Genomic DNA, 115,343 nt, shown 5'->3' on the forward strand with positions numbered 1-115,343 from the left:
CATGGCGGCGCCCGCGCATGGCGGCGCCGGCGTCCGCGCATGGCGGCACCTGTGCTCGCGTCCGCCCATGGCCGCGCCTGCATCCGCGTCCGCGTCTGGCCGCGCCCGCGCATGGCCGCGCCCGCGTCCGCGCATGGCGGCGTCCGCGCATGGCGGCGTCCGCGCATGGCGGCGTCCGCGTTCGCGCATGGCGGCACCTGTGCTCGCGTCCGCCCATGGCCGCGCCTGCATCTGCGTCCGCGTCTGGCCGCGCCCGCGCCCGCGTCCGCGCATGGCGGCACCTCCGCCCGCGCCCGCGTATGGCGGCGCCTGCGCATGGCGGCACCCGCGGCCGCGCCCGCGTATGGCCGCATCCGCGTATGGCCGCGCCCGCGTATGGCCGCGCCCGCGTATGGCCGCGCCCGCGCATGGCCGCGCCCGCGCATGGCGGCGCCGACGTCCGCGTATGGCGGCACCTGTGCTCGCGTCCGCCCATGGCCGCGCCCGCGTCCACGTTTGGCGGCGTCCGCGCATGGCGGCACCTGCGCCCGCGTTTGGCGGCGTCCGACCATCTCCCGGTGCGGCGTGCGGACGTCTACGCGGCTTGAGCGTGTACCGGTGGCTCGGACTTGCGGCGATGGGTCGGACGCACCCGACCGCGCGTGGCCGCGTCCGCGCGTTTACTGATGCGGCGTGGACGTTTACGGCGGCTTGGGCTGGTGGCTGGGGCTTGGCTGCGTCCGCGCGTCGGGCGATGCGGTGCGGGGACCTGAGCGTGCGCTGGCGGCTCGGGTGGGCGTCGGCGGCTTGGGCTTGTGGCGGTGGGTTGGGTCCATCCGGCCGGGCATTGCTGCTTTCGTGCGTCTGCTGATGCGGCGTGGAGGTTGGGCTTGGGTTTGGGTTTGTGGGCGCTGCGTCGCGAGCATTTGCGGCGCAGCGCCCGGTTATGGGGTTTACGGGGCTGGGCGGTAGCCCTGGGCGGCGGCCCACTTCGCGGCCGCTTTCTCTTCCTTGCGGCGCTTGCGGCGGCGCATCAGCCAGGCGAAGGCGAGGAAGATCAGGAGCAGGAAGACCAGCACGAGGACCGGCAGGATGATCGCGATCACCGAGAGGGCGACGCTGAAGAAGTCCTCGATCGTGCTCACGATCGGGGCGCCTACGCCGACTGTGGTTGCGTTGATCACCGGGCGGGAGGCGGCCTTCATGCCGTGGACGCCTAGCGATATGGCGCCGCCTACGACTATGGGTACCCATTGATGGCTTGTGAAAAATGATCCCGGGTCCGTCACCGTGACCGTCTCCGAGCTCGACGCGGCGCCGAAGGCCAGGCCGCCCGCGGTGGGGCGGATGAAGGTCTGGATGACGTCGTTGACGTGGTCCAACATGGGGATCTTGTCGGCGACGAACTCGATGGCCAGCAGGACCGCGACGATCGTGAGCGTCCAGCCGTTCTCCATCCACGACCAGTTCGACGGCAGCGTGATCAGGTCCGTGTAGCGCGCCAGCAGGCCGATCGCCATGAGCGGGATATACGCGTTGAGCCCGGCCGATGTGGCGAGGCCGAGACCCGTCAATGACTCCAACACTCCTAAAGCATGACATCGGGGTGCCAGTCCCACAGCCTGGGCGGCTAGGCTGTCCGCCGTGCGTCTCGTCATCGCCAAGTGCTCGGTCGACTACATCGGCCGGCTCACGGCCCATCTCGCGCCCGCGACCCGCCTGCTGCTGATCAAGGCCGACGGTTCGATCTCGATCCACGCCGACGACCGGGCCTACAAGCCGCTCAACTGGATGTCGCCCCCGTGCCGGCTGGAGGAGACCGAGGGGCTGTGGCGGGTGGTCAACAAGGGCGGCGAGGAGCTGCGGATCACGATCGAGGAGATCCTGCACGACAGCTCGCACGAGCTGGGGATCGATCCGGGCCTGGTCAAGGACGGCGTGGAGGCGCACCTGCAGGAGCTGCTGGCGGCCGCCCCGGAGACCCTCGGCAACGGGTTCACGCTGGTCCGCCGCGAGTACATGACCGCGATCGGCCCCGTCGACCTGCTCTGCCGCAACGGTGCGGGCGCCACCGTCGCGGTCGAGATCAAGCGGCGCGGCGAGATCGACGGGGTCGAGCAGCTGACCCGCTACCTGGAGCTGCTCGGCCGCGACCCGCTGCTGGCCCCGGTGTCGGGCATCTTCGCGGCCCAGGAGATCAAGCCGCAGGCCCGCGTGCTCGCCGAGGACCGTGGCATCCGCTGCGTCGTGCTCGACTACAACGCGCTGCGCGGCGCGAAGAAAGATGAGCTCACGCTCTTCTAGACCGGCCTCACGCTTTTCTGGTCTCGCTGATCACCGTCACCAGCTCGTTCACCACGTCGGTGATCGCGAAGTCCTTGGGCGTGAACACCCGGGCCACCCCGGCGGCCAGCAGCGTCCGCGCGTCCGCGGGCGGGATGATGCCGCCCACCACCACGGGCAGGTCGCCGAGCCCGGCCGCGCGCAGCCCCGACAGCACTGACGTCACCGCGGCCAGATGCGACCCCGACAAAACCGACAATCCAACCAGGTCGACGTCCTCCTCCACGGCCGCGGCCACGATCTGCGCGGGTGTCAGCCGGATCCCCTGGTACACCACCTCGAACCCGGCGTCCCGAGCCCGCACGGCGATCTGCTCGGCCCCGTTGGAGTGCCCGTCCAGCCCCGGCTTCCCGACGAGCAGGCGCAGCCGCCCGGTCCCGAGCTCCGCGGCCACCCGGTGCACCCGTTCGCGCACGGCCGCCAGGTCTCCGACCGGCGCACCGGCCGCACCGCCCAGCCCCGTAGGCGCCCGATACTCCCCGAAGACCTCCCGCAACACCCCCGCCCATTCGCCGGTCGTCACCCCCGCCGAGACGCACGCCAGCGTCGCCGGCATGAGATTTTCGTGCGCGTTCGCGGCCGCCCGGAGACCATCCAGAGCCGCCGAGACATCCCCCCGCGCGGCCCGCCAGGCCACGACCGCCTCGACCGCCTCCCGCTCGACCGAGGAGTCAATCCGCTCGATCCCGGCGGCCGTCAACGGCGAGGGCTCGGTCTCGGTGAACCGATTGACGCCGACCACGACGTCGGAGCCGTCCTCCAGCCGGGCCCGCCGCGCGGCCAGCGACGCGACCAGCGCACTCTTGAGATACCCGGACTCGACGGCGGCCACCACGCCGCCCAGCTCCAGGACATGGTCCAGCTCGGCGGCGGCCCCGGCCACGATCCCGTCCACGAGCCCCGACATGACGACCGACCCTTCGAAGAGGTCCGGATACTCCAGCAGGTCCGACTCGAAGGCCAGCACCTGCTGCATGCGCAGCGACCACTGCTGGTCCCACGGCCGTGGCAGTCCAAGTGCTTCGTTCCAAGCCGGCAGTTGTACTGCCCGGGCCCGCGCCGACCGCGAAAGCGTCACGCCGAGCATTTCCAGGACGATCCGCTGGACGTTGTTCTCCGGCTGGGCCTCGGTCAGGCCGAGCGAGTTGACCTGCACCCCGTAGCGGAACCGCCGCGCGGACGCGTCCGACACCCCGTAACGCTCGAGCGTGATCCGGTCCCAGAGCACGGTGAACGCCCGCATCTTCGCGGTCTCCTCCACGAACCGCACGGAGGCGTTGACGAAGAACGAGATCCGCCCTACGACGTCCGCGAAGCGATCGCCCCCGACCTGGCCCGAGGCGCGCACCGCGTCGAGCACGGCGATCGCGGTGGCCAGGGCGAACGCGACCTCCTGCACAGGTGTCGCGCCGGCCTCCTGCAGGTGGTACGAGCAGATGTTGACCGGGTTCCAGCGCGGGCAGTTGGCCACGGTCCAGGCGATGGTGTCGGTGGTGAGCCGCAGCGACGGGCCGGGCGGGAAGATGTGGGTGCCGCGGGAGAGGTACTCCTTGACGATGTCGTTCTGCGTGGTGCCGGCCAGGGACGCGAGGTCGGCACCCTGCTCGCGGGCGCACGTGACGTACAGCGCCAGCAGCCACATCGCCGTCGCGTTGATGGTCATCGAGGTGTTGGCGCGCCCGAGGTCGAGGCCGCCGAACAGGGTGCGCATGTCGCCGAGGTGCGCGACCGGCACGCCGACCCGCCCGACCTCGCCGCGGGCCAGCTCGGCGTCGGGGTCGTAGCCGGTCTGCGTGGGCAGGTCGAACGCCACCGAGAGGCCGGTCTGGCCCTTGGCCAGGTTGCGCCGGAAGAGGGCGTTGGAGGCGGCGGCCGAGGAGTGCCCGGCATAGGTGCGCATGACCCACGGGCGATCGCGTTCGGGGAGCCGCTCGGTCACCATACGAGCACCCTACTGAACGGTAACTAGGGGGTCTCGGTGAAAGTTGTCACCGCTCTATAGTGAGCTCCGTGGCGGATGCGATCACGGTGCGCGGCCTGCGCAAGGACTACGGAAAGGCCGTCGCCGTCGACGGGGTGGACCTCGATGTCCGCGACGGCGAGGTGTTCGCCCTCCTCGGGCCCAACGGAGCCGGCAAGACCACGACGGTGGAGATCCTGGAGGGCTTCCGCCGCCGCACGTCGGGCGAGGTGTCGGTGCTGGGCCTCGACCCCCAGCGGGCCGACGCGGCCTGGCGGGCGCGGGTCGGGGTGGTGCTGCAGAGCACCGGCGAGTTCGACGACCTGACCGCCCGCGAGGTGGTCCACCACTTCGCCAGCTACTACCCGGCGGCGGCCGACCCGGACGAGATCATCACGCGGGTCGGGCTGGCCGACAAACAACACGATCGCACTCGTACGCTCTCCGGCGGTCAGAAGCGCCGGCTCGACGTCGCGCTCGGCATCGTCGGGCGGCCCGAGCTGCTGTTCCTGGACGAGCCCACGACCGGCTTCGACCCCGAGGCCCGCCGGGAGTTCTGGGCCGTCATCCGCGACCTGCGCGGGGCCGGCACCACGATCCTGCTCACGACCCACTACCTGGACGAGGCCGAGGCCCTGGCCGACCGGGTCGGCGTGCTCTGCGGCGGGAAGCTGATCGCCGTCGACACGCCCGACCGGCTCGGCGGCCGCGGCGAGGGCGGCGCGACCGTCGCCTGGCAGAGCCCGGACGGCCCGCGCAGCGAGCGCACGCACACGCCGACGGCCGTGGTCGCGCGGCTGGGCGAGCAGTTCGGCGGCGAGGTGCCGGGCCTGACCGTGACCCGGCCCAGCCTCGAGGACGTATACCTGCGGATGATCGGCGCTTCGGAATGAACACGCTGCGGCTCGGCCTCCTGCGCGGCGGCCTCGAGATCAAGCAGTTCCTGCGCAGCCGCGAGTCGGTGGTCTTCACCCTCGCCTTCCCGCTGATCCTGCTGTGCGTGTTCGGCGCGGTCTTCGGCGGCGAGATCGCCCCCGGCGTCACCTTCACGCAATACTTCGCGGCCGGCATGATCGCCGCCGGCCTGCTCTCCACCGGCTTCCAGAGCCTGGCCATCCAGATCCCGATGGAGCGCGAGAAGGGCATCCTCAAGCGCCTGCGCGGCACGCCGATGCCCCGGGCCGCCTACTTCATCGGCAAGGTCGTGATGGTCCTGGCCATCGGCCTCGTCGAGACGATCCTGCTGGTCTCGGTGGCCGCGCTGTTCTTCGGCGTGAAGCTGCCGGCGACCGGCGAGAAGTGGCTGACGTTCGGCTGGGTGTCGCTGCTGGGCATCACCGCCTGCACGCTGTGCGGGATCGCGTTCTCCTCGCTGGCCAAGACCGGCCGCAGCGGCCCGGCCGTGGTGACGCCGGTGGCGATCGTGCTGCAGTTCATCTCGGGCGTGTTCTTCCAATACACGCAGCTGCCGGACTGGATGCGCGGGATCGCCTCGGTCTTCCCGCTCAAGTGGATGACCCAGGGCATGCGCTCGGTCTTCCTGCCGGACTCGTTCGCGGTCCAGGAGCCGTCGGGGGCGTGGCAGCACGGCTACATCGCGCTGGTCCTCGGCGGCTGGATCGTCGTGGCCCTGGTCCTGTGCCTGTTGACGTTCCGGTGGACCGAGCGCGACTGACAGTACCCCCGCGGCGTCTGCTCCTAAGAACTGATGAGCCGGCGGGCCCGATCCAGCTCGTCGGCGAAGACCAGGATCCGCACCATGCCGTCGGGCCCGGTCGCGAGGGTCGCGCGCACGCCGTTGGAGCGCAGCCGGTCCCGCACGTCGCGGGCGAACGCCAGGTCTCCCACCATCGACACCGAGCGCAGCAGCCCGTAGTCGGGTGTGCCGGGCGGCGGCGGGGGGAGCGGGCTGCCGTACTTCAGCAGGCGGATGATGAGCAGCAACGCGGCCAGTACGCCGGCCGAGGCGGCCCATCCGGCGAGGTACATGAGGGGCACCTTGACAGTCTGCCACCAGGTGATCACGTGGCGGAGGCGGATATGGTCAACAGCATTCACGACGGCGTGGAAGGCAGAGGGGTACTGACACATGGCTGGTCGGCTGGCGGTCATCGGAGCGGGGCTCATGGGATCTGGCATTGCCCAGGTCGCGGCGCAGGCCGGGTGGGAGGTGACGCTGCGGGACCTCAGCGACGAGGCGGTCCAGCGGGGGCTCACCGGCATCCGGGCCAGCCTCGGGAAGTTCGCGAGCAAGGGCGTCATCGCCGAGGCCGACGTCGAGGCGGCGCTGGGCCGGATCACGCCGACGACCGAGCTGGAGGCGGCCGCCGACGCCGACATCGTCGTCGAGGCGGTGTTCGAGCAGCTCGAGATCAAGCACGAGGTGTTCAAGGCCCTGGACCGGATCTGCAAGGACGGGGCGGTGCTGGCCACGAACACGTCGGCGATCCCGGTCACCCAGATCGCCACCGCGACCGCGCGGCCCGAGCAGGTCGTCGGGACGCATTTCTTCTCGCCGGTACCGGTCATGAAGCTCTGTGAGCTCGTCCGCGGCTACAAGACCAGCGACGCCGCGCTCGCGACCGCGCGCGCCTTCGCCGAGGAGATCGGCAAGACCTGCATCGTGGTCAACCGCGACGTCGCCGGCTTCGTGACCACGCGGCTGATCGCGGCCCTGGTCGTCGAGGCGGTCAAGCTGGTCGAGAGCGGCGTGGTGAGCGCCGAGGACCTGGACCTGGCCTGCAAGCTCGGCTTCGGCCACGCCATGGGCCCGCTCGCCACCACCGACCTGACCGGTGTCGACGTGCTGTATCACGCGGCCAAGAACATCCACACGGACACCGACGACGCGAAGTTCTTCCCGCCGGAGCTGCTGGCGCGCATGGTCGTCGCCGGGGATCTGGGCCGCAAGACGGGTCAGGGCTTCTACACGTACTCGTGAGCTTCGGTCCGCACCGGCACCACCGGTAGGGCGGCGGGGACGGTGAAGCTGAACCGGCTGCCGCCGCCCGGGTTGTCGGTGACCGCGATCGTGCCGCCGTGCCGGTCCACGATCCGGCGGCAGATCGCCAGGCCCAGTCCGGTGCCGCCGTAGGACTGGCCGGCGTGGGCGCGGTGGAACGACTCGAACACGTGGGCCTTGTCCGTGTCGGGGATGCCGATCCCGCGGTCGGCGACCTCGACGCGGACCCAGCCCGGCCCGGCCGGCTGCGCGCTGATGTCGACCTTCGGGACCCGCCCCGGCGGCACGTACTTGAGCGCGTTGCCGACCAGGTTGTCCAGCACGTGCCGCAGCATCGCCGGATCCGCCTCGACGCGCGGGAGCGTCCCGACGTAGACGTCCGGCTGCACCCGCAGGTGCCCGACCCGCTCCGCGACGACGTCGGCCACCAGCCCGGCCAGGTCGACCTCGACGGGCTTCAGGGCGGCGTCGCGCGCGGTCACGTAGGCCAGCAGGTCGTCGATCAGCCGCCGCATCCGCACCACGCCCGCCCCGACCCGCTCCAGGCTCTGCAGGGCGGCCTCGGGGTCGTCCGGCAGCGCGTCGCGGGCCATCTCCGTGTGGGCGCCGATGACGGTCAGCGGGTTCTTGAGGTCGTGCGCGACGATCCCGGCGAACGCGGCCAGGTCGGCCTCGCGCTCCCGGGCCTCGGTGATGTCGTGGAAGACCACGATCGCCTGGCGCTGCCCGTCGTGGTCGAGCGGCCGCCCGCTCACCGAGAGCAGGACGCCGTCGATCACCATCTCGACCCGGTCGGTCGACTCCCCGGCCAGGGCCCGCACCATCGGCTGCGCGTCGGTCGGGAACGGTGTGACGCCGTCGGGGAGATAGACCTCCTCGGCGCCGAGCATCGCCTGCGCGGCCGGGTTGTGCACCAGGAACGCGCCCTCGCCGTCGACCACCCCGACGCCGTCGCTGATCCGCTCCAGAATCCCGTTGAGCAGCGCGACCTGGTTGTCGGCGGTGCGCTGGGCGGCCCGCAGCCCCGCGGTCGCGGTCACCACCCGCTCCTCGGCCCGCCCCCGCGCGCCGGCCAGGCCCCACAGCATCGCGCCGACCAGCAGCGTCAGCAGCGTCCCGCCGAGCCCGACGACCAGCGGCAGGACCGGCGCGGACCCGCCCATCTTCGCCGCGTCGGCCGACACGACCAGCCGCCACTCCCGGTTCGCGATCGGCACGTGCAGGTCCCGGTGCAGGTCCGGATGCGTGCCGGCCTGATGCAGCCGGGCCACCCGGGCCTCCACCCCGCCGCCGTTCTGCGCCCACAGCTCGGCGTCGGCCTGCCCCTGCGTCGCCCGGGTCAGCACACCGCCGATGAAGTCCTGCCCGCGCAGCCCGAGCACCACCCAGCCCTTGAACTCCCGCCGCCCGTCCGGGGTCGGGTCGCCGTAGGCGGGCGCGGCCAGCACGAACGACAGCTGCTGGCGCTCGGCCGGCAGGCCCCGGTCGCGCAGCAGCACATAGGTGTCGGAGACCGCCGCGGCGCCCGACCGCCGCGCCTCCCACAACGCCGCGGTCGGCTCCGCGGCCTGCGACAGATCCGTCCCGGCGGGCAGGATGTTCAGGTCGTCCAGCGGTCGCGTGAAGACCGTGAAGATGTGCTCGCGCCCCGTGCCCGAGGGCTTCAGCCGCAGGTCGGGCACGCCCTGCCGGCGCCAGTACTCCTGCGTCGCCGAGACCTGCGTGTCGTCCGCCGCGACCAGGAAAACCAGCGAGGTGGCCCCGACCAGCCCGGCCCCCCGCAGCGGCGCCGTCGTCGCCGCGAAGTCCTCGGCCGTGAGGTCGGTGTGCGACCCAACCGCCGCCGCGACCGTGCGCAGCGTTTCGAGATACCGGTGGATCTCCGAACCCACCGACGCGTCCGACAGCATGGCCGCCCGGTCGAGCACGGCCTGCGCCCGCTCCTGCTGCCCCTGCCGGATGGCGTGCGCCGCCTGCCAGGACGCTCCGAGGCCGAGCGCGAGCACGAGCGCGATCGCCGGCACACCGGCCCAGCCGACACGCCGGACCGCCTTGCGGAGCCGACCCGTCACCCAACGCTGATCGGCAGCCAACCGGCGACTTGAAGCCTTACGCGGCTTGGGTTTTACGCCGGTTGAGCCTCGCGCCCGGTTGGGGCTTTGCGCCGGTCGAGGTTTTGCGCGCCGGTTGGGGCTTTGCGCCGGTTGGGGGTTCGCGCCGATTGGGGGTTCGCGCCGGTTGGGGTTTCGTCGGTTGAAGCTTTACGCCGGCACTTGCTCGACGATCAGCCGGGCGAGGGCGGCCGGGTCGGTGAACGGCAGCAGGTGGTTGGCTCCGTCGATCGTGGCGGTGGCCGCGCCCGGGATGATGCCGGCCAGGTGCGCGACCAGCCTCTGCGTGTGCGGCAGGCTGGCGCCGCCCCGCACCAGCAGCACCGGCAGGCCGAGCCGTCCCGCATCGGCCGGGTCCAGCGCTCAGGAGTTCATGGCGGCGACCTCGTCGGTGAAGAAGTACCGGCAGCGCCGCTCCGCCTCCACGAGCGCACCCGCCCCGAGCGCGGCCGTCACGACACCCCGGTAGCCGGCACCGCACACGGCCGCCATGAACACGTCGAACGCCACCCCGAGCTCCCCGCGCCCGACCGCCGGCATGGCCACCGCGAACACCCGCCCGAAGAACGCCCCGAGCGCATCGAGGTCGCGGGGGTCGGCGAGCGAGTCCACCAGCGGCGGCTCGCTGAGCAGCAGGGAGCGTACTCTAGTGGATGAGCGGCAGTGTCAAGCCCGGGAAGAAAACCGACAGTGGCCCCAGCCGCCGCCCGACACGGGCCGAGCAGGCGAGGGCGACGAAGCGCCGCATCATCGCGGCCGCGGCGGACCAGTTTCTGGCGCGCGGTTACGGGGCGACCAGGCTGGACCAGGTCGCCGAACAGGCCGGGGTGGCCGTGCAGACGGTGTTCTTCCACTTCGGCAACAAGCGGACGCTGCTGAAAGAGGCCCTGGACGTGGCCGCGGTCGGCGACGACGAGGCCGTCCCGCTGCTGGACCGCCCGTGGGTGCGCGAGATCCGGCAGGAGCCGGACCCGGCCCGGATCATCGACCTGTGGACGGCCGGCGGCCGGGCGATCTGCGAACGGGTGGCACCCCTCATGCGGGTGGTACGCGGCGCCACGGGCACGGACCCGGAACTGGCCGCCCAGTGGGACGCGAACCAGCAGCAGACCCGCACCGCGTACGGCTTCCTGATCCAACTCCTGGCCGCCCGCGGAGCACTACGCCCGGCGCTGGACGAACAACAGGCGACGGACATCGCGTTCGTGCTGGGCAACGTCGAGACCCACCTGCAGTACGTCGACGCCTGCGGCTGGACCATGGACGACTGGCAATCCCGCACCGCGGCCGTCCTCAAAGCCGCCCTGCTCGCCACCTGAACCCGCGGGCGCGCTTCGCCTGCGGGCGCGGATGCTCGAGCGAGGGGCTTCGGCGCTCGGACGCGGGGGTGGGTTACTTGCTGCGGCCGTGGACCAGGCGGACTACGCGGAGGATTTGGGTCATGGTTTTCTCGGTGCGGTCGAAGGTGGCGGCGGCCAGGAGGGTTGGGCCCCGGCGTTTCACGATGGACTTCGGGCGGGTGAATTCGCGTAGGCCGTCGTCGCCGTGGATGCGGCCGAAGCCTGAGTTTCCTACGCCGCCGAAGGGCAGGGCGGGCATGCCGGCGAACGTGAGGGCCGAGTTGATGGACGTCATGCCGGAGCGGACCTGGCGGGCCAAGGCCAGGCCCGAGGATTTGGAGAAGATGGCGCCGCCCAGGCCGTAGCCCGTGTTGTTGGCCAGGCGGACGCCCTCCGCGGCGTCGCGGACCCTGGTGATGGTCAGCGTCGGGCCGAAGGTCTCCTCCTGGACGGCGGCGGCGTCCTCGGGGACGTCCACCAGGATCGTCGGGTTGACGAACGGGGGCTGGACCGCTTCGGCGCCGCCCAGGACGGCGCGGCCGCCGCGGGTCAGGGCGTCCTCGATGTGGCGGCGGATGATGTCGATCTGGGAGGGCATCGTGATCGGGCCGATGTCGGAGGACGGGTCGGCGCCCACGGTGAGCTTCGCGGCCCGGGCCACCACGCGGTTGAGGAAGTCGTCGAAGACCGGCTCGGCCACGTAGACCCGCTCGATGCCGACGCACGTCTGGCCCGCGTTGGTCAGGCCGCCCCACACGCAGGCGCTCGCGGCGCCGTCCAGGTCGGCGTCGGCCGCCACGACCATCGCGTCCTTGCCGCCGCACTCCAGCAGGACCGGGGTGAGGGACTCGGCCGCCGCGGCCATGACCTTCTTGCCCGTCGCGGTGGAGCCGGTGAACGCGATCTTGTCGACGCCGCTGCGGCAGAGGGCCGCGCCGGCGTCTCCGAGGCCGTGCACGACCTGCAGGACCGGATGCTCGGGGACGACCTCGTTGAAGCGGTCGACAAACCATTGACCGACCGCCGGGGTGTACTCACTGGGCTTGAACACCACCGCGTTGCCCGCGGCGAGCGCGTAGGCGATCGACCCCATCGGCGTGAGAATCGGGTAGTTCCACGGCCCGATCACCCCGACCACGCCGAACGGCAGATATTCGAGGTAGGCCGCGTGCTCCTTCAGCAGCACCGAACTGCCGACCCGCCGGCGGCCCAGCACCTTGCGGGCCCGCTGCGCCGCCCACGCGATGTGGTCGACCGCCGCGATCGCCTCGACCAGCGCGTCCGCGCGCGGCTTGCCGCCCTCGCGGTTCATGAGCGCGGCCAGCTCCTCCAGCCGGTTGGCCAGCACGCTGCGGAACGCCAGCAGGCGCTGTTTGCGCCCGGCGAACCCGAGTCCGGCCCACCACGCGGCCGCGTCACGCGCGCGGGCGACGGCCGCGGTGAGAGAATCGGTGGAGGCGACCGGGAAGCGGCCGACCTCCTCGCCCGTCGCGGGGTTGGTCGAGATCAGCGAGCCGTCGTCGATGGCGGGGACGCCGGGCGTTCGCGTGGCGGTCATGGCGCGAGTGTAAACCCGGAAATTACTCACGAGTAGGCCCTGAACGGCCCGGCCTGCCAAGTCGAGAACCCGGTGCGCACTCCGACCGCTGGGCAAACCGCAACCCCAGGAGGAACGCGTGAAGACCGAACAGCTCAAGGTGCCCGGCGCGACGCTGTACTACGAGGTCCGCGGCGGCGGCCCCGTGCTGCTGCTGATCGGCGGCGGGATCTACGACGCCGAGGGCTTCGCGGCCCTGGCCGACGACCTCGCCGCCGACTACACCGTGGTCACCTACGACCGGCGCGGCAACTCCCGCAGCGCGCTGGACGGCGCCCCGGCCGAGATCATCCTGGAGGAGCAGGCCGACGACGCGTACCGGCTGCTCGGAGCCGTCGGCGTCAGCGAGGACGAGCCGGCCGACGTGTTCGGCAACAGCTCCGGTGCGGTGATCGCGCTGGAGCTGGCGGCGCGCTACCCGGGGATGGTCCGCACCGTCGTCGCCCACGAACCGCCGCTGTTCGAGCTGCTGCCGGACTTCGACCACTTCCGTACCGTCTTCACGCAGGTCGCCGACGTCTACCGGGAGCAGGGCGCGGGCGCGGCGATGGGGGTCTTCGGCGCGGCCATGGACATGCACGGCGACGACGACACACCCAGCGCGCCGCCGTCGCCGGAGTTCGGGGCGCGGATGCAGGTGAACATGGAGTACTTCGTCGCCTGGGAAGTGCCGCCGGTCGCCTCGTTCGTGCCCGATCTCGAGGGGCTGCGCTCCGGGACGGCGCGGGTCGTGCCGGCCGTCGGGGCGAGCAGCGCGGGGGAGCCGCCGCACCGGGCCGGCCGCGAGCTGGCGGCGCGGCTGGAGACGGCGGTCGCCGAGTTCCCGCACGGGCACGGAGGGTTCGGCGATGCGGGGCCGTTCGCGGCGCGACTTCGGGAAGTGCTGCTGACCATCGGCCGCTGAGCGCATGGCAGGGGTGCAGGGGGCGGGGAGCCCCCTGCCCGGGGCGGGAGCGAAGCGGCTCCGGAATCCTGAAGCTCTGCCTTTTCGCGCTTTTCGTTCTTCGCGCTTGTTGTTTTGCGCTTTAGTCTTTCGCGCTTTGGTCTTTTGCGCTTTGCCTCGGCTTCAGGAGGCGTGCTCTTTCAGGATGCGCTCGGCCACGGCGAGGGGGTCGGCCAGGCGGCCCTCCGCGTGCGCGTCCACCCAGCGCTGCTTCGCCGGGAAATAGGCGCTGGAACCCGCGGCGCGGCGGATGTTCTCCTGCATGCCGGTGTCCATCTGGCCGGGGTCGACGTTGGCGATGCTGATCCGCTCGTTGTCGCGCTCCTGCGAGGCGAGGACGTCGAAGAATGTCTCGCCGGCGGCCTTCGTCGTGCAGTAGAGCGCCCAGCCGTCGATGATCCGGTGCGCCGCGCCCGAGGAGATGAAGAGGACCCGCACCCGCGCGTCGGACGGTGCGGCGCGCAGGAACGTGTTGGTGAGCACTATCGGGGCCGTCAGGTTGACCGCGATCGAGTTGGTGATCGCCTCGGTGCTGAGGCGGCCGATCGCGCCGATCGGGTCGACGACGGCCGCGTTGTGGATCAGCACCACGTCGTCGGCGTCGCGCAGGAAGGCGCGCAGGGTGTCGTTGTCGGGGAGCCAGTGCGCGTCCGCGATGTCGGTCGAGAAGAGCGTGACGTCACCCGGACGCTCGTCGCGGAGCTGCTGCTGCTCGGGGCTGAAGTGCCGGCCGACCGCCAGGATCCGATCGCCGCGCGTGGTGGACACGTCGAACAGAGCGGCGCCCAGGCCGCGGGAAACCCCGGTGATCACGACGGCACGCATGCCGCCACTCTATTCCTGTCGCACGTTCATTTATATGGCACGGACGGCCCCTTCGGCGCGCCCGGGCAGGAGTCGCCGAGCTTGCGCGCGACGGCCTCGAGCGCGTCGGCGAAGGCGGCCGTCTGGGCCTCGTCGAGGTGGTCGAAGATGAGCCGGCGGACGTCGCCCACGTGGGCCGGCGCGACCTGCTCGGCGAACGCGCGGCCGGCCGCGGTGACCCGGGCGATGCTGACCCGGCCGTCGCACGGGTCGGGGGCGACGTCGACGTAGCCGAGCTCGACGAGCTTGCGCATGCGGTGGCTCAGCCGGCTCGGCGACATGTTCATCTGCCCGGCGAGGTCGGACAGCCGCAGCCCCGCGTCCGCGCCCGCGTCGCTGAGCGCGGCCAGCAGCCCGTATTCGACGTGCACCAGGCCGTGCGGGCGGAACGTGCGCTCCAGTTCGGGGAACCCGACGAGCACGACGGCCAGCAGCGACAGCCAAGCGCGGCGCTCGGTGTCGTCCAGCCATCGTGGCTCGTCCCGCATGAGCACAACACTAACTTTCAGAAGCGACCGATCGCGATGACGACCGCGAGGGCGCCGAGGACGAGGTTGACGACGATCATCGGGTACTCCTTGGCCCGCGCGTGATCGCCGATCGCCAGCAGCATGATCAGCGCGAGGCCGCAGGCGGCGATCGGGGTCAGGATCGGCGCGATCCCGGTCGCCCAGGGCAGGATCAGCCCGAGGCCGCCGAGGATCTCGACGGCGCCGATGAATCGGACGGTGCCCTTGCTGTACCGCGGCACCCAGCTCATGTTCTTGGCGAGCTGCTCGACCGGCTGGGTCGCCTTCGTGACGCCGGCTCCGATGAAGGCCACGCCGAGCAGGATCTGCAGGACCCACAGAAAGATATTCATGGCCGGCGACTATACTTGAAGCTTCAAGTTTCTAACAGATACCCGTCACCGGGTGAGGGCCGCTCATGCCCGGGCCACCGACCGTGCAGGGTATGGAGACCTACCGGCGTCCGTTCGGCGCCAGCCTGATGCTCGTCATCGGCATCTTCCAGGTCGTCGTCGGGCTCACGGCGATCTTCCAGCGGGCCTTCTACATCCTGGCCGGCAGCTACCTGTTCGGCTTCTCCGTCGTCGGCTGGGGCTGGGTCCACCTCGCGCTCGGCGTGCTCCTGCTGCTCGCGGGTGGAGCCGTGCTGGCCGGGCAGCTGTGGGGCCGGGTCGTCGGGATCGTGCTGGCCTCGCTGAGCGCGATCGCCAACTTCCTGTTCCTGCCGTACTACCCGCTGTGGTCGATGCTGATCATCGCCGCCGACGTCGGGGTGATCTGGTCCCTGACCAGGTATGGCCGGGAGGAGGCCGTTCTGCGGTGAAGGTGTGTGGGCCGGCCACATGTGTCCGGCCCACAGGCGGTGCGACCATGCGGTGATGCACGTCACGACCCAGGGGCCGGACAGCGGCCCGACCGTTCTGCTCATTCACGGCAACGTGTCCGACTCGACATATTGGGAACCCCTCGTCCGGCACCTGCCGCCGCACTGGCGCCTGATCCGGCCCGACCTGCGCGGGTTCGGCAAGAGCCCCGCCCTCGGCATCGACGCGACCCGCGGGATGCGCGACTTCGCCGACGACCTCGAGCCCCTGCTCGGCTCCGGTCCGATCACGGTGGTCGGCCACTCGATGGGCGGCGGCGTGGCCATGCAGCTGCTGCTCGAGCACCCCGAGCGCATCCGCGCGCTGATGCTGGAGGCGCCCGTCTCGCCGTACGGCTTCGGCGGCAGCCGCGACCTCGACGGCACCCCCACCACCCCCGACCACGCCGGCTCGGGTGGCGCGTCCGCCAACCCCGACTTCGTCCGGCTCCTGCGGGCCCAGGACCGCGGCACCGAGGAGCAGGCCAGCCCCCGCAACGTCCTGCGCGCCTTCTACGCCGCACCGGGCTTCGACTTCGGCGCGGACGAGGATCTGCTGGTCGACAGCATGCTGTCCACAGCCATTGGCGAAGATCAATACCCCGGCGATGGTACCGCCAGTGCGAACTGGCCCGGCCTCGGACCCGGCACCAAAGGCGTCCTCAACACCATGTCGCCACGCTGGCTGGACCTGTCCGGGATCGCCGACCTGGCGGTGAAGCCGCCGATCACCTGGGTCCGCGGCGACCAGGACGCGATCGTCTCCGACGCCTCGCTCTTCGACCTCGCGCAGCTGGGCAAGCTCGGCGCCGTCCCCGGCTGGCCGGGCGAGGACGCGTGCCCGCCCCAGCCGATGGTCTCGCAGACCCGGGCGGTTTTCGAACGCTACGGCCCCTATCGGGAGATCGTCTGGGCCGGTGTCGGGCACAGTCCGCACGTCGAGCGGCCGGCCGACTTCGCCGCGGTCCTGCGGGAGGTCGTCGGGGAGTGACCGCCCCCGGGCTGTGATCGGATGCGCCGGGCCGCCGCGTGCTGCACAGTGTTGCGTGTGGATGTGACCGACAGCGGCGGCCTGGTCGCCGTCATCGCGCCGATCTGCGTCATCGTCGGCGTCATCGGCGTGCTGATCCCCATGCTGCCCGGCCTGTTCCTGTGCTGGGCCGGCGTGGCGGCCTGGGGGTTCTTCGGCGGCCACGGCGCGACCGGGTGGGCCGTGGGGATCGCGGCGACGGTGGTGCTGGCGCTGGGCTTCGCCGCGAAGTACCTGCTGCCGGGGCGCAACCTGAAGCGGGCCGGGGTGTCCAACCTGACCCTGTTCCTGGGCGGGGTCGGCGGCATCATCGGCTTCTTCCTGATCCCGATCGTCGGCCTGGTGATCGGCTTCATCCTGGCCATCTACCTGGTCGAGCTGGCCCGGCAGAGCAACGGCGCCCAGGCCTGGCAGTCCACCAAGCACGCGCTGAAGGCCGCCGGTCTCTCGATGCTGATCGAGCTGGCCACGGCGCTGATCATCGCGGGGATCTGGCTTGCCGGGCTTTGGCTGAGTTAGGGCCGGCCCTGGACCCTTGTTGCCCTCCTCGTCGGTCTGTTTCCCGTCCGTTTTTGTCGTACCCCTGTGGCACTGTGTCGGGATGGAGATCGGTCGGCATGTTGACGCGTTGGAGCGCGCCGGGCTGGATCTCGTCGACGCCGCGGAGAAGGCCGGCTTCGACGCCCCGGTTCCGACCTGCCCCGAGTGGACCGTCCGCGAGCTGGTGCAGCACGTCGGCTACGTCCACCGCTGGGCCACGGCCTACGTCCGCTCGTCGCGCACCTCGATCCTGACCGACGACGAGGAGGCCGACGCCGTCGGGCCGTTCCCGGCCGATCCGGCGCTGCTGGACTGGTTCCAGGCCGGCCATGCGGCCCTCGTCGACCTGCTGCGGACCGCCCCCGCCGACACCGACTGCTGGCACTTCCTGCCGGCCGAGTCGCCCCTGGCGTTCTGGGCCCGCCGCCAGGCCCACGAGACCACGATCCACCGCGCCGACCTGCAGGGCGCCGTCGGCGACATCGCCGGCGTCGACGCCGACCTCGGGCTCGACGGCATCGACGAGCTGCTGATGGGCTTCTACGGCTCCCGCGGGCGCCGGCTGCGCAGCGAGATCGACTGCGTGTTGTCGGTCCATGCCACCGACGGCGCCTCCGCGGACGGGCCGCACGCCTGGACGGTGACCATGTCGCCGGTCGGGGCCACCATCGTCCGCGGGCTGTCCGACGACGCCGACTGCACGCTGCGGGGGGCGTCGAGCGCGCTCTATCTGGCCCTGTGGAACCGGCGCACGACCGCCGACCTGGACGTGCACGGCAGCTCGGCGGTTCTGGAGGTGTGGCGGGAGCGGGCCACGATTCGCTGGACGTAGTCCTCGCGGGTTCGGCGGTGCGCGCGGGAGGGGGACGGGGCGGGCGGGCCGAAACGTGTTGCGGCGCGGAAACAAAAGCGGAAAGCGAAGGCGGGCCGGCGCCTGTCGCAGGGGCATTTGCCACACGGCGGGGGATCGATGCGGGGTGGCGTGGCAGACTCGCCTGTGTCCTGAAGGAGCGTTAGGGAGGCCGGCGATGGGGCGCGAGTTCGCAACCGTGGGCGTGGTGGGGCTGGGGACCATGGGCGCGGGCATCGTCGAGGTCTTCGCGCGCAACGGGATCGCGGTCATGGCGGTCGAGGTCAGCGAGGCGGCGCGGCAGCGGGGGGAGGAGAACCTGCGGGGCAGCGTCGATCGGGCGGTACGCAAGGGGAAGCTCTCCGCCGAGGAGCGTGATGCGCTGCTGGGGCGGGTCACGTTCGCGGTCGGGCTGCCGGCGCTGCACGCCGTCGATCTCGTGATCGAGGCCGTCCCCGAGCAGCTCGGGCTCAAGCAGCGGCTCTTCGGCGAGCTCGACAAGGTGTGCCGGGCCGACGCCATCCTCGCCACCAACACCTCGAGCCTCTCCGTCACCGAGATCTCCGTGGCCACCGGGCGGCCCGACCGGGTCATCGGCATGCACTTCTTCAACCCGGCGCCGGTCATGAAGCTGGTCGAGGTGGTGCGGACCGTCGTCACCGCCGAGGACGTGGTCACCGACATCGAAGCCCTGTGCGCGCGGCTCGGCAAGGTCGACGTCACCATCGGCGACCGGGCCGGGTTCATCGCCAACGCGCTGCTGTTCGGCTACCTCAACCAGGCCGTCTCGCTGCTGGAGGCCAAGTACGCCAGCCGGGAGGACCTCGACGCGGCCATGAAACTCGGCTGCGGGCTGCCCATGGGGCCGCTCGCGCTCATGGACCTCATCGGGCTCGACACCGCCTACGAGATCCTCGACACCATGTATCGCCGCGGTGGCCGCGACCGCCGCCACGCGCCCGTGCCGCTCATCAAGCAGATGGTCACGGCCGGGCTGCTGGGGCGGAAGTCGGGGCGGGGCTTCTACACCTACGAGAAGCCCGGCTCGCCGGTCGTCGTGCCGGACACGGCCGCGCCGGACGTGGAGTCCGAGGCGCGGGCCATCGCCAAGGTCGGCGTGGTCGGCTCCGGCACCATGGCCACCGGCATCATCGAGGTGTTCGCCCGGGCCGGGTTCGAGGTCGTCTCCGTGACCCGCGGCGCCGAGCAGTCCGGCCGCACCTGCGAGGCGCTGAAGACCTCCCTCAACAAGGCGGTCGTGCGGGCCAAGCTCGACGAGGCCGGCCGCGACGCGGCCCTCGGCCGGGTCACCTGGTCCGCCACCATCGAACACCTCGCCGACGTCGACCTGGTCATCGAGGCGGTCGTCGAGGAGCTGTCGGTCAAGAAGGCGCTCTTCGCCTCCCTCGACGAGATCTGCAAGCCCGGCGTCGTCCTGGCCACCACCACGTCGAGCCTGCCGGTCATCGAGCTCGCCGTCGCCACCGAACGCCCGGCCGACGTGATCGGCCTGCACTTCTTCAACCCGGCTCCGGCGATGGGCCTGGTCGAGGTGGTCCGCACGATCCGCACCGCCGACGCGACCGTCGCCACCGCCACCGCCGTCGTGCGGGCCGTCGCCAAGCACCCCGTCGTGTGCGCCGACCGCTCCGGCTTCATCGTCAACGCGCTGCTGTTCCCCTACCTCAACGACGCCGTCAAAATGGTCGAAGCCTCCTACTCGACCGCCGACGACATCGACAACGCGATGAAGCTCGGCTGCGGCTACCCGATGGGCCCGTTCGAGCTGCTCGACGTCATCGGCCTCGACGTGGCGCTGGCCATCCAGCGGGAGCTGTACCTGGAACTGCGCGAACCCGGCTTCGCCCCCGCCCCGCTGCTGGAGCACCTGGTCACCGCCGGCTACCTGGGCCGCAAGGTCGCCCGCGGCTTCCGCGACTACTCGAAGCGCTGATCACGTTAGTCTTGGGGCGTGTCCCCCCGGCGCAACCACCCCAAGCGCGACGAAGCCCCGCCACCGCTCGATCTGGACCGGGTCAAGCGGGGCGTCGGCAGCGTGCAACAGTGGAGCGACGGAGAGTGGCAGGTCCGTAACATCCCGGCCGGCGCCGCGACGAAGGCATACCGGTGTCCGGGCTGCGACCAGGAGATCGCCCCGGGCGTCCCGCACCTGGTGGCCTGGCCCGCCGACGAGCGCGGCGACCTGACCGACCGCCGCCACTGGCACACCGGCTGCTGGCGCGCCCGCGACCGCCGCGGCCCCAACACGCAACGCAGCCGCAGCGCTCCCCGCTACGGCTGACCGCACTCCTGCTCGTCCGCCGCGGTTGCTCGTGTCCCGCGTCCGTGCGCCGCGGTTTGCTCGTGTCCCGCGTCCGTGCGTGGTGATTGCCCGTGACCCGCGTCCGCGCGCGGTGATGGCACGCGGCGCGTGCCTGGACGCGGACGCACGCAACCACAACACACGAGCTGCCACCGAGCAGCCGCCGAATCAACCGCAGCGCGCTGCGCTCGGCCCGGACGAGAGCAACCACTGCGCGCGGACGCGGACAAGCACCGCGGCGGGGTAGTGGGTGGGCTACGGCTGGGAGAGGTCGCGTTGGAGGACGGGGGTGCGGGGTTTCTGGAGGGGGACGAACGGCATCGGCTCGGTGGTGTCCAGCCAGACATCGCGGCGGCGCCAGATCGAGAGCCACGGCTCGCCGGCGATTGAGCGTAGCCAGGCGGCTGTTGTCAGCATCAGGGCCATCGTCTTCTCGCGCGCGGGCGTCAGGTGGCGGTGGGCGAACAGCATGCGCTCGGTCAGCAGCGCTGTGCTCACCAGGCGAGCCGGTGGGCGTGGGGGGTCCGGGGCGGCGTGGCGGCCCGTCGGGCGGTCCGGGGGGATCGCCGCCATCTTCGCGTCCGGGACCAAGGCCGGGCGGGCGCCCAGAGCCCGTGCGCGGACCGACAGGTCGGCGGTGGGCAGGCGCTCGTCGAAGCCGCCCAGACGATCCCACAGGCCGCGTTCGATGAGCAGCATGCGAGGCGTCAGAGCCGGGACCGCGCCGCCGATCGCGCGGTCCAGGTTCGGGAGTCGTTCCGGGTCGAACGGGAGGCCGGCGGCCAGGCACGCGGTGCCCAGCAGGGTTGGCGGGGACTCGATGGTGCGGCCGTCGTCGACCTGGCCCGGCTCCGGGGTCCGGGGCGGGAGAAGGCGGTCGCGGACGGTGCGGATCAGGCGGCGGACGCGGCGGCCGGTGTGCAGCCAGTAGTACGGGCGCGGGGTCCGGCGGTCCTGGAGGGTGCGGCCGGTGCAGAGGCCGTCGGCCGGGTGTGAGCCGGCGTGCTCGACCAGCGTGCGGATCGCGTCGCCCAGCGGCTCCAGGCCCGGGTCGAGGAAGAGCAGCCACGGCGCGGTGGCGCCGGCGGCGCCCAGATTGAGGGCCGCGGGCGCGGGCAGCGGCTCGTCGCGGCGGATCAGGGTGACCGCGCGGAAGGCGTGGCGCACGGCGGCGGCGGTGTTGTCGGTGGAGCCGTTGTCCACGACGATCATCTCGGCCGGGACCTCGGTGCTGCGCTGCACCGCGCCCAGGCCCTTGAGCAGGCCCTCCCGGGCGTTGTGCGCGACGGTGACGATGCTGACGACCGGCATTGTGCTGTTGCTCACGAGGGGCTCCCACGGCTGCTCGTGCCTGCTCCGGCTCCAGCGGCGGGGCTGAAGCTTCCCGGATAGTACCGGCGGCGGGGGTGAATTGAGCCGAAAGTACCGGGGGAAGTCCACCGACAGGCCACGGAAGAACCGACCAACAGGGCGTGCGAGCTGCGAAAACGATCATTCCGGACACGAACTGATCTCGGATCCGCCTGCCGCCAGGTGGCCCCTCGCTGCTAACATCCCCCACGGCGGCGCAGGAAAGCCCCGACAGTTATTTGCGCACATGCATTGAAAGATTCCTTGTCCCATTGCCGAACGGCCCGGAATCGGGCAGTGCTCGGTTCACAGGGAAGACGCAATGGGCGGAAGTGGCCGGGACCGGCGGCTCGACGGTGACGCTCGGTTTAAGACCCTGCGGTGTGTGACGAACTTCGAACGGACGGTGATCATGCCGGCGCCCTCGGCGATCAAGCGTTCGGCCTGGCTGGACCGGTCCGGCTGGATTGACCTTCGTCACTCCGTGAACCTTTAAGTCCGGCATAGAACTCCATTAAGGCGACGCAGCGTGATATTCGACCGGGAAGTCCGCGGCAGCCGTCGTCTTGTCCTTTTTTCCCTTATTGGACGACGCTTTGCGCAAAGGTGCAGCACCACCGGTGTCAATAGCACCTTCAGCCACGTCGGAAATGCGGCACGACGGTACCGGCCAAACTGCGCGCCCGGTACTTTACCGCCGGGGTTCGGCTACGCACGGGCAGTCGCGGCCCCGGACGCCACCACATTTCACCTTCGATAAGTGGATCTGAGCAGCACGTAAGGGGGTTGGGATGGTTCTGGCGGATTCGGCCACGGTCGAGACCGCGGTGATGGCGGCGTTCCCAGGGGTCCAGCGACGCCGCCTCAGGTCGACCGGGCGCAATCTGTCGGTCGCCTTTCTCGGTGACGTCCTCGCCGTGACGATCGCCATCATGACCGTCGTCCTGTTCATGGCCGGCGACCTGATGGGCGGTGCGTTCGTCGCACCGGGCGAGGGTGTGCCGCCCGCCTACTCCGTCATCACGTTCGGCCTGTTCTGGCTGCTGCTGCTCGCGGGCAGCCGGATGTACGACCGGTGGTTCCTGGAGAACCGCACCGGCATGATCTACCGGAGCCTGCGGGCCGCGGTCGTCGCGGTCGCCATCCTGGCCCCGATCTGCGTGCTCTTCGACATGCTGTACCTACTCAAGCCGATCATCGTCGCGGTGCCCGTCGCCGCTTCCCTGACGATCGCCGGTCGCTACGCCACGCTCGCGGTGCTGCGCACGGTGCAGCGCGAGTACGTCCGCCAGCGCGCCCTCGTCATCGGCCCGGCCGACTCCGTCGTCACCCTGCTCACCGCGCTGCAGCGGGACCGCTCCTACGGCCTGCGGGTCGCCGGGGCCTGCATCACCGACCTCGACCAGGCGCGCAAGATCACCGCCCAGAACATCCCGGTCTACGGCGACCTCAAGGATGTGGCCGGCACCGCTTTGGGCGCCGGGTGTACCGCGGTGCTCGTGGCCCTGCCACTGGAGATGGACCCGTACAAGATGCGCCGTCTCGCCTGGGAGCTGTCGGACAACGACATCGAGCTCCTGGTCGCGCCGGCCCTGCCCGAGGTCGCGCCGGAGCGGGTGGCGGTGCTGCCCAGCGGCGGCGGCCCCCTGCTGCACGTGCGCGCCCCCGTGCTGACCGGCCCGCAGCGCGCGGTCAAGAACGTGCTCGACCGCCTACTGGCCACCATCCTGCTGATCCTGGCCGGCCCGTTCATGATCTTCACCGCGATCATGATCCGGGTGACGACACCGGGGCCCGCGCTGTTCCGCCAGCCGCGCGCCGGGATCAACGGCAAGGAGTTCACCTGCTACAAGTTCCGCACCATGGTCAAGGACGCGGACAAGAAGCGGCAGGAGATCGAGCACCTCAACCAGAACGCCGACGGCCTGCTCTTCAAGATGAAGCGGGACCCGCGGGTGACGAAGGTCGGCTCGATCCTGCGCCGCACCTCGCTCGATGAACTGCCCCAGCTCCTCAACGTCATCAACGGCACGATGTCGATGGTGGGCCCCCGCCCGCCGCTGATGTCCGAGGTCGCCGGCTACGACGACGACGTGCGCCGCCGCCTGCTGGTCAAGCCGGGCATGACCGGCCTGTGGCAGGTCAGCGGCCGCTCCGACCTGTCGTGGCAGGAGTCGGTGCGCCTCGACCTCAACTACGTCGACAACTGGTCGCCGCTGCTCGACCTGCGCATCCTGGCCCGCACCGCGAACGCCGTCGTGCGCGGGACCGGCGCCTATTAAAGCAGGGCATCGAACGACAACGCCCCGGTGAAGCTTTCACCGGGGCGTTCTTATTGCGCGAAAACGGTCACAGCAATTTGTTCACAATGGGGGCGACCGCGAGGAAGTTGCCGCCCAGGTGGATCTCGGAAATGCCGGTCTCCTCGCGAAGCTCCAGCAAGGTGTCGGCGCAGCGGGCCACGTCGCCCTCCAGTGCGAGCGGGGACTTGTCGTAGACCCCCTCCGGCAGCCAGCTGAGCAGCCCGGACGACCAGTGGTGCTCGGCGATCCGGACGTCCAGCATGCTGACCTGCAGCCGCAACTCGTCGGGGTCGCGGCCGGCGGCGTGGGCGGCCGACCGGACCAGATCCACCTTCTCGCGCAGGCCCTCGGTGCTGAGCTCGTGCTCGATCCGCTCGATCGACAGGTCCTTGCTCAGCCGCGGGTTGATGTTCACCACGTCGGCCTCGCGGGCCGCGAGCTCGAGCATGCGCCGCCCGCCGCCACCGATCATGATCGGCGGGTGCGGCCGCTGGACCGGCTTGGGCGCCCCGGTCAGGCCGCTGATGCGGAAGTGTTCGCCGGTGAAGTCGAACCGCTCGCCCGCGAACAGGCCCTTGAGCACCGCGATCGACTCGGCCAGGCGGGCGATGCGCACCGGCGCCGGGTCGAACGGGACCCCCGAGACCTGGTAATCGGTGAGCCGGTAGCCGGCCCCCAGCCCCAGCGTCAGCCGGCCCTCGGAGAGCACGTCGAGGTTGCTGATCGAGCGGTGCAGGTGCACCGGGTGGTAGAAGTCGTTGCACAGCACGCCGGTGCCGACCCGTAGGGTGGTCGTCGCCTCCGCGGCGCTCGCCATCGTCAGGAGCGGGTCCATCGACCAGCCGTCGCCCAGGTGGTCGGAGACGGCGACGGCGTGGAAACCGAGGTCCTCGATCTGCCGGAGCCGGTCCCTCCAGGTGGCCAAAGGCGGCCGCAGCACGGGCATCCCGGTAATGAAATGAAACGGGCGTGTTTGCGCGGTCACATGACCCCCCAAAAATGGTCGTGGCCGTCGGACGTCCGGTGCCGAACTTAACTGATACCCTCGGACCCGAAAAGAGGCGTCATAAATCTGTCATATTCCTCGGCCGCGCTCTATGGTTGCGTAGAGTACGCGCGTCCGGTGAGTCGGATAAGAGTCGGAGTTCGGAATGTGGGGCGTGGGCGGCGGATGTCCGAGAGCGGCAACGGTGCCGTTCGGGCGAAGCTGAAATGCCGGATTCCGCATTGTCCGTCAGTTTTGGTGGCGCGGGCTTGCGGCAAACGACGGCAATGGTTCACCGGCCGGTGAGCGAGCGGTCGCGGGCCGTGCTCCCAGGGCGGGGTGGCACGGTCGGCAAACGGCTGTGAGCAGGGCGATCGGTGAAAGTTACAAGGTCTGTTCAGTAGGGGTAGGGCCGCGGCGCGCCGCGGGCAGCTGACGGAGGCAGTCTGACGTGCAAACGCAATCCACCAAACAGGGCGAATTGCTCGACCTGAAGACCGGCGACCTGGTTGAAGTGCTGAGTGAGGAGGAGATTCTCGCCACACTCGATGAGCAGGGTGAATTGGATGCCCTGCCATTCATGCCGGAAATGCTGCAGTACTGCGGCAAACGTTTCCGAGTGTACAAATCGGCACACAAGACGTGTGACACGATGCAGCGCTCGGGGATGCGGAAAATGGAGGGCGCGGTCCATCTCGTCGGCCTGCGCTGCGACGGCGGCGGGCACGGCGGATGCCAGGCCGGCTGCCTGCTGTTCTGGAAGACCGCCTGGCTGAGCAAGGTCGAGCAAGGCGCGGAGAACCCGGCCACGGACCCGGCTCCGGTCGTCGCCGCCCCGGCCGAGTCCCGGCTGCTGCCGCTGGTGGTCCGCAACGCGCAGGGCCCGGCGTTCGAGGACGGCACCGAGCGCTTCCGCTGCCAGGCCACCGAGCTGCTGCGCGCCGCCCCCGAGGTGCTGCCGCTGCTGGAGCTCGGGCAGTTCGGCCAGGACGTGCGCACCGGCAACTTCGGCGTCAGCTGGACCGCGCGGGCGATCGGCGTGGGCGTGTACAACCGCTTCCAGCGCGCCTCCAACAAGTCCCTGCCCCGCTGGGCCCGCATCCGCGGCGGCAAGGAGTGGGGCTACCTGCGCGGCAAGGCTCAGGGCAAGACGCCGACCGGCCGCGCCGGCATCGAGGTCGGTGACCTCGTGCGGGTCAGGTCCCGCGAGGAGATCGAGCCGACCCTCAACGAGAACCTGCTCAACCGCGGCATGGGCTTCGACGCCGAGATGGCCCGGTTCTGCGGCAAGACCGCCCGCGTGCTGCGCAAGGTCGACCAGATCATCGACGAGAACACCGGCAAGATGATCTACATGAAGAGCCCCTGCCTGGTGCTCGAGAACGTGGTCTGCGAGGGCGCGTTCAACGCGAACTGCCCGCGGGCCATCACGCCGTACTGGCGCGAGATCTGGCTGGAGAAGATCGAGGACGGCAACGGCGGCGAGCCGAAGATCCCGTTGCAGAGCACCGCGGGCTGACCCTTACGCAGTGTGACGAAAAAGGCCGCCGCACCCGGTGCGGCGGCCTTTTCAAACCGCGAATTCATCCAGCCGTCATGTATCACGGGCTGATGTTCAGGACTTGCCGAACCGGCCGGCCAGGCTGTTGCCCATCGACAGCAGCTCCTTGAGCTGGGACCGGTGGGCCAGCCGCAGGACGGCGACGGCGACGGCCAGCGCGGCGGCGAGGCCGGCGATGAGCACGATCAGGTTGTGGCCGTGGATGGCGACCGCGACCGCCAGATACACCGCGGCCATCCAGAGGCCCACGTGCAGGCCGGGGCCGAGGGTGGCGATCTGGCTGCGGACCGTCATGCCGACCAGGCGGCGGCGGACCACCCACTCGACCGGCACCAGCGCGACGGTGGCGACGGTGTAGCCGATGGCCACGCCGATCGCGCCGAACGGCAGGCCGGCCACGATGCCGACGGTCGACACGATCGTCGTGAGCCAGGCCAGTTTGAGGTTGAGCCCGGCTTCGCCGAGGCCCAGGACCAGCGGCGCGTGTGACGGCGTGTAGATCGCCTGGAAGGCCCCGGCGGTCGCCAACACCTGCACGATGGGTACCGCCGGCAGCCAGTCGGCCCCGAAGAGCAGCACGACGATCTGCGGTGCCGCGGCGGCGACGAGCGCCATGGCCGGCAGTACCAATGCCGCCAATGCTCTTGTCGCTTTCGCCGTTTCCGACGCCAGCGCCGCGAGGTTGCCGGCCAGGCGGGAGAACGCCGGGAAGAGCACGGTGCCGATCATCGTGCTGGCCAGTTGGACGGGGAGCAGGAGCAGGCGGTAGGCCAGCCCGTAGAACGCGAGCTGCTCCGGGCCCTGGAACCGCCCGACGAGCACGTTGTCGATGTTGCGCGAGACCGAGTTGATGAGCAGGCCGGCGGCGAACGCGCGCCACGAGAAGCCGGCGATCTCCTTCAGCCGGTGCATGCGCAGGTTGGGCCAGCGGCCGGCGCCGGCCATGAGCATCACGACGGCCAGCACGATGTCGGTGGAGAGGATCTGCGCGACCAGCGCCCAGTAGCCGCCGCCGAGGGCCGCGTAGGTGACGCCGACCGCGCCGCCGAGGGCCGCGCTGGTGACGTCGGCGATGCCGATCTTGCGGAACTCCATGCCGCGCAGCAGCATCGCGCGCGGTGTGATGGCCAGGGAGCGGATGAACAGCGTCGGTGCCAGGGCCATCAGCACGCCGGTCAACGCCGGGGTCTCCATGAACAGCGCCCACAGCGGGGCGATCGCGGCGGTGATGATCGCCAGGAGGGCGCCGATGGCGAGGTTCACGGTGACGACCGCGCCCGGCATGTCCTTCTCGACGATCGGGCGCTGGATCAGGGCGCTGGAGAAGCCCTGGTCGAGCAGGAGACCGACGACGCCGATGTAGACGGTGGCCTGTGCCACGATGCCGAACGAGTCGGGGCCGACGATGCGGGCCAGGACGATGGTGAACAGGACCGTGAAGACCTGCCGGCCGGCCATCGAGATGCCGCTCCAGCGCATCCCCGACGACAGGCCACCGCCCTGCGGGGCACTGCCGGTGACGGTGGCCGGGTCGATCTCGACCGTCGGCGAATCATCGGCCACGCGGCGCACTTCGACGGTCGGGGAATCCTCGATTGACACTGGTCTCCCTACCGCTGGCGCCATCGGGTATACCGAATATTCGGATGAATGAGTCCGGCGGCGGCTCGCGCGCGCGTGCCGGAAATGATCACCGGAGGCCGACGCGCAGGCAGAGTAACAAACCGGCCAACGCTGTGTACAGGTCACGCAAGGAAGTCGGACAGTGACGATTTATCCCCGTATTCCGGCCCGGTTCGAACAATGCACTGCTGTGGTAGCGTGCAGCCCGTCCGCGGGCCGAGGCAGGAGAGACCGTTGACCCATAAGGCTGATGTCGTCTTCACATTTTCGTACGAAATGTTCGAGGACTCCGTAGCGCGCGAATTCTGTACACCGGCCGACCAGACGCTGCTCGCCCTCGCCGGTGACGATCGCATCGGCAATCTGGTGGTCTCGGACCCGTTCCGCTCATATGTCCTGTCCGCCGCCCGCGGCCGCACGACGAGCCTGATCGAGCCGTTCGAGGTCGGCGGCCGCACCGCGATGCGGGCCCGCCCGCACCGCCTGCGCCGGCACGACGCGACCGACGTGGCCACCGTCGAGAAGGCCTACCAGAAGTTCGGCGAGATCCTCGGCGACGCGCTCGCACAGACCCGCGGTGAGGCCTCGCCCCGGCCGGAGTCGGCGACTGTGGTGACCTACCACCCGTTCGCCGCCGCCTGGTGCGACGCACCCTGGATCAGCAAGATCATCTACTTCGGGCAGGACGACTGGGCCACCGGCGAGGGCGTGCGCCGCTGGTGGGACGTCTACCACGCGGCCTACCAGCGGATGGAGGAGCGCAAGGTCGACATCTTCGCGGTCTCCCAGGAGCTGTGCAACCGCATCTCCCCGCGCGCGCAGGTCGTGCCCAACGGCGTCATCGCCGACAAGTGGCGCCCGCTGCGCCCGGCCCCGGAGCGGATCGCCGCGCTGCCGGGCCCGCGCGTCATCTACACCGGGTCGATCGGGCCGCGCCTGGACAAGGATCTCGTCGAGCTGACCGCGAAGATGGCCGGATCGTTGATCTTCATGGGCCACTTCGGCGACGCCGGGGTCATTTCCTGGCTGCGCACCCTGCCGAACGTCCACGTCTTCGACCGGGTCGGCCAGGAGGAGCTCGCCGCGACGACCCAGGCCTGCGACGTCGGCGTCATCCCGCACCGCGACCAGGCCGGCATCGCGGCGATGTCGCCGTTGAAGCTGTACGAGTACCTCAGCGCGGGGCTGCCGGCGGTGGTCATCGACCTGCCGCCGATGCACGGCGTCGACGATGAGCGGGTCCAGATCTGCGCGCGCGAGCAGTGGGCCGAGGGCCTGCGGCAGGCCCTCGCGATGGGCCGGGCCGACGAGGCGCGGCGGCAGCGCTTCATCGACGACGTCTCGTGGCAGACGCGCATGGCGCCGGTCGTGGAGGCCGCGGTCAGCTGACGCCGGCCGGGATGGACACATCAGATCAGCCGGGCAATTTTCGGGGCTCTCGCACCGAGTTGCCCCGGCTATTGCTGTGCTGCGCCTCAGCTCGCTTCGCGAGCCGGCTCAGGCCTTGTGCTGTTCGGCCACGACCAGGAGGTTGACCAGGAACGTCACGGTCGTGGCCGGGGCCCCGTGGGCGCCGCTGAGCAGCCCGTCGAGCCACGTCCGGTCGACCATCGGCAGGTCGAACAGCGGCGCGCAGACGGACTTGTCGGCCCGCCAGTGCTCGAGCACCAGGTCGCTGAACTCGGCCGCGCCCAGCTGCGGGCGGCGGGCGTCGGTGAGCCGCTGGCGCACCTTCCCGGCCACCTTGCGGGCCGTCGCCGTGGCCACCGTGACCCGCGTCGCCATGCTGCGGGTGCCGAGCCGGGCCGGCACCAGACCGGTGTCGAGCGGGATCCGGGCCAGCTCGGCGTCGAGGCGGCTCATGATGCGGCCCAGCAGCAGCGAGTCGCGCTTGTCGGCCGGGGCCACGCCCAGCGACAGCTCGATGAAGCGCCGGTCGAACATCGGGTTGACGAAGTGGCGGCGCACCGCGGCGGCCGTCCCGTGGGCGCCGGACCAGCGGTGCATCCGGTGGTACAGATAGAAGTGGTCGGTCGCGCGGAGCCAGTCGCCGGCCGGGAACAGCGTCTTGAGCGTCGCGTGGGTGTGCGCGGACGCGGCGGCGTGGAAGTCCTTGTCCAGCGCGGCCGCGTCGACGGACTCGTTGCTGAACAGCCGCCACCGGGCCAGCCGCTCGACGAGGGCGGGCGACGTCTGGGCGCCGACGGGCTGCCCGGCGTAGTAGAAGCCGCGGGCCACCTCGCCACCGAGCCCGGAGAGCCGGTGGCCCTGGTCGAGGTGCTCCTCGACGCTCAGCAGCGGGGCGAGGGCCATCGGGCTGCCCAGCGTCTCCAGGGCCTTGGCGGCCTCGAGGGCCAGGCCGTGGGCCGCGGCCGGGGACGGCGGGGCGTGCTCGTCGAGGCGGTACACCTCGTGCCGCATCCCGTAGCGCTTGGCCAGCCGGGCCGCGATGACGACGTCGGGGCTGGTGTCGGAGCCCAGGGTCAGCGCGCGCATGCCGGTGCGCAGCTTCTCCGGCGTCGCGCCGAGCAGGATCCGCGAGTCGTGGCCGCCGGTGAGCTGCAGTACCGACTCCGGGTGCGCCTCGACGTAGGCGGTCTGCCAGCGGGCCAGGATGTCGGCCATCTCGGCGACCGCGTCCTCGAGCTTCGGCGCCGGGCCGGCCTGGCTGACGTCGGCCGCGTACTGCCGCAGCTCCAGCGCCCCGCCGGCGAGCGTGGCGAGGGTCGCCGGTGGGCAGGCGTGCACGCCGGAGTAGATGGTCTGGTCGGCGATCTGCCAGCCGATCATCACCTGGGTGCCGAGCCCGGCATGGTCGAGCCCGGCCCCGGTGAGCACGGCCAGGGCGCGGGCGCTGGTGGAGACGGCCGCGGCGCCGTCGCCGCGCCACCAGTACAGCTGCCGGAAGCCGAGCCAGTCGTTGGCGACGGTGATCGGGCCGCCGGCGCGGGCGCGGTGCGCGGCCGCGAACGGCGGCAGCAGGTCGACGAGGCCGGAGCCGGGGCCGGTGAGCAGCGCGGCCACGTCGGTGGTGGACAGGTCGGCGTCGCGGGTGCGCAGCAGCTTGCTCAGCGACACCGTGAACGCGCCCGGCCCGAGGGGCTCGGTGGAGACGACCCAGCCGTCCTCGGCCTCGTCCCGGAATGCCACAGCGTCGCCGAGGCACGCGACCGCCGCCTCGACCGGGTGGCGCAGACGTTCCGCCGCGTTTGGAGCGATCGAGACCGCGAGAAAGGCGCTCATAGGAGCCCGAACCTATCCGGCCCGCGACAGCCCGACCAATAGGTCGATCGGTTATCCGTCAAGCGCTTTCACGTCTTCGCACGCTATCGTGGGCGCCGTGCGAACCCCGGTCGTGAGCATTGTCATTCCGGCCCACAACGAGGCCGCGGTCATCGGACACAATCTGCGGAAACTCCTGGAAAGCACGCAACCCGGCGAATTCGACGTGATCGTCGTGCCGAACGCGTGCACCGATGACACCGCCGCCGTCGCGGCCGCCGTGCCGGGCGTGCGCGTGGTCGAGTCCCCGGTGCCCGGCAAGGTGCCGGCGATGCGGCTCGGCGATGAGCACTGCCTGACCTTTCCCCGGATGTACCTCGATGCCGACGTCGAGCTCACGGCGGACTCGGTGCGCGCGCTCGTCGCGGCGTGCGCGCAGCCCGGGGTGCTGGCCTGCTCGCCGGTCCCGGAGCTGGACCTGGCGAAGGTGGGGCGGCTGATCCGCCGGGTGCACCGCGTGCACCACCGGCTCATGGCGCCGAGCCGGGTGCTGGCCGGGGCCGGGGTCTACATGCTCACCGAGGCCGGGCACGCCCGGGTCTTCCCGATGCCCGACGTGCTCTCCGACGACGGCTACGTGCACGCCAGCTTCGGGCCGGACGAGCGCGTCTCGGTGCGGGACGCGCGGTCGCTGGTGCGCCCGGCCCGGACCCTGCGGGCCCACCTGAACCGGCGGGTCCGGGTGCGCCGCGGCAACCGGCAGCTGGCCGCGCTGAAGGGCAGCGCGGCCGAGACCCCGCTGGGCCTCGGCGCGCTCGTCCGGCTGGTGCGCGGCCGGTCAGTGAGCCCCGTTGACGCCACCGCGTTCCTGGGCGTCCTGGTCATCGACCGCGCCGCGAGCCGGCTGCGGCGGGATGACAACGCCTGGGGCAGTGACGCCAGCTCCCGTGCCACCGGTGCGCTGGGCCGGGATTGAGGTCCCGAGCTTCTTGGCGTAGGCCCGCTCGTAGGCCGCGATCAGGTTCTTCTTCGAGTTGTCCCACGAGAGCGGGCCGCTGACCCGGGCCTGCCCGAGGGCACCCATGCGCGCGCGCTCGTCGGGGTCGTCCAGCAGCGCCGACACCAGCCTCGCGAACGCCGACTCGTCGTTGGCGGGCGCGTAGACGGCCGCCTCCCCGGCCGAGACCCGGGCCTCGCGCAGCTCGAAGGAGACGATCGGCTTCGACATCGCCATGTACTCCATGATCTTGTTCATGGTGGAGACGTCGTTGAGCGGGTTGAGCGGGTCGGGCGAGAGGCAGACGTCGGCCGTGGAGAGGTACCGCAGCAGGTCCTCGTCCGGAATCCGCCCGGTGAACGTGACGGCGTCGGCCAGGCCCAGCTCGGCCGCGAGCACCTGCATCTGCTCGAAGGTGTCCCCGGCCCCGACGAAGGCCGCGTGCCAGTCGGTGCGCCCGACCTCGTCGCGCAGCTTGGCCAGCGCGCGCAGGGCGTAGTCGACGCCGTCCTGGGGGCCCATGACGCCGAGGTAGCACAGCAGGTACGGCTTGCCCCGCTTGATGGACTCGTCCGGCGGCACGTGATGGAACCGTTCGACCACGGGCGCGCTGCGGACCACGAAGACGTCCTCGGGCGCCTTGCCGCCGCGGGTCAGCGCCGCCTGCCGGTAGCTCTCGTTGGTGGCGATGACCACGTCGGCCGCGTCGTAGGTGGCCTTCTCGGCCCGCACGACCCCGCGGTAGAGCAGGTCCTTGCCGCGGTTGAAGCGGGACAGGTACAGCTCCGGCACCAGGTCGTGCTGGTCGAAGATGAACCGGGTCCCGTGCTTGCGCAGCCGCTTGGCCACCACGTAGAGGATGTCCGGCGGGTTGCAGGCGTGCACGATGTCGACCGGGCCGACCTTCTTGGCCAGGCGCAGGGTGTGCCGCAGCGCCGACGAGTACTCCTTGGCGTAGCCGAGCGGGCCGCCGGTCGCCGCCTCCAGGGGGTACCGGTGGATTTTGATCCCGTCGATCTCCGCATACGGTTCGGTGTCGCGTTTGGTGCCCTGCGGGCAGATCACGCTCACGTCCCAGCCCGCGTCCCGCAACGCCAGGCTCTCCTGCCACACCCGCCGGTCGAACGGCACCGAAAGGTTCTCGACCAGAATCAGGGCACTTCTGCCGGCCATTCCTGACGCCTCCTTCTATCTCGAACGCAAGCGGCGTACAACCTTGCGCAGGCTCGGCCCGAGCGGCGACGCCTTGGCCGCCGCCACGAGCTGCTCGCGGGCCCGCCGCACCGCGAGCCGGGTGTTGCTGCGGGTCACCAGGCCCTGACCGACGAGCACCTCGCCAGTCTTCGCCCGCCGCTTGTATTCGTCGTCACCCCGGCCGAGGTCGATCCGGGTGAAGCCGAGCCGCGGCGAGGCCAGCACCAGCTCCCGCAGCAGGATCCAGCCCGGGGCGAGCGCCGAGTGGGCCGGATCGTACACCGGAAACCACCAGTGCAGCACCGGCCCGGAGCGGATGCCGAAGTGCGCCGCGAGCAATTGGTCACCGGCGTACACAGTGGACAAAATTCCGGCGAAGTCGGTACCGCGCGTGTGCAGCAACGCGTGCAGGAGCCGCTCGCGGTCCGGCTCGGCGAAGTAGTCCTTGGCCCCGGTGGCGACGTACTGGGCCCGCTTGAGCCGGATCACCTCGGCCAGGGCGGCCTCGTCGACGACGTCGGCCTCGAACCGGACCGGGCCGAGCTCCCGTTCCGCCTTCGCGGTGCGGCGCCGAGCCTGGCCCATGTTGTCCTTGCCGGACTTGGAGGCGCGGGCGAGGTACCCGTCCATCCCGCCGGTGGTGTCCACGTAGGGCGACTCCCGCGTCGTCGCCGTCCACGCCTCGAAGTCGGTGGCCAGCGGCAGCAGGTGGTCGAACTCGAGCGCGGTCACGCCGCCGGTCAGCAGGCTCGTGACCGGATAGGCGGCGCCCGGTGCGAGGATCGGGCCCTGGAAGTCGGCGCCGGGCCAGCCGACCGGGCGCAGCAGGGAGCCCTCGCGCACCACCGGGAACAGGCTCTCGATCTCACCCGTCGCGCCGCGCCGGCAGTACACCTGGACCGCTCGTCCGCTGTTGTGCACGGCCTCGGCGAACCCGGGGTGGAAGTAGGGGCTGTCGAGCAGCGGGTTGCCGGCGCGCAGTTTGTGCCAGGCGTCGATGTGCGCGGGGCTGAGCTTGTCGAATGCGATGGCTTCCATCAGTCGGCCAGCTTCGGCGGCTTCGACGGGTGCATCAGGGCGGCGACGGACGCCTTCGCGATCTGTTTGCCGCGCACGGCCCGCACCGACTCGCCGAGCAGGACGGCGCCGTAATAGGCGGAGCCCACGATCGGCCCGCGGCGGCGCCGGAACAGCTTGACCTTGTTCAGCGTGACCAGTGCGGCCAGCGTGGGGTTGAAACCCGACTCACCGCCGATGTGCTCGACGACGGCGTCGGGTGTGTACCAGAGGCGCCAGCCGCGATCGCGGGCGCGCAGGATGTACTCGGTCTCCTCGGAGTAGAGCACGAACGACTCGTCCCAATCGCCGAGCGCGCGCACCACCTCGGCGGCGATGAGCAGCGCGGCACCGGTCGCCCAGGCCCACTCGCCGGCCTTCTCGTAGTCGGCCGGGTCGGTGATGAGCTCGCCCAGCCGCCCGATCCGGCCCGCGCGCTTGCCACCGATGACGGCCTCGGCCAGGGCCCGCCCGACCGTCGGCATCCGGCGCAGGGACGGCTGCAGTGATCCGTCCGAATTCAGCATCTTCGGTACGGTCATGCCGCGCCCGGGCGCCTGGAGCGCTTTGTGGAGCGTCGCGAGGGTGTCGGGGCGCATGCGCACGTCCGGGTTCATGACCCAAAGAGCGTCATATGGTACTTCGCGCAGGGCCACGAGTCCCGCGTTGATCGCGGCCGCGTAGCCGGCGTTGCGCCCGGTCTGCACGGACTGGACGGGCAGCACGTCGCCCGCGCCCTTGGCGACCGCGACCGACTCGTCCTTGGAGTTGTTGTCCACCACGACGACGGCCGCGAGGTCGACGCCGTCGGACGGCACGAGGGAGCGCAGGGCCCCCTCGATCACGTCCCCGCTGTTGTACGTGACGATGATGACCGCGATGCGCGGCCGCCCCCGGTTCTCTACGTCGGTCACGGTGCTCCACGGAGTCTCTTGACGCGACGAGCGACGATCCGTCGCGCCTGCACTGCCGGCGAAGCCTTGCCGGCGAAGGTCGTGCGAACCCATTCGGCGTCGATGTCGCGGTGCAGACTGTAGCGGGCCTGCAGCCAATCATCGGGGCGGGCCTTGCCTCCATCACTGGTGTAGACAAGTCGCATTCCGGCTTTGCGCAGACGGTTGAGGACGATCCGGTCATAGGAGCCGAACGGGATCGCGACCGTCGTAACGGGCTTTCCCGTGAGCTCGCCGATGACCCGCGGGGCGTCGACCATCTCCTGCTCGGCCTCGGCGTCGGTGATGCGTCGCCAGTCGCGGTGGGCCCAGCCGTGCGATCCGACCGACATGCCGGCCTCGAGCAACTCCCGCACGCCGTCCCGGTCCAGCCGCCCGGGCACCCCGAACTCGCCGGCCAGCACGAAGAAGTGCGCCTTCAGCCCGCGCTCGAGCAGTCTCGGCAGCCCGATCTCGAGGTCCGAGGCGTTGCCGTCGTCGAAGGTGATCCGCACGTCGTCCCGGCCCACCGCGGCGTCGAGGACCTGCTCGAACTGCTCGACGCTGACCCAGACCTGCTCCTCGCCGGGGTCCAGCGTGCGAGTGGCGGAGCCGATTCCGTGCACGTTGATGTTGACGACTGAGGTCGGCATGCCGCCCTGTCCTCCCAGATATCTTCGCCCTTGCCGTGCGCCGCCCGCTCAGCCTCCGTGGCCGGCCGCGCCTACCCCTTCAAGGGACCACGTGATCCTTTACGCCGAGCCTGGGCATGGTCATCGGTTGAAAGGGCAGAGGTATTGTCTACTACCGGACAAGCGTAGTTTTTTCAGGTTTTCTTCAGCTCTTCTGGAGTTCGCTGCGGACGCTCCGGTCGGTAGGCTGCGGAGCTTCGAGACAGTACAGTGGCGGCGCCGGCCAAGCGGTCATCGAGAGGACGACGTTGGACTTCTGGGACATCACGAAGCTGCTCGTCCGGCGGTGGCAGGTCGCGCTTCCGATGCTGTTGCTGTCGGTCATCATCACGGCGGTCACCATCAGCCAGGTCAAGCCGGACTACGTCTCGACGGCGTATGTCCAGCTGGTGTCGCCCAACGCCGGCAACCACGAGCCCGGCGCGGTCACGCCCGACCAGCAGAACCAGTGGATCGGGCTGGGCCTGTCCACCCTCGGCAACGCCGCCATCGTGCAGGTGATGGACCAGACCGTCGCCGACGAGTTCAAGCGCAACGGCTTCGCCGAGACCTACACGGTCACCATGGGCGAGAGCACGCCGCTGGTGACGTTCGAGGTGACCGGCTCCTCCAAGGCCCAGGCCAAGGAGACGACCGACGCGCTCGTCACGAAGTTCACCGACAGCATCGAGCAGTTGCAGAAGGCCAACGGCGTCAGCAACAAGGCGATCATGATCACCGGCACCCGGCTCGACGCCGGCGGCAACGTCAAGAAGTCGAGCTCGAAGGTCAAGCGCGCCCTCGTCGCCGTCGCCGCGGCCGGGCTGCTGCTGACCGCCGGCACCACGATCGGCGTCGACGCGTGGCTGCGCCGCCGCCGCAAGCCCGGCGAGCCGCCGCTGGACGACGCCGCCGACGACACCGCCTCGACCTCGCCGCTGCTCACCCAGCCCAACGCGGCCGGTCGCCGCCCGGGCACCATCGCCGGGGCCGTCAACGCGGGCTCGATCCACCGCTCCGTGCCCGTCGTGACGGGGGCCGACTCGCACGGGCTGACGGTGGAATACCAGCGGCCCGGCAGCGCGTCGGCGAAGGACGCCAAGCCCGGCGAGCGCAAGCCGGCCGGTGACGAGACGGCGATCATCATGCCCGACGCCGAGTCGACCGTGGTCATCCCGCTCGCCGCGATGCCGCCCCGGCCGGCCTCCGCGAAGCGCGGCAAGAACAATTAGCGGCCTGCACAAGGGCGTTGGAGCAGTACGGTGACGATCGCGACCGAGGAGTACATCTCCGCCGACCTGGAACCGTCGTACGTCTCCGGCAAGACCTACGTCACCCGCCGCCGCGTCACGCGCATCGACGCGGCGGTGATGCTGAGCATCACCGTCTTCCTCATCACCGTGATCCCGGCCCGGCTGATCGTGCCCGGCATGACCGACGTCGGCCGCCCGGGCCTGGTCCTCGCGCTGGGCCTGTTCCTGTGGTGGGTGCTGGCCCGCTTCACCCCGAGCCTGTCGATGACCGGCCCCCAGCCGATGCGCTGGGCGCTGATGATCTTCCTGGTCTCGGCCCTCATCTCCTACGCCATCGGCTTCATGCGCGGCCTGACGACCATCGAGTCCAACGGCGCCGACCGCATGATGCTCTACCTGGCCGCGTTCTCCGGCGTCCTGCTCACCGCGGCCGACGGCGTCCCCAACTGGATCCGCATGCGGGGCGTGCTCAAGGTCCTCGTGGCCTGCGCCGCGGTGGTGGCCGCGATCGGCCTGCTGCAGTACGTCACGAAGGTCGACTACACCCTCTACCTGAACCTCCCCGGCCTGCAGGTGAAGAACCCCGAGGTCGGCTTCGAGATCCGCGGCAGCGGCATCCGCGTCGCCAGCACGACGACCCACTACATCGAGCTGGCCGCGTTCCTGGCCATGGTCCTGCCCTTCGCGATCCACTTCGCGATGTTCGCCGGCACCCCGCAGCGCCGCCGCACCTCGGCCATCTTCGCGGTCATCATCGCGGCCGGCGTCATGGTGACCTTGTCCCGCACCGGCATCATCGCGGTCGCGATCGTGTTCGTCTCGCTCTTCCCGGTCTGGAAATGGCGGACCCGCTTCAACATCGGCATCATGGCGGTGGGCCTGATCGCGGTCCTGGGCGTCCTCAGCTCCGGCCTGGTCCGCACCATCTTCGGCCTCTTCGACAACGCTGACAGCAACTCGTCGATCAACGCCCGCACCGAGCGCTACCCGATGGCCTTCCACTACATCTCGCAGCGCCCCTGGTTCGGCCGCGGCACCGGCACCTGGATCCCGCCGCAGTACCAGGTCATGGACAACCAGTGGCTCATCACGCTCTTGAGCACCGGCTACGTGGGCGCGGCCACGATCTCGATCCTGCACATCACCGGCATCTGGCTGGCCGCCCTGGCCCTGCGCCGCTCGACCGAGCGCGCCGACCGCCACCTGTGCGCGGCACTGATCTCGACGCAGCTGATCGCGCTGGCGGTGTCGGCGACGTTCGACTCGATGAGCCTGAGCTACGGCACCTACGTGATGACCCTGGCCCTCATGTGCGGCCTGTGCGGCACGGTCTGGCGGCTGACCCACCCCGCCCGCACCGTCCGCACCTCGACCACCCGCTGGTTCCTGTAGCGATACCGCCAGGTTCCTGTAGCGGTACCGCTAACCCGGCTGCTCCGCGGTGTTGCGGCCGCTGCCGCCCAGGCCGACCACCTGGGCCAGGCGGCGGCCGCGGCGGCTGAGCACGATCTGCTGCCGGTCGACGTACCACTTGCGCACCGCGGCCCGGCCCTGCCGCCGCTGCTCGGGCGTCAGGTCGGCGCCCTCGCTCACCCAGCGCAGCATCTCGCGGCCCTGCAGCGTGTTGGCCGCGCGGGCGGTCCACACCGGCACGCCCAGGCGGCGGGCCAGCTGCGCGCGACGCTCGTCACGCTGGAAGCCGCGGCGGTACAGCACCTCGTTCACATGCCCCCACGGGCCGGCCAGGGCCAGCTTCGTGGAGTACACCTGGTCCTCGCGCAGCATGTTCCGGCGCGGGATCGACACGACGGCGTCGCGCCGGATGACGCCGTAGAGCGGGTCGATGAGCAGGTAGCTGTCATTGAGCAGGCGCAGCATCTCGGTGAGCCGGACGATCGGATCGTCCGAACGAAGATCTTCGCGGTGGTACTCCGACGTCCGCACGATCCCGTCGTCGCCGTGGAACTCGCACGCCGCGGTCACCATGACGAGCCGGGGATCCTCGGCGAACAGGCTCAGGCTCCGGGAGACGCAGTTCGGCTGCATCGCGTCGTCGTCGCCGATCCAGCGCAGATACGTGCCCGTGGCCTGGTGCATCGCGGAGACGAAGTTGTTGAGCAGGCCCACGTTCTCGGCCTGCCGGTGGTACTTGACGCGCGGGTCCTCGGCCGCGAGCGCCCGGGCCACCGCCTCGGTCTCGTCCGTCGACGCGTTGTCGGAGATGACGAGCTCGAGGTTGGTGTGGTCCTGGGCCAGCACGGAGCGGGCCACCGCCGGGATCCGCTTGGCGCCGTTGCGCACCGGCAGGCAGACGGAGACGAGGACGTCCTGCATCGTTCTACTCCCGTTTAGTTCTCCGGATTGACCGGACTGCCGTCTTCCCAGGTGTTGTTGTGCCACACGTTGCCGGAGCCGTTGACGTTGAAGCCCGCGACCGCGCCGTAGGCCGCGCACTTGCGGTTGCTGCCGAGCGCGAACACGTTGTTGATGATCTGCACCTTGTTGGCGTTCGGATACGGCTTGCTCTTGGTGTCGCCGCCGTAGAGACAGTACGACGAGCCCGTGTTGGCGCCGAGGAAGTTGCTGTCGACGATGACGTCGGAGATGACCGCGAAGTCGCCGAACAGGTTCAGGTCGCCGGTGCAGCCCTCGCCGGCCGAGTTGACCGGGGCGTCGCAGACGATCGTGTTGTGCTTCACCCGGATGTTGTGGCCGCCGTTGGACAGCAGGCCGCCGAGGTGCCAGTTGGCGTTGGCCGGGATCTTCTGCCCGTGCAGCCAGGAGTCCTGGATCGTGCAGTAGGAGCCGCTCTCGCCGCACTGGACGCTGGTCTGGCCGCCGTGGATGTTGCTGCGGATGATCGTCATGTTGCCGTAGCTGACGGCCGCGTTCTGCCGCGTGCCCGCGTCGACCTCGGAGTCGGACAGGGTGTAGGACCAGCTCCCGGAGCCGGACTGGTCGGTGTCGAGTACCACCGCGCCATTGATCTTGCTCTTCTGGATTTTGACGTTCTTGGCCTTGATGCCCAGATCGCAGTTGACGGTCTTGGAGTCGATGACCGTGTTGTCCTTGTCGATCGTGCAGGGGCCGCTGTAGGTGGTGAGCTTCGTCCCGCCCGGCACGCCCGTGTTGCCGGGGCCGGGGAACCCGCCGGGGACCCGCCCGGGGATGTTCTCGGTGCTCTTGGCGTTGGCCGAGGGGTTCTTCGACGCGGACGCCGATCCGGAGGGCCCGGCGTTCAGGCCGGCGTTGGGGTCGACCTCGCCCATGCCGCCGCCGTTCTCGCCCGCCTCCGGGTCGGCGCTGGTCGACGCCTCGTTGCCGGCCGCCTGCGGGCTGCCGGTGCGCATCCAGCCGACCACGAAGACGGCCCCGACGAGCAGCACCATGACCAGCGCGCCGATCAGCCAGACCCGTGGCCGCCGGACCGCACTGCGTGGCGGCTCCGTCGCGGACGGTGGGGGTCCCGGTGGCATGGGCGGCCTCTGGAACTGGCCGGTTGTGTCAGCGCGCCGGAACTCTCCTGTTGGGGGCCCCTGGCGGGAGTTGCGCGGCGGAGGGGTGGGTTCTCCCTCGGACCTCGGTCGGTCCGGCGGGCGAATCGCGGGCATCTTGCTCCTTCCTCCGGTGAAGCTCCGAAGTCCCGATACGACCCCGAACACCTCCTGAAGCAGCGCGCTTCACGGACGTTACCCAAGTGCCAGTGGCGGCGGCAACCGGCGTCCGGACTACGACAAAACGCCGCCCGGGTTGATCCCGGGCGGCGTTTGTGCCGTTTTCAGTGGACGATTCCGGTCAAAGGTCAGGTTGTTGCTCAGACAGGTGGCCGGAAAAGCACCCCTGTGCCGTTTCTGACCACCGGCCGGTTCAGTGAGTATTGCAACGCCACGGTCCCCGTGGCGTTCTCGATACCGATTGTCGCCGACGCGCCCTGCTCGAAGGTCGTGCCGTCGACGTCGGCCCACGCGACCGCGATGTCGCCGTTCTCGGCGAACACCACCTCGAACGATGCCCGGGCGCTGGTGTCCTCGAAGAACTGGACATTGCGCCACTCGATGACGAACTGCCGGTTCGGCGCGTTGCCGGTGACCGCGGTGCGGACACTGGCCGCCGCGTCGATGTTCAGATCCTCCCAGAACGGGTAGATCGCCGCGTTGGCCTTGTTGGAGGCGGCCGCGGACGGGATCGCCGAGTGGTTCCAGGCCGAGCCGGTCGGCTGGACGAACGTCACCACGCCGTTGGTGTCCACCCACGCGGTCGTATAGGTGGTGCCGTAGAACTTCACCGGGAACGGCAGCGTGACCGGCTGGTAGTAGTCGTCACCGGTGAGCGTCAGCACGGTCTGGTCGGCCCGCACGAACCCGCGGGGGCCCGGCGTGGCCGTGTAGCCGAAGGAGTCCCTGAGCAGGATGCCGAGGTTGAGCGTGGCCGCGCCCGCGCCGGTGACGACGCCGTTGCCGGTCGCGGTCTGCCCGCCCGGCGCGGTCGCGGTGACCGCGTAGGTGCCGGCGGCCAGGCCGTCGATGCGGTAGGTGCCGTCGGCCCCGGTGAGCGCGGTGGCGGTGCCCGGCGACAGCGCGATCCTGGCCCCGGACAGGGCCGCACCCGAGCCGGACTCGGTCACCTGGCCGGTGAGCGTCCCGCCGGTGGGCGGGGGCGGGCCGGCCGGCGGGCGGAACAGCACGCCGTTGCCGCTGCGCAGGGTCGGCTGGTTGAGCGAGTACTGCAGCGCGACGGTGCCGGCCGCGTTCTCGATGCCGACGGTGGACGCGGAGCCCTGCTCGGTCGCCAGGGTGTCGATGTCCTTCCAGGCCACCGCCACGTCACCGGACTCGTGCAGCACGGTCTCGAACGAGACCCGCGCGTTCGCGTTGTTCCAGAACCGCACATTGCGCCACTCGACGACGAACCGCCGGTCCGGTGCCGCCCCGATCAGCTGCGTCCGCACGCTGGCCGCGGCGTCCACGTCCAGGTCGGACCAGAACGGGTACACCGAGGCGTTGGGCTTGTTCGCCGCCGGCGCCGACGGGATCGCCCCGTGGTTCCAGGACGAGCCGTTCGGCGCGGTGAAGCTGAGCACGCCGTTGGTGTCGACCCAGGCGCTGCTGTAGCTCTGGCCGTAGAACGTCATCGGGAACGGCAGCGCCACCTGCTGGAAGGCGTCGTCGCCCTGCAGCGTCAGCACCGTCTGGTCGGCCGGGATGAACGTCTGAGGACCGGCGCCGCAGGTGTACCCGTACGCGTCCCCGCACGCCGGTGCGCTGCCCGTGTAGGTGGCGGTGTACGTCGCGGCCGTGGCCGGCGCGGTGATGACGTGGGTCTGGGCACCACCGTCGGACCAGGACGTGTACGCGTACGACAGCGAGCCCTGCGACTGCGGCGTCGGCGCGCTGACCGAGTTGGTCGAGCCCTGGATCACGGTCAGGCTGAACGGTGTCGTCTTCGTCGCCGAGCCCACGGTGAGCTGCAGGCCGGCCGGGCTGGACGTGAACGCCAGGTTGACCGTTTTCGGCTGCACCGAGATGCTCGACGTGCTGGTCAGGCCGCCGGAATCGGTCGCGGTGAGCTTGAACTCCACATAGGACGGATACTCGTGGTCCGGCGCGATGAACGTACCCCCGGAAACGCCGTTGAATGTGTTCATCGGGTGCTCGTGGCAGTTGTCCGGCGTGATGCAGTGGTGCAGGATCACCTGCCAGCTCAGCGCCGAGGCCGGCAGGGCACCCTGCTGCGGGTCCGTCGCGTGGCCGGAGAACGCGATGGTGTCGCCGACGGCCCAGGTGGCGGTGGCCGCCGGGGTGTCGATGAACGCCGTCGGGGCGTCGTTGCCGGCCGTGATGGTGACCGTCCGGGTGTTGCTCGCCCCGGCCGTGTCGGTCACGGTGAGCTTGGCCGTGTAGGTGCCGGCCGCGGTGTAGGTGAAGTTCGCCGTCGGCGCGGTCGAGTCGGTCGTGCCGTCGTTGGTGAAGTCCCAGGCGTACTTCAGCAGGCCCGCGTCGGCCGGGTCGGCGTCCGAGGAAGTGGTCCCGTTGAAGCTCACGGCCAGCGGCGAGCTGCCCGACGTCGGCGTCGCGGTGAACGCGGCGACCGGCGGCTGGTTGTTGGGGTAGTAGCGGATGCGGCGGATCTGGTTGCTGCCGAGGCTCGCGTAGTACAGCTCGCCGCCCGGGCCCATCTGCAGGTCGGCCGGGCCGCTGGCGCCGCCGTCGAAGGTGATGATGTTCGCCGGGTCGGGCAGGCCGCCGGCGCCGGGCATCATGGCCCAGATGCAGTTGCGGCTGTAGTCGGAGAAGAACAGCGCGCCCGCGTAGTTCGCCGGGTAGGAGCCGCCGGTGGCCGGCGCGAAGGCCAGGCCGGAGATCGACGAGCCGCCGGACGGGCAGCTCTCGCCGGCCACGACCTTGGCGCCGTGGTTGTACGTGTAGTAGGGCGCGGTCTGCCCGGCGCCCGCGTACAGGTTCTCGCACAGCGGCCGGTCGGCGCTGTCGTACCCGCTCTGGCGGGCGTTGCCCTCGTAGCACGGCCAGCCGAAGTTGGTCGGCCCGGTCGTCGGGGTGACGACCCGGTCGATCTCCTCCCAGGTGTTCCAGCCGACGTCGCCGGCCCAGAGCTCGTTGGTGCCCGGGCGGACCGTCATGCGGAACGGGTTGCGCAGGCCGTGCGCGACGATCCGGCGCGCGTTGGCGTCGGCCGAGGCCGCGAGGGGGTTGGTCGGCAGGGCGGCGCCGGTGGCCGGGTCCAGGCGCAGGATCGAGCCGTTGAGCCCGGTCGGGTCGGCGGTGGACAGGACGTCCTGGGAGCGCAGCGCGCCGCCCTCGTTCGCCGGGTCGCCGCACGGGTTGACGGGGTTGCCGAGCTGGCCGTAGTCGACGACGTTGAAGCTCGCGCCGTCGCCGCCGGAGACGTAGAGCGCCCCGTCGGCCCCGAACTTGAGATCCCCGATGGAGTGGCTGGGGTACTGCTGGCACCAGTCCGAGATCAGCGGCTGCTCGGTGCCGGTGGCCACGTTGCCGTTCGCGGTGAGTTTGGACAGCCGGGCCGAGACCACGCACGCGCCGCCGTTCGCGTCCGCGCACACGTCGTTGTAGACCGGGGCGGTCTGGCCGGGTCTGGCGTCGTAGGTGTACAGCACGTAGACCGACGGGTCGGTGGGGAAGTTCGGGGCCAGCGCCAGCCCGAGCAGGCCGCGGTCCCACTGGTTGTGCACGGCCACGGACAGGTCGGCGAAGACGTCGGGGGTCTGGTCGGCGAGGTTGTCGAAGACCTTGATCCGGCCGCCCTTCTCGGCGACGAAGATGCGGCCGTCGGGGGCGAACTCGATGTTCGTCGGCTGGCTGAGCCCGCTGAAGACGACCTGTTCCTGGAATCCCGTGGGCAGGGCCGCGGTCGCGGCCTCCCCTCCGGCGATCGGGGTGATGACCGCGGCGATGAGACTCGCGACCAGAGCCGACCGAAATGCGCGACGCGTCCGCGACATGCGGCCTCCACTGAGGGTTTGTTTTGTGGCGTCACTCTAGCCAGCAACAATGCATTTGGATCTGTCGCGTTCCTGACGCGCGAAGGCCCGGCATTCGGGTGAATGCCGGGCCTTCGGTGCATTGTTTTTGCTAAGCGACGAGGATTTCCGCCGTCACGCCCAGATCGGCAAGCGATTTTCCGATTTCTTCCCTGTATGCCGGGTTGGTGATGATCACGGCCTTCGGCTGCAGCGTGGTCAGCGTCGACGGCGGCTCCACCCGGTGCCCGGTGACCGGCAGGAACCGGCCCCACTTGCGCGGGTTGAGGTCGACGACGCCGGCCAGCGCCAGCTCCCGGTCCGCGAGGGTGAGGAACTGCACGCCGCGCGACCCGGCGCCCCACAGCACCGGCTTGGCGCCCTCGGCGTCGAGGCGGGCGATGGTGTCCCGCCACCGCTGCCGCTCGGCGTGGTGGCGCTCGGCGAAGCCCGCGATCGCGGCCAGCTGCTTGTCCCGCGCCCGCAGCGAGGGCAGCTCGCCGGTGTAGGCCGCGTGCCCCTGCGAGCGCGGCCGGTTGGCCGACACCTCGATGTAGCGGAACATGCCGGAGAACAGCGTGCCGGTCGACTCCACCGTCCAGCCCGCGCGGCTGAAGATCATCGCCAGGCTGTAGGCGTCGAAGTACGACACGTGCGGGTAGATGACCTCCCAGCCGGCGGTGGCCAGGTCGTACACCGCGTCGGGGACCTCGACGTAGCCGAACACCTCGCGCCCGTTCGCCTGCTCCCGCAGGTCGACCAGGAACTCGTAGGGGTCGTCGATGTGCTCGAACCAGTGCCGGGAGGTGAAGAAGTCGTACGCCGGCAGCCCGGAGCCGCGCGGCGCGAACCCGGCGTGGAACGTGGCGCCGTCCTGCTCGCCCTCGACGCCGGCGTACATGGCGTCGTAGCCGACCCCGCGCCCGCCGCTGACGTGGACCAGCTCGCGCAGGAACTCGCCCTGCCCGCAGCCGATGTCCAGGACCAGCTTGCCGCCGAGGTCGTAACGGTCGTTGAGGCTCTGCACCAGCTCGGCCGAGAACTTCTGGAACGCGGGGGAGAAGTGCAGGTTGGTGTCCATCGTCGTGTCGTAGACGAGCTTCTCCGGCTCGAAGGCGACGTTGCGCACGTAGGCGCAGCGCGGGCACGCGGCCAGCTCCATCCGCCCGACCGGCGAGGCGACCGCGTCGCCGTGGGCCTCCCAGTGCACCCCGCACAGCACCGGGATCTCACCGAGGTCGGCGAACGGGACCAGCTGGTCCTCGCCGCACGCGTCGCAGGTGCGGTGGTTCCCCGGCGCGCTCACGCGTTGGTCCAGCGCAGCTTGTCGTTGAGCCGGCCCGCGTCCATCAGCGACTTGATCCGCTTGATCCGCTGGTGCGACTCGCTCTTGAACTGCTCGATGGTGAGCCCGTAGCGCTGGTAGTTCTCGACCAGCTGCTCCACGCCGAGGCGCACGTTCCACCGCGGCTGGAACTCGGGGATCTCGCGCTCGATCAGGTCGCACGTCACGCGGTAGTTGCGCAGGTCGGCCCCGGCGCCCTCGGCGAACGTCGGCACGCTGCCGGGCACGATCTCGGCGACGATGTTGGCCACGTCCCGGATGAGGTAGTTCTCACTGGTCCGGCCGATGTTGAAGGCCTTGCCGTGGGTCCGCTCGCGCTCGACCTCGAGCAGTGCCAGGAACGCCGCCGAGATGTCGTTGATGTGGATCAGGGGCCGCCACGCCATGCCGTCGGAGAGCAGCACGACCTGGCCGGTCAGCAGCGCGTGCGCGGCGAAGTCGTTGACGGCCAGGTCACCGCGCAGCCGCGGGGAGAAGCCGTAGGCCGTGGAGTTGCGCAGGAACACCGGCGAGAAGTCGTCGTCGGCCAGCTCCAGCAGGCCCTGCTCGGAGAGGATCTTCGACTCGCCGTAGGGCGTGACGGGGTTGAAGCCGGCCGTCTCGTCCAACGGGGTGTCGTCCTCGCCCTTGCCGTACAGCGAGCACGACGACGAGAACAGGAAGCGCTGGACCCCGGCGGCCTTCGCGGCCCGGGCCAGCCGCACCGTCGAGCGGTGGTTGATGTCGTAGGTCAGGTCGGGGTCGAGGTTGCCGAGCGGGTCGTTCGACAGGGCCGCGAGGTGGATCACGGCATCGAAGCCGGTCACGTGCTCGGGCTCGACGTCACGCAGATCGACGCGGAGGGTCTTCACCTCCTCCGGCGCCGGGCCCAGGACGCAGTCCGCGAAGAGTCCCGTGTCGAGGCCGACCACCTCGTGCCCGGCTTCGCGGAGTATCGGCACCAGCACGCTGCCGATGTATCCGTCGTGGCCAGTGACGAGTACGCGCATGAGCTAGCTCCCGGACGTTCGGCGGGTGGAAGTCGAGTCTAGAAGCCATGAAATTCGGCCTCAGAGTCGTCTGTCGGACTTTTTACTTTGTCGTTTACCGTCGGGCGCGATGAGCCGCTAGTTTCTTTCGCGTCCGCAGCTAAGCTTGCGCGTCGCACGGGGGTCGTTTGTGGCGGCGCTCGGGTTGTGCTGTCCGGCGTGCAGCCTAGCGCGACCGACTTTGAGGGGGAACGCATGTCCGCTGTCTCGTGCCGCCTGTGTGGGGCGGAACTCACCGAGACCTTCGTCGACCTGGGGATGTCTCCCCTCTGCGAAAGCTACGTACCGGCGGACAAAGTGGACGCTGCCGAGACGTTCTACCCGCTGCACGTGCGCATCTGCCGGGAATGCCTGCTGGTGCAGCTCCCGGCCTACGTCGCCGGCGAGGAGATCTTCTCCGACTACCTGTACTTCTCGTCCTACTCGACCTCGTGGGTCGAGCACGCCCGCCGCTACGCGGTCGCGATGACCGAGAAGCTCGGCCTAACGGCCGACAGCCTGGTCGCCGAAGTGGCCAGTAATGATGGGTACCTTCTCCAGCATTTTGTGGCCGCCGGTATTCCGGTGATCGGCGTTGAGCCCGCCGGAAATGTCGCTGCGGTCGCCCGCGAAAAGGGCGTTCGGACGGAAGTCGCTTTCCTCGGGCCGGAGTCGGGAACGGCCGTCGCCGAACAATACGGGCGGGCCGATCTGGTCGCCGCGAACAACGTCTACGCGCATATTCCGGACATCATCGGGTTCTCGCAGGGCCTGGCCAACCTGGTCAAGCCGGACGGCCTGGTCACGCTGGAGTTCCCCCACCTCCTGCGGCTGATCGAGCGGCGCCAGTTCGACACGATCTACCACGAGCACTACCAGTACCTCTCGCTGCTGACCGCCTCCCGGGCCCTGGCCAAGGGCGGGCTCACGGTCGTCGACGTCGAGGAGCTCTCGACGCACGGGGGTTCGCTGCGGGTCCACGCGAAGCACACGGAGCACGCGGGCGAGCCGTCGCTGGCCGTCAAGACCCTCCTGGAGGCCGAGGCCGCGGCCGGCCTGCACACGTTCGAGGGCCACCAGGGCTTCGCCGACGAGGTCTTCACGATCAAGAAGGACCTGCTGACGTTCCTCATGCGGGCCCGGGCCGAGGGCAAGCGGGTCGTCGGCTACGGCGCCCCGGGCAAGGGCAACACGCTGCTCAACCACTGCGGCATCCGCGAGGACCTGGTCGAGTACACGGTCGACCGCTCGCCGCACAAGCAGGGCATGTTCCTGCCGGGCACGCACATCCCCATCCACGCGCCGGAGCGCATCGAAGCCGACCGGCCCGACTACGTCCTGGTCCTGCCCTGGAACCTGCGCACCGAGATCAGCGCGCAGCTGTCCCACGTCAAGGACTGGGGCGGGAAGCTCGTGTACCCGATCCCCGCACTCGAGGTAGAGGGGTAATACCGGCCATGAAGGTCGTTCTGTTCTGCGGTGGCCTCGGCATGCGCATGCGCGAGGGTGGCAGCAACGTCCCGAAGCCCATGGCACTGATCGGCGACCGGCCGCTGCTGTGGCACGTCATGCGGTACTACGCGCACTTCGGACACACCGACTTCATCCTGGCCCTCGGCTACGGCGCCGCGGTCGTCAAGGACTACTTTCTGCACTACGACGAGACGCTGTCCAACGACTTCACGCTCAACGGCGGCGACCGCGACGTCCAGCTGTTCTCCACGGACATCACCGGCTGGAACATCACGTTCATCGACACGGGCCTGAAGGCGTCGATCGGCGAGCGGCTCATGCGCGTGCGCAAGTACGTCGAGGACGAGCCGATGTTCATGGCCAACTACGCCGACACGCTCACCGACGCGCCGCTGCCGGAGATGATCGACCGGTTCCGCCGCTCCGACGCCACCGCGAGCATGCTGGCCGTGCCGACCGTCTCCACCCACCACGTGGTCGAGATGGACGACGATGGCGCGGTCACGCAGGTCCGCGACTTCAAGGAGCTGCTGACGTTCGAGAACGGCGGCTACTTCATCATGCGCCCGGGCATCTTCGACGCCCTCCGCGACGGCGAGGACATGGTCCCCATGGCCTTCGACCGCCTCATCCCCGAACGCAAGCTCATGGCCCAGCAGTACGACGGCTTCTGGCGCGCGGTCGACACGTTCAAGGACCGGGCCGAGATGGAAGAGGCCTACAACAGCGGCAGCTGCCCGTGGATGCTGTGGGACAACGTGCGGGGCCCGGCCTCGTGATCGGCTTCAACCTGGCCGGCGTGCGGTCCGTCGTCGCCCTGGGCGCCCACCCGGACGACATCGAGATCGCCGCCGGCGGCCTGCTGCTCTCCCTCCCGGCCGGCGTCACCGTCGACTACGTCCTGGCCACCGGCGCCCCGGCCCGCCAGGCCGAGGCGCGCGCGGCCGCGTCGGCCTTCCTCACCCAGGCCGCGGCGCTCACGTTCCACCTGCACGACCTGCCCGACGGCCGGCTCCCCGCACACTGGAACGAGACCAAGGAGATCGTCGAGGCGGCAGCTGCTTCGGGGGTACCGGACGTGGTCCTCGCCCCCGCGACGGACGACGCCCACCAGGACCACCGCCTGCTCGGCGGCCTCGCCTCGACCGCGTTCCGCAACTCCCTGGTCCTGCACTACGAGATCCCGAAGTGGGACGGCGACCTGTCCCGCCGCAACGTCTACGTGCCGCTGACCCCGGACCAGGGCCGGCGCAAGGTGTCGCTGCTGCACGAACACTTCCCGTCCCAGAAGGCCCGCGACTGGTGGGACGACGAGGTCTTCCTGGGCCTCGCCCGCATCCGCGGCATGGAGTGCCGCTCCCACTACGCCGAGGCCTACACCGTCACCAAGTCGGTGCTGTATTTCTGATTGAGGGGGAGGCGCGCCTCCACCCACACCCCCTCGCGATCCTCGCCGGCAGCGCGATGCCGTGAGGAGTGACCCAGCAGCAGCCGCCCCGCCACCGTTAACCGGTCTGGCGGGGCGGTTCCGTGTCGGCGCGTTCTCACCTGGCCGCTCATGCCGGTCACGATCTCGCGATCTGGCTCTCGTGCTGGTGCCGTCCGTGCTCGCCGGTGTGCGCCTGCCGGTGTGTGCCTGCCGGTGTGTGCCTGCCGGTGTGTGCCTGCCGGTGTGCGCCGAAAAATCATGACTCGTTCCTCGCCACGATTTTTCGGATTTATACCTTATTTCGGTTGTGTCGGAATCGGCGGGATTTGCTGGAAGTGTGGCGCGCGTTCGGGGCGCCCGCAACGTACCGGTGCGTAGCAAGGTCGACGCAGCGCATTCCGTGACGACGCGATGACGCCGAGCCGCCGCGCGGGCGGGGATGGCTGAGGACTTTTGGGCCCGTAGGTCTGCGGGGGTGCCTGAGAGCTCTTGGGCGCGGGTCTGCAGGGGAACTTGGGCCGTCGTCTTGGGAGGTTGGCGGGGCGGCGCTCCAGTGGACGGCACACAGAACGGCCGCAACGCGCGTTGGTGTGCGTTGCGGCCGGTGGGAGCTTTGCGGGTGTGGACCTCGGCGGGGCGCTCGAGCCCGGAGTGACGCGATCGTCAGCGAGTGCCGTTGGCCGTGGCGGAGGTCAGTTCCTCGCTGGACTCGACCGGCTCGTCGGTGTCGGTGTCGGCGTCGGTCGTGGCCGCGGTTGTCGCGGTTGTCGCGGCTGCGGTCGCGGCGGTGGCATTGGCGGGCTTGGCCGGGGGCTGGGGCTTCGCCTTGGGCCGGTTGCCGTTCGCGCTGGGCTTGGCCTCGACGTTCTCGACCTTCGCGCCGTCCACTTTCGCTTCGGCAGGAGCCTTCGTGTCCGTTGCAACCTTCGCGTCCGTAGTGCTGGCCTTCGCGTCGGCGGCGGTGACCTGCGCGTCCGTGGCGGTGACCTGCGTGTCCGTTGCGGCGGCCTTCGCGTCGGCGGCGGCGGCCTGCGCGTCCGTGGTGATGGTGGTGGTGGCCTGCTGGACCTCGGACGAGGACGACCTGGCCTCGGCGGCCTTGCGGGCCTCGGCGGCTTCGGTCTTGGCCAGCTCCAGGGCGGCCCGGGCGGCGGCGGACTCGGCCTCCAGCGCGGCGACCTTCGCCTGCAAGGCTGCCGCGTCGGCCTTCAAGGTGTCGGCGTCGGCGGCGGTGGAACTGGCCTCGGCCAGCTCGGCTTCCAGCGATGCGACCTTGGCCTTCAGCGTCTCGGCCTCGGCGGCGGCGGTGCGCAGGGAGTCGGCCTCGGCGGCCGTGGCGCGCAGCGTTTCGGCGTCCGCGGCGGCCGCGCGCAGCGAGTCGGCCTCCGCCTCCAGGGCGGTGATGCGGGTCTTGAAGGTCTCGGCCTCCTGGTCCGCGGCCGCACGGATCTCGGCGGTCTCGGCCTGGGCGGCGGCCAGCGCGGCCGCGGCCGCGGTGCCGGCCGCCTCGTCCTGGGCCTTGGCCGCGGCGCGCAGGGCCTCGGCCTCGGTGGCGGCCTTCGTGCGGACATCTTCGGCGTGCGTGGTCGCCTCCGCGCGGAGGGACTCGGCGTGCGTGGTCGCCTCGGTGCGCAGCGACTCGGCGTGCGTGGCGGCCTCGGTGCGGACCGTCTCGGCGTGGGTCGCGGCCTCGGCGCGCAGCGTGTCGGCCTCGGTGGCGGCGGCCGCGCGCAGGGAGTCGGCCTCGGCCGCGGCGGCGGTGCGCAGGGAGTCGGCCTCGGTCGACGCGGCCGCGCGCTGCTCGGCCAGCTCGGCCTCGTGGGCGCTGCGCAGGTCGGCGAGCTGCTGCTGGAGGGTCTCGCGGTGGGTGGCGACCTCGGTGTCGGCGGCCTGCTTGGCGACCGTGGTGTCGGCCTCGAGCTGGAGGCGGGCCTGCTCGGCGGCTTCCGCGGCGGCGGCCTGGGCCTGGGCCAGCAGGGCGTCGGCGGCCGCCTGGGCCTGCCGCGCGATCGTGGCCGCGTGCTCCTGGGCCTGCTTGGCGACCGCCTCGGCGGCCTCCTGGGCCTTGGCGGCGACCGCGGCGGCGGCCTGCTGGGTCTGGGCGGCGAGCGTGTCGGCCTCGTGCTTGGCCTGGGCGGCCAGGGTGGCGGCCTGCTCCTGGGCCTGCGCGATGAGGGCCGCGGCGTGCGACTTGGCGCCGGCGGTCTCCTGCTCGGCGGCCGCGCGCACGGTGTGGGCGTGCTGGTCGACCTCGGCCTTGACGGCGGCGGCGTGCTGCTCGGCGGCGGTGCGCACGCCGTGGGCGTGCTGCTCGGCCTCGGCCCGGGCCTGCGCGAGCTGGGCGGTGGTGGCCTGGGCGATGCGCTGGGCCTCGGCCTGTGCGGCGGCGACGATGCGCTCGGCCTCGCCGCGGGCGTGGGTGGAGCGCTCCTCGATGGAGCGGGCCTCGGCGTCCAGGGACTGGCGGCGGTGGGCGACCGAGCGCTCCTCCTCCGACCGGCGGGCGGCCAGGGCGAGCTCGAAGTCCTCGTTGGCCTTGGAGGCGCGGCTGCGGGCCTCGGAGAGCAGCCGCTCGGCCTCGGCGCGCAGGCCGGAGATCTCCTGCACGGCGCCGGTGCGGATGTCGGCGGCCTGGTCCTCGGCGAGGGCGAGGATCTGCTCGACGCGCGGGCCGAGGTGGCGGAACGAGAGGACCTCGCCGCGGCCGGGCGCGTGCCGGCGCAGCTCGGCGATCTCCATCTGGAGGTCCTGCACCTGGGAGGCGAGCGCCTGGACCTGGCCCCAGACCTCCTCGTTCTCCACCTTCAGGGCGGCGATCTCGTTCTCGGACTGCGTCCAGTACTTGTCGACCTGGTCGCGCCGGTAGCCCCGGATCGCCGTCTCGAAGTCGGGTTCCGAGGACACGCCTGTGCCCGAGTTGAAGAGGTCACCGCCGTCTGACATAACACCTATCCTCACACGCAACGTCCCGCCACGCGCAATTACACACTGCGCGTGACGGGACCTGCGATCGAACTCCCCGTGAACTGGCTGGGAGAAGTCTCGGAACCTGAACGGCCGTTACGCCGAGACCTTCTCGCCCTCGCCGGACTTGCCCTTCTTGGCGTCGCCGCCACCCTGGGCCTGCCCGACCGCCGGCATGATGCCGGCCAGGCCGGAGAGCATCTGCCCGAGCTGCGACGTGACCGCGTCCTTCTGGCGCGTGAGGTCCTCGACCTCGCGGCGGGCGCGGTTGGTGGTGTCCTCGGCCTCGGCCCGAGCCTCGCTGAGCTGGCGGTGCGCCTCGGCGCGGGCCTCGTTGACGGTCTTGTCGGCGAGGTTCTTGGCCTTGTCGATGGTCTCGGCGGCGGCCCGCTCGCTCTCGACCCGGCGGGTCTCGGCGCGCTGCTCGATCTCCTTGGCCCGGTCCTCGGCCGCCCGGGCGCGCCCCTCGGCCTCGGTGACCAGCTTCTGGGTGGCGGAGACGGCGGAGGCGTGGCGCGCGGACTCGTCGCGCTCGGCCTTCTCCTGCCGCTCGGCGATCTCCAGCGCGAGGGACTGCAGGTCCTTGTCGCGCTTGTCGCGGGCGTCGGTGAGCAGCTTGGTCGCCTCGGCGCGCTTCTCCTCGGCCTCGCGCGCGGCCTTGGCCCGCAGCTGGGTGATCTCCCGCTCGGCGGTCGCCCGCAGCGTCGCGACCTCGCGCTCGACGGTCGCCTTGAGCTCGGCGACCTCGTGCGCGGTGGCGGTGCGCAGCTGCTTGGTCTCGCGCTCGGCGTCGGCCCGCAGCGTGTCGGCCTCGCGCCGGGCCTGCACCCGGACCTCGGCGGCCTCCCGCTCGGCGGCGGTGCGCAGGTTGCCCGCCTCGCGCTCCGCGGTCGCCTTCATCGCGGCCGACTCGGCGCGGGCCTTGTCGGTGATCTCGCGGGCCTCCAGCCGGGCCGCGGAGATGATGCCCTCGGACTCGCGCTTGGCCTCGCCCCGGTGGTCGTTGGCCTGCTCCTCGGCCAGGCGCAGGATCTGCTCGACCCGCGTGCCCAGGCCCGACAGCGTCGGCCGGTTGTTCTCTTCCAGCTGCTTGTTGGTGTCGCTGAGCTTCTGCTCCATCGAACCGAGCCGCTGCTCGGCCTGACGGACCCGGCGCTGGGCCTCGGCGAGGCGGCCCTCGGCCTCTTCGCGGGCCTGACTGGCCTGCTGCAGCTGCGCGTTGAGGCGCTGCAGCTTGCTGTCGACCTGCTGGCGGTCGTAACCGCGCAGGACGACACTCAGCTCTTCGTGATCAGAGCCGTTCTGGAAGAAATCAACCGAGGACTGCTGCTGGGGCATTGGCACATACTTGCAGACCACCCGGGGGAGTTCGCAAGGGTGGAACGGCTATCTTCCGTACGCACCTCATGGTCAACTTTCCCTGGCCAGGACACGCCTCGTTTTTGTCACGCTTTATGGGCGTGTCGGCGGACCCGGACGAACGGTCCCTAACGGTTTCGAAACCGGTTGATCGCGAGCTCGTGCCGGGCCCGCAGCTGTGGATCACGCACGCCCAGACCCTCGGCCGGGGCCAGGCCCAGGACGCCGACCTTGCCCTGGTGCCGGTTGCGGTGCACGTCGGCCGCGGCCTGCCCGGTCTGCTCCAGGGGGTACACCCGGGAAAGGGTGGGGTGGATGCGCCCCCGCGCGATCAAACGGTTGGCCTCCCAGGCCTCGCGATAGTTCGCGAAGTGGCTGCCGATGATCCTCTTGAGGTGCATCCAGAGATACCGGTTGTCGTACTGGTGCAGGTAGCCGGAGGTGGAAGCGCACGTCACGATCGTGCCGCCGCGCTTGGCGACATAGACGCTGACGCCGAACGTCTCCCGGCCCGGGTGCTCGAAGACGATGTCGGGGTCGTCGCCGCCGGTGAGCGCGCGGATCTCGGCCCCGAACCGCTTCCACTCCGAGACGTCCTGGGTCTGCTCGTCGCTCCAGAAGCGGAAGCCGGACCGGTCGATCACCAGCTCGGCGCCCATCGCCCGGCACAGTTCCGCCTTCCGCGGGCTCGAAACCACACAGATGGGCGTCGCCCCGCCGTTGAGCGCGAACTGCACCGCGTAGGAGCCCAGGCCGCCGGAGGCGCCCCAGATGAGCACGGTGTCGCCCTGCTTCATCCGCGCGCCGTGGTGGGAGACGAGCTGGCGGTAGGCGGTCGAGTTGACCAGGCCGGGGCAGGCCGCCTCCTCCCACGACAGATGGGCCGGCTTGGGCATCAGCTGGTTGGCCTTGACCAGGGCGAGCTCGGCCAGGCCGCCGTAGTTGGTCTCGAAGCCCCAGATCCGCTGCTGCGGGTCGAGCATGGTGTCGTCGTGGCCGGCCGCCTCCTCCAGCTCGACGCTCAGGCAGTGGGCCACGACCTCGTCGCCGGGCCGCCATCTGGTGACGCCGGGGCCCACACGCAGTACCACTCCCGCCGCGTCTGAACCGACGACGTGATAGGGCCGATCATGGCCCCGGCCGTAGCGGCGCAGAAAGGCGAAGGTCGAGACCGGCTCGAAGATCGACGTCCAGACGGTGTTGTAGTTGACCGCGCTGCCCATGACCGCGATCAGGGCCTCGCCGGGCCCGACCTCGGGGGTGGGGACCTCCTGCACGTGCAGGGACTGCCGCGGGTCCTTCGCCCCGGTGTCGAGCCCGTCGAACATGCTCGCCTCGTCGGCCCGCACGACGACGCCCCGGTAACTCTCCGGCACCGGCAGCGCCGCGACCGCCCGGAGCTCGGCCGCCGGATCGGCCGCCCCTTCCGCCTGCATGATCGCATCGAGAATCTTCTGCATGGGCCCGGAGGTTACTGGCCGGTAGCTTATTGGCGGCAGAGCCTAGTGAGAAATTCCATCAGCTGGTTGGACCAGCTCCACCAATACGCCCCCGGCGTCCTTGGGATGCACAAAATTAATACGACTTCCGGCGGTACCGCGCCGAGGCTCGTCATACAGCAGTCGCACCCCGCGCTCGCGCAGTGCCGCGCAGGCCGCGTCGACATCCGTGACGGTGTAGGCCAGCTGCTGCATCCCCGGCCCGCTGCGGTCCAGGAACTTGGCGATCGTCGAGCTCGGCGACACCGGGGCGAGCAGCTGCAGGCAGCCCCCGGCGGTGGTCGGGCCGACGGAGAGCATGGCCTCGCGCACGCCCTGCTCCTCGTTGACCTCCTCGTGCACGCAGCGCATCCCGAACACCCGGGCGTAGAACGCGATGGCCTCGTCGAGATCGGCCACGGCGATGCCGACGTGGTCGATCCGCTGGATGCCGATGGGTGATATATCCAACTTCTGGTCGGCGGTGTCCATGGCGATATTCTGGGCTTATCCAACGTTCAGGCCGTACCGCCACGGCTGTGAACCTTCTCTCGGAGGCCCTTTAGCGATGTTTCAGTCGGTGATTGTCAACGGCGCCCGCACGCCGATGGGCCGCCTGCTCGGTGCACTCAAGGACTTTCCGGCCACCAAACTGGGCGAGGTCGCCATCAAGGCCGCCCTGGAGCGCTCGGGGGTCGCGCCCGAGCGGGTCCAGTACGTGATCATGGGCCAGGTGCTGCAGGCCGGGGCCGGGCAGATCCCCGCCCGCCAGGCCGCGATCGGCGCCGGCATCCCCATGCATGTCCCGGCGCTGACGATCAACAAGGTCTGCCTCTCCGGCCTCGACGCGATCGCCCTGGCCGACCAGCTCATCCGGGCCGGCGAGGTCGACATCGTCGTGGCCGGGGGCATGGAGTCGATGACCAACGCGCCGCACCTGCTCCTGGGGCAGCGGCAGGGCTACAAGTACGGCGACGTCGTGATCAAGGACCACATGGCCCTGGACGGGCTGACCGACGCGTACGACCAGGTCTCCATGGGTGAGTCGACCGAGCGGCACGTGTCCCGGCTCGGCATCACCCGCGCGGCCCAGGACGCGTTCGGCGCGGCCAGCCACCAGAAGGCCGCGGCCGCGCAGAAGAACGGCCACTTCGCCGAGGAGATCACCCCCGTGGCGATCCCCCAGCGCAAGGGCGAGCCGATCCTGGTCACCGAGGACGAGCAGATCCGCCCCGAGACGACGGTCGAGACCCTGGCCAAGCTGCGCCCGGCGTTCACCGCGGACGGCACCATCACCGCCGCCACCTCCTCGCCGATCTCCGACGGCGCCTGCGCGGTGGTCGTGATGAGCAAGGCCAAGGCCGAGGAGCTGGGCCTGGAGTGGATCGCCGAGATCGGCGCCCACGGCAACGTCGCCGGCCCCGACAACTCCCTGACCAGCCAGCCCTCCAACGCCATCAAGCACGCCCTGACCAAGGCCGGCCTGAGCGTCGAGGACCTCGACCTGGTCGAGATCAACGAGGCCTTCGCCGCCGTCGGCGTGCAGTCCACCGCCGACCTCGGCATCGACCCGGCCATCGTCAACGTCAACGGCGGCGCGATCGCCCTCGGCCACCCGATCGGCATGAGCGGCGCCCGCCTGGCCTTGACCCTGATCCTGGAGCTGCGCCGGCGCGGTGGCGGCCTGGGCGCGGCCGCCCTGTGCGGTGGCGGCGGCCAGGGCGATGCCCTCCTGCTGCGAGTGCCCACGCGGTGACGCTCCGCCGCTCCCGCGACGTGCCCACGCTGGTCGCCGCCGCCCGCGACGGCGACCCGCGGGCGGTGGCCCGCCTGATCAGCCTGGTCGAGGACGGCGACACGGCGCTGCCGGACATCGCCGCCGCCCTCGCACCGCACACCGGCCGGGCCGCGGTCATCGGCCTGACCGGGGCCCCCGGCGTGGGCAAGTCCACGACCACCAACGAGCTGGTGGCCGCCTACCGCAAGGTCGGCCGCCGCGTGGGTGTGCTGGCGGTGGACCCGTCCAGCCCGTTCACGGGCGGCGCGATCCTGGGCGACCGGGTGCGGATGCAGGACCACGCCACCGACCCCGGCGTCTACATCCGCTCGATGTCCAGCCGCGGCCACCTGGGCGGCCTGTCCGCCGCGACGCCCCAGGCGGCGCGGGTCCTGGACGGCGCCGGCTGCGACCCGGTGCTGATCGAGACCGTGGGCGTGGGCCAGGCCGAGGTCGAGATCGCCGGCCTGGCCGACACGACGGTGGTCCTGCTGGCCCCGGGCATGGGCGACGCGATCCAGGCCGCGAAGGCGGGCGTCCTGGAGACGGCCGACGTCTTCGTGGTCAACAAGGCCGACCGCGACGGCGCCGACGCCACCTACCGCGACATCCAGGGCATGATCGGCCTGGGTGACCGCGCCCCCGGCGAGTGGCGCCCGCGCGTGGTCCGCTGCGTGGCCGCCCGCGCCGAGGGCATCGGCGAACTGGTGGACGCCGTCGACGCCCACCGTTCGCATCTCGTCACGTCAGGTGCTCTGGCGGCCCGCCGCGTCCGCCGCGCGGAGGCGGAGGTGGAGGCGATCGCGCTGGGCACCCTGCGCGCCCGGATGCAGGACCTGCGCACCGGCGACACCCTGAGCACCCTGGCCCGCGAGGTGGCCGAGGGTCGCCTCGACCCCTACACGGCCGCCGACACCCTCCTGGCCCGGCTGAGCTGATACGCAAGCGCGGCCGGCGAACGACCGGCCGCGTCCGCACATGGGGACTGGCCCCGGACCACGTGGCCCGGTCAGCCGGTCCTGACCCGGGCCTGCGCCTGGGCTGGGCGTGAGTCAGCCGCGGATCAGCTCCGCGGCGCCGTCGGACAGGTGGAGTTCGCGGTCGCAGGCGGCCGCGGCCTCCGGGTCGTGGGTGGCGAACACGACCGCCGCGCCCCGCCGCGCCTCCTCCTGCAGCAGCTCCATCACCTTCTGCCGGTTGGTGGCGTCCAGCTCGCTGGTCACCTCGTCGGCCAGCAGGATGTCGCCGTGCAGGGCGATGCCGCGGGCGATCGCGGTGCGCTGCTGCTGACCGCCGGAGAGCTCCTCGACCAGCTGGTCGGCCTGGCCGGCCAGGCCCAGGCGCTCCAGGGAGGAGACCGTGGCCCGGCGGGCGTCGGCCGGGGCCGAGCCGCCGGCGATCATCGCGACCTGGATGTTCTCCTGGGCGGTGAGGATCGCGGCCAGGCCGTTGTCCTGCGGGATCAGCACGACCCGCTCGGACACGGCGTGGTCGCGGTCGCGCAGCGGGGTCGCGTCGACCGACACGCTCCCCGCGGCCGGGCGCAGCAGGCCCGCCATCGCCCACAGCAGCGTCGTCTTACCGGCGCCGGAAGGGCCGGTCACGGCCAGGATCTGGCCCGGTGAGACCACCACCGAAACGTCGTTCAGGACCGGGTGGTCCCGCTCGTACGCGACCGTCACCCCGTCGACCGTCAGCGTCTTCACTGCACACCCTCCACGTTGGCTCGAGCCGGGACCAGCAGCACCGTGCCGTCGGGCTGGGGCTCGACGCCGACCAGTGTCCCCGGCGGCAGCATGCGCAGCACGTCCTGCGGCAGATGCACCGTACCGTCGCGGCCCACGACCGCGTAGTCCTCTCCGCGGCGGCCTTCCGCCCCGACCCGGCCGTCGCGGATGGTGACCGTCCGGGCCATGCTGCGCCCGACGTCCGGGTCGTGGGTCACGACCACCACGGTCGTGCCCGCCCGGCGGACGGCGTCGAGGGCCAGGAGGACCTCGTCGCGCGTCCGGGTGTCGAGCTGGCTGGTCGGCTCGTCCGCGAGCAGCAGGCCCGGCCGTCCGGCCAGCCCCACGGCGAGCGCCAACCGCTGACGCTCACCAGGAGAGAGTCGCTGCGGGCGCTGCCGGTTGCGTCCGCGGCCGGTCAAGCCGACCGACGACAGGACCTCGCGCGGGTCCGGCAGCGATCGGCGCTGCTCGGCGGGGACGCCGCGCTGGGCGAAGCGGACGTTCTGCTCGGCCGTGAGGTACGGCAGCAGGTTGCGCCCGGCCCCCTGCAGCACGACCCCGACGTCGGCCGCGCGCATCGCCTGCAGCTCGGCCGGGGTCGCCCGGACCAGGTCGTGCCGCCCGACGGTGAGCCGCCCGGCCGCCGGGGGCAGCAGCCCGGCCAGCAGGGACAGCAGCGTCGACTTGCCCGAACCGGACGGCCCCAGCAGCGCCACCGACTCACCGGCCGCGATGTCCAGGTCGACCCCGGACAGGGCGACGACGTCGTAGCCCTCCAGGCGGTAGATGTACACCAACCCCCGGCACGTGACGCTCAGTCCCTCGCTCACGCCGCCACCTCCGCAAGCTCCGGCGACGGCGCGAGTTCGCCGCGTCTCGGGTGCGCGGCCACTACGCTTCGCTTCGTACCGCTCACTGCCCGCCGTCCTTGAGCCGCAGGGGCGTGGCCCGGCCGAGGAGCCTGAGCACGAAGAGCACCGTGAGCAGCAGGCCGAGCACGGTCACGGCCAGGGCGATCGGCAGCGCGCCGAGGCCCGGCTCATACGTGAACGAGCCCGCCGGCGCACCGGCCGTCACCAGCGGTATCCCCGGCAGCATGACCAGCGCGCCCACGATGCCCGCGGCCAGCCCGACCACGAGGGGCAGGCCGAGCAGGGCACGGTACTCCCGGAACACCGCCCGCCGCAGCGGCCCGGCCCGCACCCCGGCGACCCGCAGCGCGGCCAGCTCGTACAGGCGGGCCCGCACCCCGACGTACGCGCTCAGCAGCACCACCCCGAGCGCCAGCAGGATCGCCGCGCCCCCGGCCAGCAGGTACAGCCACAGGCCGAGCGCGGGCGCCCGCCGGGCCAGCCGGTCGGTGTAGCCGGTGACCGACTCCGTCGCGAGGACCGGGATGCCCTGGGCGCCGAGCCGGGCGGCCAGGTCCGCGGGCGCGCCCGGGCCGGCCCACACCTCGTAGCGGAGGCCGCCGTTGTCGGCCAGGCTGGCGCTGCGCTCGGCCATCCGGGTGGCGTAGTCGAGGTCGAACATCAGGGCGCGGTGGCCGGCCCGCGGGAGGCTGTCGGTCCGGGCCGCGACCGTGAACGGCTGTGGCTGGTCGGAGAAGCCCGGCAGGCTGAACGCGCCCGCGCGGGCGTCGTCGGCCGGCGCGCCCCCGGCCAGGACCGCGGGCAGCGCGTCCGGCGTGTCCACATGCTCGACGACCGCGTCGGCCGGGTCGGCCCCGGACACGTCGACGCCCAGCGCCGCGCCCGCGCGCACGGTGACGGTCGCGCCGCCGCTCGCGCCCGGGCGGGCCTGCCAGCGCCCGGCCTGGTCGAAGCCGGGGCTGAGCGGCCGGCCGTCGCTGGTGAGGGTGTGCACGGCGACGGTCACCGCGAACGGGTCGCTGCCGCCGGCCGCCCGCCCGACCGCGAGCCCGATGAGCCGGCACTCGGTCGTGCAGCCGGTGAGCGCCGCGTGGTATGTCCGCGTGCCCTTCGCGAGGGCGCCCAGGGTCACGGTGCGCGGGGGCTGCCCCGGGTTGGCCACGACCGCGGCGAGGCGCAGCGCGGGCCTGGCCGGCAGCGCGTCGACGGTCACCTCGGCGCCGAGGTCCGGGCCCAGCCGCAGCGGCTCGGCGGCCGCCGGGTGCAGCCGGGCCGCGAGGCCGCCCACCTGGTCGCGGGAGTGCCCGCGCCAGAAGGCGACGTCGGCGAGCCGGTCGGCCTGGACGCCCAGCAGCTCGATGGGGCTGTTGTCGAAGCGCTGGCTGGCCCGGACCACCGCCATCGCGTGCTTGCCGGGGTCGGCCCGGGCCAGCGCCGCCTCGAGCGCGTCCGGGTGCGCGGCGTTGACCGTGTAGACCCGCTCGGCCCCGACGGCGTCCTCGGCCGCATCCCCGCGCGCCCGCGCGGCCGCGTCCCACGCGGTGGCCGCGAAGGACAGCAGCGCCACGGCCACCGTGAGCACGACGACGAGCCGCCCCCCGCCCGGGCGCCGCGACAGCTGGGCCGCGGACAGCAGCGCCACGATCCGCCCGCGGCGCCGGGCCAGCCGCAGCCGCGCGGCCGACCAGAGCCCGAGCAGCCGCGCGGCCGCGACCCCGAGCACCAGCGCCAGCAGCGGCGGGGCCAGCAGGGCCAGCGGCGACGTCCGGTCCCCGGCGGCCGCGACGAGACTGGCCGCGGCGAGCGCCACCACCACCCCCTCGGCCGCGCCCGCGCGCCACCCGCCGCGGGCCGGCACCCGCCGCAGCAGCCCCAGCACCGGCCGGGCGAGGGTTCGCCGGGCCGCCAGCAGCGCGGCGAGGACCCCGGCCACCAGCGCGATCCCGGCCGCCGCGAACACCGGCCAGCGCACCTCCGCGTGCACCCCGGGCGCCAGCAGCAGGTCCGCGGCCAGCTGGACGAGCCCGAGCCCGGCCACCAGCCCGACCGGTACCGCGGCCGCCGTCAGCAGCAGCATCTCCCCGAGCCCGAACCGCGCCGCCCGCCCGGCCGGATACCCGCGCAGCTTCGCCAGGGCGATCTCCGGCCCCCGCTCCTCGGTGAGCGACGCGACCAGCAGAAACAGCACAAACCAGCACAACAGCAGCAGGGGTACTGCGATGACGGGCGCCGTCCGCGCGATCGCCCGCTGATCTGTGTCGATGTCCCGCAGCACCGCCGGCAGCGTGGTGGTGACCTCGAGCTCGCGCCCGCGCATCGCGTCCCCGAGCGCCTGCAGGTCCTGCCGCAGCCCGGCGACGTCATCCAGGTGCACGCGGTCGGCGCGCAGCGGATACTCGAGCCGGGTCGTCAACGTCGCCGTCGGCTCCGCCCGCAGATCGTCCTCGGTGAGGCTGAACAGCGCGTCCGCGCGCTCCCCGGCACCGTCGGCGCCGGCGCTGAAATATGCGGTCCGTCCCCAATACGCGGCGTTCGCGTCGTGCGGGGAGTACACCCCGGAGATCTTGAAGCTTTTGTCCCTGCCACCGGGGACCGGACCCAGGTGCACGGCGATGACGTCGCCGGGTTTGAGCCGGTGCGCGTCGGCCGTCCGTTTGCTGACCGCGACCTCGCCCGGATTGTCCGGGCAGGCGCCGACGAGCGCGAGCTGCGCGCAGACGTCCTGCCGGTAGGCGAGCTTCGCCCCCGTCTGCGCGAACGTGACCTCCGTGTCGATGGCCGCGACGGGCCGGTCGAGCCGCTCGTCGAGCCGGTCGTCCTTGTCCAAGGCCGCGTTCATGGCCAGCCGGATCTCGGCCAGGTCCAGAAACGCGGCACTGTCTTTCGTACCCGTCGCCCCGACGGTGAGCCCGGTCGCGTCGGTGGACGCGGTGCCGAGCCCGTCGGTGAGGACGGATTGCTGCGCGGCCCGGCTGTACGCGGGGGTGAGCACGGCCGCCGTGGTCGCCACAACGGCGACCAGGAACACGACAACCGACCGCCCGCCCCGATACCGAATACCACGCAACATGACGGTCCAAGCCGTCACGCGGGCCCCCAATGAGCTGATCAAGCCGGAAGGTTAACGGCCAGACTGTACTTCCCGGCAGCTGTGTTTCCTGAACAGCGGGCTGGGGAGGCTTCGCCTCCACCCGCACCCCCTCACGGTCCGCGTCGGGCCGTTGCGGCCTTCAAGGGGTTGAGCCACAATCCGCGCTGCGTCTCCACCGCGGCCGGGAGGTCGGCCTTTACCTTCGCTGTCGCGCGCCCGGCTACGGGGTCGAGGCAGACGCATCCGCGCGCACGCGATCAGCTCGGGAACGACCTCGATCCGGCACAACGCGGCGCCCCAGCAGCACCGCGCGGACGCGACACAGATGGAGGCACGGACGCAAACGAACCCCGAGCGCAAGGGGCCGGCGCCCGGGCGCTGGACGTCGCGGGGCCGCGTGGAGTGGTGTGCGGGGCTCGGGGGCGGCGGCTCGGGCGGCGCGCGGGCGAATGGTCGTCGGCGGGGGCGTGCACCATGGAGCGCGTGCATGAGGCGGTGCGGGATGCGCGTGCGGCCGATCGCCCGACGCTGTTCCTGATGGTCGGTCTTCCCGGGGCGGGTAAGACGTTTCGAGCGCGGGAGCTGGCGGAGGAGCGTGGGGCCCTGCGGCTCACCCCCGACGACTGGGCGCTCTCCATCTTCGGCCAGGAAGACCGTCACCAGGAGCCCGGCGGCATGCGGTGGCGGCTGGAGGGGCGACTCATCGCGCTGGCCGTCGACGCGCTGCGCCTGCGGCTCAGTGTCGTTCTGGACTTCGGACTGTGGTCGCGCGACGAGCGTTCGGCCCTGCGCTGGATGGCCGCTGCGGTGGGAGCGTCATGCGAGATCGTGTACCTGCCGGTGGAGCGCGACGTGCAATGGAGCCGGATTCAGGACCGCTGGGAACACACGCCGGAGCAGACGTTTCCCATGGCCGAGGCGGAGCTCGACCCGTGGCGGGAGCAGTTCCAGGTGCCTGACGCCGGCGAGCTCTCCGGTTCGCGTCCGCCCGCGCCGCCGCCCGGGGATGCGAGCTGGTTCGACTGGGCAAGGCGATTCTGGCCCTCCCTCGCCGAGAGCCTGCACGGGCAACTCCCGCACAGCTGACCGCCGAGGACGGCGTGGCGGCCGCGAGGAAGCCGCGCGGGAGCGGGGTGGCGGCGCGTTCGCACCCGGCCCGCAGCGCCTAAGGTTAGCGACGTTCTTGAATGCCTGACACGGGAGGCCGGCATGGGGAAACGGGCTTTGGGTGCGGTCCTGGGCGTGGTTGTCGCGGTTGGGGTCGGGGGTGTCGCGGTGCCGGAGGCGGCGGCTGCGGGTGGGCCGGTCGTGTTGGCGGCCGGTGAGTACACGCTCTCGGCCGACTACCACCGATACGACGTGCTCAACAGCGCGTTGGTGGACGAACTGGGCACCGTGGCCGTGCACACCGTCATGGACAACGCCAACCATGACCGGGGCGCGGTCACCGACTCGCTCGGGGTGGCCGGGTATCAGGCCGGGTTCACGTTCGACAGCGGGGACAACGGTGACTGTGCCAACTATCCGCAGGGGATCACCACCAGCCGGGATGCGGTGGGCACGGCGGACGGCGGGAACTACGACGGGCATCAGCTGGTGCTCGTGAGCTGGTACACCAAGGATGGGTGCGACGGCGCGTCCGCGCGTAGCCGGATCACGCTCGTCGACTGGGACGCCACCTATCCCAACAAGTACCGCAAGATCCTGCTCGTCGAAGCCACCGGTACCCCCGCCGCTCCCAGCTTTCAGGACGTCAGGATCCATGCCGGCGGTGTGTCGTGGTACGGCGACTATCTGTACGTGGCCGACACCGGGCGCGGGATGCGGGTGTTCGACCTGCGCACGATCCTCAGGACGGACACCGGCGGCAGTGCGGACCGGATCGGGCGGCAGGCCGACGGAGCCACGTTCTACGCCCACAACTACGCGTATGTGCTGCCGCAGGTCGGGACCGTCACCGCGGCGACGACGTCGGGGACGCCGCTGGTCTGGTCGAGTATCTCGCTGGACCGGGTCAGCAAGTCGATCGTGATGAACGAGTTCACGTGCGCGTCCGGCTGCGCCGACTACCCCAACCGGGCGCCGCGGGCCGTGCGGTTCCCGTTCGCGGCCGGCCTGACCACCTTCGCCGCGGCCACGACCGCGTCGCAGGCGCTGCAGCTGCCCTGGTACAAGCTCAACGGGGTGGCCTCGCACAACGGGCGCTGGTGGTTCAACTCGTCCGGGGCCCGGCAGCTGTACTACTGGACGCCGGCCGACGGGGCGCATACGTATCCCTGGGTGACCGGCGGGGAGAGCATCAGTTACTGGGAGGACGCGGACGCCGCGGACCTGCTCTGGTCGCTGCAGGAGAGCGTCGGGCACCGGAATGTCTTCGCGGTGACTCAGGCGACCTACGGGGCCTGATTCGCGAGTACGCTCGCGTCGTTTTCAGGACCTGGGTGACGATGGGGAGAGAACGCAATGAGCGAGACCACGGCTGGGTTCCCGGCCCGCACCGACATCGACGATCCCGATCTGACCGGTGACGCACTGTCCACGGTCGAGCCGGCCTCCGGTGTGGTCGTACCGTCGCAGGGCGGCGCGCCCGCGCAGGAGCACTCGCGCTTCGACGAGGCGGCCGAGAAGGTCAGCGCGTTCGCCTCCACCACCGCGGACAAGGTCGGCGAGTTCGCGACCAGCACCGCGGCCGCGTCCGGGCGCGTCGCGTCGCAGGTCGTCGACCGGCTGCGCAACAACGCCGAGCTGACCGCCGACCGGGGCACCACGACGATCGCCGACGAGGTCGTCGAGAAGATCGCCGGCATCGCGGCCCGCAAGGTCGAGGGCGTCTACGACCTCGGCGGCGACGTCGCCCGGGTGTTCGCGGCCGTGCGGGACCGGATCGGGCTCGGCGACGACGAAAAGGAGAACGGCAACCGGGGCGTCACCGTGCGTCTCGAGGGCCGCAACGCGACCGTGCGCGTCACGCTCGTGATCGAGTACGGCTACGTCGTCTACTCCGTCGCCGAGAAGGTCCGGGCCCAGGTCATCGCCTCGGTCGAGAACCTGCTCGGCCTCGAGGTCACCGCGGTGGACATCGTGGTCGACGACGTGCACGTGGACGACCAGGACAAAGAGCCCAAAGCTGCTTAGGGGGTACTCCCTGATCCCGCGCCGGGCAACCGGCGCGGGTACCTTAGCGATCGTTCAGGTGGACCGCTAGCATCGTGGTATGGACGCCCACGACATCGCCGAGGGGCGCGCACGCTGGCAGCGCCGATACGACGAGGCCCGCAAGCGCGACGCCGACTTCAGCACGCTGTCCGGCTCGCCGGTGGAGCCGGTCTACGGGCCGCCCGCCGGGGCCGACGTGCCCGGGTTCGAGCGGATCGGCTGGCCCGGCGAGTATCCGTACACCCGCGGCCTGCACCCGACCGGATATCGCGGGCGCACGTGGACGATCCGGCAGTTCTCCGGGTTCGGCAACGCCCAGCAGACCAACGCGCGCTACAAGATGCTGCTCGGCGCGGGCGGGGGCGGGCTCTCCGTGGCCTTCGACATGCCGACGCTCATGGGCCGCGACTCCGACGAACCGCAGTCGCTGGGCGAGGTCGGGCACTGCGGGGTGGCGATCGACTCCGCGGCCGACATGGACATCCTCTTCGACGGCATCCCGCTCGCCGACGTGACCACCAGCATGACCATCTCCGGGCCGGCGGTGCCGGTGTTCTGCATGTATCTCGTCGCGGCCGAGCGGCAGGGGGCCGACCTGGCCAAGCTGGACGGCACGCTGCAGACCGACATCTTCAAGGAGTACATCGCGCAGAAGGAGTGGCTCTTCCCGCCCGAGCCGCACCTGCGCCTCATCGGCGACCTGATGGAGTACACCGGCGCCAACATCCCGCGCTACAAGCCGCTGTCCGTGTCCGGATACCACATCCGGGAGGCCGGCTCGACGGCCGCGCAGGAGCTCGCGTTCACCCTCGCCGACGGGTTCGGGTACGTCGAGCTCGGCCAGTCCCGGGGCCTGGACGTCAACGCGTTCGCGCCCGGGCTGAGCTTCTTCTTCGACGCCCACGTCGACTTCTTCGAGGAGATCGCCAAGTTCCGGGCCGCGCGCCGGATCTGGGCCCGGTGGCTGCGTGACGTCTACGGCGCGACCAGTGAGAAGGCGCTCTGGCTGAAGTTCCACACGCAGACCGCGGGCGTGTCGCTGACCGCGCAGCAGCCCTACAACAACGTCGTGCGCACCGCCGTCGAGGCGCTCGCGGCCGTGCTCGGGGGCACCAACTCGCTGCACACCAACGCGCTCGATGAGACCCTGGCCCTGCCGACCGACGAGGCGGCCGAGATCGCGCTGCGCACCCAGCAGGTGCTCATGGAGGAGACCGGCGTCACCAACGTCGCCGACCCGCTCGGCGGCGCCTGGTATGTCGAGGCCCTCACCGACCGCATCGAGGCCGAGGCCGAGGCCATCTTCCAGCGCATCCGCGACATGGGCCAGGACGGCTCCATCACGGCCGGCATCCTGCGCGGGATCGAGGACGGCTGGTTCATGAGCGAGATCGCCGACTCCGCCTTCATCTACCAGCAGGCCCTCGAGAAGGGCGACAAGCGGGTCGTCGGGGTCAACGTGCACACCGGCTCGCTCACCCGCGACCTGGACATCCTGCGGGTCTCGCACGAGGTCGAGGTCGAGCAGAACCGGCTCCTCGGCGCCCGCCGCGGCGACCGGGACAACGCGCTGGTCAAGGCGCGGATCGAGCGCATGGTCGCGGCCGCGCGGGGCGGGGACAACATGATCCCGTCGATGCTCGACGCGTGCCGGGCCGAGGCGACGCTCGGCGAGATCTGCGGCGCGTTGAAGGACGAGTGGGGCATCTATCGCGAACCCGCCCGTTTCTAGGCACCAACCGCGTTACCGAAACGCAATACAAGACCGCAACCGGTTTCACCCCCCGCTGGTCTTCTAACGACGACCTTGACCAACGGGGGAGGGGCTTTGCTGGCTCTCGTGCTCGCAGCGTTGCGTGCCCGGCGCGTCCAGGCTCTGACGTTGGTGCTGCTCAGCACCCTCGCCGCGGCCGCCGCGGCGGCGTCGCCGTGGTACGTGCTGGCCTCCACGGAGCGGATCGCCACGCGGCACGTGGAGAGCGCCCCGATCCAGGAGCGGTCCCTCGAAGCGATCGGTGAGGGTGTGGTCGAGGGTGGGTCGGTCGAGGCCCAGCTGGCCGCCAGCGCCCAGCTGACCGAGCGCATCGTGGGACTGCGCGGGTTCGTGACGTACACCCAGGCCTATCTGCCCGGGCAGGCGACCACCGGCAGCGGGAAGTCCAGCGGCGGTGCGGCCACCGGCGGCACGGACGCCCGCAGCTCCGACTCCCAGCTCGTCACCCGCACCGACGCCTGCACCCACGCGACCTTCGAGGGCCGGTGCCCGGCCGCCGCCGACGAGGTCGCGGTCAGCTACCGCACCGCCCGCTGGCTGCGGGTCAAGGCCGGCGACACGCTGACCTACGCCGCGTCCGGGCTGCCCCGGCCGCTGGAGCTGAAGGTCGTCGGCGTCTACCGGCCCGACGACGCCAACTCGCCGTTCTGGACCAGCGACAACAACCTGGTCGCCAAGACCCTGCCGACCAGCGCCGCGCCGGAGATCACCGAGCCGGTCGACGATGCGATGCTGGCCGCGCCCGCGCTGTTCGACAAGAGCCTGGCCACGATCTCGATCCGCACGGCCGTCGACATGGTCGCGCAGCCGCGGCTGCTGGTCGACAACGCGCCCGAGGACGTCGCCGCGCGCATCGCCGGCGCCACCGTCGAGGCCGGCAACAATCGGCTGACCCTCAACACCCAGCTGCCCGCGACGGTCGACAAGGTCCAGCGGGACCGGCGGCTGGTGTCGCTGGGCGTGCCGGTCGGCGCCTTCCAGCTGCTCGTGCTGTGCTGGTTCGCGCTGTACCTCGCGGTCAAGTACACCGGCGAGGAGCGGCGCCCGGACATCGGGCTGGTGAAGCTGCGCGGCGCCACCCGCACCCGCACCTGGGCCCTGGTGAGCGGGCAGAGCGCCCTGCCGATGCTGGCCGGCGCCATCCTGGGGCTGCCGATCGGCTACGCCGCCGCGACCGCGATCACCGGGACCATCAAGGACTCCGCGGTCACCGCGCAGGCGGCCGGGCTGTCGGTGGGCGCGGCCGCGGTGGCCGTCATCGGCGCGCTGCTGGCCGCCCTGCTGGCCGAGCGGCGCTCGCTGTCCTCCAGCGTGTCGGAGCTGCTGCGCCAGGCCTCGGCCCGTTCGCGGGTCTGGCGCGACCTGTTCGACCTGCTGCTGGTCGCGCTCGCGATCGTCGCCGTCTACCAGGTCAAGCACCGCGCCTCCGGCGACGCGGCCGGCCTGGCCCTGCTCGCGCCCGGCCTCGCCGCGCTGGCCTTCGCGCTGGTCGCGGCCCGCCTCATCACGTTCACCGCGAGCCGGATGGTCGAGGGCGCGCTGCGGCACGGGCACCCGGCCCGCGCGCTCACCGCGATCTACCTGGCCCGCCGCCCCGGCGTCCACCGGCTCGCGGCCCTCATGATCGCGACCGTGGCCCTGCTCACCACGTCGGCCCTGACCTGGAACGCCGGGCGGGTCGACGGCGCGACCCGGGCCCAGATCGAGGTCGGCGCCGACCGGGTGCTGACCGTGCGGGCCGAGAACCGCCTCGCGCTGCTCACCGCGGTCCGCACGGCTGACCCGGGCGGCGAGCACGCGATGGCCGCGGTGGAGTCGGTGGTCAGCGGCAACGACCGCGTCCTGCTGGTCGACAGCCCGCGGCTGGCCAAGGTGGCGACCTGGCGCCCGGAGTACGGCCTCAGCGCGGCCCGGACGGCGGCCCTGCTGCACCCGGAGGCGCCCGCGCCGGTCACCGTGACCGGCGGGGACCTGACCGTCGAGCTGACCAACACCTTCACGACACCGGAGCCGAGCCGGGTGGTGTACCTCGACGTCGTCCTCGCCGACCCGAAGGGCACGCGGGTCGCGGCCCGGCTCGGCCCGCTCGCCGAGGGCCGGCAGACCCTGCGGGCGCCGCTGCCGGGGTGCGCGGCCGCGCCCGGCTGCCGGCTCAGCTCACTGCAGATCATGCAGACCACCCAGGAGCAGAAGATCTTCTTCTCCGCCCGGCCCGGGGTCGACCTGGTCGTGCACAGCATCACCGCGGACGGCCGGCCGGCGGTCGGCAAGGACCTGCTCACCGACCGGACCAAGTGGCGCCTCGGCGTCAACGGCAACCCGCCGAACCTCATCGCCGGCCCGGACGCCGACGGGCTGCGGCTGACCGTCGCCCCGATCCGCAGCAGCGGCATCACCGACCCGGGCGTCTACCCGATCGACACCCCGGCCCCGCTGGCCAGCGTCCGGGCCACGAAGCTGCAGCCGCGGCTGGTCGGCGACCAGCGGGTCAGCTTCGGCTCCGTCTCGATGTCCGAGCAGATCGCCGGCACCGCCCGGGCCCTGCCCCGGCTGGGCGACCGCGGCGTGCTGCTCGACCTGGAATACGCGGACCGGCTCGGCGCCGACTTCGGCGCGGGGGAGTCGCTGCAGGTCTGGCTCAACGCGGGCGCGCCCGGCGACATCGTCAAGCGGCTGCAGGACCAGGGCGTGACCGTGCTCGGCGACGAGTCGATCAACGGCGTCACCGAGCTCTACGCGTCGTTCGGCCCGCCGCTGACCCTGCAGTTCATGCTGCTGTCGGCGATCGTCGGGCTGGCCCTGGCCATCGGCTCCGCCTCCGTCGTCGCCGCCGTCGAGCGAAGGCCGAGAGCCCGGGAGCTGGGCGCGCTGCGCACCCAGGGCGCGCCGGCCCGGCTGGTCGCCCGGGTGGGCCGCGAGGGGTACCTCGTGCTGGCCCTCACCTCGCTGGTGCTGGGCCTGATCCTGGCCGCGGTGATCCACGCCTACATCGGCGACGTCCTGCCCTACTTCGCCGACGGTTGGAGCAAGCCGTGAGGGGTTCGCAGCGGAGCGAAGAGGCCCCTCACCAGGGGTGCAGCTCGGCGATCACGTCGACGCCGGAGCTTGCGGAGGTGGCGGCGTGAGGGGTTCGCAGCGGAGCGAAGAGGCCCCTCACCAGGGGTGCAGCTCGGCGATCACGTCGACGCCGGAGCTTGCGGAGGTGGCGGCGTGATCGGGCTGGTGCTGTCGATGGTCAGGGCCCGGCCGGGGCAGGCGCTCACCGCGTTCTTGCTCGCCGTGTTTGCGCTGGCCGCCGCGGTCAGTGCGCCGGTGTACTCCGCGACCGCCGACCGGGCCGTGGTGCGCAGCGAGGTGCAGTCGGCGCCGATCGGTGACCGGGTCGTGCAGGCCCGGCGGACCTCGCCGTCGCCCACCGACCGGGACTTCGAGAACGTGCTGCCGCAGCTGTTCAACGGCAACGGGTTCAGCAGCGTGTTCAGCACCGAGTTCGACACGCTGATCGTGCCGGCGGCCCAGGAGGGCGCGGAGATCGCACCGCGGTTCGTCTACCGCGACGACCTCTGCTCCCACGTGCGGATCACCGCCGGCCGCTGCTTCATCAGCGAGACCGAGGTCGTCCTCAGCCCGGCCCAGGCCGACAAGCTCAAGCTCCGCCTCGGCGACACGTTCCCGGCGACCTTCGCGAAAGTCTCGTCGGAGGGCGACTACGTCGCGGCCGGCCCGCCGCTCGAGCTGACCCTCGTCGGCACCTACGAACCGCTGAACAAGTCCGAGCAGTACTGGTCCGACCTGGACTACTTCAACCCGCGCTCCAGCAACCGCTACACCACCGAGCCGATGTTCGCCGGCCGGCTGACCCTCGAGGCGGTGCCCCAGCACGGTCCGGAGCGCCAGGCCCTCGACGTCGTCATCGACGACTCGGCGATCAGCCGGGAGTCGCTGGACGCCATCAACGCCCAGGTGCAGACCGGCAAGCAGAAGCTCGAGGCGCTGCCCGGCCGGCCGGTCGTCAGCACCGGGCTGCCCAACCTGCTCAAGCGGATCGACGGCGACCGCAGCCTCGTCGCCCAGGTCGTGCCCGTGGCGGCGGTACCCCTCGTGCTGCTCTGCTGGTTCGTGCTCTTCATCGCGGTGGCCGCCGCCACCCAGGAGCGGCGCCTGGAGCTGGGCCTGTTCTCGCTGCGGGGCATCACCGCGCCGCGGCGCTGGTGGCTCGCGGCCGGCGAGAGCATCGTGCCGATCCTGGTCGGCGCGGTCGCCGGCTTCTTCCTCGGCCACTACCTGGTCCGCCTGGCCGCGTACCTGCTGCTGAGCGCCTCCTCCGACGTGCCGATCAAGGCCGGGCTCAACCTGTGGGCGGCCGCCGCCCTCGGCGGTTCGCTCGTCGCCGCGCTGCTGGCTCAGCGGGCCGAGCTGGCCAAGCGGACCGTCGACCTGCTGCGCAACGTCCCCAGCCGGGTCTCGCGCTGGAACGCGCCGGTGTTCGAGGTCGTCATCGTGGTCCTGGCCGCCGTCTCGGTCGTGCAGCTGCGCCGGGGCGGCAGCGGACTCACCGGCTTCGCGCTGGTCGCCCCGTCGGCCGTGGTGATCGCGGTGGCGCTGGTGGCGGCCCGGCTGGTGCTGCCGATCGCCGAGCGGATCGGCCGCCGGGCCGCGCGCCGGGGCCGGATCGGGCCGATGCTGGCCGCCTACGCGCTGTCGCGGCGCCCCGGCACCCAGCGCGTCCTCGCGCTCTTCGTCGTCGCGATCGGCCTCACCGTCTTCGCCGCCACCGCGGCCAGCGCGGCCGGCGACGCCCGCAACCGCCGGGCCCAGGTCGAGCTGGGCGCGACCCGGGTGCTCACCATCGACCCCCTCAGCCGGTCGTCGATGCTGGCCAAGGTCCGCGCGGTCGACCCGGACGGCAAGTTCGCGATGGCCACGGCGATGCTGCCGGTCTCCGAGGACAACGTGCCGCCGATGCTGGCCGTCGACAGCCGCGCGCTGGCGTCGGCCGCGCTGTGGAGCGACACCAAGATCTCCGCACAGGAGGCGCACGAGCTGCTGCACCCGGACACGCCGCGAGAGTCCATCACGGTCGACAACAAGGAACTGTCGCTCGACGTCACCGTCACGAACCTCGTCGACGCGTTCCGGGTGCACTGGGTCGCGGTCGTCGTGCCCGAGGACGGCACCGACGTCGGCCGGGTCGACCTCGGCAAGGTGGTCACCGGGCGGCAGACGTACGTGCGCAACCTGCCGATGTGCGTCAACAAGTGCCGGCTCGCGGCCATCGAACTGGAGCAGCCCGAGGGCCGCGGCTTCGACGCCGACATGGTGGTGCACAGCCTCAGCCAGCACGACCAGAAGATCGTCGACGAGGCCGCGTTCTCCCGGGCCGACGACTGGCGGGTGCCGGAGACGCCGGGGCCGAAGCTGCTCGTGCCCGACCTGGGCGGGCAGTCCGACGGGCTGCGGGCGACGATCTCCGGGTACAAGGGCGCCGACACCGCGTTCCGGATCATGCCGACCGACGCGCCCTCGCCGCTGCCGGTGATCGCGGCCCGCACGGCCGGGCTCAGCGACCACATGACTGGCTTCGACGAGTCGCGGGTCGCGATCGACATCGCGGGCGAGGTCGAGACCGTGCCGCGGCTGGGCTACAGCGGCGGCATCGTCGACATGGAGTACGCCGAGCGGCTGGCGACGGACGGCGGCGACACCGAGTACGCCCAGATCTTCCTCGGCCCGAACGCGCCCGCGGACGTCGTCGACCGGCTGCGCAAGCAGGGCATCACGGTGAACGGCGACCGGGCGATCGGGCCGGTCCGCGACGTGCTCGACGAGCAGGGCCCGGCGATCGCGCTGCGCTTCCACGAGCTGGCCGGCGTCCTCGCGGTGATCCTGGCCGTCGGCGCGCTGTGGCTGGTCGCGAGCCTCGACCGGCTGCGCCGCGCGGGCGAGCTGCGGGCGCTGCGGGCCCAGGGCGTCGCGCGCCGCGACGCCGCCGCCAACGGCTACCTGGCCCTGGTCGGCACGGCCGCGGTCCTCGCACCGTTCGCGGCCCTGGCCAGCTGGCTGCTGGTGCGCGAGTATCTTCCGGTGTTCAGCGACAACCCACAGGGCTTCGAGGCCTCATACTGGCCGTCACCCCTTCCGGTCGCCGTCGCCTGGGGGGCGGGCGCGGCCCTGCTCGCCGTCGCGGCGATCATCGCCGGGGCGCGCCTGCGATCCGCGACACAGCTCAGGCGATAGGGGCGAGGTGGCGGTGGGCTCGATGTGGGCTTCGGCGAGAGCGCGCGGGTCGAACGCCGCGCCTGCGCGCCTCGCGCCTCGCGCCTCGCGACGAGGGCCTGGCGGCGGGGCGGGGGCTGGGGGCTTTGAGCTGTGGGCTGTGGGCTTGTGCTGTGGGCTTGTGTGCTGTGGGCGAAGCTACGAGGGCGGAGCGAAGCGATGAGGGCTGAAGGGATGGGGACGCGGTGAACGGATTGGCGGTCGCCTGCCGGCGGGTCGTGCACATCTACCGGGCCGAGGCGGGTGACGTCGTCGCCCTGGCCGGGGTGGACCTCTCGATCGGGCCGGGTGAGACGCTGGCGCTCGTCGGGCCGTCCGGCTCCGGCAAGTCGACGCTCATCGCGCTGCTCGCCGGGCTCATGCGCCCGTCGGCCGGGCGGGTCAACATCGGCACCTACGACATGGGCAAGCTGTCCGACGGCGAGATCGCCCGGCTGCGCGGCACCGAGATCGGCGTGGTGCTGCAGGGCGCGGCCCGCAACCTGCTGCCCTACGCGTCGCTGCACCGCAACATCTGGCTGGCCCAGCGGCGGGCGGCCCGGACCGAGGGCATCAAGCTCGACGACCCCGACCGCATCCTCGACCTCGTCGGCCTGCCCGGGCTCGGCCGGGCCCGGATCGACGAGCTCGCCCCCGGCGCCCGGCAGCGCGCCGCGCTCGCCGTCGGGATCGCGGCCGGGCCCGGGCTGCTGCTCGTCGACGAGCCGACCAGCCAGCTCGACACGCACGGCCGCGACGAGGTCCTCGAGGCCCTCGAGACCGTCAACCGGGAGCGCAACACCACGATCGTCGTCGTCACCCACGACGGCGACGTCGGCACCCGGCTCGGGCGCGCGGTGACCATCCGCGACGGGCGGGTCGGCGCGGAAGGACGCGATGGCCAGGACTTCGCGGTGGTCGCGGGCGACGGGACAGTACAACTGCCGCCTGAGGTTCTCGGCGACTTCCCGCCGGGGACGCTCTTCACCGTCGAGCACATCGACGGGTCCGTGACGCTGGTGGCGGGTGGATCCGACCGGTCACTTGCGGCAGACCACCACGGGCACGTGCAAAACTAGGGCCATGACCGACCCACGCCAGTCTCAGTCGATCTTCACCCGCGGGGCGGTGGACCTCGGCGCCCTGGCCGCGAGGAACGCGGCCGCCGCGCAGCGGCCCGCCCAGCCCGACGGCGTCCCCGCGCCCGCCGCCGGGGCCAACGTGATCGAGGTCACGGAGGCCACCTTCCAGCCGGACGTCATCGAGCGTTCGCTGACGGTGCCGGTCGTCATCGACTTCTACGTCGCCGGGAGCGCGCCGGACCAGCAGTTCTCCCCGCTGCTGACGAACCTGGCGGCCGAGGGCGACGGGGCGTGGGTGCTCGCCCGGGTCGACATCGAGACCAGCCCCCGGCTGGCGCAGATGTTCCGGATCCAGAACATCCCGTTCGTCGTGGCGATCGTCGGCGGGCAGCCCGTCGACGCGTTCAACCAGGCGCTGCCCGAGCCGCACCTGCGCCAGTGGATCGACGCCGTGCTCAAGGCGGCCGGGGTCGAGGTCGAGGCGGCCGAGGACCCGCGGATGCTCGCCGCCGACGACGCCATGGCCGACGGTGACCTCGAGGCCGCCGAGGCCGCCTACCGCAAGATCCTCGACGAGACCCCGGGCGACATCGTCGCCGAGTCCGGCCTGGCCCAGGTCGGCCTGCTGCGCCGCACCGAGGGCGCCGACCTGGCCGGCGTGCTGGCCGCGGCCCAGGCCGCCCCCGACGACGTCGCCGCGCAGCTGCTCGCGGCCGACGTCGAGGTCCTGACCGGCGAGGCCGACCAGGCCTACACGCGCCTGGTCACCCTCATCCGCCGCACGGCGGGCGACGACCGCGAGACCGTGCGCAAGCACCTCGTCTCGCTGTTCACCGTCGCCGGCCCCGACGACCCCGCGGTCGCCAAGGCCCGCCGGGCACTGGCGAGCGCGCTCTTCTAGAGGCGCCCGACGTGCGCCGGATCGCCGTCGTCGACGCGCCGAGCAACCTGGGCCTGCGGCCACCGACCGCGAGCTCGGTGCCCGGCTGCGCCAAGGCGCCCGGCGCACTGCGCGACCACAACCTGCTGACCCGCCTCGGCGCCCGCGACGCCGGCTGCATCACCCCGCCCCGGTACGACCCGGCGGGGTGGCAGCCCGGCGACGGCGTGGCCCAGTCGGCCGAGATCGCCGTGTTCGTCAAGCGCCTCGCCGACCGCATCGGCTCCGTCCTCGCCGGCGGCGACTTCCCGCTCGTGCTCGGCGGCGACTGCTCCATCCTCCTCGGCGCCGGCCTCGCCATGCGCCGCCACCAGCACGAGGCCGGCGGGCGCATCGGCCTCGTCTACGTCGACGGGCACTCCGACTTCCGCCACGAGGGCAACGCCTCCTACGTCGGCGCCGCGGCCGGCGAGGCCCTCGCCCTCGCCACCGGGCGCGGCCAGGCCAACCTCGCCTCGATCGAGCAGCGCCGCCCCTACTTCCGCGACGTCGACGTGGCCCTGCTCGGCATCCGCACCCACGACGAGTACCGGCTCGACCTGCAGGCCGCCGGCATCGTCGCCCGCGCCGTGCCGGAGCTCCGCTCGGACGGGGCCGCCCGGTCGGCGCAGTGGGCCCGCGACCAGCTGCGCGACTGCGCCGGGTTCTGGGTGCACATCGACGTGGACGTGCTCGACCCGGCCGTGATGCCCGCCGTCGACGCCCCCGACGTGGGCGGAATCGCCTACCGGGAGCTGGAGATCCTCATCTCCGGGCTGGTGTCCGATCCGCGCTGCCTCGGGGCGCAGGTCACGGTGTTCGACCCGGACTACGACCCGGACGGGCAGTACGCGGCCGAGGTCGCCGACGTGCTCGTCGCCGGGCTGGAGCCGCTGATCACGTCGTCGGCGCTGGTGGCGGCCTCACCCGACCCGGTCATCTCGGCGCCGCCGTTCGCGGCTCCGGTGTCGGCGCCGCCGTTCTCCGCCCCGCCTCTGAACACACCGCTGGCCCGGCCGCTGCCGCCGCTGGTCGTACCGCCCCCGCCCGCGCTTGTCCCCCCGCCCGAGCCCGGCTACCCGCCCGCGCCTGTTGCCGCGCCCGCGCCTGACCACCTTTCGCCGCCTGCGTCCGCGCCTGCTTCCGCGCCCGCGTCCGTTTATCCGCCTGCGCCTGCGCCTGCGCCTGTTTCCGCGCCCGCGCCCGACCACCTTTCGCCGCCTGTCTCCGCGCCCGCGCCTGTTTCCGCGCCCGTTTCCGCGCCCGCGCCCGTTTCCGGGCCCGCGTCCGTTTACCCGCCTGCGCCTGCGTCCGCGCCCGACCACCTTTCGCCGCCTGTCTCCGCGCCCGCGCCTGCGCCCGTTTCCGTGCCCGCGTCCGGGCCTGTTTCCGCGTCCACGCCTGTCTCTGCGCCCGTGTCCGGTGCTGGGGTGGGTGACGAGTTCGCGCTGGATGGCGAAGCGCCGCGTGAGGGGTCCGTTCAGCCCGATATTTCCGACATTTCCGAAATGTCGGGCATCTGGATCGCGGACGGAGTGGCGGCGGTCGAGGTGGAGGGGGAGCCGGGGTCGCAGTTCGAGCCGGAAGCGCTCGAGGCCGAGCCGGAGTTTGTGCTGGGTGAGCCCGGAGCTGATGAGTTCGAGTTCGGATCGGTCGTCGAGCTGGGTGAGGCCCGACGTGACGCCCGTTCCGATGGGATCGAGGGCTCCGCGGGGCACGACACCGAAGGGCAGCCGGCCGGGGCGGCGGTTGACGCGTTCGATGACGTCGAGCCCGCTCGGGATTCGCCGACGCCGAGGGCTGAGAAGCCGGTGTGGTTCCTCAGGGGGTACAGCCGAAACAGTCCCTTGTCCTTGGACGGGCTGCCCCGGGACTCGGTCGGGCCCGGGGGGCTCGGGCCGCGCAACGGTGCGTTCGTGCCCTCGCAGGCCGTCCGGCGTGGCGGGGACGAGCTGCCCGAGTCGCCGTTGACGGATGTTGTGCCCGCGGCCCGTACTCCGGTCGAGGAGGACGAGACCGCGGGCTGAACAACTCCGCGGGGGTCAGCCGGTGGTCTGGAAGAACTTGCCGGCGATCGGGACGGCGGCCGCGGTTGAGGCGCCGCCGTTCTCGACGAACACGCAGAAGGCGATGTCGCCGCGGTAGCCCATGAACCACGAGTGGGTGTGGGCCGGGTCGTTGTCGTACTCGGCGGTGCCCGTCTTGCCGCGCAGGTCGCCGGGCAGGTCCTTGAGCTGGCTGGCGGTGCCGGCGGTGACGACCTCGCGCATCATCTGGCGCAGCGCGTCGAGCGAGGCCTGGTTGAGCTGGGGGCCGTCGGCGGCCGGGCTCTGCGGGGCCGGTTCGAGGACGAGCTGCGGCTGCTTCCACTGGCCGCGGGCGATGCCGGCCGCGGCGGCCGCCATGATGACCGGCGAGACCAGGTTGGTGCCCTGGCCGAACGCGGCCGCGGCCTGCTCGGACTTGCTGCCGTTGACCGAGATCTTGCCGGCGAAGACGTCGGCGCCGAGGTCCCACTTGACGCCCAGGCCGAGGGTCGCGGCGGTCTTGCCGAGGCCGTCGGGGGCGATCTGCGGTGCGAGCGAGGCGAACGCCGTGTTGCACGACTTGGCGAAGTCGGTGCGCAGCGGGACGTTGCCGAGCTCCTGGTCGTGGGAGTTCTTGAAGGTGGCCCCGTCGACCGGCAGGGTCTTTGGGCAGGCCACGATCGAGTCGCCGGTCATGCCCTTGTCCAGCACCGCGAGCGCGGTGACGGTCTTGAGCATCGAGCCCGGCGGGACCTGCCCGACGAGTGCGAAGTTGTTGACCGCGGCGCCGGGGCCGTTGGCCACCGCGACGATCTGGTTGGTGCTGACCCGGATCGCCACCATCGCCGAGCGCCGCTGCTCACCCGCGAGGGCACCCTCGGCCGCGTTCTGCAGGCCCTGATCAATGCTGATCTTGATCCCGGTGCCGGTGGTGGGGTCGGTGGTGAAGTACTCCTTGTCGGGCGTGCCCTGCGGCATGGACACGATCACCTTGACCCCCGGCTTGCCCTGCAGCAGCGAGTCGTACTTCTGCTGCAGCCCGGACAGCCCCACGACGTCCCCGATCTGGTACTTGCCGGGGTTCTTGTCCATGATCTCCTTGGTCACCTCGCCGCTGCTGCCCAGCAGGGCCCGGGCGAACTGCGCGGAGGGCGCCAGGGACTGGGTCGACTTGCGGGTGATCACGCCCGGCGTCGAGTTGACCTTGTTGGCGATCGTGTCGAAGACCTCCTGCCGCACCGTGATGATCTGCACGAAAGCGTCGGGCTTGGCCGCCTTCACCTTGGCCGGCAGGTCCGACAGGCTGACGTCGACCTTGGCCGCCGCGAACGCGTCTGTCAGATTTTTGACCACGATGTTGATGTCGGTGACCGAGCGTGGCTGCACGCCGATGGTCACGACCGGCTTGCTGCTCACGAGCGGCTGGCCGGAGCCGTCGAGGATGCTGCCGCGGGGCCCGGCGGTCTTGCGGATCGCAAGCTTGTCGGTGGCCTCGAGCTTGGGATTGATGGTCTTGGCGGTGAAGATCACCGTCCACTCCTTGTCGACCCGCTTCGCGTCGACGGTGGTGTCGTACTCCCACGTGGAGTCCGCGACCGGCCACGCCACGTGCACGGTCGAGGTGCTGCTGTCGTCCTTGACCACGGGGGAGCCCTTGAGGGTGAGCGTCGGCGGCTTGGCCGCCAGATCGCCCGCGACCGTCGTCCACAGCTTCTGCGCGGCGTCGCCCGAGAGGGCTTTACCGTCCGTACCCAGGAACTTCAGGCCGGCGAGGTTGCCCTTCTGCCAGGCCTCCAGGAAGGTCTTGAGCGAGTCGTCCGGTGGCTTGCTGGAGCACGCCTGCAGGGTGCCGAGCATCGCCAGGGCGGCGACGAGTGCGGTGACACGACGGAATGAAACGGCCATGTGGGCGATTCTGCGCTATGAAAGCACGGAACCGCATTCCCAAGATCGCAACAAGTAGGACAATTCTGTACGCCGAACCCCGCTGGATCGGGTACACGACGATGGTGAACCGGCTGAGGCGTCCCGCCGGAAGCGTTTTAGGCTGAGGGCGGACAACCCACAACGTCGTGGGCGAGGGGAGAACAACCGATGAATCGGCCTGCGGTGCAAGACGGCGCCCGGACTCCGGACGCGACCGAGGACGACGAGCTGGAGCAGTCAGTGCCCAATGCGGAGCATCTCGTCGCGGAGGCGGTCGTGCTGGCCACCGCGCAGAACGCCGACCCTGAGCTGGTCGCGGCCTACTGGCGCCTGGTCCCGGACGAGGAGCTGGCCGGCTGCGATGTCGTCAAGATGGTCGCGGCCACCCGGTCGCACCTGGAGCTGGCCCAGCAGCGCACGCCCGGCGAGCTGAAGCTGCGCCTCGGGCTGAGCGTCACCGGCGGCACCTCGGTGGAGATCGTCACCGACGACATGCCGTTCCTGGTCGACTCGGTGACCAGCGCGCTGTCGTCGCGCAACATCGACGTCAACCTCCTCGTGCACCCGCTCGTGGTCCTGCGCCGCGCCCCGCTCGGCGCCCTCGAGGAGATCCGGGTCGGCGTCGAGCCCGAGGACGCGAGCCCCGGCGACATCGTCGAGAGCTGGATCCGCATCGAGGTCGACCGCATCCGCGACGAGGCCGAGCTGGAGGAGCTGCGCACCGACCTGGCCCGGGTCCTCGTCGACGTCCGCGAGACCGTCGAGGACTGGGGCAAGATGCGCACCCAGGCCCTCGCCCTGGCCGACGAGCTCGGCTCCGCCCAGCTGCCCGTCCCGGACAAGGACATCACCGACTCGGTGGAGCTGCTGCGCTGGCTCGTGGACGACCACTTCACGTTCCTGGGCTTCCGGCAATACAAACTGATCAAGGGTGACAACGGCGAGGAGCTGCTGCAGGCGGTCCTAGGCACCGGCCTGGGCATCCTGCGCGCCGACCAGGTCAAGCCGCGGGCGCTGTCGTCGATGACGGCCGAGGCCTACGCGAAGGCGCTGGAGAAGCGGCTCCTGATCATCACCAAGGCCAACTCCCGGGCGACCGTGCACCGCTCCGCCTACCTGGACTACATCGGCTTCAAGATGTTCGACAGCGACGGCAACGTGATCGGCGAGAAGCGCTTCTTAGGGCTGTTCTCGTCGGCGGCCTACCGCACCAGCGTCCGTGACCTGCCCGTCGTCAAGCGCAAGGTCGCCGAGGTGGTGGAGCGCTCCGGCCTGTCGCCGCGCTCGCACTCCGGCAAGGACCTGATGGAGACGCTGGAGACCTACCCGCGCGACGAGCTGTTCCAGATCGGCACCGACGAGCTGTACAAGGCCGTCATGGGGGTGCTGCGCCTGGCCGGGCGCCGGCAGCTGCGGGTCTTCCTGCGCCGCGACGCCTACGGCCGGTTCATCTCCTGCCTGGTCTACCTGCCCCGGGACCGCTTCACCACCGCCAACCGGCTCCGCATCCAGCAGATCCTCCTGGCCGAGCTCAACGGTGTCGGCGTCGACTACACCACGCGGGTCAGCGAGTCGAAGTTCGCCCGCGTGCACTTCATCGTGCGCACCGAGCCCGGCAATCCGCCCGGCTGGGTCGACGTGGACGACCTCACCGAGCGGTTGTCCGAGGCCACCCGGCTTTGGGACGACGATTTTCGACTGGTACTGGAGCGAAAGCTCAACGACGAGCATCAGGCCAAAGTGCTGTACCAGCTCTACGGTGGCGCGATCTCCGACACCTACAAGGACGAGCACACGCCCTACGAGGCGGTGAAGGACGTCGCCAAGCTCGAACTGCTGGACGAGCCGGGGCAGCTGGTCATGCACGTGTACCGCCGCCGCCAGGACGAGTCCGACATCCGCTTCAAGGTGTTCCGATACGGCGAGCCGATGCTCCTGTCGGCCGTCCTGCCGGTGCTGCACTCCCTCGGCGTGAAGGTCACCGACGAGCGGCCCTACGAGGTCGTCCGGGCCGACGGCACCATCTACCTCTACGACTTCGGCCTGCAGCTGCCGCCGGACTCGCGGGCCATCGCCGATGTGCGGCCCCACCTGGAGAACGCGTTCTCGGCGACGTGGCGGGGTGAGGCCGAGGTCGACAACTTCAACTCCCTCGTGCTCGCGGCCGGCCTCACGTGGCGCGAGGTCGTGGTGTTGCGGGCGTATGCGAAGTACCTCCGCCAAGCCGGCACGGTCTTCTCGCAGGACTACATGGAGACGACGCTGCTGGCCTACCCGGCGATCGCCTCCAAGCTCGTCGCCCTCTTCGCGGCCCGGTTCGACCCGCGGCTGCAGCTGTCCGAGGCCACCCGCTCGGTGCAGTCCAAGGAGCTCGTCGCCGCGATCCAGGCCGACCTCGACGAGGTCACCAGCCTCGACCAGGACCGGATCCTGCGCTCGTTCCTCCACCTGATCCAGGCGACGCTGCGCACGTCGTTCTTCCAGCGCGGCGACGGCGGCCGGCCGAAGTCCTACACCGCGTTCAAGCTGGACCCGCAATCGATCCCCGACCTGCCGGCCCCGCGCCCGCGTTTCGAGATTTTCGTGTACTCCCCGCGGTTCGAGGGTGTGCATCTGCGTTTCGGCGCGGTCGCCCGCGGTGGGCTGCGCTGGTCCGATCGGCGCGAGGACTTCAGGACCGAGATCCTGGGCCTGGTCAAGGCGCAGATGGTGAAGAACGCCGTCATCGTGCCGACCGGGGCCAAGGGCGGGTTCGTGCTCAAGCAGAACCCGGGCGACCGCGACGAGGCCGTGGCCTGCTACCAGCTGTTCATCTCGGCCCTGCTCGACGTGACCGACAACCTCGACGGCGGCAAGATCGTGGCGCCGCCGGACGTGGTGCGCCACGACCCCGACGACCCCTACCTCGTCGTCGCGGCCGACAAGGGCACGGCGACGTTCTCCGACATCGCCAACGAGATCTCGATGCGCTACGGCTTCTGGCTCGGCGACGCGTTCGCCTCGGGCGGGTCGGCCGGCTACGACCACAAGAAGATGGGCATCACGGCCAAGGGCGCCTGGGAGTCGGTGAAGCGGCACTTCCGCGAGCTCGGCGTCGACACCCAGACGACTCCCTTCACCGTGGTCGGTGTCGGTGACATGTCGGGTGACGTGTTCGGCAACGGGATGCTGCTCTCCGAACACATCCGGTTGGTCGCCGCCTTCGATCACCGGCACATCTTCATCGATCCCGCGCCGGACGCGGCCTCGTCGTTCGCCGAGCGGCAGCGGCTCTTCGCGCTGCCTCGCTCCTCGTGGGACGACTACGACACATCGCTTATTTCGCAGGGTGGCGGGATTTATCCGCGGTCGGCGAAGTCCGTGGTGCTGTCCGACGAGGCCCGGGCCGCGCTCGGGATCACCGCGACCGGGCCGCTCGCGCCCAACGACATCATGCACGCGATCCTCACCGCGCCCGTCGACCTGTTCTGGAACGGCGGCATCGGCACCTACGTCAAGGCCAGCGGCGAGTCCCACGCCGAGGTCGGCGACAAGGCCAACGACTACATCCGGGTCAACGGCCGGGAGCTGCGGGCCAAGGTCGTCGGCGAGGGCGGCAACCTGGGCCTGACCCAGCGTGGGCGCATCGAGTACGCCCTCAACGGCGGCCGTATCGCCACGGACTTCATCGACAACTCGGCCGGCGTCGACTGCTCCGACCACGAGGTCAACATCAAGATCCTGCTCGACCGCGCGGTCGCCGCCGGCGAGCTGGACGCGGCCGACCGCAACCCGCTGCTGGCCGAGATGACCGACGAGGTCGGCGAGCTGGTCCTGCGCGACAACTACGACCAGGCGACCGCCCTGGGCAATGCGCGCGCCCAGTCCCGTTCGCTGCTGCCGGTACACAAGCGGCTCATCGCCGACCTGGAACGGCGCGGTCAGCTGGACCGTTCGTTGGAAGGGCTGCCGACCGACGAGCAGCTCGACGAGCGCGCCGCCACCGGCGTGGGCCTGAGCTCACCCGAGTTCGCGGTCCTGCTCTCCTACGTCAAGATCGTGCTGGAGCACGAGATCCTCGACTCCGGCCTGCCCGACGAGGCCTGGACCACCGAGGTGCTGGTCGACTACTTCCCGACGGCGCTGCGCGAACGCTTCGCCGAGGCGATGACCGAGCACCCGCTGCGCCGCGAGATCGTCACCACCGCGGTCGTCAACGCGGCCGTCAACCGGGGCGGCACCTCGTTCTTCCACCGCGCCACCGAAGAAACCGGGGCCGGCGCCGCGGATGTCCTGCGCGCCTCGGTCGTGGTCAACGAGGTCTTCGGCCTCAGCGAACTGCGCCGCGCGGTCGAGTCCCTCGACAACGAGATCCCGACCCAGTCGCAGACCGCCGTCTACCTGGAGATGCGCCGCCTCCTCGACCGGGCCGTGCGCTGGCTGGTCTCCAACCGCCGCCTCCCGATCGACGTCCCCGGCGAGATCGCCCGCCTCCGCCCCGGCATCGCCCGCCTCCTGCCCCAGCTCGACACGCTCTTCCGCGGCCGCGAGCGCGAAGCGCTCCACGCCAACGCCGAGGGCCTGCGGGAGCTGGGGCCGCCGGAGGAGATCGCCGACAGCACGACCCGCATCATGTACGGCTTCGGCCTGCTCGACATCGTGGAGGTCGCGTCCGCCACCGGCCGCGACGTCAACGAGGTGGCGACGGTCTACTACCTGCTCTCCGAGCGCTTCCGGGTCGACGACCTCCTGTCCCGCATCTCCGACCTCCCGCGCGAGGACCGCTGGCAGACGCTGGCCCGGATGGCGCTGCGCTACGACCTCTACGCCGCGCTGGCCGCCCTGACCGCCGAAGTCCTCAACGCCACGTCGCCGGAGCTGGACACCGAGGCCCGGGTCCACGAGTGGGAGCAGAGCAACGCCACGTCGATCGCCCGCACCCGCAACGCCATCGGCGAGTTCGGCGACTCCCCGGGCGACCTGGCCGCACTCTCCGTCCTGCTCCGCCAGATCCGCACCCTGGTCCGCGCGTCCGCCGCTTGACCGGTTCCATGATCGAAGTTGCGGCGGCCCCGGCGTCTTGCTCGTGTGACGCCGGGGCCGTTCGCCGCCGATCGATTCACTGCCGATCGATTCACGGCCGGCGCAGTTCGCGGAGCACGCCGTGGCGGCGAAGGGCCCAGGCCAGCCGGCGGGCGTGGCGATGCCGCAGGACGAGGACCACCGCCGCCCGGATCAGCGCCCAGCGGCGCCCCTGAAACTGGTTGTCGGTCACCTCCCAGATCGCCGCGCGCAGCGGCGCCGACTCCAGCGCGGCGCGCAGCTCCGCGCGGGCATCCGGATCGTCCAGCGCCGACCGGATCGCCCGGGCCAGACCGGGCCGGTCGGCGAGCGCGTCGGTGATCCCGGCCGCGAGGTTCAGCCGGATGTCGTCATGCTCGATGAGCAGCAACGTCGCCCGCCGGATCTCCGGCGTGTCCAGGCCCGAGCGCACGAGGTCCGTCACCCGCCGCTCGACCTCATGGTCATGGTCCTCGACGGCCAGCGCGGCCAGCAGGCCGGCCACCTCGTCGAGGTCGATCAGTTGCCGCAGGCCGGCCCGGAACTCGGCCCGGCTCCAGGCGGCCAGCAGGGCCTTGACGATGTGCCGATCCATAGCGGCTGCATACCCCGGCGCGCGCCCGCCCAATGACCGGGACGGCAGCAGTCGCCCCACCGGCCGGCACCCGAAGTTGCAGCCGCAGGCCCTCCGGATCGTTACCACCGAACGATGACCACGGCGGACCCGCCGGCCTCTCCATGGACCGCGAGCGACAAACCGCGACCAGGCTACGGTCGCGCCCACGCCACTCCGGTAGTTCCCATCGGCCGAGCGCACGATTGTGGTGGCCCTCGAAGCGGCACCGCAGAATGTGACGCCGGCGCGGGGTGAATATCGAGTAGTGTGGGGGCGGCCGTAATGTGGTTGCGGGATTGGTGGCCGGGGTCCGTGGTTTGCTGCCGGGGTCCGTCGTGGTCGTCATTCGGTGGTAACGATCCGGGGGGCCTGCGGCGAGAAAGGCAGATTCGGTCCGTAGTAATTGCGGCTCTTGCGCCTTGCGGCAGTATTTGTTTGATGGTGCGGCGTGTGCTTTCGTTCCCGTGGCGGTGGCGGTGGCGGGACGCTCGGGTTGCCGGGCTGGGGCTGCCGGCGTGGAGTCCGTCCGCGTCGGGTTGGCTCCGTTGGAGGCTGCGCTGGTGTGAGTCGCATCGGGCGGGTCCGCGCTTGTTGGGCTGGCGGTGGCGGGGGTTGCAGCGGGCCGAGTTGGCGGTTTTGGGTCGCGCCGGTGGGGTTGGGGGCGTCAACGGCTGGGCTGGCGGCGTCGGAAGTTGTGCGCGATCGTCTGCCGTTGCCGTTGCCGTTGCCGTTGCCGTTGCCGTTGCCGTTGCCGTTGCCGTTGCCGTCCCGGCTGTCGAAGGGTCCGTGGCCTTTGCTGCTTCCTTCGCGCGGGCTTCGGCGATTTGGCGCTCTTTCTCGGCGTGCCGTTGTGTCAGGCCCCACGCGCGATGCCTGGCGTGTTCGCGGCGGAACTGTTCGTTTGTCGGAGAATAGTTGCGCCGCCGCGTCTGGTCGCGCATCGAGGCCAATGCCGCCCGACTGAACAAACCTATCTGCCCGACCATGCTCCCATCATCCCGGACCTGGCATAAGCTCAACGTAAGCAAAAAGCCTTACGCCATTGCACATGGCGTAAGGCTGGTGCTTTTCGTACCGCGGACTCGGAAGGCCGGCCCCCAGGGCCGGCCGTGGTCTGGCGGGAGCGGCGGTCGCGCCCACCGCGGACCCGAGTAAAAACGCCCTGCGGTTTCTGCTGTTCTCAGGCCGCCAGGCCGAGTGTTTCCGCCGCTGCGCGGCCGTTGGCGTGGCTGGCGCCCCATGTCGTGATGAACGCGCGGGCGCCGGACGGGCGCCACGACGACGGCCAGCCCATTTCGACGACCGTCACCGCGTGGGTCGTGGTCAGGGCGTCGACCAGCGCGCGGGCGCCCGGGAGGCGGTGGACGTTGCGGCCGACGATCACGATCGGGCGGGTGCCGGCCTGGGTGCGCAGGTCGTCGGGGCTGGCCTGGGCGGCTACGACGCGTACCTGTTCGGTGCCGTTGACGTGCGGGCCCAGGCCCCACGGGACGCGGCCGGCGGCGATCGACGACTCGGACTCCAGCTGGACGATCAGCGGGGCGGCGGCGCGGTCGTGGCTGCCTTCGATGCGTACGGCGCTCAGGGCGGCCGGGTAGCCGAGGCCGGGCTCCTCGCGGTCGGTGCGGTCGCCGCTGCGCGTCCAGGCGGCCAGGTCGGCCACGCGGGCGCCGGCCTCCTCGACCCGGGCCAGGGGCAGACGCCCGTCCTGTACCGCCGCCACGATCGCGTCCGCGCACGCGTTGGTGATGTCCTCGTCGATGTCGGCGCCGATGCACAGCAGGTCGGCCCCGGCGGCCAGGGCCAGGACGGCGCCCTGCGGGATGCCGCCGGCGTACTTCGCGGCGCCGACCATCTCCAGCGCGTCGGTCACGACGACGCCGGTGAAGCCGAGCTCGCGGCGGAGCAGGTCGTTGAGGACTCTCGGGCTGAACGTGGCGGGGGCGTCGCCGGTGAGGGCGGGGACGCGGATGTGCGCCGACATGATCGACTTGGCGCCGGCCTCGATCGCGGCGATGAACGGGGGGAGCTCGCGGCTGTGCAGCTCCGGCGAGGTGATGTCGACGGTCGGGAGTTCGCGGTGGGAGTCGGCGAGGGTCGCGCCGTGGCCCGGGAAGTGCTTGGCGCACGCGGCCACGCGGGCACCCTGCAGGCCCAGGACGGCGGCGGCGGTGTGGGTGGCGACCGCGAGCGGGTCGGCGCCGAAGCTGCGGGTGCCGATGATCGGGTTGTCGTCGGCGGTGTTGACGTCGACGGTCGGGGCGAGGTTGAGGTTGATGCCAAGCGCTTCGAGTTCGGCGCCGATCGTGCGGTACACCCGCCGGGTCACCGCCGGGTCACCGAGCGCGCCCAGTGCGGCGTTGCCGGGGTAGGGGCTGCCGGCGCGGTGGGCCAGGCGGGTGACGTCGCCGCCCTCCTCGTCGATGGCGATGAGGATGCCGTCGCGGGCCGCGTGCAGGCTCTTGGTCAGCGTGGCGACCTGGTCGCGCTCGACGATGTTGAAGCCGAAGAGCAGGTGGCCGGCCATTCCCTCGGCGAGGAGGTCCACGGCCCAGGCCGGGGCCTGTTCCCCGCGGAAGGCGCCGAGCAGTGTGCCCAGGGCCAGGCGGCGGAGTCCGGGATCGGTCGACACGATGTTCCCCCCTCAGCCCGTCCGATCGCTACCACGATCGTAGGAGCTTCATGACCGGTTGTGCGTAGGCCGACCGGGTGGTCGAGCCGTACGCTCTGCTAATAGGTTGCGAGTGGCACGCTAATAGGAAAGTTTCCTAAATACTAGGGGTCTCCGTCACCATGAGTTCCGCCCGACTGCCCGGCACGCCGCGCCTGCTGCGCGCCCTCAACGATCGTGCCGCCCTGGAACTGCTGCTCAGCCGCGGCCCGCTGACCCGGGCCCAGCTCGGCGAGCTGACCGGACTCTCCAAGGTCACCGCGTCCCAGCTGGTCGAGCGGCTCGAGGAGCGCGGCCTCGTGACCCGGGTCGGTGAGCAGGCCGGCGGCCGCGGACCCAACGCGCAGATGTACGCGGTCGTGCCCGCCACCGCGTACGTCGTCGGCGTCGAGGCCGGGCCCTCACACGTGGTGGCCGGCGTGGCCGACATCACCGGCAACATCGTCGGGCGCACCGACGTCGCGATCGGTGACGGCGACGACCCGGTCAAGGTGGTGCACGCGGCCGTCGTCGAGGCCGCCGGGGCCGCCGGGGCGCCGATCGATCGCATCCGCCGCATCGTGCTCGGCACCCCCGGCCTGGTCGACCCCGGCAGCGGCGAGATCACCTTCGCCTGGGACCTCCCGCGCTGGCACCGCGGCCTGCTCACGGCCCTGCGCGACGACCTCGACCGGCCGGTCATGTTCGAGAACGACGTCAACCTGGCCGCCATCGCCGAGCAGCACTCCGGGGCCGCGATCGGGGTCGGGGACTTCGTCCTCGTCTGGCTGGACCGGGGCGTCGGCACCGCGGTCGTGCTCGGCGGCCGCCTGCACCGGGGCGCGGCCGGGGCGGCGGGCGAGATCGGCTACCTCCCGGTCGCCGGCACCCAGGTCAGCCGGGACGCCTCGCGCCGCTCCAAGAACGGCTTCCGGACGCTGGTGGACGCGGCGGCGGTACGCGCGATCGCCAAGACCCACGGCTTCAAGTCCGCGGGCGCGGCCGAGGCCGTCCGGGCCGCCATCGCCGCCGGTACCGAGGGCAGCCCGTTCCTCGACGAACTGGCCCGGCGGATCTCGCTGGGGGTGGCCTCGGTCGGGCTGGTGCTGGACCCGGAGCTGGTGGTCCTGGCCGGCGACGTCGGCCAGGCCGGCGGGACTGACCTGGCGCAACGGGTGCAGCACGAGGTGGCCGCGATCGCCGTCGTCTCACCGCGCGTGGTGCCGACCGAGGTGGCCTCGGAGCCGGTGCTGCACGGGGCGATCCTGACCGGCCTGGACGCCGTCCGGGAAGAGGTGTTCGGCTCGACGGCGTGAAAGTTTCTTGTTACCGGGCGTCGCGGCGGTTCATCGTGAGGAATGCGACCGCCGCGATCACCAGGGCCACCAGCGTGATCACCACGCCCGATGCGCCCCAGGCCGGTTCGAACCGCGGCCGCAGGGAGCTGCCCTCGACGCCCGACTGGACCTGGTCGAGGCCCATGCGCAGCCACGAGCGGGCGTAGGTGGACAGGCGGTACGGCTCGGCGTAGTCCCGGGGCGTCTCGACGACCGTGAAGACCAGGGTGCTGCCGAACTCCCACAGCAGCAGGTATGAGATCCCGACCCCGAGCGCGGCCGACGTGTGCCGGCCGATCGAGGCGATCGAGAACCCCAGCGCCGTGCCCGCCATCGCCAGGAACACCACCCGCAGCGCGGTCAGGGCCAGCGAGCCGAACTCGCCCGCGGTGAACCCGACGGTGTCGCCACCGGCCGCGATCGCCAGGAAGGCGCCGGTCCACAGCGCGAGGTACACCAGGGCCACGAGCCCGGTCCCGGCCATCGCCGCGAGCAGCTTGGCGCCCAGGACCCGGCTGCGGCGGGGCGCCCACAGCAGCAGGCCGGCCATGCCGCCGGAGCTCCACTCGACGCCGACGAACGACGCGCCCAGGACGAAGCCGGCCAGCGCCAGCAGCAGCGCGGCGCCGTAGAACAGCGACGGCCACTGGCGGGTGAACGAGAAGCCGTAGTCGAGCAGGGAGTCGCGGGTCGGGCGCGCACCGTAGTCGCAGTTCTTCGGGAAGTTCTCGTTGGGCTCGGCCTGCTCCAGGCCGCTGCGGACCTTGCCGCAGCGGTCGGTGCGCTGGTCCCACAGCTGGCCCAGGCTGACCGCGCGCTCCTCGGCCCGGGCCTTCTCGGCCGCGGTGGGGGAGGAGCCGGTCAGGGTGTACCCGAACGTGAGGAAGGCCATCGCGGTGGCCACCAGGACCAGCGTGACGATCGTGATCCGGCGGCTGAACAGGCGCGCCCACTCCGCGGCGAACAGGTGCGTCATGATGCCGGGTGCTCCTCGGGGGTCCAGTCGGAGTTGTCGACGGCGCGGAAGGCGCCCGGGCGCGGACCGCCGCCGGTGATCGTGAGGAACGCGTCCTCGAGCTGCGCGACCGGGGCCAGCTCGCGCACCCACAGGTTGTTGACGCCGAGGGTGTGCGACACCCAGGCCGGCTCGGCCAGGTCGTGCACGACGATGTGGTCGCCGGCGACGCTCACCTGCGCGCCCGCGTCCGCGAGAATCTCGGCCGCGCGGTGGTGGTCGTCGACGCGGACCCGGTAGGCGCCCTTGTCCGCGACCGCGAGGACCTCGGAGACCGGGCCGGCGGCGACGGTACGGCCGCGGGAGATGATCGTGACCGAGTCGCAGATCTGGTGGATCTCGGCCAGGATGTGGCTGGAGATGACGACCGTTTTGCCCCGGTCCGCGTAGGTGCGCAGGAGATCGCGCATCTCCCGCACCCCGGCCGGGTCGAGCCCGTTGTTCGGCTCGTCGAGAATCAGCAGGTCCGGGTCCTTGAGCAGGGCCGACGCCACCGCGAGGCGCTGGCGCATGCCCATGGAATAGGACCGCACCAGGTCCTCGGACCGGTCCGACAGCCCGACCTGATCAAGAACAAGGCCAACCCGCTGCTTCGGTACTGCCCCCGCCCGCGCCAGCAGCGAAAGCGTCTTGTAGCCGCTGAAGTTGCCGAAGAACGCGGGCGCCTCGACGATCGCCCCGACCCGCACGGCGACCTCCGCCTGCATCCTCGGCACCGGTTCGCCGAAGACGCGCATCCGCCCGCCGTCGGCGCGCAGCAGCCCCAGCAGCGTCTTGAGCGTCGTGGACTTGCCGGAGCCGTTCGGGCCGAGGAACCCGTGGATCTGCCCCGGCTCGACCAGCATGTCGAGGCGGTCGAGGGCGGCCCGCGGCTTGCCGAACACGCTCCGGTACGTCTTGACCAGACCGTCGATTTCCAGTGCCGGTGTCATCGCAGCGCACAATACGTCGTCCGTCACGTGCGCGGGGCCCCGGCAGCCATCGATATCCGGGGCGTGGTTGGATTGGCACGTGTCAGATGACCTTGTCATTGCGGTGGAGAACGCGACCGTCACCCGCAACGGCAACCACCTCATCCGCGAGGTGAGCTGGCAGGTCGAGCTGGACGAGCGCTGGGTCGTCCTCGGCCCCAACGGCGCCGGCAAGACCACCCTGCTCAACCTGGCCGGCGCCCGCCTGCACCCGACCCGCGGCACCGTCGACGTCCTCGGCGAGCGCCTGGGCCGCACCAACATCGCCGAGCTCAGGACCCGCCTCGGCTTCACCTCCAACGGCCTGCCCCTCCCGGCCGAGGAGACCGCCCGCAACGTCGTCATGACCGCCTCCTGGGGCGTCGTCGGGCGCTACCGCGAGCGCTACGACCGCCTCGACGAGGGCCGCGCCGTCGCCCTGCTGTCCCAGCTCGGCGTCGCGGGCCTGGCCGACCGCCTCTACGGCACGCTGTCGGAGGGCGAACGCAAGCGGGTACAGATCGCGCGGGCCCTCATGACCGACCCCGAGCTCCTCCTGCTGGACGAGCCCACCGCCGGCCTCGACCTGGGCGCCCGCGAGGACCTGGTGCACCGCCTGTCCGAGCTGGCCGAGGACCCCGACGCCCCGGCCATCGTCCTCGTGACCCACCACGTGGAGGAGATCCCCCCGAGCTTCACCCACGCCATGCTCATGCGCGACGGCGCCGTGGTCGCCCAGGGCCTCCTCCGCGACACCATCACCGCCGACAACCTCTCCACCGCCTTCGGCCTGCCGCTCAAGCTCTCGACGATCGACGGCCGCTTCCACGCGCAGGCGTCCTGAGTCTCAGCGGCCCTTGAAGGTGGGTTTGCGCTTCTCGACGAAGGCGGTCATGCCCTCCGCCTTGTCCTGCGTCGCGAACAGGCCCGCGAAGAGCTGGCTCTCCCAGGTCAGGCCCGAGGCCAGGTCCATCTCCAGGCCGCCGTCCACCGCCAGTTTCGCCGCCCGCAGTGCCAGCGCCGGGCCGTTGACGTAGGGGCGGACGAGGTCGACGGCGGCGGCGTACACGTCGTCCTTCGGGACCACGCGGTCGACCAGGCCGATGGCCAGGGCTTCGGCGGCCGGGACGAAGCGGCCGGTCATGATGAGGTCCTTCGCGCGGGCCGGGCCGATCAGGCGGGCCAGGCGCTGGGTGCCGCCCGCGCCCGGGATGATGCCCAGGGTGATCTCGGGCTGGCCGAGCTTGGCGTCCTCGGCGGCGACCCGCCAGTCGGCGGTCAGCGCCAGTTCGCAGCCGCCGCCGAGGGCGAAGCCGGTGATGGCGGCGACGACCGGCTTGGGGATGCGGGCGACCGCGTCGAAGGACGAGGTGAGCGCGCCCGCGCGGGCGGACATCTCGGGGTAGCCCATGCCGGCCATTTCTTTGATGTCGGCGCCGGCCGCGAAGACCTTCTCGCCGCCGTAGAGGACCACCGCCCGGACGTCGTCGCGCGCGGACGCCTCGGTCGCGGCCGCGCGCAGCTCCTCCTGCAGCTGGATGTTCAGGGCGTTCATCGGCGGCCGGTCCAGCCGGATGGTGCCGATGCCGTCCTCGACGTCCAGCCGCACGAGCGGGGTCTTCGAGTCCACGAGTGTCTCCTCAACGTCGTTGTCGTTGCCCGGAGCGTATTCCGCTGTACCTTCAGAGGTGCCATGGCCACCACGTACTACCGCGACAACGTGGTGCACATCAGCTCCGGCGGTGTGCGCGTCGCTGAAACCTGGTATCCCCTCGACAGCCTCGACTACATCTGGCACGAGCGCACGGGGCGGCTGCGGCACGCCGCCTACATGCTCGGCACGCGCGGTGGCGCCATCGTGCTGGTGCTCGGGCTGCTCGTGGCGGCCGGGGTCCTCGCGCGGCGGCTCGACTTCAGCGGCGACAAGCGCACGATGTACATCGCCGGGGGCGTCCTCGCGGTCATCGTCATCGGCGGCGTCCTCGCGTTCGCGCTGGAGGGGCTGCTCGACCTGCTCGACCGGGCCCACGACCACGGCAAGGGCGTCCACGAGATCTGGATCCGCACCCTGGCCGGGGACGCGATGATCTATTCGACCACGGATTCCCCCAAATTCGGGCAGATCTATCGGGCGCTCCAGCGGGCGGTCGAGCAGTCCGCCTAGACTGCCGCCCATGGTGGCCTTGGGCGTGGACTTCGGCACGTCACACACGGTGGCGGTGGCCCGATGGCCGGACGGGCGGGCCCGGCCGCTGCTGTTCGACGGCTCGCCCTTGCTGCCCTCCGCGGTGACGCTGGAGCAGCAGGGGCTCGTCGTCGGGCGGGACGCCCTGCACGCCGCGCGGCGCGCGCCCGAGCGGTTCGAGCCCAACCCGAAGCGGCGCATCGACGACGGGGCGGTGCTGCTCGGGGCCAGCGCCGTGCCGGTGCCGGAGATGGTGACCGCGGTGTTCCGCCGCGTCCTCGCCGAGTTCACCCGCACCGCCGGCGGGGCGCCGGACGCGGTGACCGTCACCCACCCGGCGGGCTGGGCCGCGACGCGGCGGGCGACCCTGGCGGAGGCGGTTCGCCAGGCCGGACTGCCCGCGGCCGCGCTGGTGCCCGAGCCGGTCGCCGCGGCCACCTACTTCGCCCACGTCCTGCGCCACCTGGTGCCGGTCGGCTCGGCCGTCGTGGTCTACGACCTGGGCGCGGGCACGTTCGACGGCAGCGTCGTCGCCCGCACCGAGACCGGGTTCGACGTGCGCGCGGTCGGCGGGCGGGACGACCTCGGCGGCCTCGACTTCGACAAGCTCGTGGTCGGGTTGATCGCGCGGGCGCTGCCCGAGTCCGGCTGGGCGCGGGTGACCGGGGATCCGCGGGTGTACCGCCAGCTGCGCGACGAGGCGCGGGAGGCCAAGGAGCGGCTGTCCCGGTCGGCGTCCGTCACCGTCCTGGTGCCGGGGCTCGATGTGGACGTACAGCTGACGCGGGAGGAGTTCGAGGCGTCCGCGCGGCCCCTGGTCGAACGCTCCGTCGGCTCCCTGGCCGAGACGGTCCGGCTGTCCCGGCTCACCGCGGACCAGGTCGCCGGCGTCTTCCTGGTCGGCGGGGCGAGTCAGATGCCGCTGATCGCGACCGCGCTGCACCGCGAGTTCGGGCGGGCGCCGGTGACGATCGAGCAGCCGGAGCTGGTGGTCGCCGAGGGCAGCGTGCTCGTCGGCGCGGCGGCCGCTCCCGCGCCTGACGCGCCCGCGCCCACTCCCGCGCCGGTGCCCGAGCCCCGGACCTCGCCGACGCGGCCGGCCGCACTCCCGGCCGCCATCCCGTCGGTGTCCGCACCGCCGACCTCCCCGGGCCCGGTCGCGCCGGTCAGCCCGATGCCGGTCAGCCCCATGCCGGTGAGCCCTATGCCGGTGATGCAACGTCCGCCCTACGCGCCGCCGCGGCCGGTGTACCAGCCGCCGCCGGTGTACATGCCGCCACCGCCGCAGGTCGTCTACTACCCGGTGGCGCCGCCGCCGATGGTGGCGATGGTCCCCCTGCGCAAGGGCCCGTGGTCGATCCGCTGGCCGGCCGGGTTCATGACCTTCTACGCCATCGTCCTGTACATCGGCGGGGCGCTCCTGCTCCTGCTGGCCGGCGGCCTCAACCTGGTCGACCCCGAGACGAACCCCGACATCACCGCCGAGGAGATCGACCGGTTCACCACCGACGGCCTGGAGTTCGGCGCGATCAGCCTGGTGTTCGCCACCCTGCTGCTCAACGCGGCCGGGCGGGCGCGGCGGCCGGCCGCGGGGCACCACTGGTATCCACTGGCCCTCTGCGTCATCGTGGCGGTCGGCAACCTGGCCCTGACCGCCGGCTTCGGCCAGGTCGGGTTCCTGATCGCCACCGTGGTCTTCACGCTGTCCACGGCCATGCTCCTGCTGCCCGGCTCCCGCAAGTGGATGCACCGCCCGCCCCGGCCCCCGCAGGCCCCGGCCCGTTCGTAACGGCCGCCTAGACTCGGGGCCATGCCTACGCCAGGAATCCGGCTCGGGGTCGACTTCGGCACCTCGAACACCGTCGCCGTCGTACGGTGGCCGGACGGGCGCTCCCGGCCCCTCATCTTCGACGGCTCGCCGCTGCTGCCCTCAGCCGTCTACGCCGAGCCCGGCGGCGCGATCATCGTCGGCCGCGACGCCGTGCACAGCGCGCGGCTGGAGCCGGCCCGCTTCGAGCCCAACCCGAAACGGCGCATCGACGAGAGCAATGTGCTGCTCGGCGACCGCGAGGTGCCGGTCGGCGAACTCATCGCGGCGGTGCTGCGGCGGGTCCGCGACGAGTGGGTGCGCACGGTCGGCGACGCGACCCCGGACGTGACCGTCACCGTCCCGGCCTCCTGGGGCGCCACCCGGCGGCTGCAGGTCGCCGACGCCGCCGCGGCCGCTGGCCTCGGCCAGGTCCGGCTGGTGCCCGAGCCGGTCGCCGCGGCCGCGTACTTCACCCAGGTCCTCGGCCACGACGTGAAGGTCGGCTCGGTCGTCGTCGTCTACGACTTCGGCGCCGGCACGTTCGACGCCAGCGTGGTCGCCCGCACCGCCGAGGGCTTCGAGGTGCTCGCCGTCGACGGGCGCGACGACATCGGCGGCATCGACTTCGACAACGCCGTCGTGCAGCACATCGGCACCATCTGCGAGCCGCGGGCGCCGCAGGAGTGGGCGCGGCTGATGAGCCCGCAGACGGTCGAGGACCGCCGGCACCGCCGCCTGCTGTTCGACGACGCGAAGGTGGCGAAGGAGCGGCTGTCCCGCCAGCCCGCGTCGGACCTGACGATCCCGCTGCTCAACTTCGACGTCCACCTCACCCGCGACGAGCTCGAGCGGCTGGCCCAGCCGATGATCGAGCAGACCATCCGGGTGACCAAGGGCGTGATGCGCTGGGCCCAGCTGGGCGAGGACGCGGTCGCCGGCGTGTTCCTGGTCGGCGGCTCCAGCCGGATGCCACTGGTCGCGACGCTGCTGCACCGTTCGCTCGGCACCGCGCCGACCGCGATCGAGCAGCCGGAGCTCGTGGTGGCCGAGGGCAGCATGCTGGCCGGCTCCCGCTCGACGCAGGCGACCGCGCAGCCCGCGCCCGGGCCGGCGACGGGCGTCCTGCCGCAGGTGCCGGGCTTCGACTGGCAGCGCCCCGAACCGGCCTCCGCGCCCCCGGCGTCGGCTCCCTCCGCGTTCTCGGCTCCGTCCGCGTTCTCGGCACCGCCGGTCTCGACGCCGCCGGTCTCCGCGCCACCGGTCTCCGCGCCACCGGTCTTCTCCACCCCGCCGTCGGGCAGCCGGTTCGGTGCGCCGGTCTCGGCTCCACCCGCGGAGAGTCCGCTGTGGCCCCAGCATCAGCCGGTCGCCCCGGTTTCGGTCCCGCCGCCGGTGTCGCAGGTCTCCGCACCGCCCGTGTCCGCGCCTCCGGTCTCCGCGCCCCCCAACCGGCCGGTCAGCAGCGGCCGGGTCTATCAGAGCGCGCCCGAGCCGTCGACCCGATACGACGAGTACGGGCGCCCCTTCAAGTCCGAGGCCCCGCCCCCGCCGCCCATGGCGACCCGCCCGACGCCGCCCCGGGCCGAGCCGAGGCCCGAACCGCGTCCCCAACCCCAGCCGGCGGAGCACGCGAACGTCTACGAGGGCGGGAACCGGCGCAGCCCCGGCGCCCGGCTCCTGCTCACGCTGGTCGTGATCGTGCTCCTGATCGCCGTACCGCTGACCGCCGGCGTCGTCTCCTTCTACCTCACGACCGACCACTGGCCGGCGTTCGTGCAGGACTGGCTCGGCACCGGCACCCCGTAGGGCGGCAAAACGTGAGTAGGATTCGCGCATGACGACGATCGACGGGCACGGCGGGGATCTGGCGCTGGCGGCGCTGCGCGGCTTCGGGGTCAACGAGATGTTCACCCTCTCCGGCGGCCACGTCTTCCCGCTGTACGACGCGGCGAAGCGGGCCGGCGTGCGCATCGTCGACGTGCGCCACGAGCAGTCCGCGGTGTTCGCGGCCGAGGCGGTCGCGAAGCTGCAGCGGCGCCCGGGCCTGGCCGTGCTCACCGCCGGCCCCGGCGTCACCAACGGCGTCTCCGGCCTGACCAGCGCCCTGTTCAACGGCGCGCCGATCGTCGTGCTCGGCGGCCGGGCCCCGCAGTTCCGCTGGGGTTCGGGCAGCCTGCAGGAGATGGACCACCTGCCGATCGTGCGGGCCGTCACCAAGCACGCCGAGACGATCTTCTCGACCGACGAGGTTTACGCGCGGATGCGGGCCGCTGCCCTGACCGCGCTCACCCCGCACCGTGGCCCCGTCTTCGTCGACCTGCCCCTCGAGGTCGTCTTCTCCACGGCCGACGGCATAGCACTGCAAGATGCTCCGGGGGTACTCCCACAGGAACCCGACCCCGACGAGCTCGACCGCGCCGTGCGCCTCCTCGCGGCCGCCGAGCGCCCCGTCATCGTCGCCGGCTCCGACGTCTGGGCCGGCGACGCGACCGACGCGCTGCGCGAGGCCGCGGAGGCGCTGCGGATTCCGGTCTTCGCCAACGGCATGGGCCGCGGCTCGCTCCCGCCCGGCCACCCCCTCGCGTTCGCGCGGGCGCGCAAGCCCGCGTTCGGCGGCGCGGACGTCGTCGCGGTCATCGGCACCCCGCTGGACTTCCGGCTCAACTTCGGCGACTTCGGCGGCGCCCAGGTCGTGCACGTCACCGACGCGGCGACGCAGAAGGCGGGCCACGTCACCCCCGCGGCCGCGCCGGTGGGCGATCTGCGGCTGGTGCTGTCGGCTTTCGCGGCGTACTCCGGCCTGATCGCCGACCACGAGGAGTGGATCGCCACCCTCCGCGCCGCGGAGAACGCCGCCAAGGGCCGCGAGACGGAGGCCCTGGAGGCCGACACCGACCCGATCAAGCCGAGCCGCGTCTACGGCGAGCTGCGCAAGGTCCTGGCCGAGGACGCGATCACCATCGGCGACGGCGGCGACTTCGTCTCCTACGCCGGCAAGTATCTGGAGCCGGCCCGCCCCGGCACCTGGCTCGACCCCGGGCCGTACGGCTGCCTCGGCACCGGCATGGGCTACGCGATGGGCGCCCGGGTGACCTACCCGGACCGCCAGATCTGCGTCCTGATGGGCGACGGGGCCGCGGGCTTCTCCCTGATGGACGTCGAGTCCCTGGTCCGCCAGGACCTGCCGGTCGTCATCGTCGTGGGCAACAACGGCATCTGGGGCCTGGAGAAGCACCCGATGCGCCAGATCTACGGCTACGACGTGGCCGCCGACCTGCAGCCGGGCCTGCGCTACGACGACGTGGTGAAGGCGCTCGGGGGCGCCGGCGAGACGGTCGAGAAGCCCGGGGATCTCGCCGGTGCCCTCGGACGCGCGTTCTCCGCCGGTGTGCCCTATCTCGTGAACGTCCTGACGGACCCCGAGGACGCCTACCCGCGCTCGTCCAACCTCGCCTGAGGGGCCTACTCCAGGCCCAGCAGGCGGGGCAGGGATCCGATCGAGCCGATGACCTCGTGGGCGCCCGCGGCCTGCAGGGCCTGGCGGTCGCCGGCGCCGGTCAGGACGCCGACGAGGAGGCCGGCACCGGCGCGCTGGCCGGCGATCAGGTCCAGGGGCGTGTCGCCGACGACGACCATGCGGCGGACGTCCTCGACGCCCAGTTTCAGCGCGGAGACCAGCATGAAGTCGGGGAAGGGGCGGCCGCGGCCGGCGTCGGCGGGGGAGAGGACCAGGTCGACCTGGCCCCACCAGCCCAGGGCGTCGATGATCGCCTCCTGGGTGGCCCGGGCGAAGCCGGTGGTGAGGGCGACCTTGATGCCGTTCGCGCGCAGCGTTTTGATGGCCTCGATGGCGCCCGGGATCGGCAGGACGGCGCCCTCGTCGACCAGGAGGCCGTAGGCCTCCTCGAACGTGTCGTTGGCGGCCTGGGCCCGCTCCTCGTCGCCGTCGAGCAGGAGGCGGAACACCTCGATGCGGCTCTGGCCCATCGTCTTGCGGACTACGGCGAGCATCCGTTCGTGCTGCGGGGTGCCCGGCGCGACGCCCTCGCCGGCGAAGGCCACCGTGAAGGCCTGCTCGACCAGGCCGTCGTCACGCACCGTAGTGCCTGCCATGTCAATGCAGGCGAGTTGCCACGCGGTCATCGCGCAATAGGAGCACGGTCAGAAGACAGGAGAGTGAACGGCACAAAACCGTCAGAAATCAGCGGTCCGCCGCAAGGCTCGCGGCCGTCCGTCGGGGTCGTGGACGAAGCGGTACAGAAGGCTGGACCATTGGCGGGTCCACCAGGTCAGGTGGGGTGCGTCGTATCGCAGCACCCGGGCCGGTGGTCGATCTCCTACCTTTCCGGCCGCATACCAGTTGGAAAGATTCGCGGCCGAACGCTCGAATGCGGAGATGAACGTTTCCGGGTCATCGTCATCAATGTCGATACCGAGGTGTTCATACGCGAGGCGTCGCCGCAGTGACCGAGCGTACTCGCCGGTAGGGTCGGCGACCGCGCACGTCAGCTCCGAGTCGTGGGTCCACGATCGCAGGCTCACGTTGTCGGAGCCCACGGTGGCCCAGGCGTCGTCGGCGATGCAGACCTTCGCGTGCACGTAGATCGGGGTGCCGTGGGCGTTCTCGGGGCTGAAGACGTGCACGCGGTCGCCGCCGGCCGCATCGATCATGGCCAGTGCGCGCTCCCGACCGTACAACTGCGGCGTCTTGGCGATTTTTCCCGGCGCGTCCGGGTAGCGCGGGACGACGGCGACCAGGTGCAGCTCCGGTGACGTGCGCAGGGCCTCGGCGAAGCACTCCGCGACCTGCGGCGACCACAGGTACTGGTCCTCGACGTAGATCAGCCGCCGCGCCCGCGCGAGGGCCTTGCGGTAGCCGCGCGCGACCGTGCGCTCGCCGTCGGGGGCGAACGGGTACGCGCCCGCGCGCCGGTGCGGGTAGGTCCGCAGCACCTGCACCGCCAGGTCGCCGGCCGGCGGCGGGTCGGGCAGCTGGTCGGGGAGCGGGTCGGGGTGGGTGTCCTCGCGGTAGATCAGGTCGTGCAGGCGGAAGAGCGGGTTGCGCGACAGCGGCGTCGGGTCGGTCCAGCGCTCCCGGAACGTCGCCTCGACCTGCCCGACCGCGGGGCCGTGCAGCTCCAGCTGGATGTCGTGCCAGGGCGGGCGCGGGCCGTAGACGGGGGCCATGGGGACCGCCTGCGCGTCGCCCTCGTGCTCGCTGGAGTCGCCGCGGCCGTGACAGAGGTCGATCCCGCCGACCCAGGCGACGTCGAGCTCGGGGCGGCCGGGGTGGCGCAGGACGATGAACTTCTGGTGGTGCGAGCCGCCGGTGCGCACCCGCATGTCGCGCAGGCACTCGCCGCCCGCCGCCTCGATCTCCTCGCCCAGGTGCTGGTTCTCCTCCTCGTTGAACTGGAACCGGTCGAAGTGCGAGCGCCAGACCAGGCCCTTGACGATGACGCCGCGGCGGGCCGCGTCGCACAGCACCTCCCGGATCTCCGTCCCGGGGCCGTCGAGGCGCTGGTCGGGGTCGCCGCGCCAGTCGGTGAACAGCAGCAGGTCGCCGCGGCGCATGCGGCGCACGGCGGGCAGCAGGGCGGAGTAGTACTCGTGCCCGTCGATGAGCGGGCGCGCGGCGTTGCCCTCGGTCCACGCCTCGAGCTTCGAATGCGGGTTGCCGCGCTCCCGCGCGCTGAGGAACCACTCGCTCATGCCGCGGCCTCCTCCAGCGTCGGCCGCGCGGACGCGGGTGCGGGCCCCTCGCCGCGGCCTGGGTCGCGCTCGCTGCCTGGGTCGCGCTCGCTGTCTGGGTCGCGCTCTCGGTCTCGGTCGAGGTCGCGGTTGGGGCGCAGGAGCCACCAGGCGGCCGTGACCCACAGGCCCGCGAGGAGGCAGCTGCCGAGGATGTCGGTGGGGTGGTGCATACCGCGGTACATCCGCGAGACCGCCACCCACAGCGGCATCAGCACCGCCACGGCGACCAGGACCCAGCGCCACCACGCGCGGGTGCGCGGCAGGACCAGCACGGCGGCGACGGCCCAGATGCAGATCGTGGCCGCGACGTGCCCGGACGGGTAGCTCGACGTCGGCATCGGCCCGTCCATGTTCTCCACGTCCGGCCGCGCCCGCCCGACGATCGCGGCGCTGCCCAGGAACAGGCTCAGCTCGCCGAACATGACCGTGACCAGGAAGACCACCGGCCGCCAGCGGCGCACCGCGGCCAGCGCGAGGGCGCCGATCACCAGGCTGATGGCCAGGATCGCGTGGGTGTTGCCGACCTCGCTGCCGACGATCGTGATGTGGCCGAGCGCGTCCGTGCGGTGCCCGGCGAACCAGTGCGGGATGGTGTGGTCGCCCAGGACATTGCCGTTGCCGTTGCGGTACCGCGCGAGGGGGATGCCGAGCGCGACGAGGGCGCCGAAGGTGAGCACCCAGGCGACACCGAGGCCGGCGACGATCCAGGCGCGCCCGCGCGCGTGGATCAGGGGCAGTGGCCGCTCCGGCGCGCGCGGATGCGCCTCGCTCGGCTGCAGGTCGTCGGCGGCCTCGGGCTCCAGGCCCTCGGTGAGGGGCGCGGTGACCGGCGCGCCGCGCTCGTGCCGCCACAGCTCGAACGCGGCCGCGCACAGCCCGACCCAGGCCACGGCCAGGGACCAGCCGCCGATCACGTCGGACAGGAAGTGCACGCCGAGCGCGAGCCGGCTGAACCCGATCAGGGCCACGACCGCGCCGACGGCGATGAGCAGCGGCCGGCGCCACCGCGGGGCTAGGGCCGGCAGGAACACGAGGACCAGCGCCGCGTAGCAGATGAACGAGTTCAGCGAGTGGCCGCTGGGGAAGCTGTTGCCGCCCCCGTGCGCGACCGGCTCCTCGACGACGGGGCGCAGCCGGCCGACCGCGATCTTGAGGACCGGGTCGAGCACGAGGCCCCCGAGCGCGGTGGCCAGGAGGAAGGCGGCCAGGCGGTATTGGCGACGCACGAGCAGTACCACCGAAGCAATGGCAATGAGCCAACCGAGCACGCCGAAACTTCCCAGGCGGCTGAGGCCGCCCATGAGCTGCACCAGGAACTCACTCGGCGCGACCAGGCGGTTGAGCCCGTTGGCGACCCCGCGGTCGACCGACTCCAGCGGCACCCAGCGCACCCGGACCGCGACCACCAGCACGCTGAACAGCAGCGCCGCGCCGCTGAACCCGACCATCCGCAGAAGTGTCGCCTTGTCACGTCTCACGTTTGATTGCATGCCCAACCTGGGGATTGGCAGAACATGAGGAACAACGATCTGCTGAAGTACCTGACAAGGGTGGGGTTCATCGGCTATGGGCTCTTGCACCTCGCGCTCGCCTGGGTGGCCGCGCAGATCGCGTTCGGCGGGGGCGGCGAGGAGGCCGACCAGTCGGGTGCGTTCCAGAAGCTCGCCCAGCAGCCGTTCGGCGCCGTGCTGCTGTGGTTCGTGATCGTCTGCCTGGTGGCCCTCGCGGTCTGGCAGGCGATTCTGGCTGTCTGGGGCCATCAGGACGCCCACGGCAAGGAGCGCGTCTTCGAACGCGTCGCCTCGGGCGCCCGCGTGATCGTCTACTGCGCCCTCGCGTGGACCGCCGGCAAGGTCGTGCTCGGCGCGCCCTCCTCCAGCGCCCAGCAGCAGCAGGAGGCGGCCGCCGGCATCATGGCCAAGCCCGCCGGAGCATGGCTGGTCGGGCTGGCCGGACTCGCCGTCATCGGCTACGGCATCGGGATGATCTGGTACGGCTGGAAGAAGAAGTTCGAGAAGAAACTGCAATTCGCTTCGGGGGTACGCCACCAGGCCGCCGTCCGCGCCGGTCAGATCGGCTACGCGGCGAAGGGTGTGGCGTTCGGCATCGTGGGGTACCTGCTGCTCGACGCCGCGATCACCAACGATCCCGGCAAGTCGCGGGGCCTGGACGCGGCCCTGCACACCCTGGCCGGGCAGCCGTTCGGCAAGTTCCTGCTGCTGGCGGTCGCGCTCGGGGTGGCCGCGTTCGGCGTGTACTGCTTCTTCCAGGCCAGATACCGCAAGGTGGGGTCGTGAGCATCAAGTCCGCGGTCGTGATCAACCCCTCGAAGGTCCTCGATCTGGACGAGCGGCGGCGGGAGCTGTGCGGCGCCCTCGGAGCGGCGGGCTGGCCGGAGCCGCTCTGGCTGGAGACGACGCCCGAGGACCCCGGATGCGGGATGGCCCGCGCGGCCGCGGAGCACGGGGCCGAGGTGGTGCTGGTGTGCGGCGGCGACGGTACCGTCATGGCGGTCGCGGGCGAGCTGGCCGGGACCGACGTCGCGGTGGCGCTCATCCCCTCCGGCACCGGCAATCTCCTCGCCACCAACCTGGGCATTCCGCGCGACGTCGCGGAGGCGGTCGCGGTCGCCATCACCGGCGAGCGGCGCCGGATCGACGTCGGCGAGGTCGAGGGGGCCGGGATCTTCACGGTCATGGCCGGGATGGGCTTCGACGCCGCGATGGTCGGCGACACACCCGACTCGGCCAAGGCGAAGTTCGGCTGGGGCGCGTACGTCGCGACCGGCCTGCGCAATCTCACCCGGCGCCGCGCGGCCGTGCGCATCCGGGTCGACGGCGGCAAGTGGCTGCACCGGCGGGCCAGCACCGTGCTGGTGGCCAACGTGGGGCGGCTGCAGGGCGGGCTGCCGCTGCTGCCCGACGCCGAGCCGGACGACAGCTACCTGGACGTGGCCGTGCTCACACCGCGCCATATCGGCGACTGGCTGCGGCTGGCCGGCGGGGTGCTGCTGCGCAAGGGCTCGGACGCGCACGGGCTGGAGACGTTCCGGGCCCGCTCGGTCGAGGTCCAGGCGACCCGGGACGAGCCGCGGGAGCTCGACGGGGACGTGATCGCGCCCGCGCGGCGGCTGGCCGCGCGTGTGCGCCCGGGGGCACTGACGGTCTGCGTGCCCGCTGGGTGACTATATCCCCGGATTGTCCTCGTCCGGGCGTTTGAGGTCTTCTTCCCAGCTGCGCAACAACTCCGCGTCGCGGCGTGACTGCGCGGTGTCGATGCCGCGCAGGAAGTCGGGGTCGTCGTCCGGTGCCGTGACCTTCTTGCGGGCGCGGCCGCCGGCGACCACGCCGGCCCGCTGCTCCAGCGACACCGGGCGGCCGGCGAAGAACCAGGCCACCGGGCCGATGACCGGCACCAGCAGGATGATCAGGAACCAGACGGGCTTGGGCAGCCCACGAACGTCCTCGCGCTCCGAGGACAGGCAGTCGATCAACGCGAGCAGCGTCGCGACCAGCACGATCAAGAAGGGCAGTGCACGTCCCATGGCGCAATGATGACTCAGCCGAGGGGGTCATGACACCAGCAACAGGGTGCCCATCGCGCAGTACAGCAGGATGAGTCCGGCCAGGGCCGGCAGTTCTCGCCCGACGGGGGTGGTCATGCGGTTCATCCGCCGCCGGCTGACCCGCACCGCGGCCGCCCAGGTCAGCCCGGTCGTGGCGACGACCAATCCGGCCGTCATGGTCTCCAGGTGTACTGCGGCCAGACGCGCCAGCAGCAGCGCGACCACGGTCATCGAGACCAGCGTCCGCCGCCACGAGAGCTGTGTGCGCTCCGGCTGGGTCTCTTTCACACCAGCGTGGCCACGAGTAGCGCGACCGCGCCCGCGGTGACGACCAGGGCGAGGACGGCGGGGAAGCGCGACGGGGGCAGCGCCTCACCCGTGCGCATCGCCTGCTCCGAGCGGGCCCAGTGATCGACGGCCCGGATGGCGACCAGGGCCCCGAGTGCGAGCAGCGTCACCGCGATCACGACGCGTAACTTGTGCTCGGGCAGGAACTGGGCCACCGCGAGGCCGCCGCCGATCAGCGCCAGCGCGGTGCGCAGCCAGGCCAGGAACGTGCGCTCGTTGGCCAGGGAGAAGCGGTAGTCCGGTGTGGTGCCGACCGAGCGGACCTCGTCCGGGTCGAACCAGAGGCGAATCGCGGACCACATGGACATGAACTGTCACACCCCCTCAGTACTCTCGGCTCGTGTTCAGAACGACGCTCGCCGGACTGCGTGCTCACAAGGTACGTCTTGTGCTGACCGCCGTCGCCGTGATGATCGGTGTGGGCTTCCTCGCCGGGACCCTCGTCTACGGCGACACCGCCCGCGCCGCGTTCTACGACGACCTGGCCCGGGCGGCCCGCAACGTCGACGCGTCGGCCGGCCCGGAGCGGTTGCCGTTCGGCGACCAGACGTCCGGGTTCACCGAGACCAGCCGCCGGCTCGGCTTCGACGACCTCGACGCGGTCCGGGGCCTGCCGCAGGTGCTGCGGGCGGACGGGCGGATGGCCGAGCGCCTGTCGATGCTCGACCCCGACGGGCGCCTGATCGCCAACTTCGGCAAGGTCGGCTGGGCCGTGTCCACCCCCGGCGACCCGGCGCTGAGCATGTTCGACGTGGCCGAGGGGCGGCTGCCGGAGCGCGACGGCGAGATCGCCATCGACGCGACGACGGCGGAGGTCTACCACTTCAGCTCGGGCTCGTCCGTCAACGTCATCGGCCCGGACGGCCGCCAGGTCGCCCTGACCCTCGTCGGCACGTTCGACCTCGGCGCCAACAAGCGCTTCGCCGGTCTGAGCGTGGCCGGCCTCACCCCCGGTGACATGCGCACCGTCGCCGGCGCGACCGGCTATGCGGAGGTCGTCGCGACCGCGCGCCCGGGCGTGACCGAGGCCGCGCTCACCGCCGCGATGCGGGACCGCCTCGGTGCCGGGCCGCGGGTGCTCGGCGGCGAGCGGCTGCGCTCCATCTATGCGACGGCGGCGGCGAAGTACGTCAACGGCTTCCTGGTCGTGCTCTTTGCCTTCGGCCTCGTCGCGCTCGCGGTCTCGGTCTTCGTGATCGCCAACACGTTCGCCATCCTCGTCGCCCAGCGCGTCCGCGAGCTGGCTCTGCTGCGCTGCATCGGCGCCTCCCGGCGGCAGCTGTTCAGCTCGGTGGTCCTCGAGGCGCTCGTCGTCGGCCTCGTCGCGTCCGCGGGCGGCCTCGTCGCCAGCGCCGCGGTCGGCTGGGCGCTGCTGGTCGGGCGCGACGCCCTGGGCAAGTCCATCCAGATCGAGCGCCTGGTCGTCGCGCCCACCACGGTTGCCGTCGGCCTGATCGCGGGCACCCTCTGCACGGTGCTCGCGTCGCTGCTGCCCGCGCTGACCGCGAGCCGGGTCCCGCCGATGGCCGCGCTGTCGGAGGCGCCGGTGGAGGCGGCCGTGCCCGGGCACCGGCGGCTGCGCCTGGGCGGCGCCTGGACCCTGGCCGGGGCCGGCGCGCTGCTCATCGCGGGCGGCACGCGGGCGCCCGGGTTCCTGGGGGTGCCGGTCGTGTTCCTCGGCGCCATCGGGCTCTTCGCGGCCGCGGTCGCCGCCGGGCCGTTCGTCATCGGCGCGGTCACCGCCTGGGCCGGCTGGCTCCCCGCCCGGCTCTTCGGCGCGCCCGCGCGGCTGGCCGTGCAGGGCGCCCGCCGCAACCCGAAGCGGGTCGCGGCGACCACCGGGGCCCTCGCCGTCGGGCTGGCGCTCATGAGCCTGTTCGCGGTGCTGCTGGCCACCACCCGGGCCCAGTCCGAGCGCGAGTTCGACGAGAACTTCGCAGTCGACTACGTCGTCACCGGCGGCTTCGTGTTCAACGAGCGCACCCCGGCCATCCCCGGCGGCGTCGTCGCCGCCCTGCACGGCCGCCCCGAGTTCGCCGCCGTGGCCGGGGCCCGCAGCGACCGGACCGACGTCGACGGCCGGCCCACCGAGGCCTGGAGCATGGAGCCGGGCGCGCTCGGCACCGCGCTGCGCCCCGAGGTCATGCGGGGCTCGGTGGCCGGGTTCGGGGCCGGCGACGCGGCCGTCAAGGGCTCCCTCGCGTCCGCCGTGGGCGCCGGGGTCGGCTCCGAGATCACGGTCGAGGGCCGCACCCTGCGCGTCGTCGCCGTCTACGACGACGCCCCGTCGACCGGCGAGATCCTGCTCGACTGGTCCGACTTCGCCGCCGCGTTCGGTGCCCGCGGCCCCGACTCGGTGCTGGTCAAGGCCGCGGAGGGGGTGCCGGCCGAGACGTCCCGGGCGGCCGTCGACGACGCCGTGCGCCAGGAGCCGCGGCTGCAGGTCTCCAGCCAGGCCGAGTGGCGGGCCAAGGTCACCGAGACCCTCGACCGGCAGCTCCTGGTGTTCTCGGCGCTGCTCGGCATGTCGATCGTCATCGCCCTGACCGGGATCGCCAACACCCTGGCCCTGTCCGTGCTGGAGCGCCGGCGGGAGTCGTCGCTGCTGCGGGCGCTGGGGCTGTCGCGGGCGCAGCTGCGGTGGACGCTGATCCTGGAGTCGGTGCTGATGGCCGTCGTCGGGGCCGTCGTCGGGCTCGGGCTGGGCGTGCTGGCAGGGTCGGCGGCAGCGGTCGGGCTGATCCGGCAATACGGGCACGGCTATCCGGTCGTCCCGGTCGGGCAGCTCGCGCTCTACGCCCTGCTGGCCACGGCGGCCGCGGCGCTGGCGGCCCTGCCACCGGCCCGCCAGGCGATGCGCACGACCCTGCCATAGCCGGTGCCGCCCCGCCTCGTCACGCCTGGCTGTGTCCGAGCGTTTCGGCCGCGGGTGCTCGTGATGCCTTGCTGTGTTTGAGCGCTTCGGCCGCGGGTGCTCGCGCGGCGGTGCGGCTTGGGGCGGCGTTGGTCAGGTGTTGTGGTTGAGGTGCCAGAGTTCGCGGATCGTGTCGGAGACGCAGGCTTCGCGGAGGCGGCCGCAGGTGCACAAGTGGCCGTCCGGGTCGTCGCGGCGGCGGTGTGTGACCAATTCCGCAGCATGCTGGGCGACCGCGGCCGACAGTGGGCGCTGCACCTCGACGACGTCGGATTTTCGCGACATTTCATCCACCCCCGCGGTCCAGGGTGCGCCCGGTTCGTGATGCTTTTCACCGCCATCCCGAACCTACTCCCCAGTAACATCGGTGAGGCGAACCTGTTTCGACTCGCTGCGAGCCGTAACGTGGGGCGCATGTCGCCAGCGACGGCGCGGTGACTGTCAAGCAGGAGGACCTCGGACCACGATGAAGATCGTCGTACTCGTCAAGCAGGTGCCGGACTCCGGCGCGGAGCGCAACCTGCGCAGTGACGACAACACCGTCGACCGCGCGTCGGCGAACAATGTGATCAACGAGATGGACGAGTACGCCATCGAGGAGGCGCTGCGCCTCCAGGAGGCGCACGGCGGCGAGGTCGTCGTCCTGACCGTCGGCCCCGACCGCGCCACGGAGTCCATCCGCAAGGCACTGTCGATGGGCCCGGACGCGGCCGTCCACGTCGTCGACGACGCGCTGCACGGCTCGTGCGCGGTCGCGACCTCCAAGGTGCTCGCCGCGGCCATCGGGCAGCAGCAGGCCGACCTGGTCATCTGCGGCGCCGAGTCGACCGACGGCCGTGTCCAGGTCCTGCCGCACATGATCGCCGAGCGGCTGGGCATCGCCGCGCTGACCGGCGCCCGCAAGGTCACCGTCGAGGGCTCCCAGCTGACCATCGAGCGGCAGACGGACGAGGGCTACGAGGTCGTCACCGCCGCGACGCCCGCGATCGTGAGCGTGTGGGACACGATCAACGACCCGCGATACCCGTCGTTCAAGGGCATCATGGCCGCCAAGAAGAAGCCGCTGCAGACCCTGTCGCTGGCCGACCTGGGCGTCGCGGCCGACGAGGTCGGCGCCGCCGGTGCGACGAGCGCCGTCGTCGAGCACAACAAGCGGCCGCCGCGCCAGGCCGGCAACAAGGTCGACGCGGGCGACGACGGTGGCGTGAAGCTCGTCGAGTACCTCGCTTCCGAGAAGTTCGTGTAAGGGGAGACATCACTCATGGCTGAAGTTCTGGTCGTTGTTGAGGCCTCCTCGCAGGGTGGCATCAAGAAGGTCACGCTCGAGATGCTGACCCTGGCCCGCACGCTCGGCGGCGACGTCGCGGCGGTCGTGTTCGGGGACGCCTCGGCCCTCGCCGACAAGCTCGGCGAATACGGCGCCACCAAGATCTACAACGCCGTCGACGGCGTGTTCGACGAATACCTGGTCGCGCCGAAGGCCGCCGTCCTGGCCGCGCTGATCCAGCGGGTCTCGCCGTCCGCGGTCCTCGTCGCCTCCTCGCAGGAGGGCAAGGAGATCGCGGCCCGGGTCGCGGTCAAGCTCGACAACGGCATCCTGACCGACGTGGTGTCCCTCGACGCCGACGGCACCGCCACCCAGGTCGTCTTCGCCGGCTCGACCATCGTCAAGTCCAAGGTCACCAAGGGCCTGCCGATCGTCACCGTGCGGCCCAACTCCCTCACCCCCGCGCCCGCGCCCGCGACTCCTTCGGTCGAGGCGATCGAGGTCACCGTCGAGGACAAGGACAAGCTGGCGAAGGTCGTCGAGCGCAAGGTCGAGGCCAAGGGCGCCCGCCCCGAGCTGGCCGAGGCCTCGATCGTCGTCTCCGGCGGCCGCGGCGTGGCCAGCGCCGACAACTTCAAGCTGGTCGAGGACCTGGCCGACCTGCTCGGCGGTGCGGTCGGGGCATCCCGGGCGGCCGTCGACTCCGGCTTCTACCCCCACCAGTTCCAGGTCGGCCAGACCGGCAAGACCGTGTCGCCGCAGCTGTACGTGGCGCTCGGCATCTCCGGCGCCATCCAGCACCGGGCCGGCATGCAGACGTCGAAGACGATCGTCGCGGTCAACAAGGACGCGGAGGCACCAATCTTCGAACTGGCCGACTTCGGCGTGGTGGGCGACCTGTTCAAGGTCGTGCCGCAGGCCGCGGAGGAGATCCGCAAGCGGAAGTAGCGCCCACGCTTGGCAGACGCCCGCCGGTCCCCCCGGCGGGCGTCTTCTTGTGCCCGCTTGCTTACCTGTCTGCTTGCTTGCGGCTGCGCGCCGTTTCTTGTGGCCGCGTGCTGCGTGCTGCGTGCTGCGTGCCGGCTTCCTCGGTGGCAGTTTGGATGTGGCGCTGCGGTTTCGCTGGAGCGGGTGGAGTGGCGGTCGCGGGTTTGCCGCTGGGCGGCCGGGTGCGGGTTAGGGGAGCGTGCCGCGGAGCATGCTGTGGCCGGAGTGGGTCGCGTTGCCGTCGTGGGGTTCGGCTGAGATGTCGACGATGTTGTAGCGCGACAGGTCGAGCTTCGCCGGGACGTTGAACGCGCCGTTGCGGCCCAGCACGCCGAGTGCCTCCATGTGGGTGGGCTGGTCACGGTCCAGGAGCCATGCCTCGTAGTCGCCGTCCGGCTGGTCCGGCATGCCGTCGGCGTGGACTACGAGGGTGCGCTGGCCGTCGACGTCTTGCAGGCAGGCGTAGCCGGCGACGCCGTTCGGGGCGTCCGGGAGCGCGGTGAGCTCGATGCGCTTGTCCTGGGGGCGGCAGGTGGCCGCTTCGGTCGTGCCGGTGCCGCTCGGACGCAGCCACAGGGCCGTGCCGCTCGCCGCGAGCAGGGCGGCTGCGGCGGCGATGGCCAAGGTCCGGCGCCAGGTGGGTTTCGGGGCTGCCGGCAGTACCACCGCGGGATTTGCTTTGTGATTTTGACGGGAAATGTCAGTGGTCGGGGGCGGGTCGGTGAACAGGCCGACGGCGGGCGGGGGAGTGTCGCGCCCGGAGGCGGCCAGCTCCGTGCGGATGCGCTGCCACACGTGCTCCGGCGGGGGCGGGAGCGCGCGGAGGCGCGACGTCTGCCGGGCCAGGCCCGCGACGTTGCGCAGTGAGTCCATGTCCGTGCGGCACTGCTCGCAGGTGTCCAGGTGCCCGGTCTCGAGCTGGTCGAGGGTCTCTTCACCGAGCGCCAGGAGTACCAGCCGCTCGGGCTCCAAATGCGGCACCGTCCACCTCCCATCGGCTGCGTAGCCGGGCCATGCCGCGGCGCAGGTGGCTTTTCACGGTGCCGAGGGGCAGTCCGGTGAGTGCGGCGATCTGAGGATGGGTCAGGTCGTCGTAGAACGCCAACTCGAGCACGCGGCGCTGCTCGCCGGGGAGGCGGGCCATCTCGTCGGCCATGACGAGGCGGTCGACGATCCGCTCGGGCGGCGTGTCACTGCCGCCGTCGCGCATGGGCCCGGCCAGGCGGCGTACCTCCTCGGCGATGCGCCCGTCGCGCGCGGACGCGCGGATCTGGTCGACGACCTTGCGCCGGGCGATGCCGAGAATCCAGCCCAGCAGCGACCCCCGGGCCGGGTCGAACCCCTCGCGCCCGAGCCACGCGGCCACGAACACGGCCTGGGTCACGTCCTCGGCGTCGGTGACGCTGCCCACGCCGCGGACGGCGAGGTGGTAGACGGCGGGGCCGAACCGCTCGTACGCCATCCGGAGCGCGCGCTCGTCGCCGGCCCGGAACAGGTCGGTGAAGGCTTCGTCGGCGCTCTGGTCGATGGTCACGCCTGGTCCTGCGGCGCCGGGCGGGTGGGTGTGCGTCGATGCTGGTGCGGTGTCCGGCGGGCCTGTTCGTGCCGCACGTGGGGCTGTTCGTGCTGTGGGTGGGCCTGTTCGCGCCGCGCGTGGGCCTGCTCGCGCCGCGCGTGGGTCGGGTCGGGGCGCGGGCGGGTGTGTTCTCGCGGTGGGTGGGCGTGGTTGTGCGGCGGGCGCCCGGTTCTGGTCCGGGGCTCGCTCGGTGGCTGGGATCGCCGCCGTCGCACGGGCACGTCCTGAAGGTAGCGCGGAGTCTTCTCGGTGGGGATTCGGTTCGCGGGTGCCCGGCGGATGCACCGGGTCGGAAATTTGCGCTGAGTAATTGTGTCGCTTCGTACCGCAGTAAACATTCTCAGGAAGGTGGCACATTGCGGCTACGTACTTACAGTTCGTAATCGCCGGCGGTTCGGGGCCGGCGGCTCGGGTTGCGGAACCGGGCTGCGAGCAGGATTGTTGCCGGTCGATGGGCGTGGTGCGCCCGTTACCCGCGGTGCCGTCACCGGTGCGGGTATGGGGCCGGTGGTTTCGGGAGTGTCGCGATCGCCGCCATACCGGAGCGGTGGTAAGGGGTGCTCGGCCGTTAGGCTTGCCCCGATGCCGTACCTCGACCACGCCGCCACCACGCCGATGCTCCCCGAGGCGCTCGACGCCTACGCCGCGACCGCGCGTGAGGTCGGCAACGCCTCGTCCCTGCACGCACCCGGTCGCCACGCCCGCCGCCGGGTCGAGGAGGCGCGGGAACGGATCGCCGCCGCGCTGGTGGCCCGGCCGTCAGAGGTGATTTTCACCGGCGGCGGCACCGAAAGCGACAACCTCGCGGTCAAAGGCATCTTCTGGGCCCGCCGCGGCGCCGACCCGGCCCGCAACCGCGTCGTGGCCACCTCCGTCGAGCACCACGCCGTCCTCGACTCCGTCGAGTGGCTGGAGACCCACGAGGGCGCCGCGGTCACCTGGCTGCCCGTCGACGCGGCCGGGCGGGTCGACCCCGACGCCCTCGCCGAGGTGCTGGCCGGGGGCGACGTCGCGGTGGTCACCGCCATGTGGGCCAACAACGAGGTCGGCACCGTCCAGCCGGTCACCGAGCTGGCCGCCCTGGCCGCCGCCGCCCGGGTGCCGTTCCACACCGACGCCGTGCAGGCCGTCGGCCAGGTCCCCGTCGACTTCGCCGCCAGCGGCGCGGCCGCGCTGACCGTGAGCGGCCACAAGCTCGGCGGCCCGATCGGCGCGGGCGCGCTGCTGCTCGGCCGCGAGGTCGACTGCACACCGCTGGCGCACGGCGGCGGCCAGGAGCGCGACGTGCGCTCCGGCACCCTGGACGTGCCCGCCATCGTGGCGTTCGCGGTCGCGCTGGAGCTGTCGGTCAAGACGCAGCGCGAGTCGGCGGAACGCATCGGCCGGCTGCGCGACGCCCTGGTCGCGCGGGTGCGTTCGACGGTCCCGGAGGCCATCCTCAACGGCGACCCCGACGACCGCCTGCCCGGCAACGCGCACTTCTCGTTCCCCGGCTGCGAGGGCGACGCGCTGCTGCTCCTGCTCGACGCTCAGGACATCGCCTGCTCGACCGGCTCGGCCTGCTCGGCCGGGGTCGCGCAGCCATCGCACGTGCTGCTGGCCATGGGCGCGGACGACGCCCGGGCGCGGTCGTCGCTGCGGTTCACGCTCGGCCACACGTCCACGATGGCCGACGTGGATGCGTTGGTGGCGGCGCTGCCGGGGGCGGTTGAGCGCGCCCACCGCGCGGCCACGAAGAGTCGCTGAGTCCGGCTCCCCACTTCGCCGTTCCCCTTCCCGCGCGGGCAGCCGCGTCCGCGCCGCACTCGCATCCGCGCCTCCGTGCTTGCGTTCGCGCGTGGTGCTCGCGTCCGCGCGTGGTGCTCGCGTCCGCGCGTGGTGCTCGCGTCCGCGCGCTGCACCTGGGTCCGCGCGCCCTTCTTGCGTCGTGTCCGTGCATTGTGCTCGCGTCCGTGCGCCTCCGTGCTCGCGTCGGTGATGAGCGTGTTCGATTCGTGGGTGGGGCGGCGGGGTGGTTGCGACGGTGGTTGGTGGCGGCGGGGCGGGGGTGCGGTGGAGTGCTAAGTGGTTGTAAACGGGTCAAACAAAACGGTTGGGGGTGGTCGCTGAACAGGTGGAACGGGCTCGGCCGAACGGGTCTTAGGCGGGGTGAGCTACCGGTGAGGAACGCCTAACGAGGTCGGTCGACGGGGTGAATCCGATCGGGTGAATTGTTACCGAGGGGCGCCGATATCAGCAGCTAGCGCGGCGGTGGATTTGGTTACGGCCATTCTTTGACGTTTTTCCTGCGGCTTAAGTCCGCCGCTCACCCTATGTTTGCGCGGTGCCAGTCGAAACCCCTTCCATGGATGAAGCCACCGAGATCATTGCGGTGAACGATGTCTCTTCGCCGGTATTCGTCGATGCGTCGGGTCGCCGGGGAAGGCGAATCCGAATTGTTTTCGGCGCGCTCGGTGCGGCGACGCTCGTCTATGGCGCGCTGGTGGCCACGAGCCTCGCCGGCGGACCGTTGAAGCCGCAGCAGCTGCTGCCGTTCCCGGAGCTGGTGAACAACCTGCCCGGCGTCGAGCAGCCGCAGCCCACTGCGCAGCCCGGGTCCAACAATCAGGCCGTCAAGCCGCCCGCGGTCACCACGGCGAAGAAGATCAACAGCGCCAACAAGCCGGCGCAGAGTGGTGTCGTCCCGGTGCCGTCGGCGACTGCGACCGGTGCGCCGGTTCCGGGTACCACCACGACCACGGCACCGCCGCCCGCGGAGGCCACCGGCGCCCCGCCGGCGCAGCCGAGCGCCATGCCGTCGCCGAGCAAGA

At 71.6% G+C, this 115,343-nt stretch carries 89 protein-coding genes and 2 pseudogenes (1 of these 91 running past the window's edge); 46 read left to right on the plus strand and 45 right to left on the minus strand.

The window, feature by feature from the left end:
• Positions 1 to 932 precede the first annotated feature (932 nt).
• Entirely contained in the window at positions 933 to 1,565 is a 633-nt protein-coding gene (locus ACIA8L_RS05850; RefSeq protein WP_395900835.1) for a DUF4126 domain-containing protein, read from the minus strand.
• 58 nt (positions 1,566 to 1,623) lie between these two features.
• On the opposite strand from ACIA8L_RS05850, the gene nucS reads away from it, so the two are divergent.
• Entirely contained in the window at positions 1,624 to 2,283 is a 660-nt protein-coding gene (gene nucS / locus ACIA8L_RS05855) for an endonuclease NucS (RefSeq protein ID WP_395900837.1), read from the plus strand.
• A gap of 7 nt (positions 2,284 to 2,290) precedes the next feature.
• Here nucS and ACIA8L_RS05860 read toward each other — a convergent pair whose 3' ends face one another.
• Complete coding sequence (locus ACIA8L_RS05860) at positions 2,291 to 4,264, minus strand: protein meaA (protein ID WP_395900839.1); 1,974 nt, start codon at positions 4,262 to 4,264, stop codon at positions 2,291 to 2,293.
• A 68-nt stretch (positions 4,265 to 4,332) separates the two neighbouring features.
• On the opposite strand from ACIA8L_RS05860, the gene ACIA8L_RS05865 reads away from it, so the two are divergent.
• Positions 4,333 to 5,175, plus strand: coding sequence for an ABC transporter ATP-binding protein (locus ACIA8L_RS05865; protein WP_395900842.1), 843 nt, complete (start codon positions 4,333 to 4,335; stop codon positions 5,173 to 5,175).
• Positions 5,172 to 5,957 (plus strand): ABC transporter permease, encoded by a 786-nt coding sequence (locus ACIA8L_RS05870; protein ID WP_395900845.1) that lies wholly within the window; start codon positions 5,172 to 5,174, stop codon positions 5,955 to 5,957. Before ACIA8L_RS05865 ends, ACIA8L_RS05870 begins: the two co-directional genes overlap by 4 nt.
• Positions 5,958 to 5,980: 23 nt before the next feature.
• On the opposite strand, the gene ACIA8L_RS05875 is transcribed toward ACIA8L_RS05870, so the two are convergent.
• Positions 5,981 to 6,271 (minus strand): hypothetical protein, encoded by a 291-nt coding sequence (locus ACIA8L_RS05875; RefSeq protein ID WP_395900847.1) that lies wholly within the window; start codon positions 6,269 to 6,271, stop codon positions 5,981 to 5,983.
• Between the two features lie 100 nt (positions 6,272 to 6,371).
• On the opposite strand from ACIA8L_RS05875, the gene ACIA8L_RS05880 reads away from it, so the two are divergent.
• Positions 6,372 to 7,223: a 3-hydroxyacyl-CoA dehydrogenase family protein gene (locus ACIA8L_RS05880; RefSeq protein WP_395900848.1), complete on the plus strand. Its 852-nt coding sequence runs from the start codon at positions 6,372 to 6,374 to the stop codon at positions 7,221 to 7,223.
• On the opposite strand, the gene ACIA8L_RS05885 is transcribed toward ACIA8L_RS05880, so the two are convergent.
• The 3 genes from ACIA8L_RS05885 to ACIA8L_RS05895 form a co-directional block, all read right to left on the minus strand.
• Complete coding sequence (locus tag ACIA8L_RS05885; RefSeq protein WP_395900850.1) at positions 7,208 to 9,316, minus strand: ATP-binding protein; 2,109 nt, start codon at positions 9,314 to 9,316, stop codon at positions 7,208 to 7,210. The genes ACIA8L_RS05880 and ACIA8L_RS05885 overlap by 16 nt on opposite strands.
• A gap of 189 nt (positions 9,317 to 9,505) precedes the next feature.
• Entirely contained in the window at positions 9,506 to 9,679 is a 174-nt protein-coding gene (locus tag ACIA8L_RS05890; protein WP_395900852.1) for an alpha/beta fold hydrolase, read from the minus strand.
• A gap of 39 nt (positions 9,680 to 9,718) precedes the next feature.
• Complete coding sequence (locus ACIA8L_RS05895) at positions 9,719 to 9,967, minus strand: hypothetical protein (protein WP_395900854.1); 249 nt, start codon at positions 9,965 to 9,967, stop codon at positions 9,719 to 9,721.
• 41 nt (positions 9,968 to 10,008) lie between these two features.
• Here ACIA8L_RS05895 and ACIA8L_RS05900 point away from each other — a divergent pair, with 41 nt between their 5' ends.
• Entirely contained in the window at positions 10,009 to 10,674 is a 666-nt protein-coding gene (locus tag ACIA8L_RS05900) for a TetR/AcrR family transcriptional regulator (RefSeq protein ID WP_395900857.1), read from the plus strand.
• 73 nt (positions 10,675 to 10,747) lie between these two features.
• On the opposite strand, the gene ACIA8L_RS05905 is transcribed toward ACIA8L_RS05900, so the two are convergent.
• A complete protein-coding gene (locus ACIA8L_RS05905; RefSeq protein ID WP_395900860.1) occupies positions 10,748 to 12,253 on the minus strand; it encodes an aldehyde dehydrogenase family protein in 1,506 nt (501 codons plus the stop codon).
• A gap of 118 nt (positions 12,254 to 12,371) precedes the next feature.
• Here ACIA8L_RS05905 and ACIA8L_RS05910 point away from each other — a divergent pair, with 118 nt between their 5' ends.
• The gene (locus ACIA8L_RS05910; protein ID WP_395900862.1) at positions 12,372 to 13,196 is read left to right on the plus strand and encodes an alpha/beta fold hydrolase; all 825 of its coding nucleotides are present in this window, start codon (positions 12,372 to 12,374) and stop codon (positions 13,194 to 13,196) included.
• Between the two features lie 162 nt (positions 13,197 to 13,358).
• Here ACIA8L_RS05910 and ACIA8L_RS05915 read toward each other — a convergent pair whose 3' ends face one another.
• The 3 genes from ACIA8L_RS05915 to ACIA8L_RS05925 are packed head-to-tail and all read right to left on the minus strand — an operon-like array spanning position 13,359 to position 14,961.
• Positions 13,359 to 14,060: an SDR family NAD(P)-dependent oxidoreductase gene (locus ACIA8L_RS05915; RefSeq protein ID WP_395900864.1), complete on the minus strand. Its 702-nt coding sequence runs from the start codon at positions 14,058 to 14,060 to the stop codon at positions 13,359 to 13,361.
• Between the two features lie 26 nt (positions 14,061 to 14,086).
• Positions 14,087 to 14,587 (minus strand): MarR family winged helix-turn-helix transcriptional regulator, encoded by a 501-nt coding sequence (locus ACIA8L_RS05920; protein ID WP_395900866.1) that lies wholly within the window; start codon positions 14,585 to 14,587, stop codon positions 14,087 to 14,089.
• Positions 14,588 to 14,604: 17 nt separating this feature from the next.
• Complete coding sequence (locus ACIA8L_RS05925) at positions 14,605 to 14,961, minus strand: DoxX family protein (RefSeq protein ID WP_395900869.1); 357 nt, start codon at positions 14,959 to 14,961, stop codon at positions 14,605 to 14,607.
• Positions 14,962 to 15,053: 92 nt separating this feature from the next.
• On the opposite strand from ACIA8L_RS05925, the gene ACIA8L_RS05930 reads away from it, so the two are divergent.
• The 6 genes from ACIA8L_RS05930 to ACIA8L_RS05955 all read left to right on the plus strand — a co-directional run bounded on the left by ACIA8L_RS05930 (position 15,054) and on the right by ACIA8L_RS05955 (position 20,192).
• Positions 15,054 to 15,431: a hypothetical protein gene (locus ACIA8L_RS05930; RefSeq protein ID WP_395900871.1), complete on the plus strand. Its 378-nt coding sequence runs from the start codon at positions 15,054 to 15,056 to the stop codon at positions 15,429 to 15,431.
• A 55-nt stretch (positions 15,432 to 15,486) separates the two neighbouring features.
• The gene (locus ACIA8L_RS05935; RefSeq protein WP_395900873.1) at positions 15,487 to 16,461 is read left to right on the plus strand and encodes an alpha/beta fold hydrolase; all 975 of its coding nucleotides are present in this window, start codon (positions 15,487 to 15,489) and stop codon (positions 16,459 to 16,461) included.
• Between the two features lie 57 nt (positions 16,462 to 16,518).
• Positions 16,519 to 17,019: a DUF456 domain-containing protein gene (locus ACIA8L_RS05940; RefSeq protein ID WP_395900875.1), complete on the plus strand. Its 501-nt coding sequence runs from the start codon at positions 16,519 to 16,521 to the stop codon at positions 17,017 to 17,019.
• Between the two features lie 82 nt (positions 17,020 to 17,101).
• A complete protein-coding gene (locus ACIA8L_RS05945; protein WP_395900878.1) occupies positions 17,102 to 17,872 on the plus strand; it encodes a maleylpyruvate isomerase family mycothiol-dependent enzyme in 771 nt (256 codons plus the stop codon).
• A gap of 196 nt (positions 17,873 to 18,068) precedes the next feature.
• Positions 18,069 to 19,844: a 3-hydroxyacyl-CoA dehydrogenase family protein gene (locus tag ACIA8L_RS05950; RefSeq protein WP_395900880.1), complete on the plus strand. Its 1,776-nt coding sequence runs from the start codon at positions 18,069 to 18,071 to the stop codon at positions 19,842 to 19,844.
• 18 nt (positions 19,845 to 19,862) lie between these two features.
• Positions 19,863 to 20,192, plus strand: a complete 330-nt coding sequence (locus ACIA8L_RS05955; protein ID WP_395900883.1) for a hypothetical protein — start codon at positions 19,863 to 19,865, stop codon at positions 20,190 to 20,192.
• Between the two features lie 276 nt (positions 20,193 to 20,468).
• On the opposite strand, the gene ACIA8L_RS05960 is transcribed toward ACIA8L_RS05955, so the two are convergent.
• Entirely contained in the window at positions 20,469 to 21,539 is a 1,071-nt protein-coding gene (locus tag ACIA8L_RS05960) for a glycosyltransferase (RefSeq protein WP_395900886.1), read from the minus strand.
• A gap of 815 nt (positions 21,540 to 22,354) precedes the next feature.
• On the opposite strand from ACIA8L_RS05960, the gene ACIA8L_RS05965 reads away from it, so the two are divergent.
• Complete coding sequence (locus ACIA8L_RS05965; protein WP_395900888.1) at positions 22,355 to 23,845, plus strand: sugar transferase; 1,491 nt, start codon at positions 22,355 to 22,357, stop codon at positions 23,843 to 23,845.
• A 67-nt stretch (positions 23,846 to 23,912) separates the two neighbouring features.
• Here the strand turns inward: ACIA8L_RS05965 and ACIA8L_RS05970 are convergent, their stop codons facing one another.
• Positions 23,913 to 24,812: a TIGR03621 family F420-dependent LLM class oxidoreductase gene (locus ACIA8L_RS05970; protein WP_395900891.1), complete on the minus strand. Its 900-nt coding sequence runs from the start codon at positions 24,810 to 24,812 to the stop codon at positions 23,913 to 23,915.
• A gap of 490 nt (positions 24,813 to 25,302) precedes the next feature.
• Between ACIA8L_RS05970 and ACIA8L_RS05975 the strand changes: the two genes are divergently transcribed.
• Positions 25,303 to 26,370 (plus strand): hypothetical protein, encoded by a 1,068-nt coding sequence (locus ACIA8L_RS05975; RefSeq protein ID WP_395900894.1) that lies wholly within the window; start codon positions 25,303 to 25,305, stop codon positions 26,368 to 26,370.
• 96 nt (positions 26,371 to 26,466) lie between these two features.
• Here ACIA8L_RS05975 and ACIA8L_RS05980 read toward each other — a convergent pair whose 3' ends face one another.
• Positions 26,467 to 28,014: a lipopolysaccharide biosynthesis protein gene (locus ACIA8L_RS05980; protein ID WP_395900896.1), complete on the minus strand. Its 1,548-nt coding sequence runs from the start codon at positions 28,012 to 28,014 to the stop codon at positions 26,467 to 26,469.
• Positions 28,015 to 28,269: 255 nt separating this feature from the next.
• On the opposite strand from ACIA8L_RS05980, the gene ACIA8L_RS05985 reads away from it, so the two are divergent.
• The gene (locus ACIA8L_RS05985; protein WP_395900899.1) at positions 28,270 to 29,424 is read left to right on the plus strand and encodes a hypothetical protein; all 1,155 of its coding nucleotides are present in this window, start codon (positions 28,270 to 28,272) and stop codon (positions 29,422 to 29,424) included.
• A 108-nt stretch (positions 29,425 to 29,532) separates the two neighbouring features.
• Here the strand turns inward: ACIA8L_RS05985 and ACIA8L_RS05990 are convergent, their stop codons facing one another.
• Entirely contained in the window at positions 29,533 to 31,278 is a 1,746-nt protein-coding gene (locus tag ACIA8L_RS05990) for a hypothetical protein (protein ID WP_395900902.1), read from the minus strand.
• 112 nt (positions 31,279 to 31,390) lie between these two features.
• Between ACIA8L_RS05990 and ACIA8L_RS05995 the strand changes: the two are divergent.
• Positions 31,391 to 31,693, plus strand: a pseudogene (locus ACIA8L_RS05995) (glycosyltransferase); the annotation flags it as partial.
• A 402-nt stretch (positions 31,694 to 32,095) separates the two neighbouring features.
• Here ACIA8L_RS05995 and ACIA8L_RS06000 read toward each other — a convergent pair.
• The 4 genes from ACIA8L_RS06000 to ACIA8L_RS06015 are packed head-to-tail and all read right to left on the minus strand — an operon-like array spanning position 32,096 to position 36,089.
• Complete coding sequence (locus ACIA8L_RS06000; protein ID WP_395900905.1) at positions 32,096 to 33,427, minus strand: glycosyltransferase family 4 protein; 1,332 nt, start codon at positions 33,425 to 33,427, stop codon at positions 32,096 to 32,098.
• Positions 33,428 to 33,442: 15 nt separating this feature from the next.
• Positions 33,443 to 34,486, minus strand: a complete 1,044-nt coding sequence (locus ACIA8L_RS06005; RefSeq protein WP_395900907.1) for a GNAT family N-acetyltransferase — start codon at positions 34,484 to 34,486, stop codon at positions 33,443 to 33,445.
• Positions 34,486 to 35,418 carry a glycosyltransferase family 2 protein gene (locus ACIA8L_RS06010; protein WP_395900909.1) on the minus strand — a complete coding sequence of 311 codons (933 nt, stop codon included), beginning with the start codon at positions 35,416 to 35,418 and terminating at the stop codon, positions 34,486 to 34,488. The genes ACIA8L_RS06005 and ACIA8L_RS06010 overlap by 1 nt, the downstream gene beginning before the upstream one ends.
• Positions 35,415 to 36,089, minus strand: coding sequence for a polysaccharide deacetylase family protein (locus ACIA8L_RS06015; protein ID WP_395900911.1), 675 nt, complete (start codon positions 36,087 to 36,089; stop codon positions 35,415 to 35,417). The genes ACIA8L_RS06010 and ACIA8L_RS06015 overlap by 4 nt, the downstream gene beginning before the upstream one ends.
• Before the next feature lie 287 nt (positions 36,090 to 36,376).
• Here ACIA8L_RS06015 and ACIA8L_RS06020 point away from each other — a divergent pair, with 287 nt between their 5' ends.
• Both ACIA8L_RS06020 and ACIA8L_RS06025 read left to right on the plus strand, forming a co-directional pair.
• Positions 36,377 to 37,339, plus strand: a complete 963-nt coding sequence (locus ACIA8L_RS06020) for a hypothetical protein (protein ID WP_395900913.1) — start codon at positions 36,377 to 36,379, stop codon at positions 37,337 to 37,339.
• A gap of 30 nt (positions 37,340 to 37,369) precedes the next feature.
• Complete coding sequence (locus ACIA8L_RS06025) at positions 37,370 to 38,752, plus strand: O-antigen ligase family protein (RefSeq protein WP_395900916.1); 1,383 nt, start codon at positions 37,370 to 37,372, stop codon at positions 38,750 to 38,752.
• A gap of 30 nt (positions 38,753 to 38,782) precedes the next feature.
• Here ACIA8L_RS06025 and ACIA8L_RS06030 read toward each other — a convergent pair whose 3' ends face one another.
• The 5 genes from ACIA8L_RS06030 to ACIA8L_RS06050 form a co-directional block, all read right to left on the minus strand.
• Positions 38,783 to 39,694 (minus strand): glycosyltransferase family 2 protein, encoded by a 912-nt coding sequence (locus ACIA8L_RS06030; RefSeq protein ID WP_395900919.1) that lies wholly within the window; start codon positions 39,692 to 39,694, stop codon positions 38,783 to 38,785.
• 14 nt (positions 39,695 to 39,708) lie between these two features.
• Complete coding sequence (locus ACIA8L_RS06035; RefSeq protein ID WP_395900922.1) at positions 39,709 to 40,836, minus strand: hypothetical protein; 1,128 nt, start codon at positions 40,834 to 40,836, stop codon at positions 39,709 to 39,711.
• A 338-nt stretch (positions 40,837 to 41,174) separates the two neighbouring features.
• Positions 41,175 to 44,837, minus strand: a complete 3,663-nt coding sequence (locus ACIA8L_RS06040; protein WP_395900924.1) for a PQQ-dependent sugar dehydrogenase — start codon at positions 44,835 to 44,837, stop codon at positions 41,175 to 41,177.
• A 130-nt stretch (positions 44,838 to 44,967) separates the two neighbouring features.
• On the minus strand, positions 44,968 to 46,161 hold the full coding sequence (locus ACIA8L_RS06045; RefSeq protein WP_395900927.1) for a methyltransferase domain-containing protein: 1,194 nt from the start codon (positions 46,159 to 46,161) through the stop codon (positions 44,968 to 44,970).
• The gene (locus tag ACIA8L_RS06050) at positions 46,158 to 47,189 is read right to left on the minus strand and encodes an NAD-dependent epimerase/dehydratase family protein (protein ID WP_395900930.1); all 1,032 of its coding nucleotides are present in this window, start codon (positions 47,187 to 47,189) and stop codon (positions 46,158 to 46,160) included. The genes ACIA8L_RS06045 and ACIA8L_RS06050 overlap by 4 nt, the downstream gene beginning before the upstream one ends.
• A gap of 234 nt (positions 47,190 to 47,423) precedes the next feature.
• Here ACIA8L_RS06050 and ACIA8L_RS06055 point away from each other — a divergent pair, with 234 nt between their 5' ends.
• The 3 genes from ACIA8L_RS06055 to ACIA8L_RS06065 are packed head-to-tail and all read left to right on the plus strand — an operon-like array spanning position 47,424 to position 50,088.
• Complete coding sequence (locus ACIA8L_RS06055; protein WP_395900933.1) at positions 47,424 to 48,656, plus strand: methyltransferase domain-containing protein; 1,233 nt, start codon at positions 47,424 to 47,426, stop codon at positions 48,654 to 48,656.
• Positions 48,657 to 48,664: 8 nt separating this feature from the next.
• A complete protein-coding gene (locus ACIA8L_RS06060; RefSeq protein WP_395900935.1) occupies positions 48,665 to 49,459 on the plus strand; it encodes a sugar phosphate nucleotidyltransferase in 795 nt (264 codons plus the stop codon).
• Positions 49,456 to 50,088 carry a PIG-L deacetylase family protein gene (locus tag ACIA8L_RS06065; protein WP_395900938.1) on the plus strand — a complete coding sequence of 211 codons (633 nt, stop codon included), beginning with the start codon at positions 49,456 to 49,458 and terminating at the stop codon, positions 50,086 to 50,088. The genes ACIA8L_RS06060 and ACIA8L_RS06065 overlap by 4 nt, the downstream gene beginning before the upstream one ends.
• Positions 50,089 to 50,772: 684 nt before the next feature.
• Here the strand turns inward: ACIA8L_RS06065 and ACIA8L_RS06070 are convergent.
• The 4 genes from ACIA8L_RS06070 to mce all read right to left on the minus strand — a co-directional run bounded on the left by ACIA8L_RS06070 (position 50,773) and on the right by mce (position 56,402).
• Positions 50,773 to 53,052: a hypothetical protein gene (locus tag ACIA8L_RS06070; RefSeq protein WP_395900941.1), complete on the minus strand. Its 2,280-nt coding sequence runs from the start codon at positions 53,050 to 53,052 to the stop codon at positions 50,773 to 50,775.
• 117 nt (positions 53,053 to 53,169) lie between these two features.
• Complete coding sequence (locus ACIA8L_RS06075) at positions 53,170 to 54,411, minus strand: cell division protein DivIVA (protein ID WP_395900944.1); 1,242 nt, start codon at positions 54,409 to 54,411, stop codon at positions 53,170 to 53,172.
• A 149-nt stretch (positions 54,412 to 54,560) separates the two neighbouring features.
• Positions 54,561 to 55,892, minus strand: a complete 1,332-nt coding sequence (gene ccrA, locus ACIA8L_RS06080) for a crotonyl-CoA carboxylase/reductase (protein ID WP_395900946.1) — start codon at positions 55,890 to 55,892, stop codon at positions 54,561 to 54,563.
• Positions 55,893 to 55,934: 42 nt separating this feature from the next.
• Complete coding sequence (gene mce / locus ACIA8L_RS06085) at positions 55,935 to 56,402, minus strand: methylmalonyl-CoA epimerase (protein WP_395900949.1); 468 nt, start codon at positions 56,400 to 56,402, stop codon at positions 55,935 to 55,937.
• A 76-nt stretch (positions 56,403 to 56,478) separates the two neighbouring features.
• On the opposite strand from mce, the gene ACIA8L_RS06090 reads away from it, so the two are divergent.
• On the plus strand, positions 56,479 to 57,666 hold the full coding sequence (locus tag ACIA8L_RS06090; protein WP_395900951.1) for an acetyl-CoA C-acetyltransferase: 1,188 nt from the start codon (positions 56,479 to 56,481) through the stop codon (positions 57,664 to 57,666).
• Complete coding sequence (gene meaB, locus ACIA8L_RS06095) at positions 57,663 to 58,625, plus strand: methylmalonyl Co-A mutase-associated GTPase MeaB (protein WP_395900954.1); 963 nt, start codon at positions 57,663 to 57,665, stop codon at positions 58,623 to 58,625. Before ACIA8L_RS06090 ends, meaB begins: the two co-directional genes overlap by 4 nt.
• A 114-nt stretch (positions 58,626 to 58,739) precedes the next feature.
• Here the strand turns inward: meaB and ACIA8L_RS06100 are convergent, their stop codons facing one another.
• The 3 genes from ACIA8L_RS06100 to ACIA8L_RS06110 all read right to left on the minus strand — a co-directional run bounded on the left by ACIA8L_RS06100 (position 58,740) and on the right by ACIA8L_RS06110 (position 63,401).
• The gene (locus ACIA8L_RS06100) at positions 58,740 to 59,393 is read right to left on the minus strand and encodes an ATP-binding cassette domain-containing protein (protein ID WP_395900957.1); all 654 of its coding nucleotides are present in this window, start codon (positions 59,391 to 59,393) and stop codon (positions 58,740 to 58,742) included.
• Entirely contained in the window at positions 59,390 to 60,247 is an 858-nt protein-coding gene (locus ACIA8L_RS06105; protein WP_395900959.1) for an ABC transporter ATP-binding protein, read from the minus strand. Before ACIA8L_RS06105 ends, ACIA8L_RS06100 begins: the two co-directional genes overlap by 4 nt.
• Before the next feature lie 82 nt (positions 60,248 to 60,329).
• Positions 60,330 to 63,401 carry an FtsX-like permease family protein gene (locus ACIA8L_RS06110; protein ID WP_395900961.1) on the minus strand — a complete coding sequence of 1,024 codons (3,072 nt, stop codon included), beginning with the start codon at positions 63,399 to 63,401 and terminating at the stop codon, positions 60,330 to 60,332.
• Positions 63,402 to 63,863: 462 nt separating this feature from the next.
• Here ACIA8L_RS06110 and ACIA8L_RS06115 point away from each other — a divergent pair, with 462 nt between their 5' ends.
• The 9 genes and pseudogenes from ACIA8L_RS06115 to ACIA8L_RS06155 all read left to right on the plus strand — a co-directional run.
• Positions 63,864 to 64,466: an AAA family ATPase gene (locus ACIA8L_RS06115; RefSeq protein WP_395900963.1), complete on the plus strand. Its 603-nt coding sequence runs from the start codon at positions 63,864 to 63,866 to the stop codon at positions 64,464 to 64,466.
• Between the two features lie 123 nt (positions 64,467 to 64,589).
• Positions 64,590 to 65,786, plus strand: a complete 1,197-nt coding sequence (locus ACIA8L_RS06120) for a hypothetical protein (protein ID WP_395900965.1) — start codon at positions 64,590 to 64,592, stop codon at positions 65,784 to 65,786.
• 57 nt (positions 65,787 to 65,843) lie between these two features.
• Complete coding sequence (locus ACIA8L_RS06125; RefSeq protein WP_395900968.1) at positions 65,844 to 66,515, plus strand: Asp23/Gls24 family envelope stress response protein; 672 nt, start codon at positions 65,844 to 65,846, stop codon at positions 66,513 to 66,515.
• Positions 66,516 to 66,594: 79 nt separating this feature from the next.
• Positions 66,595 to 68,268, plus strand: coding sequence for a methylmalonyl-CoA mutase (locus tag ACIA8L_RS06130; RefSeq protein WP_395900970.1), 1,674 nt, complete (start codon positions 66,595 to 66,597; stop codon positions 68,266 to 68,268).
• 108 nt (positions 68,269 to 68,376) lie between these two features.
• The gene (locus ACIA8L_RS06135; protein WP_395900972.1) at positions 68,377 to 71,346 is read left to right on the plus strand and encodes an FtsX-like permease family protein; all 2,970 of its coding nucleotides are present in this window, start codon (positions 68,377 to 68,379) and stop codon (positions 71,344 to 71,346) included.
• Positions 71,347 to 71,520: 174 nt separating this feature from the next.
• On the plus strand, positions 71,521 to 74,547 hold the full coding sequence (locus tag ACIA8L_RS06140) for an ABC transporter permease (RefSeq protein ID WP_395900974.1): 3,027 nt from the start codon (positions 71,521 to 71,523) through the stop codon (positions 74,545 to 74,547).
• Between the two features lie 224 nt (positions 74,548 to 74,771).
• Complete coding sequence (locus ACIA8L_RS06145) at positions 74,772 to 75,644, plus strand: ABC transporter ATP-binding protein (protein ID WP_395900976.1); 873 nt, start codon at positions 74,772 to 74,774, stop codon at positions 75,642 to 75,644.
• A gap of 4 nt (positions 75,645 to 75,648) precedes the next feature.
• Positions 75,649 to 76,548: a tetratricopeptide repeat protein gene (locus tag ACIA8L_RS06150; protein WP_395900978.1), complete on the plus strand. Its 900-nt coding sequence runs from the start codon at positions 75,649 to 75,651 to the stop codon at positions 76,546 to 76,548.
• Between the two features lie 11 nt (positions 76,549 to 76,559).
• Positions 76,560 to 77,687: pseudogene (locus tag ACIA8L_RS06155) on the plus strand (arginase family protein); the annotation flags it as partial.
• A gap of 921 nt (positions 77,688 to 78,608) precedes the next feature.
• On the opposite strand, the gene ACIA8L_RS06160 reads toward ACIA8L_RS06155, so the two are convergent.
• Entirely contained in the window at positions 78,609 to 80,498 is a 1,890-nt protein-coding gene (locus ACIA8L_RS06160; RefSeq protein WP_395900980.1) for a penicillin-binding transpeptidase domain-containing protein, read from the minus strand.
• A 189-nt stretch (positions 80,499 to 80,687) separates the two neighbouring features.
• Between ACIA8L_RS06160 and ACIA8L_RS06165 the strand changes: the two genes are divergently transcribed.
• The gene (locus tag ACIA8L_RS06165; RefSeq protein WP_395900982.1) at positions 80,688 to 85,541 is read left to right on the plus strand and encodes an NAD-glutamate dehydrogenase; all 4,854 of its coding nucleotides are present in this window, start codon (positions 80,688 to 80,690) and stop codon (positions 85,539 to 85,541) included.
• A gap of 91 nt (positions 85,542 to 85,632) precedes the next feature.
• On the opposite strand, the gene ACIA8L_RS06170 is transcribed toward ACIA8L_RS06165, so the two are convergent.
• On the minus strand, positions 85,633 to 86,154 hold the full coding sequence (locus ACIA8L_RS06170; RefSeq protein WP_395900984.1) for a hypothetical protein: 522 nt from the start codon (positions 86,152 to 86,154) through the stop codon (positions 85,633 to 85,635).
• 1,201 nt (positions 86,155 to 87,355) lie between these two features.
• Complete coding sequence (locus ACIA8L_RS06175) at positions 87,356 to 88,807, minus strand: glycoside hydrolase family 3 protein (RefSeq protein ID WP_395900986.1); 1,452 nt, start codon at positions 88,805 to 88,807, stop codon at positions 87,356 to 87,358.
• A gap of 161 nt (positions 88,808 to 88,968) precedes the next feature.
• Between ACIA8L_RS06175 and ACIA8L_RS06180 the strand changes: the two genes are divergently transcribed.
• Positions 88,969 to 90,141, plus strand: coding sequence for an ROK family protein (locus ACIA8L_RS06180; protein ID WP_395900988.1), 1,173 nt, complete (start codon positions 88,969 to 88,971; stop codon positions 90,139 to 90,141).
• Between the two features lie 10 nt (positions 90,142 to 90,151).
• Here ACIA8L_RS06180 and ACIA8L_RS06185 read toward each other — a convergent pair whose 3' ends face one another.
• Positions 90,152 to 91,138, minus strand: coding sequence for an ABC transporter permease subunit (locus ACIA8L_RS06185; protein ID WP_395900990.1), 987 nt, complete (start codon positions 91,136 to 91,138; stop codon positions 90,152 to 90,154).
• Entirely contained in the window at positions 91,135 to 92,109 is a 975-nt protein-coding gene (locus ACIA8L_RS06190; RefSeq protein WP_395900992.1) for an ABC transporter ATP-binding protein, read from the minus strand. The genes ACIA8L_RS06185 and ACIA8L_RS06190 overlap by 4 nt, the downstream gene beginning before the upstream one ends.
• Before the next feature lie 52 nt (positions 92,110 to 92,161).
• Here ACIA8L_RS06190 and ACIA8L_RS06195 point away from each other — a divergent pair, with 52 nt between their 5' ends.
• Positions 92,162 to 92,971 carry an ABC transporter ATP-binding protein gene (locus ACIA8L_RS06195; RefSeq protein ID WP_395901754.1) on the plus strand — a complete coding sequence of 270 codons (810 nt, stop codon included), beginning with the start codon at positions 92,162 to 92,164 and terminating at the stop codon, positions 92,969 to 92,971.
• A gap of 3 nt (positions 92,972 to 92,974) precedes the next feature.
• On the opposite strand, the gene ACIA8L_RS06200 is transcribed toward ACIA8L_RS06195, so the two are convergent.
• Positions 92,975 to 93,757, minus strand: a complete 783-nt coding sequence (locus tag ACIA8L_RS06200; RefSeq protein ID WP_395900994.1) for an enoyl-CoA hydratase/isomerase family protein — start codon at positions 93,755 to 93,757, stop codon at positions 92,975 to 92,977.
• A gap of 63 nt (positions 93,758 to 93,820) precedes the next feature.
• Between ACIA8L_RS06200 and ACIA8L_RS06205 the strand changes: the two genes are divergently transcribed.
• Genes ACIA8L_RS06205 through ACIA8L_RS06220 form a run of 4 tightly spaced genes read left to right on the plus strand, consistent with a single transcriptional unit; the run spans position 93,821 to position 99,579 of the window.
• Entirely contained in the window at positions 93,821 to 94,291 is a 471-nt protein-coding gene (locus ACIA8L_RS06205) for a DUF6232 family protein (protein WP_395900996.1), read from the plus strand.
• 10 nt (positions 94,292 to 94,301) lie between these two features.
• Positions 94,302 to 96,101 carry an Hsp70 family protein gene (locus ACIA8L_RS06210; RefSeq protein ID WP_395900998.1) on the plus strand — a complete coding sequence of 600 codons (1,800 nt, stop codon included), beginning with the start codon at positions 94,302 to 94,304 and terminating at the stop codon, positions 96,099 to 96,101.
• A 21-nt stretch (positions 96,102 to 96,122) separates the two neighbouring features.
• On the plus strand, positions 96,123 to 97,928 hold the full coding sequence (locus ACIA8L_RS06215) for an Hsp70 family protein (protein WP_395901000.1): 1,806 nt from the start codon (positions 96,123 to 96,125) through the stop codon (positions 97,926 to 97,928).
• 28 nt (positions 97,929 to 97,956) lie between these two features.
• Positions 97,957 to 99,579 carry an acetolactate synthase gene (locus tag ACIA8L_RS06220; protein ID WP_395901002.1) on the plus strand — a complete coding sequence of 541 codons (1,623 nt, stop codon included), beginning with the start codon at positions 97,957 to 97,959 and terminating at the stop codon, positions 99,577 to 99,579.
• Between the two features lie 5 nt (positions 99,580 to 99,584).
• Here ACIA8L_RS06220 and ACIA8L_RS06225 read toward each other — a convergent pair whose 3' ends face one another.
• Genes ACIA8L_RS06225 through ACIA8L_RS06235 form a run of 3 tightly spaced genes read right to left on the minus strand, consistent with a single transcriptional unit; the run spans position 99,585 to position 103,354 of the window.
• Positions 99,585 to 100,265, minus strand: a complete 681-nt coding sequence (locus ACIA8L_RS06225) for a phosphonatase-like hydrolase (RefSeq protein WP_395901004.1) — start codon at positions 100,263 to 100,265, stop codon at positions 99,585 to 99,587.
• 51 nt (positions 100,266 to 100,316) lie between these two features.
• Entirely contained in the window at positions 100,317 to 101,834 is a 1,518-nt protein-coding gene (locus tag ACIA8L_RS06230; protein ID WP_395901006.1) for a phospholipase D family protein, read from the minus strand.
• Positions 101,831 to 103,354, minus strand: a complete 1,524-nt coding sequence (locus ACIA8L_RS06235; protein ID WP_395901008.1) for a phosphatase PAP2 family protein — start codon at positions 103,352 to 103,354, stop codon at positions 101,831 to 101,833. The genes ACIA8L_RS06230 and ACIA8L_RS06235 overlap by 4 nt, the downstream gene beginning before the upstream one ends.
• A gap of 36 nt (positions 103,355 to 103,390) precedes the next feature.
• Here ACIA8L_RS06235 and ACIA8L_RS06240 point away from each other — a divergent pair, with 36 nt between their 5' ends.
• Together ACIA8L_RS06240 and ACIA8L_RS06245 are read left to right on the plus strand one after the other, a co-directional pair.
• Entirely contained in the window at positions 103,391 to 104,173 is a 783-nt protein-coding gene (locus ACIA8L_RS06240; protein ID WP_395901010.1) for a DUF1206 domain-containing protein, read from the plus strand.
• A complete protein-coding gene (locus tag ACIA8L_RS06245) occupies positions 104,170 to 105,060 on the plus strand; it encodes a diacylglycerol/lipid kinase family protein (RefSeq protein WP_395901012.1) in 891 nt (296 codons plus the stop codon). The genes ACIA8L_RS06240 and ACIA8L_RS06245 overlap by 4 nt, the downstream gene beginning before the upstream one ends.
• Here the strand turns inward: ACIA8L_RS06245 and ACIA8L_RS06250 are convergent, their stop codons facing one another.
• The 3 genes from ACIA8L_RS06250 to ACIA8L_RS06260 are packed head-to-tail and all read right to left on the minus strand — an operon-like array spanning position 105,061 to position 106,091.
• On the minus strand, positions 105,061 to 105,420 hold the full coding sequence (locus tag ACIA8L_RS06250; protein WP_395901014.1) for a PLD nuclease N-terminal domain-containing protein: 360 nt from the start codon (positions 105,418 to 105,420) through the stop codon (positions 105,061 to 105,063).
• A gap of 27 nt (positions 105,421 to 105,447) precedes the next feature.
• Entirely contained in the window at positions 105,448 to 105,729 is a 282-nt protein-coding gene (locus ACIA8L_RS06255; RefSeq protein ID WP_395901016.1) for a DUF202 domain-containing protein, read from the minus strand.
• Positions 105,726 to 106,091, minus strand: a complete 366-nt coding sequence (locus tag ACIA8L_RS06260) for a YidH family protein (RefSeq protein ID WP_395901018.1) — start codon at positions 106,089 to 106,091, stop codon at positions 105,726 to 105,728. Before ACIA8L_RS06260 ends, ACIA8L_RS06255 begins: the two co-directional genes overlap by 4 nt.
• A gap of 38 nt (positions 106,092 to 106,129) precedes the next feature.
• Between ACIA8L_RS06260 and ACIA8L_RS06265 the strand changes: the two genes are divergently transcribed.
• The gene (locus ACIA8L_RS06265) at positions 106,130 to 108,664 is read left to right on the plus strand and encodes an ABC transporter permease (RefSeq protein WP_395901020.1); all 2,535 of its coding nucleotides are present in this window, start codon (positions 106,130 to 106,132) and stop codon (positions 108,662 to 108,664) included.
• A gap of 132 nt (positions 108,665 to 108,796) precedes the next feature.
• On the opposite strand, the gene ACIA8L_RS06270 is transcribed toward ACIA8L_RS06265, so the two are convergent.
• Entirely contained in the window at positions 108,797 to 108,988 is a 192-nt protein-coding gene (locus ACIA8L_RS06270; protein ID WP_395901022.1) for a hypothetical protein, read from the minus strand.
• 181 nt (positions 108,989 to 109,169) lie between these two features.
• On the opposite strand from ACIA8L_RS06270, the gene ACIA8L_RS06275 reads away from it, so the two are divergent.
• The gene (locus tag ACIA8L_RS06275; protein ID WP_395901024.1) at positions 109,170 to 109,949 is read left to right on the plus strand and encodes an electron transfer flavoprotein subunit beta/FixA family protein; all 780 of its coding nucleotides are present in this window, start codon (positions 109,170 to 109,172) and stop codon (positions 109,947 to 109,949) included.
• Positions 109,950 to 109,964: 15 nt separating this feature from the next.
• Positions 109,965 to 110,918 (plus strand): electron transfer flavoprotein subunit alpha/FixB family protein, encoded by a 954-nt coding sequence (locus ACIA8L_RS06280; RefSeq protein ID WP_395901026.1) that lies wholly within the window; start codon positions 109,965 to 109,967, stop codon positions 110,916 to 110,918.
• A gap of 228 nt (positions 110,919 to 111,146) precedes the next feature.
• Here ACIA8L_RS06280 and ACIA8L_RS06285 read toward each other — a convergent pair whose 3' ends face one another.
• The gene (locus ACIA8L_RS06285) at positions 111,147 to 111,929 is read right to left on the minus strand and encodes an anti-sigma factor (protein ID WP_395901028.1); all 783 of its coding nucleotides are present in this window, start codon (positions 111,927 to 111,929) and stop codon (positions 111,147 to 111,149) included.
• A complete protein-coding gene (locus ACIA8L_RS06290) occupies positions 111,892 to 112,419 on the minus strand; it encodes an RNA polymerase sigma factor (RefSeq protein WP_395901756.1) in 528 nt (175 codons plus the stop codon). Before ACIA8L_RS06290 ends, ACIA8L_RS06285 begins: the two co-directional genes overlap by 38 nt.
• 696 nt (positions 112,420 to 113,115) lie before the next feature.
• Here ACIA8L_RS06290 and ACIA8L_RS06295 point away from each other — a divergent pair.
• Both ACIA8L_RS06295 and ACIA8L_RS06300 read left to right on the plus strand, forming a co-directional pair.
• The gene (locus ACIA8L_RS06295) at positions 113,116 to 114,279 is read left to right on the plus strand and encodes a cysteine desulfurase family protein (protein ID WP_395901030.1); all 1,164 of its coding nucleotides are present in this window, start codon (positions 113,116 to 113,118) and stop codon (positions 114,277 to 114,279) included.
• A gap of 577 nt (positions 114,280 to 114,856) precedes the next feature.
• On the plus strand, positions 114,857 to 115,343 hold the 5' portion of the coding sequence (locus ACIA8L_RS06300) for a hypothetical protein (RefSeq protein ID WP_395901032.1). It continues 272 nt past the right edge of the window; only the first 487 of its 759 coding nucleotides appear in the window; the start codon lies at positions 114,857 to 114,859; its stop codon lies off the right edge, out of view.

Origin of the sequence: Dactylosporangium sp. NPDC051541, from assembly GCF_044454505.1 — a bacterium.
Classification (GTDB): Bacteria; Actinomycetota; Actinomycetes; order Mycobacteriales; family Micromonosporaceae; genus Dactylosporangium.

Bases quoted from the DNA above. Each gene is read 5' to 3' on its own strand.
- ACIA8L_RS06205 (WP_395900996.1), top strand. From the start codon at position 93,821: ATGGCCACCACGTACTACCGCGACAACGTGGTGCACATCAGCTCCGGC.
- ACIA8L_RS06210 (WP_395900998.1), top strand. From the start codon at position 94,302: ATGGTGGCCTTGGGCGTGGACTTCGGCACGTCACACACGGTGGCGGTG.
- ACIA8L_RS06160 (WP_395900980.1), bottom strand. From the start codon at position 80,498: ATGGCCGTTTCATTCCGTCGTGTCACCGCACTCGTCGCCGCCCTGGCG.
- ACIA8L_RS05965 (WP_395900888.1), top strand. From the start codon at position 22,355: ATGGTTCTGGCGGATTCGGCCACGGTCGAGACCGCGGTGATGGCGGCG.
- ACIA8L_RS06015 (WP_395900911.1), bottom strand. From the start codon at position 36,089: ATGCCGACCTCAGTCGTCAACATCAACGTGCACGGAATCGGCTCCGCC.
- ACIA8L_RS06220 (WP_395901002.1), top strand. From the start codon at position 97,957: ATGACGACGATCGACGGGCACGGCGGGGATCTGGCGCTGGCGGCGCTG.
- ACIA8L_RS06060 (WP_395900935.1), top strand. From the start codon at position 48,665: ATGAAGGTCGTTCTGTTCTGCGGTGGCCTCGGCATGCGCATGCGCGAG.
- ACIA8L_RS06280 (WP_395901026.1), top strand. From the start codon at position 109,965: ATGGCTGAAGTTCTGGTCGTTGTTGAGGCCTCCTCGCAGGGTGGCATC.
- ACIA8L_RS05945 (WP_395900878.1), top strand. From the start codon at position 17,102: ATGGAGATCGGTCGGCATGTTGACGCGTTGGAGCGCGCCGGGCTGGAT.
- ACIA8L_RS06075 (WP_395900944.1), bottom strand. From the start codon at position 54,411: ATGCCCCAGCAGCAGTCCTCGGTTGATTTCTTCCAGAACGGCTCTGAT.
- ACIA8L_RS06005 (WP_395900907.1), bottom strand. From the start codon at position 34,486: ATGGAAGCCATCGCATTCGACAAGCTCAGCCCCGCGCACATCGACGCC.
- ACIA8L_RS06070 (WP_395900941.1), bottom strand. From the start codon at position 53,052: ATGTCAGACGGCGGTGACCTCTTCAACTCGGGCACAGGCGTGTCCTCG.
- ACIA8L_RS05930 (WP_395900871.1), top strand. From the start codon at position 15,054: ATGGAGACCTACCGGCGTCCGTTCGGCGCCAGCCTGATGCTCGTCATC.
- ACIA8L_RS06165 (WP_395900982.1), top strand. From the start codon at position 80,688: ATGAATCGGCCTGCGGTGCAAGACGGCGCCCGGACTCCGGACGCGACC.
- ACIA8L_RS05920 (WP_395900866.1), bottom strand. From the start codon at position 14,587: ATGCGGGACGAGCCACGATGGCTGGACGACACCGAGCGCCGCGCTTGG.
- ACIA8L_RS06130 (WP_395900970.1), top strand. From the start codon at position 66,595: ATGGACGCCCACGACATCGCCGAGGGGCGCGCACGCTGGCAGCGCCGA.
- ACIA8L_RS06290 (WP_395901756.1), bottom strand. From the start codon at position 112,419: ATGGCGTACGAGCGGTTCGGCCCCGCCGTCTACCACCTCGCCGTCCGC.
- ACIA8L_RS05870 (WP_395900845.1), top strand. From the start codon at position 5,172: ATGAACACGCTGCGGCTCGGCCTCCTGCGCGGCGGCCTCGAGATCAAG.
- ACIA8L_RS05875 (WP_395900847.1), bottom strand. From the start codon at position 6,271: ATGTACCTCGCCGGATGGGCCGCCTCGGCCGGCGTACTGGCCGCGTTG.
- ACIA8L_RS06030 (WP_395900919.1), bottom strand. From the start codon at position 39,694: ATGCAGGACGTCCTCGTCTCCGTCTGCCTGCCGGTGCGCAACGGCGCC.
- ACIA8L_RS06270 (WP_395901022.1), bottom strand. From the start codon at position 108,988: ATGTCGCGAAAATCCGACGTCGTCGAGGTGCAGCGCCCACTGTCGGCC.
- ACIA8L_RS06185 (WP_395900990.1), bottom strand. From the start codon at position 91,138: ATGACGCACCTGTTCGCCGCGGAGTGGGCGCGCCTGTTCAGCCGCCGG.
- ACIA8L_RS06250 (WP_395901014.1), bottom strand. From the start codon at position 105,420: ATGGGACGTGCACTGCCCTTCTTGATCGTGCTGGTCGCGACGCTGCTC.
- ACIA8L_RS05990 (WP_395900902.1), bottom strand. From the start codon at position 31,278: ATGAGCGCCTTTCTCGCGGTCTCGATCGCTCCAAACGCGGCGGAACGT.
- ACIA8L_RS06125 (WP_395900968.1), top strand. From the start codon at position 65,844: ATGAGCGAGACCACGGCTGGGTTCCCGGCCCGCACCGACATCGACGAT.
- ACIA8L_RS05950 (WP_395900880.1), top strand. From the start codon at position 18,069: ATGGGGCGCGAGTTCGCAACCGTGGGCGTGGTGGGGCTGGGGACCATG.
- ACIA8L_RS05880 (WP_395900848.1), top strand. From the start codon at position 6,372: ATGGCTGGTCGGCTGGCGGTCATCGGAGCGGGGCTCATGGGATCTGGC.
- ACIA8L_RS06230 (WP_395901006.1), bottom strand. From the start codon at position 101,834: ATGAGCGAGTGGTTCCTCAGCGCGCGGGAGCGCGGCAACCCGCATTCG.
- ACIA8L_RS06035 (WP_395900922.1), bottom strand. From the start codon at position 40,836: ATGCCACCGGGACCCCCACCGTCCGCGACGGAGCCGCCACGCAGTGCG.
- ACIA8L_RS06120 (WP_395900965.1), top strand. From the start codon at position 64,590: ATGGGGAAACGGGCTTTGGGTGCGGTCCTGGGCGTGGTTGTCGCGGTT.
- ACIA8L_RS06000 (WP_395900905.1), bottom strand. From the start codon at position 33,427: ATGGCCGGCAGAAGTGCCCTGATTCTGGTCGAGAACCTTTCGGTGCCG.
- ACIA8L_RS06295 (WP_395901030.1), top strand. From the start codon at position 113,116: ATGCCGTACCTCGACCACGCCGCCACCACGCCGATGCTCCCCGAGGCG.
- ACIA8L_RS06275 (WP_395901024.1), top strand. From the start codon at position 109,170: ATGAAGATCGTCGTACTCGTCAAGCAGGTGCCGGACTCCGGCGCGGAG.
- ACIA8L_RS05925 (WP_395900869.1), bottom strand. From the start codon at position 14,961: ATGAATATCTTTCTGTGGGTCCTGCAGATCCTGCTCGGCGTGGCCTTC.
- ACIA8L_RS05935 (WP_395900873.1), top strand. From the start codon at position 15,487: ATGCACGTCACGACCCAGGGGCCGGACAGCGGCCCGACCGTTCTGCTC.
- ACIA8L_RS06050 (WP_395900930.1), bottom strand. From the start codon at position 47,189: ATGCGCGTACTCGTCACTGGCCACGACGGATACATCGGCAGCGTGCTG.
- ACIA8L_RS05900 (WP_395900857.1), top strand. From the start codon at position 10,009: ATGAGCGGCAGTGTCAAGCCCGGGAAGAAAACCGACAGTGGCCCCAGC.
- ACIA8L_RS06150 (WP_395900978.1), top strand. From the start codon at position 75,649: ATGACCGACCCACGCCAGTCTCAGTCGATCTTCACCCGCGGGGCGGTG.
- ACIA8L_RS06055 (WP_395900933.1), top strand. From the start codon at position 47,424: ATGTCCGCTGTCTCGTGCCGCCTGTGTGGGGCGGAACTCACCGAGACC.
- ACIA8L_RS06180 (WP_395900988.1), top strand. From the start codon at position 88,969: ATGAGTTCCGCCCGACTGCCCGGCACGCCGCGCCTGCTGCGCGCCCTC.
- ACIA8L_RS06090 (WP_395900951.1), top strand. From the start codon at position 56,479: ATGTTTCAGTCGGTGATTGTCAACGGCGCCCGCACGCCGATGGGCCGC.
- ACIA8L_RS06225 (WP_395901004.1), bottom strand. From the start codon at position 100,265: ATGACCGCGTGGCAACTCGCCTGCATTGACATGGCAGGCACTACGGTG.
- ACIA8L_RS06040 (WP_395900924.1), bottom strand. From the start codon at position 44,837: ATGTCGCGGACGCGTCGCGCATTTCGGTCGGCTCTGGTCGCGAGTCTC.
- ACIA8L_RS06215 (WP_395901000.1), top strand. From the start codon at position 96,123: ATGCCTACGCCAGGAATCCGGCTCGGGGTCGACTTCGGCACCTCGAAC.
- ACIA8L_RS05970 (WP_395900891.1), bottom strand. From the start codon at position 24,812: ATGCCCGTGCTGCGGCCGCCTTTGGCCACCTGGAGGGACCGGCTCCGG.
- ACIA8L_RS05905 (WP_395900860.1), bottom strand. From the start codon at position 12,253: ATGACCGCCACGCGAACGCCCGGCGTCCCCGCCATCGACGACGGCTCG.
- mce (WP_395900949.1), bottom strand. From the start codon at position 56,402: ATGGACACCGCCGACCAGAAGTTGGATATATCACCCATCGGCATCCAG.
- ccrA (WP_395900946.1), bottom strand. From the start codon at position 55,892: ATGCAGAAGATTCTCGATGCGATCATGCAGGCGGAAGGGGCGGCCGAT.
- ACIA8L_RS06190 (WP_395900992.1), bottom strand. From the start codon at position 92,109: ATGACACCGGCACTGGAAATCGACGGTCTGGTCAAGACGTACCGGAGC.
- ACIA8L_RS05860 (WP_395900839.1), bottom strand. From the start codon at position 4,264: ATGGTGACCGAGCGGCTCCCCGAACGCGATCGCCCGTGGGTCATGCGC.
- ACIA8L_RS05915 (WP_395900864.1), bottom strand. From the start codon at position 14,060: ATGCGTGCCGTCGTGATCACCGGGGTTTCCCGCGGCCTGGGCGCCGCT.
- ACIA8L_RS06170 (WP_395900984.1), bottom strand. From the start codon at position 86,154: ATGGATCGGCACATCGTCAAGGCCCTGCTGGCCGCCTGGAGCCGGGCC.
- ACIA8L_RS06260 (WP_395901018.1), bottom strand. From the start codon at position 106,091: ATGTGGTCCGCGATTCGCCTCTGGTTCGACCCGGACGAGGTCCGCTCG.
- ACIA8L_RS06240 (WP_395901010.1), top strand. From the start codon at position 103,391: ATGAGGAACAACGATCTGCTGAAGTACCTGACAAGGGTGGGGTTCATC.